Origin of the sequence: Microbacterium sp. SL75 (assembly GCF_026625865.1) — a bacterium.
Taxonomy (GTDB): domain Bacteria; phylum Actinomycetota; class Actinomycetes; order Actinomycetales; family Microbacteriaceae; genus Microbacterium.
This window is the reverse complement of record NZ_CP113067.1, coordinates 115,344-228,400: the sequence shown is the minus strand read 5'-3', so window position 1 is coordinate 228,400 and position 113,057 is coordinate 115,344. Positions and strand designations below refer to the sequence as shown.

Sequence of the window (113,057 nt, the reverse complement as noted above, 5' to 3'; positions counted from 1 at the left end):
TAGAGGTAGCCGTCGGCGCCGAGCTCCTCGACGAGGTCGACGACGACCGAGAGGCCGCGACCGTCGGCGGGGGCGACCTGGATGTCTTCCGGACGGACGCCGATGGTGACCGCGGAGCCGTTGGCCTTGCCGATGGTGTCGGCTTCGACGGGGACGACGAGGTCGCCGAAGCGCACGCCACCCTCAGCGAGGTCGGCGGTGAAGAGGTTCATGGCGGGCGAGCCGATGAAGCCGGCCACGAAGACGTTCTTCGGGGTCTCGTACAGGTCGCGCGGGGTGCCGACCTGCTGGAGCAGGCCGTCCTTGAGCACGGCGATGCGGTCACCCATGGTGAGCGCTTCGGTCTGGTCGTGCGTGACGTAGACCGTGGTGACACCGAGGCGGCGCTGGAGCGACGCGATCTGGGTACGGGTCTGGACGCGCAGCTTGGCGTCGAGGTTCGACAGCGGCTCGTCCATGAGGAAGACCTGGGGCTGACGGACGATCGCTCGGCCCATGGCGACGCGCTGACGCTGACCACCCGAGAGGGCCTTGGGCTTGCGGGTCAGGTACTGCTCGAGGTCGAGCAGCTTGGCGGCCTCGAGCACGCGCGAGGCGCGCTCTTCTTTGCCGACACCGGCGATCTTGAGCGCGAAGCCCATGTTCTCGGCGACCGTCATGTGCGGGTACAGCGCGTAGTTCTGGAAGACCATCGCGATGTCGCGGTCCTTCGGCGGGACGTCGGTCACGTCGCGGTCGCCGATCAGGATGCGTCCGGAGTTGACCTCTTCGAGACCGGCGAGCATGCGCAGCGAGGTGGACTTGCCGCAGCCGGAGGGGCCGACGAGAACCAGGAATTCGCCGTCTGCGACGTCGAGGTTCAGCTTGTCGACCGCGGGGCGGGTTCCGCCGGGGTACAGACGGGTTGCGTTGTCAAAGGTGACGGACGCCATTTTCTCTTCTCCTTCACCGGCAGGTACGTGCCGGACGATCCGTAGTGAATGGAATGAACGGGGGCGACCCCGTGCGCCCGACGTTGGACGCATTCGTCAGTATCGCACGTGTCTGGTCATTTCTCAGCCAGCCTGGCTACCATCGATCCTCGTCGCCCCACCCGCGCGACCCCCCTGATTTCATGCGGCATCGTCCGTGCCCGGAAGGTTTCATGTCCAACGACCAGTCACCGAATGTGCCAGCAGAACGCGACCGCCGTGAGGCGGTGCGCGAGAAGGCGCAGCAGGTCAAGGCGAAGCAGACGCGCTGGCGTATCGCGCGTCGCTCGCTGCTGGGTATCGGGGCCGTCGCCGTGATCGCCGTCGGCGCCGTGGGCGTCTCGTTCGCGCTGAACTCGCGGGAGTCTCGCTCGCAGGCGCTTCCCGACGCCGCCACCGACGACGGTTTCGTCATCACGAGCGCCTCGCAGGTGGCCGACCCGCTCGCCGATCAGACCGTCGACGGCAGCGCCGCGACGATGTCGGCACAGGCCACTCCTCCGGCCGCCGAGCCCGCACCGGCGACCGAGCCGACCCCCGAGCCCACGGGCACGGCAGCGCCCGTCGACATCCGCGTCTACGTCGACTACATGTCGGCCGAGGCGCGCGAGTTCCAGACCGCGAACGCGAGCCAGCTGTCGAAGTGGGTCGGCGACAAGGCCGCCACCCTCACGTACTACCCGGTGGCGATGCTGACGTCGAAGTCGAACGGCACGAAGTACAGCCTGCGCGCGGCCGGTGCCGCGGCGTGCGTGGCGACGCACTCGTCGGACCGCTTCTTCGCGTACAACCACGAGCTGCTCACGAACCAGCCCGCGGTCGACTCCGACGGGTACAGCGACCAGCAGCTCGCCGACATGGCGCAGGGCGCCGGCGTGAGCGACATCGGTGCGGTCCGCGACTGCATCGAGGGCGAGACCTATACGGCGTGGGCCAAGGCCGCCACCGATCGTGCGATCAAGGGTCTGCCCGGCACGAAGGGACAGGCGCTGACCGCGACCCCGACCGTGCTCGTGAACGGCACCGAATACGTCGGCAACATGGATGACGCGAAGGAGTTCGCCCAGTTCGTGCTCACCGTCGACAGCAACGCGTACTACTCGACCGCCACCCCGACGCCGTCGGTCTCGCCGTCGGCCACTCCCGCGGGCTGAGGCGTCGGCGCGAATGCGTCGCTGTATGAGATTCTGGTGACATGAACGAAGAGCTTGAGGACTCGCCCCCGCGGCGGTCCCTCACGCAGCTGAAGGCATGGGTGCAGGAGTTCCGCGACCAGGGTCACCTGTTCGCAGGCCAGCTCAAGGTCGTCGAGCAGGAGGATGCCGACAGCCAGGACACCGGTCTCGTGGTGATCAACCTGATGAACGCACGCGCGTCGATCTACATGCAGCCGCAGGGCTATGACGAGCCTCTGTGGGAGGCGACCCTCACGGCGCGCCCGGAAGACCTGACGCTGTCGCCGCACGAGATGGCGAGCTTGGCCGCCGAGCTCGTGGTGGCGGGCAACCTGTGCTCGTTCCTGCAGTGGAAGTCCCTGGAATGGGACCGCGACAGTGGGAAGCACCGCATCTGACCGGTCTCGAGCGACCCTTCCGCCGCTCTAGACTCGTCCATCGAGGCGTCACGCGTCTCATGCCGGCTTGGCGCAATTGGTAGCGCACCGTACTTGTAATACGGGGGTTGCAGGTTCAAATCCTGTAGCCGGCACCTCGTACCTGGCTCATTCGTGCTCAGCCGTGCTGCGCTGTCCATTCGCGGAAGGGCAGCGAAGCCCCCTCGACCGACACCTGCTGCGTCGGTAGCGTCCGTTCGTCCGTGGGCTTGGCGTACTCGTCGTAGAACGTGGCGAGGCTCATGAGCCGGTTGCCGTCCTCGTAGTGCTCACCCTCTTGCTCCCTCGTCACCGCGTAGACGAGGCGGTCGGGCTGCGCGTAGTACACGGCGCCGAGGCACATCGGACAGGGGTAGGCGGTGACGAACATGTTGTAGCCCGACAGGTCGGTGATTCCCCGCTCTGCGGCGGCGCGGATGGCGCGAATCTCGGCGTGCGCCGTGGGGTCGCCGTCTTGTGCGACGTGGTTGACCGCCTCGACGACGATCTCGCCCTCTTTCACGATGAGGCAGGCGAAGGGCTTGCCGCCGTTCTGCACGTTCTCCCTCGCGCGAGAGATGGTGAGGGCGGACAGTTCGGCGTCGTTCATGGCCTCACGCTAGGCGTCCCTAGCCCGGGGAAGCGGCCCTTGCCCCTGCGGTGATCATCGTGCCATGCGGGTCACGGCAACGCCTTCGCGAGAGCGACGAGAAACACGGCCGCCGCCACGATCATCGCCAGCCCCGCCAACAACGCCCCGGCAATAGCGGCCCCGCGCAGCGGCCCCCGCCGACGGCTCGCGTCCAGCGAGAAGAGCAGCGCGCAGACCGCGACGACCAGTACGAGCAGGTCGCCGATCAGTCCCGGCGGCGCCCACACCGATGTCGCGATCGCGACGATTCCCGCCGCCAACGCGCCCACGTGCCACGCGGGGCTGCGTGCTCCACCGGGATCGTCGGACACGGCTCAGCGCATCCGCACGCGCAGCCACCGCACGCCGTGGGGCGCGAGGGTGAGACCGGCGCCCAGCCAGACGGGCTGCGACGACACGAGGTCGAGGGACTCCGGCGCCATTCCCGACAGGGTCAGCGCATCGATCTCTGCGGACGAGTCACCCACGTTCGCGAGCACGAGGACAGAGAACCCGTCGCCCGGGCGCAGGAACGACACGACGGACGCCGTGTTCGCTCCGAAGGCGATCAGCTCGTTGCCCGCGAACTCCGGCGTGGACCGGCGCACCTCGGTGAGACGCGACAGCCGCGAGTAGACGCGGCCGGCCGGTGTGCCGGCATCCGTTCGATCCTCGTAATTTTGCTCGGGACGGAAGGGGCGGTTTACCCAGCGACTGTCGCCCGCTTCTTCCGGCCGCTCGGCGAACGAGTAGTCGTTGAGCTGGGCGACCTCGTCGCCGAGATAGAGCAGGGGGATGCCGCCGCTCGAGAGGGCCAGGGCGTGGGCGAGAACGACCCGGTCCTCCCCTCCGGCGTCACTCGCCTCGATACCCGCGAGCGACGCGGTGGTGCCCGTGACGCGGGCATCGCCCGTGCGCGGGTTCTCCTGGAACGGCACGCCGCGCGCGAACGATCCCTCGGCACGGCCGACGTAGAAGTCGTTGAGGAAGCGGCGGTGCGGGTAGCCGTCGATGCCGAGCTCCGCGGCATCCTCGTCGGCGAACGTCCAGCCGATGTCGTCGTGGCTGCGCACGTAGTTCACCCACGCGGTGCCGGCGGGCAGGGCGTGGCGGCGCTCGAGCGCCTGCTGCAGCAGTCGGCCGTCGCGAGTGGCGAGCGCCTCCCAGGTGAGGGCCATCTGCAGGGGGTTGTAGGAGATCTGGCATTCCTCCGGCGAGATGTACGAGACCACCTCGTCGGGGTGCACGATGGCCTCCGACTTGAAGAGCAGACCCGGAGCCGCCATACGCAGCACCGCGTTGAAGGCCTGCAGCAGCAGATGGGCTTCGGGCAGCGACTCGCAGGTCGTGCCGAGCTTCTTCCAGATGAAGGCCACGGCATCCATGCGGAGGATCTCGACGCCCTGGTTCGCGAGGAAGAGCATCTCCCCGGCCATCGCCTCGAAGACCGCGGGGTTGGCGTAGTTGAGATCCCACTGGAAGTGATAGAACGTCGCCCAGATCCAGCGTCCATCGTCGAGCTGAACGAACGACCCCGGGTGGTCGTCGGGGAAGATCTCGCGCGTCGTCTGCTCGTAGGCGTCGGGCAGCTCGCGGTCGGGGTAGATCAGGTAGAAGTCCTCGTACCCCGCTTCGCCCGCGACGGCCTTGCGAGCCCACTCGTGTTCGTTGCTCGTGTGGTTGAAGATGAAGTCGACCACGAGCGAGATTCCCGCCCGGCGCAGATCGGTCGCGAGGGCCGCGAGCTCTTCCATCGTGCCGAGCGCCGGATTCACCCGGCGGTAGCTCGACACCGCGTAGCCGCCGTCGCTGTTGCCCTCGGGGCTCTCGAACAGCGGCATGAGGTGCAGGTACGTCAGGCCCAGTTCGCGGAAGTACGGAATGGAATCCCGGATGCCGTTGAGCCCGCCCGCGTACCGATCGACGTAGCAGACACCACCCAGCATGCGCTCGCTCTCGAACCAGTCCGGCGCGCTCTCGCGCTCCCGGTCGAGGGCCTTCAGCGTGCGCGGGCGCGCCGTCCACGAGGTGCGCGCGAGATCGAGGACGGATGCCAAGCGCTCGAGGCCGTCGGGTCGATCGCCGTAGAGCTGGGTGAAGAGGTCGTGCAGGCGGGGGAGATGCTGTTCGGCGTGCGAGAGGAACTCGCGGTCGGCGTCGGCCGCGCGGAGGTCGTCGATCAGGCGCGAGACGTCGTCGGGGCCGGGGCGGAGCTGGGTCACGGGTCACAGCCTGACGCATCCGGACCACCGCGGTCGACATCGACGTGCCGCGACGCTGGTGGGGAGCGAGACCGTGAGTCATCATGGGCCCGTAGTCCCGGAATCCGTGAGTCGCCCGTCGTCCCTCGTCGCCGCATCGACGGGGGTGGTCGTGGTCGCGGTCTACGCGAGCATCGCCCTCTTGCAGATCCTCGTGTGGAACCCCGAGGCGGCCGTGCCGGGCTTCACGGCCCACGCGGTCTGGCGCGCGGTGGAGGAGGCGGATCAGGGCCCGCCGAACGGGTTCGTCGTCGCGATCATCGCACTGGGCCCGCTGTTCGCGGTCGTCTTCCTCGTCCTGTTCACCGTCACCGGCGCCGGGGTATGGCCGACCGTCGCGGGCTACCTCGGTCTGCTCGCCGCGGGAATGCCCGGGTACTTCGTCGCTTCGTTCGGCCCCAGGATGGGACTCGCCGACACCTACGGCATCAGCGGTGGCGATTTCGCGGTCGGCGGGGCTGCGTTGTATGCGGTGAGTCTGCTGTCGCTCGTCGCCCTCGTCGCGATCTTCGTCGGCGCAGCAGTCCGCAATCGCCGGGAGCGGGACGCTCTGGCAGCCGGGTGAGTGAGCGACGGGGAGACGGGTGACCGCCGGCTCGGCCCCACCCCGCGTCGTACGATCGACGGTGGCTCCCGCGCGGGGGCGCGAGGGGAGAGCCGTGGCGGAGCGGGGTTCGGTCGGACTGGCCGTCGGAGGAGCGGTGCTCATCGGCGCCCTCACCGCGCTCCAGGCGCGTATCAACGGCAGTCTCGGTGCGGAGCTGGGGGACGGTTTCGTCGCCGCCGCGATCTCGTTCAGTTCGGGCCTGCTCATCCTCATCGCGCTGTCGGCGCTGATCCCCGGCGGCCGACGCGGGTTCGGGCGTCTGGTCGGCGGCATCCGGTCTCGATCGATCCCGCCGTGGATGCTGCTGGGCGGTCTGCTCGGGGCGTTCACCGTCGCGAGCCAGGGCCTGACGGTGGCGACCATCGGCGTCGCGCTGTTCACCGTCGGTTTCGTCGCCGGGCAGACCACCGGTGGGCTCGTGCTCGATCGCATCGGGTACGGACCGGCCGGCGTCGTTCCGGTGACCGTGCGCCGTCTGATCGGTGCGCTGCTGGCGATCGCCGGCGTCGTCGTCTGCTTGTCGGGGGACGCGCTCGGCGCGGTTCCGCCCTGGATGCTCGTCGTCCCCGTGATCGCGGGTGCGGGCGTGGCGTGGCAGCAGGGCACGAACGGACGTCTGCGCGTTCGCGTGGAGAGCCCGTTGACCGCGACGCTGGTGAATTTCATCGGCGGAACGGTGGTCCTGCTGATCGCCGCGGGCGTGCACGTCGCGGTCGTGGGGGCGCCGCGCACCGTGCCGACCGAGCCGTGGCTCTACATCGGCGGGGCGGTGGGCGTGATCTACATCTTCTTGTCGTCGGTCGTGGTGCGCCGCACGGGTGTGCTGCTGCTCGGTCTCGGCTCGGTCGTCGGACTTCTCGCGACCTCGGTGCTGCTCGACGCGCTGTGGCCCGCGCCGGCGGCCCCCTCGACCCTGGTGGCTCTGCTCGCCGCGGCCGTGGCGATCGGCGGAGTGACCGTCGCCGCCGTTCCGTTCCGCCGCCGTCGCTGACGGCGGAAACGACGACGCCGCCGAAGACCGGAGTCCCGCGGCGGCGTCGAACGAGCAGGGGTCAGAGACGCGTCTCGTCGACCGAGCGCTTCTTCTTGCCTCCGGGCATGCGTGAGATGTGCTTGGCGGCATCCACGGTCTTGCGTCGTGTGGCGCGGGTGCGAGGGGGCTTGCCGCCGATGTAGAGCCAACCGAGCAGGACCTCGCCCTTGTCGAGCCCGTGCGCCTTGGCGAGCACCTTGCTGCGGGTCTTGTCGTCGGTGCGCCAGAACACGCCGAAGCCCGCTTCGTCGAGCACGAGGCTCAACATGTGGGCGACTCCGGATGCCACGGCCTCCTGCTCCCAGGCGGGGATCTTCTTCGAGCGGAGGTTCGCCACCACCGCGATGATCAGCGGTGCGCGCCGGGGCTTCGACGACATCCCCTTCTTGCCATCCGCCTTGTTCAGCGCGCGGGCGAGGATGTCGCGGTCGGCGCCGCGGATCTCGATGAGCCGCCAGGGCTTCAGACTCTTGTGGTCGGCGACGCGACCGGCCGCGGCGACGAACGCCTCGAGCTCGGGACCGGTGGGGGCGAGGTCGGTGACCTTCGACCACGACCGGCGGTCGCGCATCGCCTCGAGTGCGCTCATGCCTTGTCTTCGGGGGTGAAGTTGAGCGACAGCGAGTTCATGCAGTACCGGTCGCCGGTGGGCGTGCCGAAACCGTCGGGGAAGACGTGTCCCAGGTGAGAGCCGCAGTTGGCGCAGCGGACCTCGGTGCGCTGCATGCCGTGGCTGTTGTCTTCGATGAGCTCGACCGCCTCGGGGCGGACCGACTCGTAGAAGCTCGGCCACCCGCAGTGCGAGTCGAACTTGGTACCGCTCTGGAAAAGCTCGGCGTTGCAGGCGGCGCAGGTGTAGAGACCGGCACGGCTCTCGTCGAGCAGCTCACCGGTCCAGGCGCGCTCGGTACCCGCCTGGCGAAGCACCGCGTACTGCTCGGGGCTGAGTTCGGCGCGCCACTGGTCGTCGGACTTGTCGACGGCGTAGGTCATGTTCACTCTCCTTCTTCGGCTCTATTCTCTCGTGCCCGGCAGCGGTCAGGTCGTGACGGCATAATCTCCGGGTGACCCAGGATGCCGTGACCGCCGTCGTCGATCGTTATCGGCGTTTCTCCGAAGACGAGGCTCCCGGTCGTTCGGCGGTGTACGCGAACTGGGCGGAGCGTGTCGCGGACGACACCGCGGTGGCTGCCGCCCTCGCGCGGATCCCCGAGACGCGACGACAGCCGCCGCTGGTGTTCGCCGTGATGCGTCTGCTCGGCGCGCCCCTCGACGACGTCGATGCGTGGGCTTCATGGGTCACGGCCCACGCTGACGCCATCGTCGAGGAATGCGGTCGCCGGAGCGTGCAGACCAACGAGCCCCTCCGCTGCGCGGCCCTGCTCCCCGCCCTCGCTCTGATCGAGGGGCCGATCGCCCTGCTCGAGGTGGGCGTGAGCGCGGGGCTCTGCCTCTATGCCGATCGGTACTCGTACCGCTATCACCGTGAAGAGATCGTCGCGGTCGACCCCGTCGACGGCCCGAGTCGCGTGGTTCTCGACAGCGACCTCGAGGGGCACCCCGACCTGCACATGCCGCAGATCGTCTGGCGTGCGGGCATCGACCTCAGCCCCCTCGACGCCCGCCGCGCGCAGGACCGCGACTGGCTCACCGGCCTCGTCTGGCCGGGGGAGGAGGGGCGTCTCGAACGCATCGAGGGGGCGCTCGACATCGCGGCGGCCGACCCGCCTCTGCTCGTCGCGGGCGACGGCGCCGAGGCCCTTCCCGCGCTCGCCGCCCAGGCTCCGGCCGGGGCGACTCTGGTCGTGACCACTCCGGGCGTGCTCGCTCACGTGCCCCGGGTGCACCGCGCCGCCGTGATCGATGCCGCCCGGGCGGCAGGCAGGTGGATTACCCTCGACGCGCCCGGCCTGCACGACGGCTGGACGCGGCGCCCCGAGCCCGTGCGGGGCGGATTCGCCCTCGCTCTCGATGGGGAGGTGCTCGCGGAGGTCGACCCTCTCGGGGCGTGGGTGGCGTGGCATCCGGGATCGTGAGCGATGGCGCAGTAGCGTAACGGCGTGCCTCTGTCGGACCGTGACCTCGCCTTCCTCGCTTTCGAGGGCCAGTGGCGCCGTCACGCGGGCGCGAAAGAAGAGGCCATCCGCGCGGAGTTCTCGGTGACGCCTGCCCGGTATTACCAGCTGCTCGGGCGCTTGATCGACACCCCCGAGGCGCTCGCACACGATCCGATGCTCGTGCGCCGGTTGCGGCGGCGGCGCGATGACGCGGCGGATCAGCACCGCGCTCGTCTCGGCCGTACGGCGGCCCGCTGACGGGCTCGCCTCGACGCGACCGATAGCATCGTCCAATGGCCAGATCGACCTTCCCTCGGGATCGCTTCGACGACCTGCCGACTGAATCCGGCCGCGTCGGCGCTCACCGGGCCGAGAACCCCCGTCTGCGCGGATGGATCGTGTTCCTGTGGGCGGCCATCGCCACCCTGGTGCTGATCATCGCCGGCATCTTCGCGACGCTCCTGGTCTCGGGGCGTATCTCGCTCGGTTCCGACGCCGCGCCCAGCCCGACCGTCTCGGTCGAGCCGACCATCCCGGCCGTCGTCGACACGTCGTACTCGGTGGTCGTGCTCAACGGCACTCCCGACAACGGCCTCGCGGCCTCCGTTCGCGACCAGATCGTGGCCGCGGGCTGGAGCGGCGACAACGTCGAGACCGGCAACTCCGACAGCACCGATTTCGCCGACACCACGATCTACTACCGCCTCGAGAGCGACGCGGCCGCGGCCGAGGGCCTGGCCCAGACGATCGGCGGTGCGCAGATCGCGCAGAGCGACTTCCTGCAGCCGACGGACGACCCGAACACCCCGGCCGACGAGAGCGACGTCAAGCGCCTGATCGTCGTGATCGGCCTCGACCGCGCGAGCGGTCAGCCCTCCGCTTCCCCCTCCTCCTGAGTCCGCGGGCGCCGCGTGTTTCCGCGGCGTAACAACTTGGATGCACGCGCGTCAACAATGCTCCGGAACCCCGATTCCGCGGCATCCTCCGTGCTTACGATGACCTCGTCGTTCAGCAACAGGAGATTCGCATGACGCAGGGCACTGTCAAATGGTTCAACGCCGAGAAGGGCTTCGGCTTCATCACCGTCGATGACGGGCAGGACGTCTTCGTCCACTACTCGAGCATCGAGATGTCGGGTTTCCGTGTCCTCGAAGAGGGGCAGGCCGTCGAGTTCACCGTCGGCACCGGTCAGAAGGGCCCTCAGGCGGAGTCCGTTCGCCTGGCCTGAGCTCTGGCGAGAACGCCGCGGCATCCGACTTCCGGATGCCGCGGCGTTCGGCGTTTACGGGGCGGCTCGTGGCTTGCACTCCCTAGGGGCGAGTGCCAGAATGAATTAGCACTCGCTTTCGTCGAGTGCCAAAATCTGCAAGTCACCCGTCCGGGAGGGACGACACACTTATGGCAAAGATCATCGCTTTCGACGAAGAGGCCCGGCGCGGTCTCGAGCGCGGCCTCAACACTCTCGCCGACGCCGTCAAGGTGACCCTGGGCCCCCGCGGTCGCAACGTCGTGCTCGAGAAGAAGTGGGGCGCCCCCACGATCACGAACGACGGTGTCTCGATCGCCAAGGAGATCGAGCTCGACGACCCGTACGAGAAGATCGGCGCCGAGCTGGTCAAGGAGGTCGCCAAGAAGACCGACGACGTCGCGGGTGACGGCACCACCACCGCCACCGTTCTCGCCCAGGCGCTCGTGCGCGAGGGCCTGCGCAACGTCGCCGCCGGCGCCGACCCCATCTCGCTCAAGAAGGGCATCGAGAAGGCCGTCAAGGCCGTCACCGACGAGCTCCTCGCCTCCGCCAAGGAGGTCGAGTCGAAGGAGCAGATCGCCGCGACCGCGTCGATCTCCGCCGCCGACCCCGCGATCGGCGAGCTCATCGCCGAGGCCATCGACAAGGTGGGCAAGGAAGGCGTCGTCACCGTCGAGGAGTCGAACACCTTCGGCACCGAGCTCGAGCTCACCGAGGGCATGCGCTTCGACAAGGGGTACATCAACCCCTACTTCGTCACCGACCCCGAGCGTCAGGAAGCGGTCTTCGAAGACCCCTACATCCTGATCGCCAACCAGAAGATCTCCAACATCAAGGACCTTCTGCCGATCGTCGACAAGGTGATCCAGGAGGGCAAGGAGCTCCTCATCATCGCCGAGGACGTCGAGGGCGAAGCGCTCGCGACCCTGGTGCTGAACAAGATCCGCGGCATCTTCAAGTCGGTCGCCGTCAAGGCTCCCGGCTTCGGCGACCGTCGCAAGGCGCAGCTGCAGGACATCGCGATCCTCACCGGCGGCCAGGTCATCACCGAAGAGGTGGGCCTCAAGCTCGAGAACGCGACCGTCGACCTGCTCGGCCGTGCGCGCAAGGTCATCATCACCAAGGACGAGACCACGATCGTCGAGGGTGCCGGCGAGTCGGAGCTGATCGAGGGTCGCGTGACCCAGATCCGCCGCGAGATCGAGAACACCGACAGCGACTACGACCGCGAGAAGCTCCAGGAGCGCCTCGCGAAGCTCGCCGGTGGCGTCGCCGTCATCAAGGCCGGAGCCGCGACCGAGGTCGAGCTCAAGGAGCGCAAGCACCGCATCGAAGACGCCGTGCGCAACGCCAAGGCCGCCGTGGAAGAGGGTGTCGTCGCCGGTGGTGGCGTCGCGCTCATCCAGGCCGGCAAGAACGCTCTCGCGAACCTCGAGCTCACGGGTGACGAGGCCACGGGCGCGAACATCGTGCGCGTCGCCATCGAGGCCCCGCTCAAGCAGATCGCGCTCAACGCCGGTCTCGAGCCCGGCGTCGTCGCGAACAAGGTCGCCGAGCTCCCCGTGGGCCACGGCCTTAACGCCGCGACCGGCGAGTACGGTGACCTGTTCGCACAGGGCATCATCGACCCCGCCAAGGTGACCCGTTCGGCTCTGCAGAACGCCGCCTCGATCGCCGGCCTCTTCCTCACCACCGAGGTCGTCGTCGCCGACAAGCCCGAGAAGGTCGCCGCTCCCGCGGGCGACCCGACCGGTGGCATGGACTTCTGATCCCCGCCTAGGCAACACACGGAACGCCCCCTCCTCTGGGAGGGGGCGTTCTGCGTGTTGCGGACGTGGCCGCTCTCAGCTCAGCGGGCGGCAGACGTCGGTGACCAGAGCGTCACCCGGTACGCGGTCGGGGGTGGTCAGGTAGACGTTGAAGACGCGCGAGGCGAGAGTGTCGTCGCCGCGCGGGCTCAAGCCGTCTTCCACGAGGCGGGCGTTGATCATGTCGTGCGCCTGTGCGATCTGCTCGTACGGGCCCGTCACACGCGCGACGAGGCAGTCCCGGGGAGGCAGCTCGATCACGGTGAGAGGGGCGTCCACCGTCGTCCCGGGGGCGACGGGCAGGAAGATCGACAGATCGACATCGTGCTCGACGTACTGGTCGTCGTGCTCGATGACGCCGCAGGCTCCGATCGGTGCGATCGACCGCTCGGCGAGGAGAGGCATGAGGCGGCCCCAGAGCTCCCCCTCGTGGGAGTAGGACGCCACGGTGCCGCGCAGGGCTACCGCGGTCAGTGCGGGGACGGTGGTGCGGGTGAGCGTGATGGACATGGGATGGTCTCCGGTTTCGAGAAGGCGGGTGATCAGCGACACCCTCTCCCTCGCTGCGCGAGCTTCCTCATGAAGTTCCGCGCGCTGCATCTGCAGTGCGCGAGTCCACGCCGGAGTGCCACGCGCGTCGAGGAGGGCGCCGATGGCGGAGACGCCGAAGCCCACGTCGCGGAGGTTGCGCACGTCGGCCGCGTCGATCAGCTGGTGCGGAGCATAGCGCCGGTATCCGGTCCAGGGGTCGATGTCGGCGGGGACCAGCACACCATGACTGTCGTAGTGGCGGAGCATCCGCACCGACAGGCGGGTGAGGGCGCTGAACCGACCGATGCTCATCAGGTTCGGGGTCTCGGCCATGAAGCCATCGTGTCCTCTCACATCGTGTGAGGGTCAAGCGTCGGGGCGTCCGTCACGTCTGCGCGTCGGGCCGGTACCCCTCGGGCAGGCGTTCGAGCGGCTGCGTCTCGATGAGTGCGTGCTCCTGGGCGTCGCGGCGATCAGCGAGGGGGAGGGAGACGCGGAAGGTCGCTCCGCCCCCGGGGGTATCGCGCACATCGACCGTGCCGTGCAGCAGATCGACGATGGATGCCACGATCGACAGGCCGAGACCCGAGCCGCCGGTCTCGCGGGTGCGCGAGGTGTCGGCGCGCCAGAAGCGCTGGAAGATCTGCTCGCGGATCTGCTCCGGCACCCCCTCGCCGTGGTCGATGATCTCGATCCATCCCATGTCGGACTCGCCGTCGACGCCGACGCGCAGCCCGATGGGGGAGTCCTCGGCGGTGAAACGCCGCGCGTTGCCGAGCAGGTTCGCCACGACCTGACGCACCTTGTTCTCGTCGCCCATGACCACGGGGGCGAGGCGCGGCACGGGACGGACCACGCCGATCGGTGTGGCCGGGGTTCCATCCGCAGGAGTGGATGCCGCCAACTCGGTGCCGTCCTTCGATCGGCGCCGAAGCCGCGAGAGGGTGGCGCCCGCTATCGCCATCGCCGAGGTGGTGGGAGCGGTGCGACGGCGACCGTTCCCGTTCGCAGGTTTGCCTCCGGCGTCCAGGAGCGGGTCGAGGGTGATGGTGGGAAGGATCAGCTCGTCGCGCGAGGTGGCGTCGTCGACCGTGACCTCACGCTGGGGCGAGGTCACCCGCAGGTCGAGGGCGGCGTCGCGCGCGATCGGGCGCAGGTCGAGGGCGGTGATGGTGACGTCACGGCGTTCGTCGAGGCGGGCGAGCGCGAGGAGGTCCTCGACCAGGGCCCCCATGCGGATCGCCTCCTTCTCGATACGCTCCATCGACTGCGCGACATCCTCGTCGGAGCGGATCGCCCCCATGCGGTACAACTCCGCGTAGCCGCGCATCGTGACGAGGGGTGTGCGAAGTTCGTGGCTGGCGTCGCCGATGAAGCGACGCATCTGCCGCACGGTGGCATCCCGTTGTCCGAGGGCGCCGTCGATGCGGGCGAGCATCGCGTTGATGGCGGTCTTGAGCCGGCCCACCTCGGTGTCGGGGACGATGTCCGTCAGTCGCTGGCTGAAGTCACCGGCCGCGATGTCCATGGCCGTCGTCTCGACCTGGCGGAGGTTGCGGAACGCGAGGGTGACGAGCCACCGGGTCAGCAAGGCCGTGGCGATGAGGATCAGCAGCGCGACGAAGGCGTAGATGCCGATGTAGGCGGCCACGATCCGGTCGGTCGGGGCGAGCGGCTGGATCACCATCTGCGTGTAGACCCCGGGGTTTCCGGGCACCTGCAGCACCCCCACCCGGGCGACGAAGTGCTGACCGGACTCGGGCGACTCGAGTTCGATGCGGCGATCGATCTGGCTGTAGGTCTGCTCGACCGTGAAGGTGGGGGGGATGTCGGGCAGAGCGGTCGTCGACGTGCCGTTGTAGAACGCCTCGCGCTGTCCGTCGGGACCGTACACGACGACCATCGACCCGATCTGCGGGGCGTTCTCCACCTGCGAGAAGACGACCCGCCCGTCGACGGGAGCCGTGGTGAAGATGCTGTTCGCGATACTGCCGGCGGCCTGCTGCGCGAGCTGCTCGTCGAGGTTGTTCACCAGGGTGGTGCGCAAGAACACCATGGTCCCGATGCCCGCGGTGAACAGCCCGATGGCGAGCAACGCGACGGTGACGCCGGTGACCTTGGTGCGCAGGCTCAGCCCGCGCCACCAGCGCGTGAGCGAATCGTCGGAGTGCGACAGGAGCGAGCCTTTCGCTCAGGCGGTCTTGCCCGACTTCAGCATGTAGCCGAAGCCGCGCTTGGTCTGGATGAGCGGCTCCGAGGAGTGCGGATCGATCTTGCGGCGCAGGTACGAGATGTAGCTCTCGACGATCCCCGCGTCGCCGTTGAAGTCGTACTCCCACACGTGGTCGAGGATCTGCGCCTTCGAGAGCACCCGGTTGGGGTTCAGCATGAGGTAGCGCAGGAGCTTGAACTCGGTCGGGCTCAGGTCGATCGAGACGTCTCCGACGCTGACGTCGTGGGTGTCCTGATCCATCGTCAGTTCGCCGGTGCGGATGATCGACTCTTCGTCGGCCTGCATCGTGCGGCGCAGGATCGCCTGGATGCGGGCGACGATCTCGTCCAAGCTGAACGGCTTGGTGACGTAGTCGTCGCCACCCGCGTTGAGCCCCATGATCTTGTCTTCGGTCTCGTCCTTCGCGGTGAGGAAAAGGATCGGCGCGGTGTAGCCGGCGCCGCGCAGCCGCTTGGTGACGCTGAACCCGTTCATGTCGGGGAGCATCACGTCGAGCACGATGAGGTCGGGTTCCTCCTCGAGTACGGCCGAGATCGTCTGCGCGCCGTTGGCCACGGCTCGCACCTGGAAACCGGCGAAGCGCAGGCTCGTGATGAGCAGGTCGCGGATGTTCGGTTCGTCGTCCACGACGAGGATGCGAGGAGCTGTCATGCCCTCATTATCGTGATCTGACCCAGCAATGTGCTGGATATGGAACGGAAAGCCGCGTGCTGGTATGCGTCAGGCGGCCTGGGCGTCGATTCCGTCGGCATCCAGGATCGTGTAGGCGTACCCCTGCTCGGCCAGGAAGCGCTGGCGATTCTGCGCGAAATCCTGGTCGACGGTGTCACGCGCGATGAGCGTGTAGAAGCTCGCGGTGTGGTTCGACTGCTTCGGTCGGAGAAGTCGACCGAGGCGCTGAGCCTCTTCTTGGCGCGATCCGAACGACCCCGACACCTGGATGGCGACCGAGGCCTCGGGCAGGTCGACCGAGAAATTCGCGACCTTGGAGACGACCAGTAGCGGAATGCTCCCGTCGCGGAAGCCCTGGAAGAGCTCCTCGCGCTCGGGGATCGGCGTGGCGCCCGTGATCTGCGGGGCGTTCAACGCCTCGGCGAGCTCGTCGATCTGATCGAGATACTGACCGATGATCAGAACCCTCTCACCCGGATGCCGTTCGACCAGACGTCGGGCGACCTCGATCTTCGCGGGGGCGGTGGCGGCGAGACGGTAGCGATCCTCGTCGGCGGCTGCGGCGTACTCGAGCCGCTCATCGGCGGGAAGGTCGATACGCACCTCGTAGCAGGCCGCGGGTGAGATGAAGCCCTGAGCCTCGATCTCCTTCCACGGCGCGTCGAAGCGCTTCGGGCCGATCAGGCTGAAGACGTCTCCCTCGCGGCCGTCCTCGCGCACGAGAGTTGCGGTGAGGCCCAGGCGGCGGCGCGCCTGCAGGTCGGCGGTGAGCTTGAACACCGGTGCGGGAAGCAGGTGGACCTCGTCGTAGAGCACGAGGCCCCAGTCGAGGGCGTCGAGCAGGGCGAGGTGGGCGTACTGGCCTTTCCGCTTCGCGGTGAGGATCTGGTAGGTGGCGATGGTGACCGGCTTGATCTCTTTGACCTGCCCGGAGTACTCGCCGATCTCTTCGGGGGTGAGGCTCGTGCGGCGCAGCAGCTCGTCGCGCCACTGTCGTGCGCTGACGGTGTTCGTGACGAGGATGAGCGTGGTCGTGCGGGTGTCGGCCATGGCGCCCGCACCCACGAGCGTCTTACCCGCTCCACACGGGAGGACGACGACCCCGGAACCGCCCTCGGAGAAGGATTCGACCGCCTGGCGCTGGTAAGGGCGGAGGCTCCAGCCGTCCTCGGCCAGGTCGATCGGGTGCGGGGTCCCGGGCGTGTAGCCGGCGAGGTCTTCGGCGGGCCAGCCGATCTTCAGCAGTTCCTGTTTGATGTGCCCGCGCGCCCACGCGTCGATGAGGAAGCTGTCGGGGCTCGGGCGGCCGATCAGGAGCGGGGAGATGCGCTTGTTGCGTGACACCTCGCTGAGCACCGCGGCGTCGGTCGAGCGCAGCACGAGCTCGCCCTCGTCGTTGCGCTCGATGACGAGGCGCCCGTACCGGTTGACGGACTCGCGGATGTCGGTGCTGACCGAGGCCGGCACCGGGAAGCGGGACCACCGATCGAGTGTGTCGAGCATGGCCTCGGCGTCGTGGCCGGCTGCACGCGCGTTCCACAGCCCCAGGCGGGTGATGCGATACGTGTGGATGTGCTCGGGTGCACGCTCGAGCTCGGCGAAGACGGCGAGCTCATGCCGCGCCGTCTCTGCCTGCGGGTGCGCGACTTCGAGGAGCACGGTGCGGTCGCTCTGCACGATAAGGGGGCCGTCAGCCATAGCGTTCGAGTCTACCGGTGTCGAAGAGGGCAGGGCGTTCGCGGCCGTCACTCGACGGGCGCGACGCCGTCGATGTGCGACAGGGGGAGGGTGCGCTCGACATCGGCTCCGCGGTCGCGACCGCGCAGGCGTCCGCCGCCGAGTCCGGTGGCCTCCAAGCGGAAGACGCGGGCAGAGCCGTCGGGCAGGCGCACCGTCACGTCGATGATCGATCGTGCGCGAACCGCCTGATCGAGTTCGCGCTCGAGCCACGCGGCATCCGAGTCTCCCGCGCCCGTGCGCAGACGCTCGATGAGGTCGGCGTAGGTGTCGGCGGGCGCCGTTGACGTCGCACCGGGGGATGCCAGTTTGGCGCGCTCGAGAGCGCGCGGGCGCCCCTCGGCGTCAACCGCCACCGCGGGGTAGTGCGCGTCGGTGAGGGCCCAGAAGACGACGTCGGCCGAGACGTGCGAGACCAGTTCGTCGTCGGTTCGGGTGAGAGCGATCGAGCGCAGCGACTGGTCGACTTCCATCGATCGCAGAAGCGTCTCGTCGTCCGTCATGACTCGAGTGAGGTGCGACTGCGCGTCGGCGGTGACGCGCACGCGGCCGTGTTCGGCGGCGGTGCGCTCGATGACGTACGCGAGCGGCTGGGGGAGGCCCGTGAGCGAGATACCGGTCAGGAAGGCGCGAAGGCTGTCCGCCGTCTCGCCCGCGGTGATCGCGGCGCCGATGCTCGCCGCGCTGAAGCGATAGCTCGAGGCTTGAGCCCGCGACTCGCGCGCGGCCATCGAGCGCAGCCGCACGTCGAGGTGCGGAGCGAGAGGACCGGGGGCGATCGCCGTCAGGTCGTTCTGCAGGTACACGCGATCGACCTCGGGCGGCAGCAGCTCGCGCAGGGCCGAGGTGTCGACGTCGCCGCCTTCGGCCAGCGGGAGCGCCCAGGGGGTCGCGTGGCCGTCGGCGTCGAGGAGCCCCCAGCGGACCAGGCGCTTGATCCAGAGGTCTGCGCGGTCGGGGCCTTCGGGGTCGAACGGTGTCGCGGAGCGCCAGTGCTCGCTGGGGATCCACCCGCCGTCGGTGGAGCGGTACGCCGACGGAAGGGCGTCACGCAGGGCCTCTGCGGTGCGCTGCCATCGTTCGAGAGTCGGCAGGCGCAGCCACTCGCGCCCGGCGGGAGAAACGAGCCAGGCACGCTCGTTCGTTCCGAGAAGGCCCACCTCGGCCGCGAGCCCGACGAGCAGGTCCGCTTCGGCTGCGGTGGTCACGGCCCCGGCGTCGACGAGGCGTCGTCTCTCGGTCGCGCCCAGCGACCCCGATCCGATGCGTCCGAGCGGGGCGTCGAGGGTCTGCATGAGGATGTCGGCGAGGGATGCCGCGTTGGTGAACACCGCTTCGGAGGCGGCCCCGGTGCTCTCGGGTGTCGCATGGGTGCGGCGCGGGGGCGCGGCATCCGGGATCCCCGAGGGCAGGATCTCGCGCGCGGCGTCGATCACCGTGGGGAAGGGGAGCCCGTCGTCTCCGATGAGGGCACGGGATCTCAGCCGCTCGCCGATCTCACCGGTCGTCGGTCGTCCCTCGGCGGCGTCGAGCAGGGCGACGGCTTCGTCACGACTCAGCGCGGGAAGCCCGCGCGCGACCGAGACCGGGTCGAGCAGTGCTTCAGCCGCGTCGAACATGTCGCGCCACGTGCTCGACGGCGAGATGTGGCGGTCGGCGAAGAGTCGAGCGAGGTCGGTGTCGCTGCGCGCGCTCAACGAGACCGCAAGTGCGCGTTGTGCGGAGGTCTCGGGCACGTCGTCAGGCCTTGTTGGCCTTGGCCCTTCGGATGAAGCTCATGATGAGCACGGCGAGGAGGCACGCGAATGCCACCGGGGGAGCGACGTAGACGAGGAGGCCGATGACGGGCCAGACGCCGGAACCCATGTCGGCTCCGGAACTGGAGCCGATGATGATGGCGAAGAAGCACACGATCGACAGCGCGAGAAGGCCCAGCGACATGAACGCGAGAATGCGGTCGATGCGGCGGACGGGGACGTCGTCGCCCGGTGTGCTGCCACCGGAGGTGCGGGTGCTCATCGGGCTCAGCCTACCGCCTGGCGGCGGTGCCGTAGGCTGGAAGACCGGGATCCGTTCGGGTCCCGCGTTCCGCCGCGCTTTCCGCGCACTCATCCAGCGAGGTGTCCATGCCCACCGGCAAGGTCAGGTTCTACGACGACGAGAAGGGCTTCGGCTTCATCGTCACCGATGACGGCCAGGACGTGTTCCTGCACGCAACCGCCCTGCCCGCCGGAGCCCCCGGACCGAAGGCCGGGACGCGCCTCGAATTCGGGGTCGCCGATGGAAAGCGCGGTCTGCAGGCGCTGTCGGTGCGCGTTCTCGATGCTCCCGTGAGCCTGTCGAAGCGCTCGCGCAAGCCCGCCGACGACATGGCGATCATCGTCGAAGACCTCGTCAAGCTGCTCGACGGTATCGGAGGGGACCTGCGACGCGGTCGCTACCCCAACGCTCCGCACGCGCAGAAGATCGCCGCGGTCCTGCGCAAGGTCGCCGATGACTTCGAAGCCTGAGCAGCCCGTCGATGAGCGCCTGACCGGCGCCCACGACCTCGCGCTCGCCGCCCTGCACGAGATCACCCCGGCCGACACCGTCGGCCCCGCAGCCGGATACACCGCGGAGGAAGGCGGAGCGGTCTCGCTGCGCTTCCACACCCGGCTCGCGGGCTACCCGGGCTGGTTCTGGACGGTCACCGTGGCCGTCGTGGACGGCTCCGAGCCGACCGTGCTCGAGGTGGAACTGCTGCCCGGCGACGGCGCTCTGTTGGCCCCCGACTGGGTGCCGTGGGCGACTCGTCTGGCGGAGTACCAGGCGGCCCAGGTCGCTGCGGTCGTCGAGGACGACGACACCGACGAAGACGAGCCGGACGATGACGAGCCGGACGACGACGATGAGGACGACGAAGACGACGACGAGCCGAAGGCGCGCTTCCACGCGGGAGACCTCGACGGCGTCGACATCGACGAGTTCGACGGCGCGGACGACGATGTCGACTCGGACGAAGATGTCGACTCGGACGACGAAGACTCCGATGACGACGACTACGACGAGGGCGATCGCAGCTACTGACCGCCGCTCATGACGAAGGCCGTCCCGCTGGTGCGGGACGGCCTTCGTTCTTGTCAGCTCAAGCCTGCGGCAGGCGCTCGATCGTATAGTCGATCGCGCCGATGAGGCGGCGCACATCCTCGGGCTCGATCGAGACGAAGGTCGCGATGCGCAGCTGGTTGCGGCCGAGCTTCCGGTACGGCTCGGTGTCGACGATGCCGTTCGCGCGCAGGCTCTTGGCGATCGCCGCGGCGTCGATGCTGTCGTCGAAGTCGATCGTGACGACCACGGGGGAGCGGTCGGCGGGATCCTTCACGAAGGGAGTCGCCACCGCGCTCGCATCGGCCCACTCGTAGAGAGCGCCGGACGATTCGGCGGTTCGGGCGCCGGCCCACGAGAGGCCGCCGTTGTCGAGGATCCATCCGAGCTGGTCGTCGAGGAGCAGGAGCGTCGCGAGAGCAGGGGTGTTGAGCGTCTGCTCGAGACGCGAGTTGTCGAGCGCGTTCTTCAGGCTGAGGAACTCGGGGATGTAGCGGCCGGATGCCGCGATCCGCTCGATCCGCTCGATGGCGGCGGGCGAGACAGCGGCGTACCAGAGCCCTCCGTCGGAGCCGAGGTTCTTCTGGGGCGCGAAGTAGTAGACGTCCGCCTGTGCCACATCGAAGTCGATGCCTCCCGCGGCGCTGGTCGCGTCGATGACGGTGAGGGCTCCGGCATCCGCCTCCACGCGCCGGATCGGGGCGGCCACCCCCGTCGAGGTCTCGTTGTGCGGCCAGGCGTAGACGTCGACGCCGGCGACGGCCTCGGCCGCCGAGCGCGTACCGGGCTCGACCTTGCGCACGTCGGGTGCCTGCAGCCACGGGGCGGCGGCCGCCGAGGCGAACTTGCCGCCGAACTCACCGAAGACGAGGTTCTGGCTGCGGTTCTCGATGAGCCCGAACGCGGCGGCATCCCAGAAGGCCGTCGACCCGCCGTTGCCGAGGATGATCTCGTACCCCTCGGGCAGACGGAACAGCTGCGACAGGCGCTCGCGCGTGGTGGCGACGAGGTTCTTCACCGGTGCCTGGCGGTGCGAGGTTCCGAGGATCGACGCACCGCGGGTGACGAGGGCCTCGAGCTGCGCACCGCGCACCTTCGAGGGGCCGCACCCGAAGCGACCGTCGGCGGGCAGGAGATCGGCGGGCAGTTCCACGTGCGACATGGCACCGATTCTAGGGTCACCCTCGGACGCCGCCCGCGCTCATGTCGGAGGGGGTCGGTAGGCTGGGAGGACTTGCCGCGCGAGATCGAGGACACCCGAATGACCGACCTGATCGACACCACCGAGATGTATCTGCGTACGATCCTCGAACTCGAAGAGGAAAAGATCGTGCCGCTGCGCGCGCGCATCTCCGAGCGCCTGGGGCATTCGGGACCCACCGTCTCTCAGACGGTCGGTCGCATGGAGCGCGACGGTCTCGTGGTCGTGTCGGAAGACCGCCGCCTCGAGCTGACGGACTCCGGCCGTCAGAAGGCCGTCGACGTCATGCGCAAGCACCGGCTCGCCGAGCGTCTGCTCAGCGACGTCATCGGTCTCGACTGGGCGTACGTGCACGATGAGGCCTGCCGTTGGGAGCACGTGATGAGCGAGCAGGTGGAGCGTCGGCTCGTCGAGCTCCTCGGCCACCCCACCGAGTCGCCGTACGGCAACCCGATCCCGGGTCTCGATCAGCTCGGCGACGCAGCGAGCGCCACCTTCGACGACGGAGTGATCGGTCTGGTCCGCAAGCTGACGGATGCGGGCGCCCCCATCACGGGTACGGTTCGCCGGCTCGCCGAGCCCGCTCAGGTCGATCCCGAGCTGCTGCAGCAGCTCAAGGCTGCCGGCGTCCTGCCGGGCGCCCGCGGTGACTACCGCTTCAACGAGGGATACGTCCTCATCCAGATGGACGGCGTCGACGAGGGGCTCGAACTGCCCGTCGAGGTGGCCTCGCACATCTTCCTGGTCGCCGAGGACTGAGCTCGGCCGCTTTCCGCAAGGTCGGGCCGAGCATCGCCTGGGAGCGGTTACCGGAGCGTGACTTGTTCGTTATCTTCGGGTAGCCTCAGAAAGTCCACAGGTGAGAAGCCCGCCGTCGGACCCCTCGCGGTTTGCCTCATCGGCTCGTCGTCCGCGCAGGGCCCAGCCCGCACATCGTGCCCCGTATTCGAGTGCTGACGAGCCAGCGTCCCCGAAGACGCAGAGGCGCCGGAGGAACTTTGGCTGAACACAACGAGCCCGCAGCGGACCTACCCGAAGGCACCGCGACGGAACCCACCCGCAAGAGCACTCGTGCCGCGGTGACCCGACCGACGAGCCGCGCTCTGCAGACCGCGCCCCTCACGACTGCTCCGGTTGTTCGCCCCACCCCCGCTCGAGGCGCATCGTCGCCTCGCCGTGTCGGCAAACCGCTGCGCAGCGCGGTGATCCTCTCGATGGTCGCCGGCCTCGTCGCGACCGTCGCGATCCCCGCCTACGCCGCGACCATGCCGGCCGCCGAGACCATGACGTTGCAAGAGATGTCGGCTGCCGACAACCAGTCGCTGGTCGTGGCGTCCGACGCCGCCGCTGAGACCCTCGACCGCAGCAGCTACTCGGCCACCACGGCTGACGAGATCCAGAAGAAGAAGGATCAAGAGGCAGCAGCCGCCGCCGCCGCCGAGCGCGCCCGCCAGCTCGCCGCCAACGCCTCGAAGGCGTCGACCTCGGTGAGCTCCATCGACCTCAACATGACCGCACCCGGATCGGGCGAGGTGCGCTGGCCCCTCACGAGCTACACCCTCGGTCGTGGTCTGTGGGATTCCGGCTATCACCAGGGTGTCGACCTGCTCGCTCCCGGCGGTCAGCCCATCTTCGCCGCCGCCGGTGGAGTCGTCAGCGTCTCGCAGGAGAGCTACGGCGGATACGGTGTCGCGATCGTGATCGAGCACGTAATCAACGGCCAGAAGGTATCGACCACGTACGGCCACATGACCTACGGCAGCCGTCAGGTGCAGGCCGGCCAGACCGTCGCCCCCGGTCAGCTCATCGGCCTGGTCGGGTCGACGGGCAGCTCGACCGCCAATCACCTCCACTTCGAGGTGCACATCAACGGCTCGGTCGTCGATCCTTACGCCTGGCTGCAGCAGAACGCCGGCTGATTCTTCTGACGGGGCGGCGTGGCGGAGGACATCGTTCTCCGACACGCCGCTTTCCGTTTGCCCCCTCGGCCGACCCCGGGCGTGTCGTGGTGGGTTAGCCTGTCACCGACGTCGGAAGAACCGAAGGGACCAGCCGATGAACACCAGCCCGCGCATCCGCACCATGGATGCGCTCGGGCTGCTCGTTCTTCGGCATCGTGTGATCGGATGCCGCGGCCCCGCCGCGACTTCTCAGGCGCTGTCTGTCTAGGCAGCGCCTTTTTCATACCCTTTCGGGCCTGCCGTCGTCGCGAGTCGAACATCCGAGAAGCCGTCTCGGCCATTCGAGAGGACGAGAAATGCGCACACTGGTGCTGAACGCGGGCTACGAGCCCCTCGCGGTCGTGTCCTTCAAGCGAGCCCTCGTGCTCGTCATGAACGACAAGGCCACGGTCATCGAGAGCGTCGACGAGGACCCGGTCTGGGCCGCCCGCGGAACCTACGATCGTCCGGCGGTGATCATTCTGACGCGTTATGTGCGGGTGCCGGGTGCCCGCCAGGTCCCGGTCACCCGTCGCGGGGTCCTGCGCCGCGACGCGCACCGCTGCGGGTACTGCGGTAAAGCGGCGTCGACGATCGATCACGTGCTTCCCCGTTCGCGGGGCGGCAAGGACACGTGGGAGAACCTCGTGGCCTGTTGTCTGCTCTGCAACAACGTCAAGGGCGATCGCACTCCGCAGGAGATGCGCTGGGAGCTGCGGTTGGTGCCGGCGCCCCCGCGGGGTTCGTCGTGGACCGTGCGAGGTGTGGACAAGAGCGACCCGCGCTGGGAGCCGTATCTGGCGCTTGCGGCCTGAGCCCGGCACCGGCGTCCCTCGTGGGTGCGTCGAAGAACGTCAACTCGGCGTTCTACGGCGATCCCGATCTGCACGCGTGGCTGCGCGAGCGCGGCATCCGGGAGCTGGTGATCTGCGGCATACAGACGAACATGTGCGTCGAGACGACGGCACGCATGGCCGGCAACCTCGGCTACGACGTGACGGTGGTGCTGGATGCCACGCGCACCTTCGACCTGAGCGGAGAGATCGCGGGGCTCGGGACGGTGACCCGTACGGCGGTCGAGCTCATGGCGAATACCGCCGTCGTGCTGCAGCAGGGAGGGTTCGCGCGGATCGCCGCGACGGCCGATCTGGTCTGAGGCGACGCCCGTGCGGGGTCGTCATCGGTGGGATGCCGGGGGTCGGCGTGCCCGTTCGGCCGCAAGGCCGGGGCTTTCTGTGCAATGTCGGAGGTCGATCGTATCTTCGACCCACAGGGATTGAGGTCATCGAACAGATGTTCTAACCTGTGGGAGTGAGGGCGATCGTGAGAGACCAGGTACAGGCCGTACCCGATATCCATGCGTTGCGCGATCGCCTCGAGCGCATGCAGGGGCGCCGCATGGACGCCCCCGTTCTGCCGACGCACCCGGCGTTCTCGCCGTTGCTGCCCGGTGGGGGTCTGCGATCGGGGTCGGCGTACGCGCTGGCCCGATCGGCCTCTCTTCTGCTGGCGCTCATGGCCCGTCCCTCCCAAGAGGGGGCCTGGTGCGGGGTGATCGGCATGCCCGAGCTCGGCGCCGAGGCTGCTGAGAAGTACGGTCTCGATCTCGACCGTCTCGTCTTCATCCCCGATCCGGGCCCCCGGTGGTTGGCCGTGACGGCGACGATCACCGAGGTGCTCCCCATGGTGGCCGTGCGCCCTCCCTCGGGGTCGACGGCCGCGCGCGGGGGCGCAGAGACCACGCGATTGGCCGCGCGTCTGCGCGATCGCGGGTCGGTGCTGCTCGTGCAGGGAGCCTGGCCCCAGGCCGAAGCCGTGATCGATGTCGCCGACCCCCGGTGGTCGGGGCTCGGCACGGGGCACGGGTACCTCGCCGGTCGAGAGCTGACCGTATCGGTGACCAGCCGTCGCTCGCCGAACGCCAGGCGCGCCCGCATGCTGCTGCCCGCGGCCGACGGGTCGATCGAGCTGCTGGGTGCTCCGGCCGAACGTCTGATCCCGCGCGAGCGCGATGCGTTTCCTGTGCGGGCGGTGGGGTGATGCGGGCCCCGACGCGCAGCCTCGTGCTGTGGTTCCCCGACTGGCCCATCACGGCGTTCGTGAGCGAGGCCGTCAGTCCTCCTCAACCGGATGCCGCGGTGGCGGTGTTCGCCCACAACATCGTCGTCGCGTGTTCGTGGGCGGCGCGGGCGCAGGGTGTACGCCGCGGGCAGAAACGGCGTGACGCGCAGGCGCTGTGCCCCGGGCTGCAGGTGGTGCCGGCCGACCCGGTGCGGGATGCGCGGGCGTTCGCCCCGGTGGTCGCCCGGATCGAGGAGCGCGCTCCCGGGGTTCAGGTCGTGCGGCCGGGGCTCTGCGCTCTTCGAGCGCGGGGACCTGCGCGGTACTACGGCGGTGAGCTCCAGGCCGCTCGCATGCTGATCCGTCAGCTCGACGACGACGGGCTCGCCGGAGTGCGTGCGAGTGTCGCCGACGGGGTGTTCACCGCCGAGCAAGCGGCCCGGACGGCGGCTGTCGAAGATCCCGTCCGTATCGTGGAGCCCGGTGGGGCCGGAGCCTTCCTCGCGCCCCTCTCGATCGCGACCCTCGAAGACGACGAGTTCGGCAGCCTGCTGTCGCGGTTGGGCGTGCATACCCTCGGTGAGCTGGCGGGGCTGCAGGTCGAGCGGGTGCGGGAGCGGTTCGGCGAGAGGGGCGTGCGCCTGCATGCGCTCGCCGGAGGGCTCGACTCCCAACCGGTCGAGCCGCGCACGCCCCCACCCGAGCTGCACCGCGACGTCGCGTTCGAACCTCCGCTCGAGCTCGCCGACCAGATCGCATTCGGCATGCGCGTGGCCGCCGAGGAGTTCATCGCCCAGCTCGGTGCGCACGACCTCGTCTGCACGGAGCTGCGGGTCGTGCTCTCGGGGGAGCGGGGCGAGCGCAGCGAGCGCGTATGGCTGCACCCCGGCTCGTTCGACGCCGCCGGGGTGGTCGACCGCGTGCGTTGGCAGCTCGCCGAAGATGCCCAGGGCATCTTCGGCAGCGGTGTCGCGGGCGTGCACATCGAGCCCGAGGCCGTCGACGCCGCAGCGCACCACGCCAAGGGGCTGTTCGGGGCCGGACCCGACGAGCGTGTGCACCACGCGCTCTCGCGCGTGCAGGCCATGCTCGGACACCGCGCAGTCGTGACCCCGACGATCGGCGGCGGGCGCTGGCTCGCCGAGCGCCAGGTGCTCGTGCCGTGGGGCGATCGTGCGGTCACCGACAAGGTGCGGACGCGGCCGTGGCCCGGTAGCCTCCCCGACCCCCTGCCCGCCACCGTCTACCCCGAACCGCGTCTGGTGGGAGTCACCGACATCGCGGGGGCTCCGGTCACGGTGGGCGAGCGCGACGTCTTGAGCGCTCCGCCCGCCGTTCTCGAGACCGCGGGGCAGCGACGCCGCATCAGCGAGTGGGCGGGCCCCTGGCCGATCAGCGAGCGGGGGTGGGACGCCTTGCGCGCGCGCAAGGCGCACCGGTTCCAGGTGGTGGACGCCGATGGGGCTGCGTGGCTCCTGGTGGTCGAAGAGGGCGAGTGGCGAGCGGAGGGGCGGTATGACTGAGAACCGACCCGACTCCGTCCTCGGGGTGAGGGCGCGCTGATGGGGTGGACCAATCCTCCCGTGAAGTGGTCGGAGCTCGAGCGCCTGCTCAGCGACGCCCGCCGTCCTACCAGCGCCCCGCCGAACGGTGACGGCGGCGACAGCCCGGCGTGGTCGCACAAGCGCGGCGCCTACGTACCGCCCTCGATCGAGCGACCGGCCGACACCGTGCCCTATGCCGAACTGCACGCGCACTCGTCGTACTCGTTCCTCGACGGTGCGTCCTCTCCCGAAGAGCTCGTCGAAGAGGCCGAGCGACTGGGCCTGCACGCTCTTGCTCTGACGGACCACGACGGCTTCTACGGGATCGTGCGATTCGCCGAGGCGGCCGAGCAGCGGGCGGTGCACACCGTCTTCGGTGCGGAGCTCTCGCTCGGGCTCACCGGTCCCCAGAACGGTGAAGCCGACCCGATGGGTTCGCACCTCCTCGTCCTCGCCCGTCAGGAAGAGGGGTACCACCGTCTCGCCGCGGCCATCACCCACGCCCAGCTCACCGGTGCCGAGAAAGGGCGACCGGTCTACGACCTCGAGGACCTCGCCGAGCGCGCCGGAGGACCGAGTGACCCGCAGTGGGCGGTGCTGACCGGATGCCGAAAGGGGGCGGTGCGTCAGGCTCTCGCCTTCGAGGGTCCGACCGGAGCCGCGCGTGAGCTCGACACCCTCGTCGCCCTGTTCGGCGCGGAGGCCGTCTACGTCGAACTGACGGATCACGGCGACCCGCTCGACTCCCGCCGCAACGATGTACTCGCCGGCCTCGCCGCCGACCGGGGTCTGCCGATCCTCGCCACCAACAACGTGCACTACGCCGCTCCGCAGAAAGAGCTGCTCGCGGCCGCCGTCGCCGCGGTGCGGGCCAATCGCGGGCTCGACGAGTTGGACGGCTGGCTCCCGGCTCACGCCGGGGCGCACCTGCGCTCGGGGGTCGAGATGGCCGCGCGGTTCCGGCGGTATCCCGGAGCGGTGGCCCGCACGGTCGAGCTCGCCGACGAGATCGCCTTTCCGCTACGTCGGGCCAAGCCCGCGCTGCCGCAGCAGAAGGTCCCCGAGGGGCACACGCCGATGTCGTGGTTGCGCCACCTGGTATGGGAGGCCGCCCCACGGAAGTACCCGAACCTGTCCGACGACGACCGGCGCCGCATCGAGCGCGAACTGGGTGTCATCGAGATGAAGGACTTCCCGGGCTACTTCCTCATCGTCTACGGCATCGTCGCCGAGGCGCGTCGGCGCGGCATCCTCTGCCAGGGGCGCGGTTCGGCGGCCAATAGCGCCGTCTGCTATCTGCTCGACATCACTGCGGTCGACTCGATCTTCTACAAGCTCCCGTTCGAGCGGTTCCTGTCGAGCCTGCGCGACGAAGAGCCCGACATCGACGTCGACTTCGACTCCGACCGCCGCGAAGAGATCATCCAGTGGGTCTACGAGGAGTACGGGCGCGAGCGGGCTGCACAGGTGGCGAACGTCATCCAGTACCGGCCGAAGAACGCCGTGCGCGACATGGCGCGGGCGCTCGGCCACTCTCCGGGGCAGCAGGATGCCTGGTCGAAGCAGGTCGAGCGGTGGGGTGCAACGCTCGAGACCGGGGCCGATCACGACATCCCCGACCAGGTCATCGAGTTCGCGTCGGAGCTGCTGAAGGCGCCGCGACACCTCGGCATCCACTCGGGCGGCATGGTGCTCACCGACCGCCCGGTGGGAGAGGTCGTTCCCATCGAACACGCGCGTATGGAGAACCGCACGGTGATCCAGTGGGACAAAGACGACGCCGCGTGGATGGGGCTGGTCAAATTCGACCTGCTGGGCCTCGGCATGCTCGCGGCTCTGCAGTACTGCTTCGACCTCATCCGCGGGGCGACGGGCGAGGACTGGGAGTTGTCGACGCTGCCCAAGGAAGAGAAGGCGGTCTACGACATGTTGTGCCGCGCCGACTCGATCGGGGTGTTCCAGGTGGAGTCGCGCGCGCAGATGGGCTTGCTGCCCAGACTCCAGCCGCGCAAGTTCTACGACCTGGTGGTGCAGATCGCCCTCATCCGCCCCGGTCCCATCCAGGGTGGGGCCGTGCACCCGTTCGTGCGGCGCAAGCTCGGGCAGGAAGAGATCACCTACGTCCACCCCAAGCTCGAACCGGTGCTCGCGCGGACGATGGGGGTGCCGGTGTTCCAAGAGCAGCTGATGCAGATGGCCGTCGCCATCGGCAACTGCTCCGCCGAAGACGCCGACCTGCTCCGCCGGGCCATGGGCTCCAAGCGCGGGCTCGAGCGCATCGATTCCCTGCGCGAGACGCTGTACGCGGGTATGGCCGAGAACGGCCTGGTGGGGCAGGTCGCCGACGAGTTGTACGCCAAGATCCAGGCGTTCGCCAATTTCGGTTTCGCGGAGTCGCACTCGCTGTCGTTCGCGCTGTTGGTCTACGCCAGTTCTTGGATCAAGCTGCACTACCCGGCGGCGTTCCTCGCGGGTCTCCTGCGCGCGCAGCCCATGGGGTTCTACTCACCCGCCACGCTCACCGCCGACGCCCGACGGCACGGGGTGCAGGTGCGTCGACCAGACCTGCTGCGCTCGGGGGTCGAAGCGACCCTCGAGGGAATCGGCGACACACCGGATCATGCCGTCACCGGGCAGGCGGATGCCGCGGGCTCAGGAGCAGACGAGAAATCGGCAGCCTGCCCGGGGAGGCGCGCGCCGACAGGGCTCGATGCGTGCGCGCACGCGGTTCAGTCGCCGACGGGGGAGTTCGACCCCTCCGAAGCCGACGAGAGTCCCGCCCATCGCCGTGACGGGGGGTTCGCCGTGCGTCTCGGTCTGGCGGGGGTCACCGGCATCGGGGTCAAGGTCGCCGAGCGCATCGTCACCGAGCGAGACACCAACGGGGACTACCGAGACCTGCGCGACCTCGTGCGCCGTACGGGGCTGGTGACGGCTCAGCTCGAGGCCCTCGCCACGGCCGGGGCATTCGAGTGCCTCGGGCACACACGGCGCGAGGCGATCTGGCTGTCGGGTTCGGCCGCTCTGGATCGCCCGGAGTTCCTTCCCGACTCGCTGGTGGCCGTACAGCCGCCGTTGTTCACCGATCCGTCGAGCTACGAGATCCTCGCGTCCGACCTGTGGGCGACGGGGCTGTCGGCCGACGACCATCCGCTCACCCACTTCCGTGCCGCGCTCGACGCCCGCGGCGTGCTGACCTCGAGCGAACTGCGCACCTTCGAGACCAATCGGCGGATCGAGGTGGCGGGGCTCGTCACTCACCGGCAGCGGCCGGCCACGGCCTCCGGGATCACGTTCCTCAACCTCGAAGACGAGCACGGTTTGATGAACATCATCTGCTCGGTCGGCGTCTGGAACAGGTACCGCCGGGTCGCCCGCGAATCCCCCGCCCTGATCGTGCGGGGGGTGCTCGAGCGCTCGGTCGAGGGAGTGACGAACGTGGTCGCCGACGGGTTCACCGATCTTCGGGTGGGCGTGGCCCACTCGTCGCGAGACTTCCGATGACGTCGGACGTCATCACTAGACTCGGGCCATCTCGCCCGGTTCCGCACCTGACAGGGGAAACGACATGACTGACACTCCCACTCCGCCCGACGGCTGGTATCCCGACCCCGCGGGAGGCGGCGGTCTGCGCCGCTGGAACGGCACGAGCTGGACCGATGAGGTGCGCTCCGCCGCCGGTGACCAGGCAGTGCCGAACGAGTCGGTGCACGACGCCTCTTCGTCGAATGCCCCGGTCGACGCCTCCGGCCAGGACACGCCCGGCCGTGACGGCTCACACGACGCCTCTTCGTCGAACGCTTCTGTCGACGCCTCCGGCCAGGATGCGCCCGGCGGTGACGGCTTACACGACGACGACGCCGCCTCGCTCACCGCGTCCGAGCCCGTCGCCCACCCGCCGCATGAGGGCGCAACGCTCGACCGCGCGCCGCATGCGCCGAACGACTCCGCAACCTCGACCCCCGCGGGTGCTGGATACACCGCGGCCAGCGCGGGTGTTCCGCCGGTGACACCGCCCGTTGCTCCGTCCGCGGCGCCGGCGTACACGTCGGCTCCTGCTTTCCCCAGTGTCCCGTCGTACCCCGCCGCTCCGGCGTACGGTGCGGCCGCCGCCGCAGGCGCAGACTACGGCGCGGCCCCGGGCTACCCGAGCGCACCCCCGGTCGCCTACGACACCGCCGCGCCCCGCCGCGACATCAAGACCAACACCGTGTGGATATGGCTGATGGTCTTCCTGCCGGTGCTCAGTCTGCTCGGCGTGGTCATCTTCGACTGGTCGTCGTACTTCCGCGACGCCTTCTACGCCGGTGTGTACTCGTACGATTCCGGCCCCGCGTCGATGGCAGGCACCAACGCGGCGACCACGCTGATCGCCGTGGTGTCGTCCGTGGTGAGCCTGGTGGTCTCCGCGCTCACGGTGCTGTTCGCCTTCCTCGACTGGCGTCAGCTGCGCGCCCGTGGCGTCGATCGCCCGTTCCACTGGGCTTTCAGCTTCTTCGTGCTGGCGATCGGCTCGGGCCTGGTCTACATCATCGGGCGCGGTGTCATCCTGCGTCGCCGCACCGGTTCCGGCCTCGCCCCGATCTGGGCGTCCATCGCCGTCAACGTCGCCGTGATCATCGCGTTCATCGTCTGGATCATCGTGCTGATCTCACAGCTGACGACCATGATCAGCGAGTTCTCCAGCAGTTACGGCTACTGACACGAGGGGGTGCCGTCGGTCGATTCGGCGGCGCCCTCTTCCCTCTTTTCGATGATGACGCTGCGTGACGTTGTGTTGCCCTCCGCGTCAGCGTCGCCCGAGGCATCCCGTGGCCGACATACGGTCCTCTCACCGACGCCCGATGTCGGTTCCACCGGAGAGGCCACGCATGTCCACACCATCCATCGCCCAGCAGGTCGACGACTTCAACGTCGGCTTCGAATCACAGATCGGCGATCGCCTCGCCACGGTCTTCTCCGACGAGCAGAGCGACCTCCGCGCAGCCGGTGTGCCGACCGGTGCCCTCGGCGAGGGTGACGCGGCTCCCGACGCCGACCTGGTGACCGCCGACGGCGCGACGATCACGTTTTCGTCCGTCCTCGGCGGTACGGCAACCGTCGTCGTCTTCTACCGAGGCGCGTGGTGTCCGTACTGCAACATCACGCTGCGCACCTACCAGCAGAGCCTTCTGCCGACGCTCGAGGAGCGCGGCGCGCAGCTCGTCGCGATCTCGCCCCAGACCGCCGACGGCACCGCGCAGAGCCAGAGCAACGGCTCCCTCGGCTTCGCGGTTCTCTCCGACCCTGGTAACGTCCTGGCCGACCGGTTCGGCATCGTCACCGAACCGAGCGCGCACGCCCAGGAGGCGCACACGGAGCTCGGATTCGCCGTCTCGGACAGCAACGCCGACGCGACGGCGCGCGTGCCCTTCCCTTCGGTCTACGTGATCGATCGGGCCGGACGCATCCGCTTCGCAGATGTCCACGTCGACTACACCTCGCGAACGGAGGTCGCCGACATCGTCGGGGCCGTCGACCGTCTCGAAGAGAGCTGATCGGTGCCGACCGCCGGGGCGCCCCGCCTCGGTGGTCGGCTCGAGGCTCCTCGGATCAGCGGCCTCGCGCCACCAGAATCGCGTCGAGCACCGCGTGAGCGGTGTCGTCCTTCGAACCCGACACCGTCGAGATGACCTCGCCGGCGGCGTCGACGATCATGAGCTCGTTGTCGGACGCCTCGAACCCGCGAGTCCACCCCACGGCGTTCGCGGCCAGAAGATCGACGCCCTTCCGCGCGGCCTTGGTTCGGGCGCGCTCGAGAAGCTCGGCGTCGTCGGCGACCGTCTCAGCGGCGAACGCCACGATCGTCTGCCCCGCTGGGCGAGCGGCCACGAGCCCCGCGACGATGTCCCGGTTCTCCCGCAGCTCGAGGGAGAGTCCGCCGGGGGAGTCCTGTTTGCGGAGCTTGTGCTCCGACACCGCGGCGACGGAGTAGTCGGCGACCGCCGCGGCCATGACGATGACGTCGGCGTCGGGTGCCACGGCATCCATCGCCTGTCCGAGTTCGTCGGCGGTGCCGGCGGCGATCACCTCGACGCGAGGATCGGGACGGGTATCGGCGTCGAGGTGCGCGGCGACCAGGGTCACACGGGCGCCTCGGTCGGCGGCGGCCCGCGCGATCGCCACGCCCTGTCGTCCGCTCGAGCGGTTGCCGAGGAAGCGAACGGGGTCGATGGGCTCGCGGGTGCCCCCGGCGCTCACGACGATCGAGACTCCCTCGAAGTCGCGCGCTCGTTGCACCAGGGCAAGGGCTGCGGCCGCGATCTCTTCGGGCTCCGACATGCGTCCGGGGCCCGAGTCGCCGCCGGTGAGCACGCCGTCGGTCGGGCCGACCACGTGCACGCCGCGAGAGCGCAGGACGTCCATGTTGTGGACGGTGGCCGGATGCCGCCACATCTCGGTGTGCATCGCGGGGGCGACGACCACCGGTGCGGTCGTGGCGAGAAGGGTCGTGCCGAGCAGGTCGGAGGCCAATCCCGCCGTCATCGCGGCCAGGGTGTTCGCGGTGGCGGGAGCCACGATCACCAGATCCGCGGACTGGCCCAGGGCGACGTGACGGACGCGCGCGACGTCGTCGTGCACCGAGGTCGTGACCGGGTTGCGGCTGAGCGACTCCCACGTCGGCAGGCCGACGAAGCGCAGCGCGTCCTCGGTGGGGATGACGTGCACGTCATGCCCCGCCTTGACGAGCAGGCGCACGAGGCTCACGGTCTTGTAGGCGGCGATGCCCCCGGTCACTCCCACGACGACGAACATCGTCCCAGTCTTCCAGGTCGGCATCCGCGGCGGGGCGGAGTGCCGAGAACAGGGGAGCCGACGGGAACAGGGGTTTCCGCACCGAACGGCCTGTTCTCGTGCCGCTGCCTGTTCTTGTGACGGTGTCGGGTCGCCTCCACGGCCCACCCGACGTTCGTTCGGCACGGGTAGCGTTGTCGGAATGTGCACCGTCGTGATCGACGTCCCCACCGCTCCCGGCGAACCCGTGCGGGTGCTCGCCGTCCGCGACGAGGACCGCGATCGCCCCTGGCGCGGCATCGGACCCTGGTGGCCCGAGCGCGACGGCGTCGTGGGCGTGCGAGACGACCGCGCCGGCGGTGCCTGGCTCGCAGTCGATCCGACCGCTCGGCGGCTGGCGGTGCTGCTCAATCGCGAGGATCTCTCCGACCGCCGCGACGATGAGGTCGTCAGCCGAGGCAGCGTTCCCCTCGACGCGGTGGGGGCCGGCATCCCGAACCGTCCCGCCACCCGCGGCTTCAATCTCGTGGAGGTGGATGCCACGGGCGCGCACCTCGTGGAGTGGGACGGCGTCGTCTCGCGTCGCACGGCGCTGACCCCCGGCACGCACATGGTCGCCCATCACGCCGTCGACGACCCGGGCACCCCGCGGATCGCGCGCTGGCTGGGCGCCTTTCGCGAGGCCGGCCTGGCGAACGGATCGGACTGGTGGATGCCCTGGCTCGGTGTGATCGAGAAGTCGACGCGCGAGCCCGAGGCGTCGGTCCTGCGCCGAGACGCCCACGACGGGCTCGTGCTCGAGTCGCTTCTGGTCTGTGTCGCGAGCATCGGCCCCGAGGGAGTGGACCTGCGCGAAGGGACGCTCGCGGAGCCGGGGCGGTGGGACGAGGGCCTCGTCGACGCTCTGCGCGATCGCATCCCCCTCGCGCGTCCGCCCCGAACCGCTCGCGGTGAAGCGCCGCAGTAAGCTGGGAAGATCCCGCCTCCGTAGCTCAGGGGATAGAGCGCCGCACTCCTAACGCGGGCGTCGCAGGTTCGAATCCTGTCGGGGGCACTTCGGGCGGACGCTCTCGTCAGGCTCCTGTTCATCGCCGTGCTCGCCCTGAGGCGGCCCTGTGCCGCCGGGTCACGACGCCCAGCGTGCGAGATGATCGTGCTGGTCCCGCCCGAGACGCGGTCGTGTGTACGCGGCGCCGTGGACGCGGACGAGGTGGTGTTCGACGAAGGCCCGAAGCATCTTGACCGTGACCCCCAGCTCTTCGGCGACCTCGCCGGGACTCAGCCCGATCGATTCGAGCCGGGCGTAGTGCGCGGGATCGACGAGCAGGGCGGCAGCGTACGCGTCGGCCGCGGCTTCTGCGGCGGGATCGTCGCGCCCTTGGTGCGCGTGGAACGCATGACCGAGTTCGTGCGCGAGGACGCACGCGCGTTCGATGGGAGTGAGGCCGAAGTCGTAGACGACTCGGCGCCGCTCGTGATCGTAGAACCCTCGATACGGTTCGGGAAGGTGGGCGACGTGGACGGTGACGCCGAGGTGCGCCGCGTGGGCGAGGAGCTGCCGCATGATCTCCCTGTCAGTCGGTGGTCGTCCGCTCGTCGGTGTTGGCGGCGTCGCGGAGACCGGGCGCGGTGCGACCGATGTAGGTCACGTTGTCTTCGTCGTCGACGATAGGGGAGGCCTCCGACATCGACTCGAGTAGCATCTGGAGCCCGTCCTGCGCGCCGCCGCCGCCGCTGTAGTCGACCAGTGCCATGCCCACGATCTCGGTCGTCGGCACCTGCAGGACCGCGGCGATTCGCTCGAGTTCCGAGACGGACGTCTCGTTCACGCCGTCTTCGCGCCGCTTGAGATTCGACAGGGCGATCCCGGTGCGTCGAGCGAGGGTTTCGCGCGTCATGCCCCGCCGCGTGCGTGAGGCCCGGATGGCGGTGCCGAGATACGCGTCGAAGGGGTGGGGCGTCTTCTTCTGCCGGACCATGCCGTTCAGCCTAGGGGAGTAGGTGTGCGCAAATGGGCTCCTCGCGAGGTTGAAGTGTTCGCATTCAGTCTGTTAGTGTCCAAATATGGATACCAGCGCTTCGCGACCTGCGGATCGGGCCTCTCCGGCCGAGGATCCTCGGGGTGCGGACCTGCCGAACCCCGGCGTCGACGAGGTGTCGGTGCGGGAGTATCTCGTCGCCGGCGGCCGCCAGGGCCTGACCGTCGAGGAGATGTTCCCCACCTGATCTCGTCTTCACCGAACACACCGCGCTGGCTCCTTTTCCTGGCGTGGAACCGTATCTTCGCACCTGACCACCGTTCGTATCCCCCGCTCTCGAACCGACCACTTCTTCTGCCCGAGACTCGACGATCCAGTGAGATCCGACGTCGACGTGCATAACGGCTCAATCGAGGGGGGCCATGGTTCGTTGGAGCACGCTGGTCGAGTCGGCATCGTTCGATCAGCTCGGCACACTCGATGCGAGCGACATCTCCGATCACGCCAACCTGCTGGCAGAACGTCGCCTTCGCCCGCGCGATCTGTACCGGCGCTGGGAGGAACAGCAGTGGTCGGCGGACGCCGTTCGTCTCGATCGTGATCGCGACACGTTTCAGACCCGCCTGCCGCGCACGCTGAGGCGTCAGCTCGAAGCCACGATCTCGACGTTCATCGTCGGCGAGTACACGGGGCTCGACCTGCTCGCGCCCGTCCAGCTCGGTGCGCCCGATGAAGAGGATCTGATCTTCCTCGGCACCCAGGTCGCCGACGAAGCCCGTCACGCACGCCTGATGTTCCGCGTCGGTCACGAAGTGCTGGGGTATGACCCCGACCCGACGATCATGCTGCGGCAGGCCTGGGAACTGGCGGAGCAAGAGCACCGGGATCTCGCGCTCCTCGAAGGCGAGATCATGCGGGCGAGTGTCGCGAATCCCCGCGACTACGAGAAGTGGCTGCGGTGCGTCACCCTCTTCCACCTCGTGACCGAAGGCGTCCTCGCGGTGAGCGGTCAGCGCTCGATCGTGCGTGCCCTGGGGAAGACCGACCTGCTCCCCGGCATCCGCTCCGCCTTCGCGGCGATGTGTCGAGACGAGTCACGCCACATCAGCTTCGGTCTGCACGCGCTGCGGACGGGCATCCGAGAGGGCCACGCCGAGGCGATCTACGACGTGCTCGAGAGGGCCATGCCGCTCGCGCTCGTCCTCACCGACCGGCTGCAGCCCACCTCGGCCTTCCTCGCGGCGGACTCCCACGAGGCGCGCGCCGCGACGCAGACCGGCGTCGACTCGTTCCTGCGGGGTATGCGGTGGATCGGAGCCGACCCCGCTTTCACCCGCCACGTGGTCGACCGGGCACGGGTGGTCGCGCCCGAACGCATCGAGGGCCGGCACGTACGAGAGCACACCGGGCGCGTCGCCGCCCCGATCGAGAGGAACCCCTCATGACCCCCGACGACGTCATCGCAGGGCTTCGCGCCTTTCTCGCCGACATGCTCGACCTCGCGCCGGAGTCGATCCGGCCGGAGAGCACCCTCTTCGACGATCTGGATGTCGATTCACTGTCGGTCCTGGAACTCGCCGTCTTCTCGGAAGAGACCTACGACGTCGATCTCGAGCCCCTCCTGCGCGAAGCGCACACGGCGGGTAACCGCGCCGAGGTGACTCTGGCGTGGCTCGCGGATCGGATCGTCGCCGCCCGCAGCCCCGCGCCCTCGCAACCCGAGGCGGCGTCATGAACCATCGAGTCGCCCGCGCGACCCCGCGTCGCCCGCGACCCGCACTGCGACCACGGAAAGGAGGTGACGACATGCAGGCGATCCTCAACCTCCAGAAGCTCGAGGCGGCCACCGACGTCTCGGCCATGGCCGCGAGCACGGTCAGCAATCACTGCGTCCGCTGAGCACGACAGCGCGCTCGAAGGCGATCCACGGAAAGGAGGGGAACATGTCGATCCTCGATCTGCAGAAGCTGGAGACGGCTCGAGAGACCGCCGACGGCTTCGCCGCGGTGAGCAGCATCAGCACCCACTGCTTCTGATCGCACCGTGATGGGGCGGGTGCGTGCACCCGCCCCGGTCGTCGGAACCGCCGTTTGGTGGGGGAGTGACCTCTCCCACCAAACGTGCGACCTCGCTCATTTGTGGAAGACACGGAGAACGAAATGACTCACAACGAGGATGACGTGAAGACCTGGGTCGCCGAGTGGCGCCTGTGGGGCGGAGTCTCCATCGTCGTGCTGCTCGTCTGGGGTGCGTGGTGCCTCATGCGCGGGAGCTTCGACACCTTCTGGCCCCTCGGTGCGATCGTCGTGTGGGCCGGGGTCCTCCTCTCGGCCCCGCTCTGGCCCTCTCGGCGTAAGCCCGACACCTCGGACGACGCCTCCCGACCGAATCCGGAGGGCCGTCGCGATGTCTGAGCGGATCGTGGTCACGGGGATGGGGGTCGTGACGCCGATCGGATCCACCGTCGCGACGTTCTGGTCGGCGCTTCTCTCAGGACACTGCGGCGTTCGCGACATCGACGGATTCGAGGTGAGCGACCTCGGAACGCGTTTCGCGGGTCAGGTCGACGACGCCGACTACCACCCCCTCGTGCCGGCCAAGGTCAGACGACGTGTGGACCGGTTCGTGGCGATGGCCCTCGCCGCAGCCGTTCAGGCGGCCGGGCAGAGCGGACTCGATGAGAAGGTCGACCCCGCGCGCCTCGGAGTCTGCGTCGGCACGTCTGCCGGTCCCCTTGCGACGAATGCGGAGGCGAGCGCGGCACTTGCCGTCGGCGGTGCGCACGAGCTGCGGCGTCGGTTGCCCTACCTGGCCGCCAGCGGATCGATGGGCGGCGCGGCCGCCGAGATCGCGAGAGCCCTCGACGCCCGGGGACCGTCTCTGACCGTCTCCACCGAGTGCTCCAGCGGAGCCAACGCCATAGGGCTGGCGACGGCCCTGCTGCGGGCACGGGTCGCCGACGTGATGGTCTGCGGCGCGTCCGACGCCACGGTCACCCGGCTCTCGATGGCGAGCATGTCGATCGTCGGCGCGCTCTCGGAGCGAAACGACGCCCCGTCCCGGGCCTGCCGTCCCTTCGACGCCGACCGCGATGGATTCGTGCTGGGCGAGGGGAGCGCGATGCTCGTTCTCGAGACGGAGACCCACGCCCGTCGGCGAGGGGTGCAGCCGCTCGCCGAGGTCCTCGGATTCGGCGCCGCCACCGACATCGCTCACGCGACCGCCCCCGATGCCGACGGACGGGGCGCCGTCGCAGCGATGCACGCGGCCCTGGTCGACGCGGATCTCGAGAGCGCCTCGATCGATCTCTTCAGCGCGCACGCGACCGGTACCCGCCTGAACGATCCGGTCGAGCTCGACGCGTTCCGCGCCGTCTTCGCCGACGACGCCCCCTCCATCCCCATCTACGGAATCAAGCCGCTCACCGGTCACACGGTCGCCGCGGCCGGCGCGATCGAGGCCGTCGCGCTCATCCTTTCGCTGCGCGAGGGCGTCGTTCCCGCCACCGCCAACTGCGACGATCCCATCGATCGCGAGCTGGACATCGTCCGCGGCGAGAACCGCCGGATCACCGCTCGACGCGGAATGTCGACATCGTTCGGATTCGGTGGGCAGTGCGCAGCTCTGGTGCTGGCGGCATCCTCCGGCCTCGACGATACGGGCGCGACGTCATCGAGGGGCGGGGGCGTCGCATGAGGGATCTCCGGGTCTCGTTGCGCGCGGCCGGTGCGGGAGATGCCGGGACGATCGCGAAGCTGGCCGATCGCAACACCGCGGGCTCGCGGGCCGGCATCCGCGACGCGTCCGCGGTCGACGCCGAGGCCATCGCGGCGACCATCGTCGACGGCGCGGTGCACTACGTCATCGTCTCCACCCGGAGCGGAGAAGACATCGGCTTCGCGGAGTGGCGGTGGGTCGGTCAGCGTGCGGCGCGCAACATCTCGCTCGGGGTGATCATCAGCGATGCGTCCCTGTGGTTCCAGGGCTACGGCGCCGAGGCCATCGACGCCGTGATCGAGGAGTCCTTCTACACCCACGACGCCAACCGGGTCGAGTTCATCACCGCGATGTCGAACGTGCCGATGGTCAACATGCTCGCGCGTCGCGGCGGACCGGTGCTGGATGGCATCCTGCGCGAGTACTACTACATCGACGGCCGCCGTGAAGACGCCCTGGTATGGAGCATTCTGCGCGCAGAGTTCGACGAGTTCGGCGTCGACCTGCCGGATCGCGTGAAGCGCCGGAGCGACCGCGATGAGTCGGTCGAACGCTCCCGCGCGCGGATGGCCGCATATGTCGCATCGCCGGAGGCGACGGCGGTGGGGATCATGTCCGCCTCGGCCGAGGCGTCGCGATGAGCGCGCTCCGTCAGGCGCGGCGCGCCAATCTCGACCTCTTCCTGCTGGCGGATCACCTGCATTTCGAGGATCCCTTCCGGATGGATGCCCGCGGCGATGAGAGGATGCGCCCCTACGAGGTCGTCCTCCCCGACGGATGGTCCCACGGCACGGCGCGGGAGTGGAACACCGCGTTCCCCGTCTGCTGGCAGGGGCCGGCGCAGGGCTGGAAGATCCACGTCGCGGCGATTCCCCGCACGGCGCGAGCCGTTCTCGATGCCGTGGTCGAGCACTGCGTCCCACGCGGTGTCGCTTTCAAGTACCTGCGCTCGGAGCTGGTGCTGCTGGTCTGCGGGGCGAAGTACGCCTCGCGCAGCGCGAGCGGCAAGTTCGTCACCATCTACCCCCGCGACGAGGGCGAGCTCTTCGCTGCTCTGGACGCCCTCCAGGAGCGGATCGGCGGCCTGGCGGGACCGACCATTCTGAGCGACCTGCGCTGGCAGGAGGGGCCTCTGCACGTGCGATACGGCGGCTTCGTCGAACGCTGGTGCGACGACGAGGAGGGGCACCGCGTGCATGCCATCGAGGCGCCCGACGGCTCGCTCGTGCCCGACCAGCGGCGACCGTACGTGGTCATCCCGGAGTGGGTCGACGTGCCCGGTCGTCTCCGCCTCGCGGAGGAGGGCAGGGCGGAGCTCGCGGAGTGCGAGTACACCTTCGATGAGGCCCTGCACTTCTCGAACGCGGGCGGGGTGTACCGGGGCCGCCGGCGCTCGGATGGTCTGCCGGTCGTGCTGAAAGAGGCGCGACCGAACGCGGGCCTCGACGGATTCGGAACGGATGCCGTGGAGCGACTGGAACGGGAGTATCAGGCGCACATCGCGCTGGACGGGCTCCACGGCGTGCCCGCGCTGATCGACCGGTTCCAGCTGGGTGGGCACGTCTTCCTGGTGTCGGCGTACTCCGACGCCGATACGTTGCAGCACTGGGTGGCCGTTCATCACCCCGGCGTGCGCGCGGGATTTCCGGCGGACGGTGCGGCCGTGGCGGTCTACCGGGAGCGGGCGCTCGGAATCCTGCGCTCGCTGACGGCCTGCGTCGGTGCTCTTCATGCGAGCAGCTGGGCCCACGGCGACCTGCACCCCGGGAACGTGCTGGTCGACGCGCACGGACGGCTGAGCATCGTCGACTTCGAGCTGGCGGCCGCCGCCGGGTCGAGCGTGCCGGTCGGACTGGGCTGTCCGGGGTTCGCTCGGCCGAGGCGGGGCCGCGACGAGCCGACGGGCGTCGACGACGACCATTACGCCCTGGGCGCCCTCGCGCTCTGGCTGTTCCTCCCCATTGCGATCGTGCTCGCTTTCGATCCTGCGCGGGCCGGTCAGCACATCGCATGGGCGCAGGACACCTTCGATCTGCCTTCGCACTGGCGCGACCTCGTCGAGCGCAGCTACGGTCTTTCGGCGCCGTCCGTTCCGCTCGAGCCTCTCGGCCCCGCGTCGCTCGTGCAGGCGGTCCGGGCGTCTGCGACCCCGGACAGAGCGGATCGGCTCTTCCCCGGCGACGTGCTGCTGTACCTCGAGAACGGCCGGCAATTCGCTGCCGGGGCCGCGGGCGTCCTGTGGAGCCTGCATCAGCTCGGCGAAGACGTGCCCGAGGCGTGGGTCGACTGGCTCGCGAGCGGTGCGCGCGGGATCGCCGATCCGGGCCTGCTGAGCGGACAGGCCGGAATGGCGCTCGCCCTCGGCGCTCGCGGCCGCGTCGAGGAGGCGCGGGCTCTCCTGGCCGAAGCAGCGGAGCGGATCTCGACCTCCGACGACGCGACGCTCTACAGCGGCCGAGCGGGGGTCGGTCTCGCGTTGATCGATGCGGGCGCGGAGGGGATCGACACCGCCGCCCGACTCGCAGACGGGATCCTCGACCGGCGCGTCGCCGCCGCAGGAACGGTTACCGGCGCCGCGGCGGGCTTGGTCGACGGTTGGTCGGGTGTCGCCGTGTTCCTCACTGCACTCGCCGAGGCGACGGGCGACCACCGCTACCTCGATCAGGCGCAGCGGTGCCTTGCACGAGACCTACTCGTGTGTTCTGCCGGGCCCGACGGCGCACTGCTCGTCGAGGAACGTGGCGTGCTCTACCCCTATCTCGCACACGGTTCTGCCGGTATCGCGGTAGCCGGCGCCCGCCTGGCACGCGCCGGCCGTGACGCGCTCACCGCTTCGCAGGTCGAGGGTCTGGTCCGCGCGCTCAGCCCCACGATCGTCATCGAGCCCGGGGTCTTCGACGGTCGGGCGGGCCTGATGATCGCGCTCGATCAGCTGCAGCGCGCGGGCGTGGCCGACACCCGAGCGCCTATCGACATGCACGCGCGCGCACTCGACTGGCACGGCGTCGCCTACCGCGACGGAGTCGGAGTGCTCGGTCGCGGACTGTCTCGCGTCTCGATGGACTACGCGACCGGCGCCGCCGGGGTCGCGGCCGTGCTCTCATCGGTGGCGACCGGGCGCCCCGCGTTCCCCGGTCTCGATCTTCCGCGAGCGGGAGGCTGAGCTTGGCATCCTTCTTCCACACGTTCATCCGACCGCACCGGGGCCGTCTCGTCGTCATCGTCGCAACGGCGTTCGTGGCCGTCGGATGCGCTCTGGCGCAGCCGCTCGCCGCCCAGGCGGTGATCGAGGCGGTGCGCACGAACCATGCGATCGTCCTCAGCCTGGTCGTGCTGGTGGCGGTCATCGCCGTCGAGGCGGTCGCCGCGGGCCTTCACACCGTCCTGCTCGAACGCACGGGCGCGCGGGCGGTGTTCGACGTGCGGCGCGGGCTCGCCGACCGGCTCCTCCGCTGGCCGGTGCGGCGCTACTCCGAGGAGCGGCACGGCGAACTGGTCAGCCTGCTGACGACCGACACGGCCCAGGTGCACACCATGGTGGTCGGCGGGGTGTTCGAGATCGTCACCGCGGCCGCCCTCACTCTCGGGGCATGCACGCTCATGTTCATCCTGAGCCCTCTGCTCTTCCTCGTGACGGTCGTGGCGATCATCGTCTCGGGTGCGGTGGTCACCCTCGCCTCGGGGCCGGTGCGGACGCTGAGTCGCCGCAGTCAGGACGCGACCGCGCAGATGGGATCAGAGCTGGCCAGCTCGCTGCGCGCCATGCGGACGATCCGCACGGCCGGGGCGACCGAAAGGTACGTGGCGCGTCTGATCGAACCCGCCGTCCGCGCCAGAGACGCTGCCGTCGCCCTCGGCAACCGCACGGCCATCGTCTCGCCGATCGGCCAGATGGCGACGCAGTGCGCTTTCCTCGCCGTTCTGGCGGTGGGCGCGATCCAGGTCGGTCAGGGGACGATGGCGTTCTCCGAGCTGCTGGCCTTCCTGATGTACGTCGTCCTGGTGCTCTCGCCCGTCGAGAACGCCTTGCGCGCCGTGCCCGTGCTGCAGAGAGCGCGCGCCTCGTGGGACAGGATCAGCGCCGCCCTCCGGGTTCCGGTCGAGGACCCCCAGAGCGACGAGCGCATCGCGCGGCCCGCGGGGGAGAGCGAGGTGTCCGCCCCCGGACCCATCCGCCTCGAGGGGGTCGGATTCGGCCACCCGCACGGCGCGGGCGGTGTCAGCGACGTCAGCCTCACCGTTCGCGCCGGCAGCATCTGCGCCCTGGTCGGGCCATCGGGAAGCGGGAAGTCGACGATCCTCGACCTCCTCGCCCGCCTGCACGATCCCGACAGTGGACGCATCCTGCTCGGCGGAGCCGACCTGGCGCAGATGGACCGTCGAGAGGTGAGCCGCCGCGTGGCCTACATGGAACAGAACGCACCCCTCATCGACGGTTCGCTCGCGGACAACCTGCGTCTGGGAGCGCCGCACGCCGACGACGAGCAGCTCATGCGGGCGCTGAACGCCATGGGCCTCGACGACCTCGTCGACGAAGATCCCCGTGGCATCCATGTCCCTCTCGGCGAGACCGGGCGCGCGCTGTCAGGGGGTGAGGCGCAACGCCTCGCACTCGCTCGAACGCTGCTGTCGCCGGGCTCGATCGTCCTCATCGACGAGCCGACCTCGCGGCTCGATCCCGAGTCCGAGGCGCGCATCAACGCGGTGATCGGCGGACTCGCGGGCACGCGGACGGTGCTCGTCGTCACGCACCGCCTGCACACGGCGGCGGGGGCCGACCAGGTGGTCTACCTGCGCCGCGACGGCACGATCTCCACCGGCACCCACTCCCACCTCGTTCGTACCTCCCGCTCCTACTCCCGTCTGGCTCGCCTCTCGCTCGCGAGATAGCCGCCTCTCTTCTCGAAGGACACCATGCAGAAGACCCACGCCTCGCCCGCGGCGCGCTTCGCCATGCCCGAACAGCTCTCCGCGCTCGCCGACGTCATCGAGGCGCGCCGGGCGGAGGTCCTGGCCATCCTCACGGTCATCTGTACGAGGAAGGCGGCGGACTACGAGGTGGATGCCGCCGTCGCAGCGCTGCGAGGAGCCGGTGCCGAGGTCGCCGAGCATCGCCCGCCCCGCGTATCGGCCATCGCGGTCTTCCTGCCGTCGAACGTGGTGCTCTACTCGTACGTCCTCTACGCGCTCGTGCCCTCGCTCTACGCCTCGCGCGTCCTCGTCCGCCCGGCATCCCACGTCCGAGACACCGTGGCGCGTCTGCACGCGCTGCTCGCGCCCGAGCACGGTTTCGCGATCGAGATCCGCGACGAGACGCAGCGCCAGTTCGTCGAACGCACGGTGCCCACCGCGCCCGTCGTCGTCTTCGCCGGCGCATACCAGAACGCCGAGCGCATCCGGGCGCGCCTGCGTCGCGATCAGATGATGTTCTTCCTCGGCTCGGGGATCAACCCCATCGTCGTCACGGCGACCGCCGACCTGGAACACGCGGCGCGCGGCATCGTCGACATCCGCCTGTTGAACTCCGGCCAGGACTGCCTCGGACCCGACGCGATCTGGGTGGAGCGCGACGCGGCCGATGGTCTGCTCGCGGCGCTGGATCGACGCCTGGACGAGGTGCGCTACGGTGCCTACGACGACCCGCGGAGCGACTACGGCGACATCTGCTATCCGGGGATCGTGCGCGACATCGCGGACTACCTCGACCGCCACCAGGGCCGTATCCATCGCGGGGGCCGCATCCACTTCGGCTCGCGTCACATCGAGCCCACGGTGCTCGTCTGGGACGACGCGCGACGGATGGAGATCCTCGAGTTCTTCTCCCCGATCTTCAACGTCGGCCTGTACGACGACGAATCCGCGGTCGTGGAGACGCTCGATTCCGGCAAATACCACGAGCGTGCGATGGGCGCGACGGTGTTCGGGCCCACGAATCGGCTGGTATCGGCGCTCTCGCGCCGTCACACGCTGACCGTCGACGAGACGCTGCTCGCCGTCGACGACGGGAACGCCCCCTTGGGCGGCCGCGGCGCGATGGCGAACTACATCGCCGTGGACGGCGTCGTCCGCCCCGAACCGATCCTGTTGTCGAAAGGCCTCTCCGCCTACCTTCCGCGGCTCCGGGCAGAGGACGTGAGCGCATGACGCGCGACACCGTGTGGGATCGGGTCGCCGAGGGGCTCACGGCGCACGGCGTCGACACGGTCTTCGGGCTGCCCGGCGACGACATGACGATCCTCGGAGCGCTCGAGCGCAGCGGCATCCGGGTCGTGCTTGCTCGCGACCAGCGACACGCCACCTATCAGGCCATCGGGTACGGGCGGATCTCGGGCCGGCCGTCGGTCTGTTTCGTGGGCAAGGGGCCGGCCCTCACCCACGCGGCCACCGGACTGCTCGAAGCGCGCTCTCAGCGTCACCCGCTCGTGCTCATCAGCTCGGGCGTGCCCCTGGACCGGCTCGGAACGGGCGCCTTCCAGGAGCTGGATCCGATCGAGGCGCTGGGAGCGCTGACCGTCGGCACGATCCGCGTCGACGAGGACACGGTCGCCGGCGGGCTGGCCGAAGCGTTCCGGCTGAGCCGGGGTCGGGGCCGCGGACCGGTGATCCTCGAGGTCCCGGAGGGTCTTCCACCGTCATCTGCGGCGCGCGTCCGCCCACCGCAGCGCAGGCGGACGAGCCCCGACGTGCCCCTGCCCGACGTCGTCCGCGACGCGAGACGGCCCCTCGTCGTGGTCGGGGGCGGCTGCTCCGACACCGGGCTCGGCGACGACATCGTCGCACTGGTCGACCGGCTCGGCGCGGCCGTCACCGTCACGGCATCCGGTCGGGGAGTGATCGATGAGACGCACCCGGCATTCCTCGGGGTCAGCGGTCTCTACGCACCGGACGGGGCCGCCGCGATCCTGCGGAGCGTCGACGTGATCGTCGCGCTCGGCTCCCGGTTGGAAGAGACAGCGACTTTCGGCTGGGATACCGGGTTGGCCCCCGGATGCCGGATCGTTCAGGTGCTCGACGACGAGAGCGAGTTCACCCCGGCCTGGGCGACGGAACGGATCGTGGCCGATGTCGCCGACGTGGTGCGCGCCTGGCGTACCGCCCTGCCGACCGTCCCTGCTGATTCGAGCTGGTCGGCCGCCGTCGCCGCCGCGCACGTGGCGCTCCGGGCGGGGGATGACCCGGCGCCGGTGACGGCACACGGAGCGATTCCGCGAGTGAAGGACGTGCTGCGCGAAGTGGACGCCGCCGTGCCGACGGCACGGGTCAGCATCCATGAGAACGGCCTGCAGGACATCTGGTCGTACGTCTTCCCGCACTGGATCGTGCGTCGCGACGCCGCGTGTCTCGTTCCGAGCGAGCAGACCCCGCTCGGGTTCGGCATGGCCGCGGTCCGCGGCGTGGCCCTGGGCGACCCGCGTCCGGTGGTCGTCATCGGCGGTGACGGCGCCTTCAGCTCGATCGGGCCCGACCTCGCGGCCCTCGCCGAGATCGACAGCGCGGTTCTCGTCGTGGTCCTCACCAACGGGGGTTTCGGGTGGCTCGAAGCGAACCGGCGCCGCGCCGGCGCACCGTTCTCGTTCGTGGGGAGCCGCACGGTCGTGCGCGGCCTGTGCGCCGCGTACGCGCTCGATTACGAGGGGTGCGACGATGCCGCGGAGCTCGCCGAGGCCGTGCGTCGGGCCTGGGGGCGGGCCGCGACGGGCCGTGCGGTCGTGCTCGACGTCGCCGTCTCGCTCGACGATGTCGCGCCGGGCTTCGAGGAACTGGCCGGTGACTTTCCGCTGCCGCGACCGCCCGCGACAGCGGGGGAGGGCCGATGATGCACGCTCTTCTCTTCCCCGGTCTCACGCCGGCGCGTCACCGTCACGTGCGTCGCTTCCTCGACCGGTTCTCGGTCGCCCGGCGCCTGTTCGACGAGTGCAGCGAGGCGTTGGGGTACGACCTCGAGGAGGCCTACGCGAACGCCGACATCTACGACTGGGAGCCGTACCAGACGGCCTTCCTCGCGATCAACCTCGCTCTCGCCGAGTGGGCTCGCGACGAGAGAGGCCTGCGCCCGCAAGCGATCTGCGGTCAGAGCTTCGGCGCGTTCGCCGGAGCCGTTGCCGCGGGCTGTCTGCCACTCGGTGAGATGGTCGGCTTGTTGTCGCGGAGCACCGCGGCGGAGAGGGCGTTCTTCGCCGGTCTCGACGTGCCGCTCGCGTGCATCTTCTTCTCACGGGTGGCGGATGCCGACATCGAGGCGCTCGTGCGCGCGGCGGGAGAGCCCGACGGGTGGGCGGAGGTCTCGGTGCGGGGCGATCGGGGCGTGTACGCGGTCTCGGGAACGGCCGCGGCGATCGCACGCCTCGACAACGCGGTGCGCGCGCGCCGCGGAATCGTCTACTACACGATCGATCGGGCCGAGCACTGCCCCCGGATGATGCCCGTGCGCGAGCGGGTGGAGCTCGAGGCCTACGCGGGCGTGGTCTTCGACGACCCCGCCGTGCCGATCGTCTCCGACGTCACCGGCGCGGTGCTGAACACGGCCGAGGAGGTGCGCACCGACCTGCTCGACGGGTGGACGCACCCGACGGTGGGCACGACGCTGTACGACGGCCTGGAGGCCGTCGGCGTGACGGGTCTCATCGTGCCCGGCCCGTCGTCGGCCTTCCGCAGGCACGGCGGCGACCGCTTCGAGACCGTTCCGATCTCGCCCGCGGCCGTGTCGGAGGCCCTCGCGTGACGGGGCGCACCGTCGTGGTCGCGGGCGGCTCGCGCGGGATCGGCGCAGAAGTCGCCCGCCGACTCGCCGTCGCGGGGGAGCGGGTCGTCGTCGGCTGCCGGCAGAAGCTCGCGCGTGCCCGTCGTCTCTCCGACAGGGCCGTCGCCGAGGGCGCGCACGAGATCGACGTGCGCGTCGGAGACCTGCGCGATCCGCGAGCGCGGCGACACCTCATCTCGGGCCTCGAGCGCATCGACGTCCTCGTGCTCGCGGCATCCGGGGGAATGGAGGAGGGGAGCACCGCGCACGACGCCTTCGCGCTGAACCGGGATGCTCTGGCCCAACTCGTCGGCGACGCCCTGCCCGTGATGAGCGACGGCGGTGTGATCGTGTACCTCACCAGCCATCAGGCGCACTTCAGCCGCGAGGTCGCGCCGGAGCCGGAGTACGAGACGGTCGCCGCATCCAAGCGCGCGGGACAGGATGCGCTGCTCGCGCTCACCGAGCGCATCGCCGCCGTCGGGGCACGACTGGTGGTCGTCTCGGCCGATGTCGTGGTCGATTCCGCGACGACGTTGCTGATGGAACGGCTGCGGCCGGGCTCCACCGCGGAACGACGGAGGCAGATCGGCAGGCTCGCGACGACCTCCGACGTCGCGCAGACGGTGATCGAAGCCATCGCCCGGCCCCACCGCAACGGCGAGATCGTGTTCCACGGCGGCGCGGCGTGGTTCCTCGAGCGTGCGGCGACGACAAAATGCCCGCGCGTCCGGCGAGTGGAGGGCCGCTCGTTCTGCGCCTCGGACATGGTCGGTCGTATCCGCGAGCATCTCGAAGATCGGGGTCTGCGGACGTTCTCCCGCGTGCTCGTATGCGACGAGTCGACACCCGAGACAGCACTCGTCCTTCTCGCCCTGATGGATGCCGGGGTCTCGATCGTGCTGCTCGACCCCGGCCTTCCCGCCGTTGACGTGGAGCAGATCGCCGCGCGCACCGGATGTGCGGCCACGATCACGGCCCGGGGCCTGCCGCCCGTGCGGGATCGCGTCGACCTCGGTGGTGCCGGCCCGGTCGTCGCCGCGGTCGGCGCGCACCTCGACTGCGGGTGCGATCGCCGTACCACGGCGGGCTTCCCCGCGTGGGAGGACCGCGATGACGGCATCGTCCTGTGGACCTCCGGCTCGTCGGGGCGACCGCGCGGTGTGGTGCGCTCCGGTTCCTCCGTGCTCGAGAACGTCCGGGCGACCGTCGACGCCATGGGGTACCGCGCCGACGACGTTCTGCTGCCGTTGCTGCCACTGAGCCACCAGTACGGTCTCTCGCTCGTGCTCGCGTGGTGGCTCGTGGGGTGCACCCTGGTGATGGGCAACCATCGCCGTCCGGTCCAGACGTTGCGGGCCGCGCTTCCCCGCGGCGTGACGGTGGTGGATGCCACTCCGCCCGTCATCGCCGACATCCTCGATCTGCTGGAGGAACGCGGCTGCGTCGAGATGGCACCGCGCGTGCGCATGTGGTGCGTCGGTGGGTCTCCGCTGAGGCCGTCGCTCGCCGAGCGGTTCCTGCGGATCACCGGGCGGTCGCTGCTCGACGGCTACGGCTCGACCGAGCTGGGCAACGTCTCTCTCGCGACGCTCGAACGGCCCGAGGGGTTGGGGCGGGTTCTGCCGGGCGTCGAACTGTCGGTCCGCCGACCCCATGGGGCGCTGGTGGAGCCCGGTGAGACGGGCGAGCTGTGGATCCGTTCGAAAGCTCTGTTCACCGCGACGATCGGCGACGATCGGCCCGCTGAGGTCGAGGACGGCTGGTACCGCACCGGAGACATCGGCTCCGTCGATGCCCACGGCGCCCTGCGCGTGATCGGCCGGGCGGGGGCCGTGCATCGCGGGGGCCACACCATCTATCCCGCCCACCTCGAAGATCGCGCCGATCGAGCGGGCGTTCCGTTGACGCTGATTGCTCTGGCCGACGAGCGTCGGGGCGCTCACCTCACCGCGTTCATCGAGGACGCCGGCACGCACACGCGGGCCGAGTGGGTGGCAGAGCGGGTGAGAGCCGCGCTCCCCGAACACGAGTGGCCCAACCGGGTGGTCCTCGTCGCCGAGGTGCCCCGGCTCGGCACCGGCAAGATCGACCGCGCACGTCTCGCCGCCGAAGCGGAAGCCGGACGGGCCGCCGCGCGAAAGGAAACCGTCGCCGATGTCAGCTCGTGATCCGCGGGAATCGAGGTGGTCGTTCCTGCGCTGTGCCGCGGCGTTGACGCGGGGCCCCGCTGACCTGCTGGACTTCGTCGTTCCCCTCTGGGCGGGCCTGGCCCTCGGTCTGGATGCCACGGCCATCGGTCTTCTCGTGGCCCTCGAGCTGGTGGTGTCGTGCGCGGCCCGCCCGCTGGCGGGCTGGGCGGCGGATCGCGCCGACCGGCGCGTGGTCGCGGCCTTCGGTGCCGTGATCTACGGTCTGGGGGTCGCGGGGTACGCTCTCGCGACGGACGGCGTCGTCGCGGTCGCGTTCGCCGCGGCCGTCGTGAGCGGGGTGGGCGGTTCCGTGCTGTGGGTGGCGCTGCGCGCGATGGTGAGCGAGCAGTACGTGTCGGACGCGACGGCGTTCGCGAGCCTGGTGTCGGCGGAAGAGACCGGTGCGTGGATCGCCTTCGTCGCTGGGCTGTCGGCGCTGGGCGCCGTCGGGTACACCGGCCTGTTCCTGCTGTCTGCCCTCGCCTGTCTGGCCGGTGCGGTGCTCGTGGCGCTCCTGCCCGCCGAGCGGTCTCGTCAGGAACGCTCTCCCGGCCCGGCCCGCGGGCTCGTCCGGCGGCTCGCACCCCTGCTCGGCGCGGTCGTGGGCTCGACGGCTGCCGAGGCGGGCATCGGCATCGTGCTCCTGATCCATCTGCAGAAGCACTTCGAGCTCGGCGTGATCGAGGCCGCGTGGGTCTTTCTCCCGGGGGCCATCGCGCTCGCGGTCCTGCCGAAGCCGCTGCACGTCGTCGTCGTCCGTATCGGCCGCCGCAGGGCTCTGCTGATCGCCGCCGGTCTGAGCTGCGCCTTCGCGGTGGGCCTGGCGTTCGCCCCCACCCCGACGGTCATCGGGATCCTGTGGGTGCTGAGCGCCGTGGCCTGGGCCATCGTGATGCCCGTCGAGCAGGCCGTCGTCGCCGAGTCGACCGGTCGCTCGCGGTTCGGGACCGCGATGGGCGCCTACGAGGCCGCCGCCCTCGCGGGAGGCGCGGTCGGCACGGCTCTCGCGGGGATCGCCTACGAGGTCGGTTCGTGGCAGGTCGCGTGCGTCGTCCTCGCGGCGATCGCCCTGCTGGGAGGTCTGGCGGCGCCGTGGGCACTGCGGGCGATGGATGCCGCTGACCGGCCCGCACCGATGGTCGCCGAGGCGGGGGAGGCATCATGACTGCCGGCTGTTCCTGGGTAGGCGTGAGCCCGCGGCCGGGCCTGGCCCACCGGTTCGCTGCGGCGGAGTACCCGTTCTCGGGTTCCCCGCTCGCGATCGAGACGCTCCCCGAGGGCACCCGGCGCGTGCCCGAGACCGCGGTGCGGCGGTCCTTCGACCTTCTCGCCCCCGTCGTGGGCGAGTCTTTCGACGCCGTCGACCTCCTGCTCGTCTTCGCCGGCGCGTTCGCCACGGCCTTCGCGCGGCGTCTGGTCGTCACGGTCGACGACGAGACGGCCCGCGTGCGTCCCACCGACTCGACGGGTATGGAGACCTCCGAGTCCGTCCGTGCGGCGCTTGCCGCCCGGGGAAGCGGGCGGCCGCGATCCTGTCTCGTGCTGGCGTCCGCGTTCGACGCGGGGCTCGTGGCATCCCTGCTCGAGGGATGCCGGTCGGCGCTCGTCGTGCGATACGAGCTGCACGGGCCGCACCCCGAGGACTGCGACCTCCTGGCTGCGCATGTCGACTGCCCCTCGTTCGTGGGGAGCGGAGCATGAGCGATGTCGTCGTCACGGGTGTCGGGCTGGTGTCGGCCTATGGCCGCGGAGTACCGGCACTGCTCGACGGCCTCTTCGCCGGCCGCGCGCCCGCCGTCGGCGCGAGCGATGACGCGGCGACGCGGCCCATCGATCGCGCCGTACTCGACGGTGCCGCCCCGTCCTCATGGCTCGCGTCGGCGATCGGTGAGGCCCTCGCCGAGGCGCGGTGGCCGGAGAACTCGCCGCCGCCCCTCCTGCTGCTCGCGGCCCAGGCCGAGGCGCCGCCCGGCGAGCAGAACGCTCTCTACGCGCCGATCACCGTCGTGGCGGACGCGCGGCGCTGGGAACGGCCGCTCGTCGTCTCGCACGCGTGCGCGAGCGCGCTGTTCGCGATCCACCTCGCCGCGAGACTGATCCGCGCCGGCATCCACGACGCCGTCCTCGTCGCGGGGGCGTCGGTGTGCAATCCCTATGCGAGCGAGAGCCTGCGGGTGGTCAAGGCGATCGGGACCGCGCCCTCGCGTCCCTTCGATCGCGAGCGCGACGGCATCCTGGTCGGCGAGGGTGCCGGTGCGGTTCTTCTGGAGCGCGCGGCGGCCCCGGCCGCTCGTGGCGCCACGCCCCTCGCCGCGCTCGCAGCATCGGTCGCCGAGATCGGCGGGCGTTCCTCGGTCGCCTCCGACCCGGATGTCGTCTACGCCTGCATGGCACGAGCGCTCGACGAGGCCGGCGCGACCGGAGTCGACTACGTGCACGCGCATGCGACCGGCACGGTGCAGGGTGATGCGGCCGAGCTCGAGGCCGTGTCGCGACTCGTCGCGGAGCGCGGGTGGCCGGCGGTCGCCGTCTCGTCGCACAAGGGCGCTCTCGGCCACCTGCTGCACGCCTCTGCCTTCCCCGGCATCGCCGTGGCCGTCGCCGCCGTGCGGGAAGGGGGCATACCGACGACCGTGGGGCTGCGCGATCCCGTCGAGGTCGAGGGCGTTCACCTCCCCGTCGAGGGACCTGCGCTCCGCCGCGACCGGCCGGTCGAGCACGCCCTGGTCAACGCCTTCGGATTCGGCGGCAACAACGCCAGCGTGCTCCTCCGACGGATCAGTCCCGCCACCCCGCACCACACGACCGAGTCCCCGGAACTCGGCTGAGAGGAACTTCCACCGTGTCTTCGCTGACGAGGCTGAGCCTCGCCAACCGTCTCCTCGTCGTCCTCGTCTCGATCTTCATCGTCGCCGCGGGGCTGATCGCCGCGTCCGGGCTCCGGCAGGAACTCCTCCCCTCGCTTCAGCCGCCCACCGCGTCGGTCGTCGCGACCTACGCGGGAGCCTCGTCGGCCTCGGTCGAGAAAGAGGTGACGGTTCCCCTCGAAGACGCGGTGAAGGCCGTGCCGGGCGTCGACCGGGTCACCTCGACCACGGGTGGCGGCGTCTCGAGAGTGAGCGTCGAGTGGCCGTACGGATTGGATGCCGAGAAGGTGGTGCAAGACCTGCGGTCGGCGGTCGGTGCGGCCCAGGCCGCCCTCCCGAGGGACGTGGTCACCGAGGTGTACGCCGGGTCGACCGACGACCTTCCCGCCGTGCAGGTGGCCGTGACGTCGGCCGGCGACGCCGCGTTGCTGGGCGATGAGGTGCAGCGAGTGCTGGTGCCCGCCCTCAGGGCCGTCGACGGCGTGCGCGAGGTGACGGTGACCGGCGTCGACGAGGAGCGTCTCGTGGTGACGATGCGTCCGTCCGACGCCACCGCCAAGGACGTCACGGCCTCGCAGGTGCAGGACGTGCTGGCCGCGTCGCTCTCGGTAACAGCGGCCGGAACCAGCCGTGAGGGCGACACCGCCCTCGCGGTGGAGGTCGGTAGCGTTCCGACCTCCACCGATCAGGTGGCGGCACTGGTGATTCCGGGTGAGAACGGCCCCGTATCGGTCGGCGAGGTGGCCGACGTCGCGCTCGAGAGCGCACCCGAGACCTCGCTCGCGCGCGTCGACGGCGTGCCCGCGGTGACGATCTCGGTGACGAAGACGCCGCAGGCCGGGGTGGTGGAGGTCTCGCACGAGGTCGCCCGCGTTCTCGACGACCGGCGCGACGCGCTCGGCTCCGACGTCGCGTTCACCACGATCTTCGATCAGGCACCGTACATCGAGCAGTCCATCCACGACCTGTCGACCGAGGGAGCGCTGGGCCTGGCTTTCGCCATCGGCGTGATCCTGCTGTTCCTGCTGTCGGTGCGGGCCACGATCATCACCGCGATCTCGATCCCGCTCTCGCTGCTCATCGCCATGATCGGTCTCGCCGTCGGCGGCTTCTCGTTGAGCATCCTGACCCTCGCCGCGCTCACCATCGCCGTCGGCCGCGTGGTCGACGACTCGATCGTGGTGATCGAGAACATCGCTCGGCATCGCGAAACCGGGGTATCGACGGACCCTGGCATCGTGCAGGCGGTGCGTGAGGTGGCCGGCGCCATCACGGCTTCCACGCTCACCACGGTGGCGGTCTTCGCGCCGATCGCCTTCGTGCCGGGCATCACGGGTGAGCTGTTCCGACCGTTCGCGGTCACCGTCACGATCGCTCTGCTCGCGTCTCTGCTCGTGTCTCTCACCGTCGTGCCGGTGCTGGCGTCATGGGTCATGCGGAGGCCGCCCCGTCCGCTCTCTCCGGAGAGGTTCGCCGCTCTCCAACGACGTCGCCGCCAGCGGGAGGACCGAGAGGCGGAGCGCCGTCGACAGGTGGTCGAGCGAGAGAACGAGCGTCGCCGTCGTCGTGGCGTGCCCGGCATCGTCGCCGGGCAGGGGACCGAGCCCCTCGACCGTCTCCAGGCCGCGTACGTTCCGCTCCTGCATCTCGCCCTTCGCCGGCCGGCGGGCACCCTGGCCGTCGCCGTCGTCGTCTTCGTGCTCACCGTCGTCGCGTCGGGTGCGCTGCGTGAGAGCTTCTTCGACGACGACGGTCAGCGCACGGTCTCGGTGACGCAGGCCATGCCTCCCGGCCTGTCTCTGCCCGCAGCGAGCGAGCGAGCCGCGCAGATCGAGGAGATCCTCGATGCCGACGACGATGTCGCGACCGCCCTCACCAACGTGACCGAGAAATCTGTCACCCACACCGTGATCCTGAACGACGATGCCGACCCCCAGATCGCCGTGGCGAGGCTCCGGGCGGAGCTGTCGTCGGTCCAGGGCGTCGGTCAGATCGCCGTGCACGGCACCTCTTCGACAGGAAACTCCGACCTCACCGTCACGGTGTCGGGTGCTTCTGAGAAGTCCCTCGCCGCCGGAGCCGAGCAGGTGCGGGCGGCGCTCGCCGAGCTGCGCGATCTCGAGGGCCTTCGCACCGATGCCGTCGCCGACGAGCCGATCCTTGCGGTGAGCGTGGACCAGCGTCGCGCCGCCCAGTACGGCTTCACGCAGGCGGAGGTGGGCCGGGCGATCCACGACAGTCTGCGGGGAGCGAGCGTCGGCACCGTCGAGCTCGACGGACATCGCCACGAGGTGGTCCTGCGTGGTCAGGCCAACGACGCCACCCCGGCGCAGATCGCCGGCTTCGAGCTCCCGGTCTCGGCCCTCCAGCAGGCGACCGCGCAGAAGCGGGCCTCCGATGCGCTCGTCGTCGCGCAGAACGCTGAGCAGGCCGCCGCTGAAGCGCGACAGGACGAGAGCCTGAGCGATCAACTCGCCGAGACGCGGTCGGCGCGCTCCTCCGCGCAGACGCAGCTCGCCGATCTGGTCGCTCAGCTGAACACGCTCCTCACCGCGAGCCCGCCGCCGGCGTCGACGACGCCCCCGGCCGATCCGGCCCCAGATCCCGCCGCCGCCGCTCAGCAGGCGGCCGCGGCGCAGGCGAGCGTCGACGCTCTCGCCGACAGCCTCGGCGAGGCGCAGCGTCACGAGCAGATCGCTCAGCTGCAGCAGAGCATCGCTCAGGTGCGGGCATCGATCGCGCAGCTCGGCACGCAGATCGACGGCCTCATCGAGACCCGCGACGAGACCGTGGCGCAGCGGGCCCGCGCGGCCGCCCTCGCCGATCAGCAGAAGGCCCTCGCCGATGTGAGGGCGACCCCCATCGAGGTCGGAGACATCGCCACCGTCGCGACCTCGACCGGTCCTTCCTCGATCACCCGTACCGACGGGATGCGCGCGATCACCCTCACCGCGACACCGACGGGCGGCGACCCCGGGGGCGTGCTCCTCAACGTGGAGGCCGCTCTCGGTCTCGTGGAGCTGCCCGACGGCGTCACCGTGAGTCTGGGCGGTGGCGCCACCGAGCAGGATGCCTCGCTGGCCCACCTCGCCCTCGCGATGCTCGCTGCCATCGCCATCGTGTTCCTGATCATGGCCGCAACCTTCCGGAGTCTCGCGCAGTCGCTGATCCTGCTCGTGTCGATCCCGTTCGCGGCCACGGGCGCCATCGCCCTCATGTTGGCGACCGACACGCCGCTGGGGATCCCCGCCATGATCGGCATGCTCATGCTCGTCGGCATCGTCGTCACCAACGCCATCGTGCTCGTCGACCTCGTCAACGGCCGTCGTGCTGCGGGCCACGACCTGCTGTCGGCGGTGATCGACGGCGCCCGGCTCCGTCTGCGCCCGATCCTCATGACGGCGGCCGCGACGGTGCTCGCGCTCGTTCCGATGGCGCTGGGGTTCACGGGTGGCGGCGTCTTCGTCTCGCGCGCGCTGGCGATCGTGGTCATCGGCGGGCTGATCTCGTCGACGCTGCTGACGCTCGTTCTCGTGCCGGTGCTGTACCTGCTCGTGGAGCGCCGCAAAGAGCGCCGCGCTCAACAGCGTCGCGCGCGAGAAGGGTCGACCGCCCCCGCCGCCGACGGGGCGTGAGCGCTCGCCCATCGCGGCGGTGTGAGAACGTGCGTCGTTGCCTCCGGCGACACCTTCTGCCAAGATTACTGAACGATCGGTCGGAAAACCTCGCGGGCGAGGTGGACGGGCCCCGCCAGAGTCGGCGGGGGAGAGGATGACGATGGCGCATGCGTTTCTCATCGGCGGTGCGCGCACCCCGGTCGGGCGGTACGGCGGGGCTCTGGCATCCGTTCGGCCCGACGACCTGGCGGCGCTCGTGGTCGGCGAAGCGGCGGCCCGCGCGGGCGTTCCCGCCGAGGCGATCGACGAGGTCATCCTGGGCGCCGCGAATCAGGCCGGTGAGGACAACCGCAACGTCGCCCGCATGGCCGTTCTGCTCGCGGGGCTGCCCGACTCCATCCCCGGCCTCACCGTCAACCGCCTCTGCGCCTCGGGCATGAGCGCGATCGCGCTCGCCGCGCAGGCGATCCGCGCGGGCGATGCCGACGTGATCGTCGCGGGCGGCGTCGAATCCATGACTCGTGCTCCCTGGGTGCAGGCGAAGCCCGAGAGGGCGTGGGCGAAACCCGGGGCGGCGTACGACACGTCGATCGGCTGGCGCTTCACCAATCCGCGCCTCGCCGCGCGCGACAAAGCCACCTTCACCATGCCCGAGACGGCCGAAGAGGTCGCCCGGATCGACGGCGTCTCGCGCTCCGATGCCGACGCCTTCGCGCTCCGCAGCCACGAGCGGGCGGTCCGGGCTCAGGATGCCGGGCACTTCCGCGACGAGATCGTCGCCGTCGAGACCGCTCGCGGCGTGGTCGATACCGACGAGGGCCCGCGCCGCGACACATCCCTGGCTGCGCTCGCGGGGCTCCGGCCGGTCGTGACGGGCGGCGAGGTCGTGACCGCGGGCAATTCCAGCTCGCTCAACGACGGGGCATCGGCGATCGTGGTGGCCAGTGCCGAGGCGGTCGAACGCCATGGCCTGCGCCCTCGCGCCCGGATCGTCGCGCACGCCTCCGCCGCGCTGGCGCCAGAGATCATGGGGCTCGGTCCGGTGCCCGCGACCGAGAAGGCGCTCGCGAAGGCCGGGCTGTCGGCATCCGACCTGGGGGCCGTCGAACTCAATGAGGCATTCGCCTCGCAGTCGCTGGCGTGCATGCGTCGACTCGGACTCGACCCCCGGATCGTCAACGCCGACGGCGGGGCGATCGCGCTGGGGCATCCCCTCGGGTCGAGCGGGTCGCGTCTGCTTGTGACGCTGCTGGGGCGGCTCGAGCGCGAGGACGCGCGGTACGGCCTGGCGACGATGTGCGTCGGCGTGGGGCAGGGGACGGCGATGATCGTGGAGCGGGTCGATGGCTGAGTCCCTCCGCATCGAGGCCCGTGGCGACCGCGTCGTCGCCACGCTCGATCGACCGGAGCGCCGCAATGCGATCGATCAGGCGATGGTCGACGAGCTGCATGCGCTCTGCGGTGAGCTCGAGGAGCACCCGCGCACCCTCATCCTCACCGGAGCCGGCGGCGTCTTCGCCGCGGGGGCCGACATCGCCCAGCTCCGCGACCGCACCGGCGATGACGCCCGCCGAGGGATCAACGCCACGGTGTTCGACCGCATCCGCCACCTTCCGATGCCCGTCATCGCGGCCGTCGACGGGTACGCGCTGGGCGGGGGAGCGGAGCTCGCCTACGCCGCCGACCTCCGTCTGGGAACCCCGCGGGTGCGTTTCGGCAACCCCGAACCCGGTCTCGGCATCATCGCCGCAGCGGGGGCCTCGTGGCGTCTGCCCGAGATCGTCGGCCACTCCCGAGCGAGTGAACTGCTGCTCACCGCCCGCGTGATCGACGCCGACGAAGCGCTCGCCTGGGGGCTGCTCTCGAGCATCCACGAGCCCCAGGACCTGCTCGACTCCGCTCACGCGGTCGCCGACCGGATCGCCGCGAACTCCGCACGCGCGACGATCCTCACCAAGCGCGCCCTGCTCGCCCCGCGCAACGCGCACCCCACCATCGACGGCGAGCTGCAGGCGGAGCTCTTCGACAGCGCAGACAAGCACGCCCGCATGACCGCGTTCCTCGAGAGGAAGAAGAGATGACCTCCCCCGTCACCACCACGGTCCAAGACACGGCATCCGTCCCCGCCGTCGTCGGTGTGCTCGGCGGCGGCCGCATGGGGGCCGGCATCGCCCACGCGTTCCTGATCGCGGGAGCCCGCGTGCACGTGGTCGAGCGCGACACCGCCGCAGCTGCCGCCGCTCGCGAACGCGTCGAGGCGGCACTGACGCGTTCCGCCCAGAGGGGCATGCGGATCCCGGATGCCGGCACCCTCACGACCGGCACCGACACCGACGCGTTCGCCGAGGCGGGCCTCGTGATCGAGGCCGTCCCCGAAGACCGCGCTCTCAAGCTCGACGCCCTCGCGCGCATCGAGGAGACCGTGCGCGGCGAGGCGGTCGTGGCATCCAACACCTCCTCCATCTCGATCGACGCGCTCGCCGCGTCGCTCCGACGCCCCCGACGCTTCCTCGGCCTGCACTTCTTCAACCCCGTGCCGGCATCGGCGCTGGTCGAGGTCGTGACGGGCGCCGACACCGCGCCCGAGGTCGTGACGCGCGCGACCCGATGGGTGGAGGCCATCGGCAAGACCGCTGTCGTCGTGCGCGATGCGCCGGGCTTCGCGTCGAGCCGCCTCGGGGTCGCCCTGGGCCTCGAGGCCATCCGCATGCTCGAGGAGGGCGTCGCCTCGGCGCGAGACATCGATACCGCGATGGAGCTGGGCTACCGGCATCCGATGGGCCCCCTCCGCACCACCGACGTCGTCGGGCTCGATGTGCGCCTGGGCATCGCCGAGGAGCTCGAGCGCGCGTACGGCGCGCGCTTCACCCCGCCCGCCTTGCTGCGCGATCTCGTCGCCCAGGGGCACCTGGGCCGAAAGACCGGCCGCGGATTCTACGAATGGAGCGAATGATGACGTTTCTCCCCAGCTACGTGAACGGCCACTGGTGGGTCCCCGAAGGCGACCCGGATGCCGCGATCGTCCGCGACGCGTCGACGGGCGTCGAGATCGTGCGCATCAGCACGACGGGTCTCGACCTCGCCGCCGCCGTCGCCTACGCCCGCGAGACCGGTCAGAAGAGCCTCGGCGCCCTCACCTTCCACGAGCGCGCGATGGTGCTGAAGAACCTCGCCATCGCGTTGAACGAGCGTCGCGAGGAGCTCTACGTCCTGTCGGAGCGCTCCGGCTCGACGCGGCGCGACTCCCTCAGCGACGTCGACGGCGGCATCGGGGTGCTCTTCACCTTCTCGTCGAAGGCGCGGCGCGAGCTTCCCGCCGGCAGGGTCGTGCTCGACGGTCCGATCGAGCCCCTGTCGAAGGACGGCACGTTCCTCGGGAGGCACGTCTACACGCGTCTGCCGGGAATCGCGGTGCAGATCAACGCCTTCAATTTCCCGATGTGGGGCGCGCTCGAGAAGTTCGCTCCCGCCTTCCTCGCCGGCCTTCCCACGATCGTCAAGCCCGCGACCCCCACGGCCTACATCGCCGAGGCGTGGGTGCGCATCGTCGTCGAGACCGGCCTGCTTCCCGAGGGCTCGCTGCAGCTGGTGAGCGGGAGCGTCCCGGGTCTGTTCGATCTGCTCGACCTCGGCGACACGGTCGGCTTCACCGGCAGCGCCTCGACCGCCGAGCGGCTGCGCGCCCACGCCAAGCCCGGTGTGCGCTTCACGAGCGAGACCGACTCGATCAATGCCTCGATCCTCGGTCCCGATGCCGTGCCCGGCACCCCCGAGTTCGACGCGTACGTCAAGCAGCTGCTCGTCGAACTGACCACCAAGGCGGGCCAGAAGTGCACCGCGATCCGCCGCGCGATCGTGCCGAAGGGGATGACGGATGCCGTGGCGCAGGCGCTGCGCGACAGGATCGCCGAGCGCGTGGTCATCGGCGATCCGCGCGCCGAGGGCGTGACGATGGGCCCGGTCGTCTCGATCGAGCAGCGCGACGAGGTGCTGCGCCAGGTTCGCGCCCTCGCAGGCGCCGGCGGTCGCTTCGTCGTCGGTTCGGCGGAGGCACCTTCGGGGGTGCCCGCCGATGGCGCCTTCCTGCAGCCCATGCTCTTCGCCTTCGCGGATGCCGCGACACCGGCCGTCAACGACATCGAGGCCTTCGGTCCCGTCGCCAGCATCGTCGAGTACGCCGACGTCGCCGAGGCGGCCGAGATCGTCGGTCGCGGCGGCGGCTCGCTCGTCACGAGCGTCGCCACCCACGACCCCGACGTCGCCACCGAACTGCTCACGCGCATGGGGGCGATGAACGGCCGCGTGCTGTTCCTCGACCGCGACGATGCCCGCACCTCCACCGGGCATGGGGCACCCGTCCCGCACCTCGTCCACGGCGGGCCCGGTCGCGCCGGCGGCGGCGAGGAGCTCGGCGGCATCCGCTCGGTGCTCCACTACATGCAGCGCACGGCGATCCAGGGCTCGCCCCGCATGCTCACCGCGTTGACCGGGGTGTGGCATCCGGGAGCCGACACCGACACCGCGGGGGCGCACCCCTTCCGCAAACCCCTCGCCGACCTTCGGATCGGGGATGCCGTGGAGTCGGTCGAGCGCGAAGTCACCCTCGACGACATCGAGGTCTTCGCGAACTTCACCGGCGACACGTTCTACGCGCACATGGACGAGGAGTCGGCCGCGGCCAACCCCTTCTTCCCGGGGCGGGTCGCGCACGGCTACCTGCTCGTTTCGTGGGCGGCGGGGCTGTTCGTCGATCCGGCGCCGGGGCCGGTGCTTGCCAACTCCGGGCTCGAGAACCTCCGCTTCGTCACCCCCGTCTCACCCGGAGACCGCATCCGCGTCGCCCTGACGGCGAAGCAGATCACCCCACGCGAGACCGACGACTACGGCGAGGTGCGCTGGGACGCCGTGATCCGCAACCAGCACGACGAGATCGTCGCGCAGTACGACGTGCTGACGCTCGTGGCGAAGACATGGCAGCCTGCTCCCGCGGCGGTGCTCGCATGAGCCTGCGGCCGATGATGCAGCGCGATCAGGCATCGGCCATGCTCGGCATGGTCGTCGAGCACGACGCGCCGGGGGAGTCGCGGGTGTCGATGACCGTGCGCGACGACATGCTCAACGGCTTCGCCATCACCCACGGCGGGCTCGTCTTCACCCTCGCCGACACGGCGTTCGCGATCGCGTGCAACGAGGACGAGCGCGTCACCGTCGCCGGTGGGGCGGACATCACGTTCCTGAAGTCGACGACGTCCGGACAGACGCTCACGGCGACCGCCGCGCGGCGCGCCCGGAGCGGCCGGACCGGCCTGTACGACATCCGCGTCACCGACGAGAGCGGCGACCTGGTCGCCGAGGTACGCGGCCGGAGCATCACGACGGATCGGCGCCCGCCGACGCCCGCCGCCGCAACCTCAGCGATTCGCACAAGCTCAGCGCCACACGCCGCGACCGCGACTGAGGATGTGCAGATCGCTGAGGGTGCGCGCGCGACCGACCCCGACCCCGCGCGCGCGACCGACCCCCGCACACCCCACGACCCCGCCCCCGAGCGCAACGCCGCGCTCTCCACCACGGAGGTGTTCCGATGACCGTGACCGTTTCCTCGCGCCCCGGCCTTCTGGCATCCGTCGACCCGGCCGGCATCGCGCTCGAGAACCTGCGCGCGCTGCAGCTCGAGCGCCTGCAGTGGACGGTCCGCCACGCCTACGAGAACGTCGCCCTGTACCGGCACAAGTTCGACGAGGCGGGTGTGCACCCCGACGACATCCGCAGCCTCGACGACATCCGCCTGCTGCCCTTCACGACAAAGGCCGACCTGCGCGAGACGTATCCCTTCGGCATGTTCGCGGTGCCGATGGCGGATGTTCGCCGCATCCACGCCTCGTCGGGCACGACCGGGCGCCCCACGGTCGTCGGCTACACCGGCGGCGACCTCGACCGCTGGGCCGACCTCGTCGCGCGCTCGCTGTCTGCCGCCGGCATCCGCCCCGGCGATCGCGTCCACAACGCCTACGGGTACGGGTTGTTCACCGGCGGCCTCGGCGCGCACGCGGGCATCGAACGCCTCGGCGCGACGGTCATTCCGATGTCGGGTGGGCAGACGGCACGCCAGGCGCAGCTCATCCAGGACTTCGCACCCGATGCCATCCTCTGCACGCCCAGTTACCTCTTGACCATCGCGGACGCGCTCGAGTCCGCGGGCATCGACCCGCGCTCGACGTCGCTTCGGGTCGCCGTCCTCGGGGCCGAACCATGGACCAACGAGATGCGCCGCGAGATCGAGCGTCGTCTCGACCTCACCGCCGTCGACATCTACGGCCTGAGCGAGGTGATGGGCCCGGGCGTGGCCTCCGAGAGTGCGCTCACCAAGGACGGCCCGCACATCTGGGAGGACCACTTCCTCCCCGAGACGATCGACGGCGATACGGGGGAGCCCGTGGCCGATGGCAATCTCGGCGAACTGGTCTTCACCTCCCTCACCAAGGAGGCGTTCCCGGTCATCCGCTACCGTACGCGCGATCTCACCCGCCTGCAGCCCGGCACCGCGTTCCCGGCCATGCGCCGCATCGAGAAGATCACCGGACGCAACGACGACATGATCATCCTGCGCGGGGTGAATCTCTTCCCGACGCAGATCGAGGAGATCGTGCTCGGCATCGAGAAGCTCACCCCGCACTTCGTGCTCGAGCTGCGCCGCGAGGGGCGGATGGATGCCATGACCGTCCGCATCGAGAGGCACCCGGCCCTGGAGCGCGAGGTGTGCGAGGCGGCGGGCGTCGTACTGCGGCAGCGCATCAAGGTGCTCATCGGCACGAGCGTCGACGTCTGTGTCGAGGAGCCCGGTGTCCTCCCGCGCAGCGAGGGGAAGTACAAGCGGGTGTACGACCTGCGCTGAGGGCGACGACCGCCGAAGACGCGGCGCATCGTCGGGACCGCACCCGGTCGATCTGGTGCGGGCCCGACGACCACCCGCGCCCGGTCGTAGGCTCGCGCGCGCATGGCGCCGCCGAGATCGGGGTTCGGGGTCACGGCCGTTGCGGTCCGCGACCCCCTCGGCTACAGTTTTACTGAACGATCGGTCTGTAAAAGGAGTCGACGATGACGATGACCGCACCCCCCACGGATGCCCTGGACGGCGAGGCGATGTTCGACGCCCTCATCGAGGCCGACGGCCGGATCGAACCGCGGGACTGGATGCCGGACGGCTACCGTCGCACGCTCATCCGGCAGATCTCGCAGCACGCGCACTCCGAGATCATCGGGATGCAGCCGGAGGGGGCGTGGATCACCCGCGCCCCGAGCCTCAAGCGCAAGTCGATCCTGCTCGCGAAAGTGCAGGACGAGGCGGGGCACGGCCTCTACCTCTACTCCGCCGCGCAGACCCTCGGCATCACGCGCGACGAGATGACGCAGCAGCTCGTCGACGGCAAGGCGCGCTACTCCTCGATCTTCAACTACCCGACCCCGACCTGGGCGGACATGGGAGCGATCGGCTGGCTCGTCGACGGCGCCGCGATCTGCAACCAGGTGCCCCTGTGCCGCGCCTCGTACGGTCCGTACGGTCGCGCCATGGTGCGCATCTGCAAGGAGGAGTCGTTCCACCAGCGCCAGGGGTTCGAGATCCTGCTCACCCTCATGCAGGGCACCGACGAGCAGCGTCGGATGGCGCAGGATGCCGTCGACCGCTGGTACTGGCCGAGCCTGATGATGTTCGGGCCCCCGGACGACGATTCGCCCAACTCGGCGCAGTCGATGGCGTGGAACATTAAGCGGTTCAGCAACGATGTCCTGCGCCAGCGGTTCGTCTCGATGCTGGTGCCGCAGGCGGCGGTGCTGGGGGTGACCCTGCCCGACCCCGAGCTGCGGTTCAACGACGAGACGGGCGAGTACGACATGGGCGAGATCGACTGGACCGAGTTCCACGAGGTGCTCGCGGGCCGCGGCCCCCTCAACACGATGCGTCGCCAGCACCGACGCGATGCCCACGAAGAGGGCGCGTGGGTGCGCGAGGCGGCCGCGGCGTACGCGGCGAAGAAGAACGCGAAGGCGGCCGCCTGATGGCCACCCCCGGCGGGACCCCCGTTGAGACCTGGCCGCTCTGGGAGGTCTTCGTGCGCGCGAACCGCGGCCTCAGCCACGTGCACGTCGGCTCGCTCCACGCACCCGATGCAGAACTCGCCGTCCGTAACGCCCGCGACCTGTACACCCGTCGCGGTGAGGGTGTGTCGGTCTGGGTCGTCCCCTCGGATGCCGTGACCACCAGCGACCCCGGAGCCAAGGGCGCGTTCTTCGAGTCGCCGGCCGGAAAGAACTACCGGCACGCGGTGTACTACACCGCGTCCGAGGGGGTGCCGCACCTGTGAGCACTTCGACCGATGCCGACCCGCACGGCGACGTCGCCCTCGACGCCCGCGAGCTCTCCGCCGAGTTCGCCGGGGGAGAGGCCCGCGCCACCGACCCCGACGTGGCGGCGTACGCCCTGAGCCTCGGCGACGACGCGCTGATCCTCGCGCAGAATCTCTGCGGATGGGTCGCCCGGGCCCCCGAGCTCGAAGAAGACGTGGCCCTCGGCAACATCGCCCTCGACCTGCTCGGTCACGCGCGTTCGCTCCTGCGCTACGCGGGATCGTACGACGGTCGCAGCGAAGACGATCTCGCCTATTGGCGCGACGAGTCGGAGTTCCGCAGCGCCTGGCTGTTCGAGCTCCCCAACGGCGACTTCGCGCACACGATCGCCCGCCAGCTGCTGGCATCCACCTATCTTCTCGAGCTGTACCGAGAGCTCGCGGCATCCGCGGATCCCGTTCTCGCCGCCGTCGCGGCGAAGGCCGAGAAAGAGGTCGACTACCACCGCGACCACGCCGTGCAGTGGACGCTGCGCCTGGCCGGGGGCACCGAGGAGTCTCGGCGCCGGTTCCTCGTCGGCCTCGACGACGCGTGGCCGTACCTCGACGAGCTGTTCCGCGACCAGCCCGTGCACGACCGCCTCGACGGCGTCGCCGTGCGTCCCTCGACCCTGCGCGCTCGTGTCGACGACGTCCTCGCCGCCGTGCTGGCGGAAGAGGACGTGGCCGTGCCGACGGTTCCCGGGTCCTCCGCCGGCGGTCGCCGCGGCCTCCACCATCCCGCGTTCGGTCCGCTCCTCGCCGAGATGCAGGTGCTCGCTCGCCGCCACCCGGGAGCGACGTGGTGACCGCGACCCTCGAGCACGCCCGCGAGGTGGTCGCCGCCGTCGTCGATCCCGAGGTGCCGGTGCTGACGATCGACGACCTCGGCGTGCTCCGCGACGTGCGTCTCGACGGCGGCACCGTCACCGTCACGATCACGCCGACCTACTCGGGCTGCCCCGCGGTCGACGCGATCCGCGACGACATCGTGCTGGCCCTCACCTCGGCCGGCTTCGACCGTGCTGTCGTGCAGACGACGCTCAGCCCCGCATGGACGACCGACTGGATGAGCGACGCCGGAAAGCGCAAGCTCACCGAGTACGGCATCGCCCCGCCCACCGGGCGCGCGCCGGCCGGACCCATCCGGCTCACGCTCAGCGTCGCCTGTCCCCGTTGCGGCTCGCTCGATACGCGGGAAGTCTCGCGCTTCGGCTCCACCTCGTGCAAGGCGCTGTGGGAATGCCGAGCCTGCCTCGAACCCTTCGACCACTTCAAGGCCCTCTGATGACGATGACGGATGCCACGACCCCGGCCGCCGCGCGCACCCGCGCACGCTTTCACACCTTGCGTGTCGCGGCCGTGCGGCCCCTCACTCCCACGGCGATCGAGGTGACCTTCGCCGTCCCCGCTGAGCTCGCCGCGGCGTTCGACTACGCACCCGGGCAGTACGTGGCGCTGCGCGCCGTCGTCGACGGAGAGGAACTGCGCCGTTCGTACTCGATCTGCCGGCCGCCGGCGCACGGGAGCGTCAGCGTCGGTATCAAGCGCGACCCCGACGGGCGCTTCTCGACCTGGGCGCACGAGCGCCTGCGCCCCGGCGACGAGATCGAGGTCATGAGCCCGTCGGGCACTTTCGTCTCGAAGGCGTCGACCTCGATGGGGCACGTGGTCGCGATCGCCGCCGGCTCCGGAATCACCCCGATCATGGCGCTCGCGGCCAGCGTGCTCGAGCGTTCCGCCGACGCGCGCATGACGATCGTGTACGCCAACCGGTCCTCGACCGACGTCATGTTCGTCGACGAGCTCGCCGACCTCAAAGACCGCTACCCCTCGCGTCTCACGCTGCATCACGTGCTCTCGCGCGAGCAGCGCGCGGCGCCCGTGTTCTCGGGGCGCATCGACCAGGAGCGGCTGCGCTTGATCCTGTCGCGGCTGATCGATCCGGCATCCGTCGACGAGTGGTTCCTGTGCGGACCCTTCGCGCTCGTCGAACTCTGCCGCGCCACGCTCGCCGAGGTCGGTGTCGCGCGCGAGCGCGTGCGATTCGAGCTGTTCACCGCGGGAGACGCAGACGCCCCCGCCCAGACCGGCGGAGCTCACCCCGTGCGGGTCCGCGACGACGAGCCGGTGCGCTCGATCGACTTCACCCTCGACGGCCAGTCGGCCCGCGTCGACAGCCCCGTCGCGGCGAACGAGACAATCCTCGCCGCCGCCCTGCGCGTGCGCCCCGACGTCCCCTTCGCGTGCGCGGGCGGGGTGTGCGGCACCTGCCGCGCGCGGGTGATCGAGGGTGCGGTCACGATGACCGAGAACTACGCGCTCGAGCCCGATGAGATCGAGCGCGGCTACGTCCTCACCTGTCAGTCGCACCCCACGTCCGACGCCGTCCGCGTGGACTACGACGGGTGAGCGCGGTGATCGACTACCGCTTCGACGCCGGTGTGGCCGAGATCGTCCTGAACGCTCCCGCTCGCCGTAACGCCCTGGGCCTCGAGGGTCTGCACGCGCTCGCCGACGCCTACGAGCGGGCCGAGGTCGACGGCGCCCGCGCCCTCCTGCTGCGCGGCGAGGGTCCGTCGTTCTGCGCCGGGCGCGACATCTCGGGGGTCGATCCCCGCACCGACGACGTCGCGGGCTATCTCGACGACACGCTGGCACCGCTGTTGCACCGCATCGCGGCCTTTCCCGCGCCGACGTTCGCCGCCGCCCATGGGGCCTGCCTGGGTGTGGGCCTGGGCCTGCTCATCGCCACCGACGTGGTCTACGTCGCCGAGGACGCCAAGATCGGCTCGCCCTTCGCCGCCCTCGGCGCGACCCTCGACTCCGGCGGTCACGCGCTCTTCGTCGAGCGTCTCGGCGCCCACGTCACCCTCGATCTCATCTACACGGGTCGGCTGATGTCGGGGCTCGAAGCCGTTCGTGCCGGACTCTTCTCTCGCGCCTTCCCGGTGGGGGAGATCCAGGATGCCGCGACCTCCGCGGCCCGCGGGGCCGCTGCCGGTCCCACGCAGGCGTTCCGCGCCAGCAAGCGCATCGTCAGCGCGATCCGCGGCGAGCGTCTGGGGCTGTGGGAGGCGATGGCGCTCGAGAACCGCGCCCAGGCGGCGCTCGCGACCACCGAGGATTACCGCGAGGGTTTCGCCGCGTTCCAGGCGAAGCGTCCGCCGGAGTTCACGGGTCGATGACGGGTTCGACGATGGGCTGAGAACCGACGAGGCACGGTCCGGCCACGCGGTCGGCGAGCGAGGCGAGGACGACCCCGCGCGAACGGATCCGGCCGCGAAGCGCACTCCGACCAGGATTCGGCGGACGTATCAGCGTGGCCTCGGCGGAGAAAGCCGCGACGGCGGAGAAGACCCTGATTGAATCGGGGCATGACGAGCATCGACGACGATGACGAACTCGCGGCGCTGCGCCGCAGGGCCTACGCGCCCGGAGCCGACATCTCCTCCGACCCCGCCGCCCTGCGCCGCCTGATGGAACTGGAGCAGCGAGAAGCCGTCGTCGAAGACGCCGCTGACCGAGTGCCCGAAACCCCGCAGGCCCCTCCCGAAGATGAGCGGGAGCCGCAGGCGCCTCCGAGGCGCCGGATGCCGCGACTGCGTCGATCGAGCGTCATCCTGCTCTCGGCGGCGGTACTCGTCGTCGTGTGCGCCGCGACCGCGCTAATCGTGGTGCAGCGCACCCAGACCGACCCGCTGCAGGCGGGGGCGACGCAGGTGGCACGTCTTGCGGCGGACCCGTCGTTCGATGTGCCGAGCGTCCTCACCCCGGGAGTGAACAGCGGCACCACGGGGTACGCCGAGTACGAGGGCTTCCGCGTCGCCACGTACGCGTCGTTCGACACGGGCGACGATGCGGCGAAGTGCATGACGGTCTGGCAACCCGATCTGCTGGACATCTCCGGGGGCGGCTTCTCCTACGACGGCCGGTTCTTCCTGACCTCGTGCGGAGCCGGCGTCTTTCCCGCCAACACCATGCTCCAGCTCAGCGAGGACTCGGCGGAGATCCGCGCGACGGATCTGCCCGCGGGCACCTCTTTGCACTTCGTCTACGACAAGACGAACGACGAGATCGTCGTTTTCCGCGGCTGAGGGTGAGCGCGGGGGAGGCCGTGAACCGCGGAAGACCCCTCGTCGAGCTGCGACCATTTCGCAGGCGGGAGCCCCCCGCGGAGGCCGCCGCCGGACGCGACGATGCCCCGGCACGAGGCCGGGGCATCGTTCACACGATGAAGCGCCTCAGGCGGCGCTGGTGACGGCGAACTGAACCGACCCCTGCGGGTCGATCTGCGCGTCGAGCACGCGGTCGTCGAGCACGGCCGCAGCATCGCTGTCGAGGAAGACGCGCGCTCCGGCGTTCTCGACGACGGCGTCGTCCGGCTGGGGGCCGTCGACGACCGACAGCGCGAACTGCGACTCGGGGGAGCCCGCACCTTCGATGCGGACGCCGCCCTGGGCGGCATCCGGGAACTGGGCGGTGATGGTCTTCACGGCGGTCGTGGCCTCTTCGGTGAGCGTCAGCATGGTGACTCTCCTTCTCTGATCGACGACAGGAATCAGCCACGATGCCGAGAATCCCGGTCGTCCTCAAGCTCACGCGACCATTGCCAGGGTTTTCCCACCGGCCCCTCGACGGCTCTCAGGGGAGGAGCCCGGCGCGCCGCGCGCGGGTCACCGCGGCGTGGCGGGTGGACGCGTCGAGCTTCGCCATCGCCGAGGCCAGGTACGACTTCACGGTGGTCTCCCGCAGGTGCAGCGACGCGGCGATCTCGCCGTTCGTCGACCCCACCGCGGCACAGGCGAGCACGTCGATCTCTCGCCGCGAGAGGTGGATATCGGGATCGGATGCCGTCTCACCGGCGTCCCCGGTCAGGGCGGCGAGACGCGCCTCGACGTCCTCGAGTCGGCGCCGTACCTCGTCGTCGTTGACCGTCGCCGCGATGCTGCGCAGCTGGGCATAGCTCTCGCGGATCTCTTCGCGGGCGCCGGCTCCGAGACGGCCCTCGGGACCGGGGGTCGAGGCGAGGCGCCGGTCGACCTCGGCACGCACCCGCAGCTCGGTGCCGAGCTCGCCGGCCACATCGAACGCGGGGCGCGCCTCGACATCGCCGACCGGCGATTGCGCCCACGACCCGCAGTAGAGGACGCCGCGCGCAGCCCCGCTGACGAGCACGGGAACCGCGAACAGGGTCGCGATCCCCTCGCCGAGGATGGCGCGGTCGTAATCGTGGGTGATGGAGCGTGAGGTGCGGTAGTCGAGGGTCATGCGCGGGCGTCGTTCGACGAGCGCGCGACCGCCGAGTCCGCGCGATGCGTGCACGACGAGCCCTTCGATGCTGCGCGTGCGCGCGCCGACGATGGTGGTGACGTGGACGGCGCCGTCGTGCTCCAGGCCGCCGAAAGCGACGGGAAAATGCGTGCGACGGGCGAGCTCGGTGACGGCGTGCGACACGAGCGTCGCATCGTCTCGAAGTGTGGAGTGTGCAGTCACGCACTACCTACTTCCGGGGGTGACGGCTTCGTCGCCGCGTTTCGTAGCGTCGACCCTATCACCGGGGAAGCAGCGGCCGACCCGGACTTTTCCGCCGTTCGGCGCAGCGTTGCGCCGTACTCATGAGGCAAGGAGGCCACATGACGGACCGTCGCATCGACGAAGCCCACCAGGGCGGCGTCGACTACATCGCGGTCGAGGAGTCCGCCCCGTTCCGGGAGTTGAAGAAGCGCCAGCGCAGCTTCGTCTTCCCGCTCGCGGTGGCGTTCCTCGTCTGGTACTTCGTCTACGTTCTGCTGTCGTCGTTCGCGCCGGAGTTCATGGCGCAGCCGGTGTCGGGCGCCATCACCGTGGGGCTCGTGCTGGGCCTCGCGCAGTTCGTCACCACGTTCGCCATCACCATGGGCTACGTGGCCTACGCCAACCGGCGCCTCGACCCGGGCGCCGAGGCGCTGCGCGTCGAGCTCGAGCGCGCGGACGGGGGCCGTTCATGAACGACATCCTCACGAGCGTCGAGGCGGCCGTGCAGACCGTCGAGAACAATCCCGTGCTGAACATCTCGATCTTCGGCGCCTTTGTGGCCGTGACGTTGTTCATCGTCATCCGGGCCAGTCGCAACAGCAAGACGGCGGCCGACTATTACGCGGCGGGCCGCTCGTTCACCGGTCCGCAGAACGGCTTCGCGATCGCCGGTGACTACCTTTCGGCGGCGTCGTTCCTCGGGATCGTCGGGGCCATCGCGATCAACGGCTACGACGGCTTCCTCTACTCGATCGGGTTCCTCGTCGCGTGGCTGGTCGCGCTGCTGCTGGTCGCCGAGCTCATGCGCAACACCGGCAAGTTCACGATGGCCGACGTGCTGTCGTTCCGCCTCAAGGAGCGGCCGGTCCGGATGGCCGCGGCCATCACCACGCTCGCGGTCTGCTTCTTCTACCTCCTCGCGCAGATGGCCGGAGCCGGTGGCCTCGTGTCGCTGTTGCTGGGCATCACGGAGCGCGTCGGTCAGTCGATCGTCGTCGCCGTGGTCGGCATCCTGATGATCGTGTACGTCCTCATCGGCGGCATGAAGGGAACCACCTGGGTGCAGATCGTCAAGGCGTTCCTGCTCATCGGCGGCGCGATCGTGATGACGGTCTGGGTGCTCGCGATCAACGGCTTCAACCTGAACACGCTGCTCGAGAGCGCCGTCGCGGCCTCTCCCAAGGGCGATGCGATCCTGGCGCCGGGCCTGCAATACGGCAAGAACCCGTGGGACTTCATCTCGCTCGCCCTCGCCCTCGTGCTGGGTACCGCGGGTCTTCCCCACGTGCTGATGCGCTTCTACACGGTGCCGACCGCCAAAGAGGCGCGTCGCTCGGTCGTGTGGGCCATCTGGCTGATCGGGCTGTTCTACATCCTCACCCTGGTGCTCGGCTACGGCGCCGGCGCGATGGTCGGAGCCGAGACGATCCTCGGCGCCCCCGGCGGCGTCAACGCCGCAGCTCCGCTGCTCGCCCTGGCCCTCGGCGGACCGCTGCTTCTCGGCTTCATCTCGGCGGTGGCGTTCGCGACGATCCTCGCGGTGGTGGCGGGTCTCACGATCACCGCTGCCGCCTCGTTCGCTCACGACATCTACGCGAACGTCGTGAAGAAGGGGAACGTGCCCCCGGACGGCGAGGTCAAGGTCGCGCGGCGCACGGTCATCGTGATCGGTGTGCTCGCGATCCTCGGCGGCATCGGCGTGCAGGGGCAGAACGTCGCGTTCCTCGTCGCCCTGGCCTTCGCCGTGGCGGCGTCGGCCAACCTGCCGACGATCCTCTTCTCGCTGTTCTGGCGCCGCTTCACCACCCGCGGTGCGGTCTGGAGCATGTACGGCGGTCTCGGTTCGGCTCTCGTGCTGATCTTCCTCTCGCCGGTGTTCTGGGGAACCCCCACGAGCGTGTTCGCCGACACGGGCGTGGCGATCTGGCCGCTGAACAACCCCGGAATCGTCTCGATCCCGCTCGGGTTCTTCCTCGGCTGGCTCGGTTCGGTCACCTCGCGCACACCGGAAGACCCGCGTAAAGCCGCGGAGATGGACGTCCGCTCCCTCACCGGCTACGGCGCCGAGAAGGCGTCGAGCCACTGACCGACCGATGCCCGGTCTCGCTGCGGCGGGGCCGGGCATCGTCGTGCCCGGGCGCCGACGTCCACTCGGGCTCAGGTCGAGGTGAGCAGCGTCTCGGCGAGCATCGCGTCGCTCTCGAGCGAGAGCAGGTACTCCTTGACCTCGGGGTGCCCGCCGTATTCACCGATCGAGCCGTCGGCGCGAACGACGCGGTGCACCGGGACGACGATCGAGAAGGGCGTCGAGGCGCAGGCCGTTCCCACCGCCCGCGCGGCCCGCGGGGCTCCGGCCATCATCGACACCTCCCCGTACGAGGCCACCTCCCCGTAGGGGATCTGCCGGGTCGCTTCGAGCGCCGCACGGGTGAAGCCGCGGACGAAGCGCCAGTCGAGGGAGACGTCGAACGCCCGCCGCGCGCCGTCGAAGTACTCGTCGAGCTGCGCGACGAGCCCCCGGCCGACCGAGGCATCGGGCTCGGGCACGATCCCCAGGCGCTGCGCGATCTCTGCGCGCGCGAGGTCGATGCCGTCGTGGCACACGTGAAGCCGAACGAGGGCCTCATCGACGAAGGTCAGCAGGATCGGCCCGACGGGGCTGTCGTATGCGGTGCTGGTGACTCTGTTCATGCGCCCATCCTCGTGACCGTGCCGTGGCCGTGCTGGCGGATCGAACGCGAAGGGGGAGGATGCCGCGAAGTCTCGCCCTGGGGAGGAAGAGCCGATGACGCGGCGTGTCGCTGATTCCCGCGAAACTCGGGCCCGCTGCGCACGATCCCGCACTGCCCGGCTTAGTCTGACAGGTGTGTGGCGAGCTGAGGACGGTGCCGTGATGGGCACTGACGGAGACGAGACGGTGTCGTCCGTCGATCCCGGCGAGCTGCGATTGTCGGAACCCGGCATCGTGGTTCGCCACGTGGCCGACCCCGAACGCGATCGCATCCGCGCCGAGGCGGCGGCCCTGGGCGGGCGCTCGACCCTGTTGCGTTTCGACGATGCGCGCGACGCGGGCATCGACATCACCAAGGCCCACCCCGGTTCCCTCCCGCAGTTCATCACGGGCCGAGCGACCATGCTCTCCAATCTCTTCCGAGACGAGGTGGCTCTGCGCACCGCGCGCATGGCCGCCGAGCGCATCACGGCCAAGAACGTCGAGCTCCGCACCGCCCGTGGCCTCGAGCCCGTGCACCTCGCCGTGGGTCTTTCGGCGTGGAAGATCGGGGGAGTGGAGTGGTCTGCCCCCGTGCTCCTCCGCCCGCTGGCGATCCGCCGTCACCACGGCGACTTCGAGCTGAAGCTGCACGGCGCGTTCGTGATGAATCCCGAGCTCGCCCGGGCGTTCCGCACCCATCTCGGCATCCAGATCGACTCCGCCGCTCTCGCGGGACTGGCGTACGACCAGGGCGTGTTCAAGCCGCAGCCGGTCATCGACCACATCCGTCGCCTCACCTCGCACGTGCCGACCTTCGTCGTGCACCCGCGGTTGGTGATCTCGTCCTTCGCCGACGTCGGCTCGGGCATGGCCCGCGACACCCACGACCTCGATCACACGCTGCTGAACGCGCTCGCCGGCCACCCCGACGATCGCGCGCGCATCACGGTCCGCCGCGACGACCCGCAGGTGGTGAGCCCCGACGAGCGCACCCCCGCCGCCGACACCCTCCTGCTCGATGCGGATGCCGAGCAAGAGCGGGTCCTCGCGCGCATCGCCGCCGGTCACTCGCTCGCCGTGCACACGCTCCCGGGAACCGGTGGCACGCAGACGGTCATCAACGCGATCGGTCAGCTCGTCCACGACAACAAGCGCGTGCTGGTCGTGAGTGCTCGTCGGTCGACGCTCGATGGCATCCGTCACCGTCTCGCCGGGGTCGGTCTCACCGGGCTGGCCGTCTCGCCGAACCACGTCCGCCGCGACCTCATTCGCGCGATCGGCCGCAATGAGAAGGCCGAGCAGCCCAAGGTCGCCGAGATCGACGACGCGCTCGTGCGCCTGCGTACGGTCCTGCGCGACTATCGCTCCGCTGTGACCGAGCCGCATCTGGCCCTGGGCGTCTCGGCGCTCGACATCCTCCGCGCGCTCACGTCGTTGGCATCCACCTCTCCGGCTCCCTCGACCGAGGCCCGTTTCGATCTGGCGACCCTCGAGCGTCTGGCCGGGCGACGGGATGCCGCGGCCCGGGCCCTCGCGATGGCGGCACGCCTCGGCGAGTTCCGCTTCGGCCCCGACGATTCGCCCTGGTACGGCGTCAGCTTCTCGCGCACCGAAGACGCCCGCGCGGCGCACGACCTCGCCGGCAAGCTCCACACCAGTGATGTGCCGCGCCTGCTCGAGCGCGGCTACGAGCTCATCGCGCAGACGCGCATGCGACCGTTCCAGACGGTGTCGGAGCTCGGGTCGTATCTGAAGCTGCTGCAGGGCATCCGCGAGTCCCTCGACCGTTTCAGCCCGAGTGTCTTCGAGCGCCCCCTCGGCGAGCTGATCGACGCGCACTCGCCGCGCCGCGACGCGTCCGCGATGAGCGGTCCGAACCGTCGCCGGCTCAAGCGTCTGTCGAAGGAGTACGTGCGCCCGGGCGTCCACGTGCCCGACATGTACGAGGCGCTCGTGCGCATCCAGCAGCAGCGCACCGAGTGGCAGCGCGTGGTCGACGCCGGCGTGACCCCCGAGGTGCCTCTCGGACTCGCCGATGTGAACGTCGCGTGGCAACGCACCGATGCCCTGCTCGGAGAACTCGACCGGATCCTCGGCCGCCAGGGCTCGGAACGCCTGGCCACCCTCCCGGTGCAGCGTCTGGTGCGCACGCTCGCGGGCCTTGCGGCAGAATCCACCTTCTTCGACAACCTCGTCGAGCGCGCCCAGCTGCGCTCCGAGCTCGCCCGTCTGGGCCTCGAGCAGCTGCTCGTCGAGCTCTCGGTGCGCCACGTCCCCGAAGACCGCGTCGGCGCCGAGCTCGAGTTCGCCTGGTGGCAGTCGGCCCTCGAGCACCTGCTTCGCACCGATCGTGCCCTGCTCGGTGCCAACACGAGCGTCGTCGACCGTCTCGAGCGCGACTTCCGGCTCGTTGACGAGGCGCACGCCGCCGCCGCGGGCCCCCTCCTTGCCGCGCAGCTCGCGACGCAGTGGCGTATCGGCATCGTCGACCACGCCGACGAAGCGGCCGCCCTCAAACGCGTCCTGAAAGACGGCCTGCACACGGCGCAGGAGATGTCGGATGCCGCGCCCACCCTGCTGCGCACGCTCGCGCCGGTGTGGCTCGCGTCGCCGTACGAGGTCCCCGACGTTCCGACCGACCTGGCGTTCGACGTCGTGATCATCGCGGATGCCGCGGCCCTGTGCCTCGCGGAGGCGGCCCCGGCGCTGCGCCGCGCTCGCCAGGTCGTGCTGTTCGGCGACCCCGTGGTGCAGAAGCCCACCCCCTTCCGGGTCAGTGCCTCGATCATCGGCGCGCCCGACGAGGCCGACGAAGTGCCCTTCGACGGCACCTCGGTCTTCGAGCGCATCGCGGAGCTCCTGCCCGTCGAGACCCTCACGCGCAGCTACCGCGCGGGCGGCGAGGACCTCTCGCAGCTGGTCAACGATGCCTTCTACGGCGGCGAGATCGTCTCGCTCCCGTGGGCAGGGTCGTACCTCGGTCGCGGCAGCCTCAGCGTCGACTACGTCGAGGGCGGCGTCGGCGCCCCCGACCCCGTCAGCGGCGCCGTCGAGAGCCCCGATGCCGAGGTCGCCCGCGTGGTCACCCTCGTGGTCGAGCACGCCGTCAACCGCGCCTCCGAGTCGCTCATGGTCGTCACCGCGAGCCGCAAGCATGCCGAGCGCGTGCGCGCCTCGGTCGTGACGGCACTGGCCGGCCGGTCCGATGTCGCGGAGTTCATCTCGCGGGATGCCGCGGAGCCCTTCGCCGTCCTGACCCTCGAAGAGTCGGTGGCCGAGAGCCGGGACCGCGTGGTGTTCTCGCTCGGCTTCGGTCTCACGCGCCACGGTCGTGTCCTGAGCGACTTCGGCGACCTGTCGACGCCCGACGGCGAGCGGCTGCTCACCGTCGGTATGACGCGCGCGCGGCGCTCGATGGTGATCGTGTCGTCCATTCGTCCCTCGGCGTTCGACGACGGTCGTCTCGAGCACGGTGCCGCCACCCTGATGGGAATCCTCGGCAACGTGGCGTCGCGGAGCCGCGAGATGCGGCTCGAAGACCTCGCCGACCCGCTGACCCGCGCCCTGGCGCGCGAGCTTCGACGCCTCGGCGTCGAGGTCGACGTCGACTACCGCGGTCTGCTCCCCATCGTCGCCCGATACCAGGGCAAGGCCGTCGTCGCCGAGAGCGACCCCGAGACCATCGGCGAATCGCTCCGCGAGACCCTTCGCCTCCGCCCGCAGATCCTCCGTCGTCTCGGGTGGCACTACGTGCGGGTGCACGCTTTCGATCTCTACAGCGACCCTGCGGGCGTGGCCTCGCGGATCGGGGAGCTGCTCGGCATCGCGCCCGACGACGCGGCCGCTCCCGACGCGACCACCGAGTCGCTCGACCTCCCCGACTGAGAAGCCGATGAGCGAGACGCCCGAGAGCACCGGGCCGGACGCCGCGGGCGCTCCCGATCCACGTACGGAGCGGCAGCCGGTCGTTCGCGTGCGCGGTGCGCGGCGCGCGCGTTTGCTCGCCGCCCCGGGCACGACCGCGGAGCCCGCACCCGCGGACGACCCGGCGCGTGGCACGGGCGCTCGGCCCACGGCATCCGGGCCCAACGACGAGCGCATGATGCGCGATGTCCCCCCGCACTACTGACCCGCAGGGCGTACGCGAAACGGCGCCCGGTCCGGGACGTGGTCCCGGCGCGGGCGCCGTTTCGCGTGATCCGTCGGTCGGCTCAGAGCTTGTTCTGTCGCTCCAGCAGGTCGCGGATCTGCACGAGCAGTTCCTGCTCGGTCGGCAGCTTGGGCTCGTCCGAGGCGGGCTCGTTCACTCCCGCGCGGGCGGCGGCGATGGCCTTCCACCGGTTCATGGGGTAGACGAACACGAGGTACACCACGAGCGCGACGGCGAAGAAGCTGATGATCGCCGACAACAGGGTGGGCAGGGGGAAGACCACTTCCTGGCCGTAGATGCCGGTGATCGTGGGCCCGATCTCGCCGTTCTCGGCGGGCTTGTAGAACACCGAGATCAGCGGCGTGATCACCGCGGCGACGATGGCATTCACGACCGCGGTGAACGCGGCTCCGATGACCACCGCGACGGCGAGGTCGATGACATTCCCGCGGAGAATGAACTCCTTGAATCCCTTGATCATGCGCTGGTTCCTCTCAGGCCGCGCCGACTCGGGCTCAAGAAGCCGAGGGCGAGGCGGACGACGTCGATTCCGACTTCGATGATGTCGAAGAAGTGGACGAGCCGCCACCGCTTGCGCCCGAGGACGAGCTGCGCGAGTCGGTGCGGTAGAAGCCCGACCCGTTGAAGGTCACACCGATCGACCCGTACTGCTTGCGCACCTCGCCGCCGCATTCGGGGCACTCGGTGAGAGCGGCATCCGAAAACGACTGCTGGGCGTCGAAACGATGGCCGCACTGCTTGCAGGCATAGGAATAGGTGGGCATGAGCGTCCTTCGGGTGTTCAGGAGGTGTGGGCGGCGAGCGGCAGGGTGCGCGTGGGGGTGACCACGCCCGTGACGGGCTGGTCGTGCACGTCGCGCGGCACGTCGTCGATGAGCTCGGTGTCGAAGATGACCGCGTAGACGGGCGGGCACTTCTCCATCGAGCCGAGGGTCTTGTCGAAGTAGCCGCGGCCCCATCCGAGGCGCATGCCGTGATGATCGACGGCGGCCGCGGGGATGATCAGCAGGTCGACGTCGTTGACCGCGATGGGCCCCAGCACGTCGCCGACCGGCTCGGGAACACCGAACAGCCCCTCGGTGATCTCGGTGTCGGCCGTGGCGACGCTCCAGTCGAGCAGGCCGTCCTCGCGGGTGATCGGAAGAAGCACCCGGATGCCGCGATCCACGGCCGCGCGCACGAAGGCGTGGGTGCCGGGTTCGGTGGGTGTCGACAGGAAACACGAGATGCTGCGGGCTCCGAGACGCGCGACGAGGGCGTCGAGTTGCTCTGTGACGCCGGCCTCGGCCACCTCGCGGGCATGCGCGGAGATGGTCTGGCGGCGTTCGCGCAGATCGGCGCGGAGTGCGCGCTTGGCCTGCTCGATACGATCCGGCATGCGATAAGTCTAGGGGCGGGCGCGTTGCCGCCGGTGGCGCGGGACCCCGCTAGGGTATGCCCATGCCTCACAAGCCCTTCAAGGCCGTCATCCCGGCCGCCGGACTCGGTACGCGCTTCCTGCCCGCCACGAAGGCGATGCCCAAAGAGATGCTGCCCGTCGTCGACAAGCCGGCCATCCAGTACGTCGTCGAAGAGGCGACCGGTGCCGGTATCCAAGACGTGCTGATCATCATCGGCCGCAACAAGAACAACATCGCGAACCACTTCGACTCCATGCCCGAGCTCGAAGCGAAGCTGCGCGAGAAGGGCGACGACGACAAGCTCGCCAAGGTCGAGCACTCGTCCGACCTCGCCGACATCCACATGGTCCGTCAGGGTGAGCCCAAGGGCCTCGGTCACGCGGTGCTGCGCGCCCGCAGCCACGTGGGCGATCACCCCTTCGCCGTCCTTCTCGGCGATGACCTCATCGACGAGCGCGACCCGCTGCTCACCAAGATGATGGAGGAGTACGACAAGCGCGGCGGTGCCACCGTCATCGCGCTCATGGAGGTCGACCCCGCGCACATCCACCTCTACGGTGTGGCCGCTGTCGAGGCGACCGACGAAGAAGACGTCGTCAAGGTCACCCAGCTCGTCGAGAAGCCCAAGGCCGAAGACGCCCCCTCGAACCTCGCGATCATCGGTCGCTACGTGCTCGGTCCCGACGTGTTCGACATCCTCGAGCGCACCGAGCCCGGCAAGGGTGGCGAGATCCAGCTGACCGATGCCCTCGAAGAGCTCGCGACGGGTGGTGGCGACGGCGGCGGCGTTTACGGCGTCGTGTTCCGCGGCCGCCGTTACGACACGGGCGACCGCGTCGATTACATCAAGGCGATCGTGCAGCTCGCGGCCGACCGCGACGACCTCGGCCCCGCCCTCCGCCCCTGGTTCAAGGAGTTCGCGCAGGGTCTCTGACCCGGCAGGATGCCATGGATCTGTCCGTCCCTCGGCGGCACGGCGACGTGTCGATCCGTCTCATCCGCAACCGCGACGCGCGAGTCCTTCAGCAGCAGCTGATCGACAACCGCTCGTGGCTGAAGCGGTGGGAGGCCACCAGTCCCGACGGCCCTGTGTCGTTCGACATGCGCCTCGGCATCCGTCGTCTTCTGCAGCAGTACCGTGACGGCGTCGGCGTCCCCTTCGTGATGGCGTGGGACGACGACGTCGCCGGGCAGCTGAACGTGTGGGGTGTCTCGCGCGGGTCGCTCGCCTCGGCGACGATCGGGTACTGGGTGGCAGAGGAGTTCGCCGGTCGCAACATCACCACGATCGGCGTGGCGATGGCGACCGACGTGTGTTTCACCGAGCTGAACCTGCATCGCGTCGAGATCTGCATCCGCCCCGAGAACCACGCCAGTCTGCGCGTCGTCGAGAAGCTCGGCTTCCGGTACGAGGGCCTGCGGCGCAAGTACATCCACATCGACGGCGATTGGCGTGATCACTACGCCTTCGCCCTGGTGCGCGAAGAGGTTCCGTACGGGGTACTCGACCGGTTCGTGCGGGGACAGGTGCCGCCCGACGCGGCCCGCGTTCCGCCGGCCGACCGGCTCTGAGCGACCCGGCTACGCCCTTTCTCGCTCCATCGGTGAGAGTCTCGCCACGACACGCCGGGGGATGCCGAGGTGTGATCTCTCGGTGACCTACCTTTATGGCATGGGTGGGCAGGTTCTCAGCGGCGGCGTGATCTTCTTCGTCGCGGTCGCGCTCTGGCTCGTGTACCTGCTTCCGTCGTGGCAGAGCCGTCATCGCTTCACCTCCGCCGAACGCAACGCCGTGCGCCTCAACCAGGCCCTCCGCGTGCTCGCCGAGACGGCCGAGACGCCGCGCGAGGTACGGCTCGAGCTGACGGCACGTACCGCTCACCAGCAGCAGAAGCTCGCGCGCCAGATCCAGGCCCAGAAGGCACAGATCGAATTGGCCGCGGCGAAGGCACGGCTCGAGGTCGCTCGCGTCGAGAGCGCCCGCGATCGCGACGTCGTGAAGGAACAGCGCGCCGCCGCGGTCGATCTTGCTCGTGCGGAACGCGCCGCCGCCGTCGAGGTCGCTCGGGCCGAACGTGCCGCCGCACTGGAGAAGACCCGCGCCGAGCGTGCCGCCGCCGTCGAGCGCGCACACGCGGAGCGTGCCGCAGCCGTGGCCCGACCCGAGGCACGTCGCGCGCGTGCCCGTCGTCGTTTCCGTCTCGGCGTCACCACGGTGGGCCTGGTCGGTCTCGCTGCTGCCCTGGTCGGTCTCGGGCCGGTCATCGCCGGGGGAGCACCCGCGCTTCTCATCGCCGGGGTTGCTGTGGTTCTGGCATCCCTCATCGTTCTCCGCCGTATCTCGGTGGTCGCGGCACGCACGGCTTCGCCGGCGCTGGTCGCGACCGCGGTGAAGCGCACCGTCGCCGTCGAGGTGCAGGACGTCGCCCTCGTGCCCGAGCCGCGTCCGACCTGGACTCCGCGCGAGCTGCCGCGCCCCCTGGTGGCATCGGCCGGCTCTCGCGCAGCAGCCGTCGTCGACGAGCAGCTCGCTCGCGAGGCGCTGCGTGCCGCCGCTCGCGAAGAGGCCGCTCGCGAGCTCGCCGCCGAGCAGGCTCCCACCCCCATCGAGACGGCTCGTCCGGCCGCTGTCGCCCCCGCTCCGTCGCCGTATGCCGCGATGGGGTACGTGGACGACTCCGAGATCCAGGATCACGTGCAGCGGCTTCTGGCGCGTCGCGCGTCGGGGGAGTAACCGCTTCGCTGTGACCCCTGTGGGCCCCGTGCCTGGGGCTCGTCTTCTCCGGCTCTGGCGGCAATCCGTCGGCATACGTCTCGCGGTATACGACGGATGCCAGGTGCCCACCCCGCGTCAAGGTGGGCGCGTGCGACGTGATAGTGTTGTCGAGGTTTCCGGGCCTGTGGCGCAGTTGGTAGCGCGCCTCGTTCGCATCGAGGAGGTCAGGGGTTCGAATCCCCTCAGGTCCACCAAATCGGTCTCTTTAGAACAAATGACCTTGTAAGAGCCACCTTCATACGGCGCCTCTCCTTCGGGAGGGGCGCCGTATGTGGTTTTCATCGCCGTGACGATGCAGGCGAACGGCTCGGCAAGTACCCCTTCGACGCTCTCGTCGCGGGTAATCAAAATTCGCTTGAAGAACGCCTGGTTGTAGGTGCGGCGGAGCGCATCCGGGGCGCGGCGGTATGCCTCGTAGCAGTTCTCTGCGAGGGTGATCGCATCGTCGAGGTTCTGCTCCAGCACTTCGAACTCGGTTTTGAGGGCGCTGAGGCGTTCGCCTACGACGGTCATCTCCTGGTTCACGCGCTGCTGTTCCTCGCGGTGGAGCTGAGCAGGGATAGTGCCGTCGAGGTGGCCGTCGAGCAGCTTCTTGCTGCGTTCCATCAGGCTTGTCTGCTGAGTGAGGAGCATCTGCTGTGCGCGCTTGGCTTCTGCGGCACCGGCTTCCATGGTTGCTTTGAGTCGGGATTTGGTCATCGCCGCACCTTCGGGAGTGAGGGCGACGAGCTTGTAGAGGTTCTCGATCTGCCGTTCGACGTCGTGGATGTTGATGGCTGACATCGTGCAGTCCGTGCGCTTCTGGTGGCGACCGATGCAAACGAAGTACGGGTAGATCACTCCTGCGGAGTTCTTGGCGTAGTGGATGATGAATTTGCTCTTGCACTGGCCGCAGAAAACGGAGCTCTTCAGATAGTGGTTATGGATGCGAGCCTTCTCGCCGGTCGACCGTGACGCGAATGCCTGCTGGCATTTCTGCCAGGTGGCTTGATCGACCAGGGGTATGTGCCGTCCCGGGTAGCTTTTTCCCTGGAAAGTGTCGATGCCGAGGTAGTACGATCCTGTCGGTTGGCACGAGATCGTGCGCCCGGTATTACTTCTAGCCGTAGCGTTCTTCGCGGTCTATCTCGTCTTTTGTGGGAACGTGATCGACCTGCCGCTGCTCATGTGCAGGCGTACCGGCGCCGGCACGGCGCCTACGTCAATGACGAGGAGGTTCTCATTCGGCCACGTCCGTGTGCGTCGAGTGGTCCAGCGACCCCGACTCATCCTCGACAGCACCGGAGTCACTGTCCACCTCCGTTGTAGCGCCTCTCGGGCGAGCGCGTGCAGGATGAGCTGGGCTCGGCGACGAACCTCGACGGGCATATCGATTCGAGCCGGATAGTCGATCAACTCGCGAATCGCAGCGTGCGGCTTCCTGATCTGGGAAGGAAGAGCCACCGCCACGGAGGGTGTCTCATTTTTGGGCCGGTGTGTCGTCGACCGAGGGGATGTCGACGTCGCGGGCGTTGCTGTTTTTCCTGCCAAGCAGTTGCGTCGATGGTTCGCTCAATTCTCCCGTCGGCACATCGTCCGGATGGTGACCTTGTTCGAGGTACGCGCGTCCCTTCGCAGTGACCGTAGCGCTCCAGCGTCCTCGCCTGCGTTCCAACTCGATCAGCCCGCGGTTGGCAATGGCAACAGCCGACGTCCTGGAGTCCGGGGATGGAGCGGCGTTCACATCCGTGCCCCCCGTGACCCGGCGCAGAGCGCAGAGCAGCGAGCTGGGCATTGTTGAGTGAAAGGCTCGCGCGACCAGTCTGGGATGGGGCGTTCAGCCCTGCCAGTGCTGCCCCTTCGTGCAACCCCTCTCATGTCGCTCGGTAGACCGGGCTTCGCTTGCGCGGCGTGAAACCGAGCCCTGCGAAGCATCGAGTGAACACCAAGTGAACGCTCCGGGATCGAGCAGACGTCGGGGCACCTCGCGATGGCCAAAATGCGCAACGAGTGGGCGCGGTGCAGTGCAAATCTCGCTCCTCAAGTGCTGGAGCTTGAGCGGAGCGCGTGTAGCCCAGGAGAGCGGCTCTGCGGTGGTCCTGAGAGCGATCTTTCATGCTGTTATGTTTTCGCTGAACGTGAGCGGTGGGACAGCCATCGCGCGTCACCGGGGGAATCATGCTGCGCAACCGCATTCTGTTGATGACTATCAGCTTCGTCGTGGTCCTGATAACTGCTATCACTCCGGTGCATTCTTCGGTCGCCTCAACTCTCGCCGGAAAATGGGAAATCAACTTCGAGAAGTTGCTGGCGCCTGCAGGGTGGGATGCCCGAAGCGTAGATCAGGGAGCATTGTCCGCTGAGGAAGTACTCAAACTTGGTTTAGCGGACATCACCTCCCCTGAGCCCGCGGTTGCTATGCCCGTCGGCGATTACAGTGCCCTTCAGCCTGCGACTGGCCCGATTCAGTCGGTTACGCCTACCGCAGCGCCGACCGCGCCTTCCAACTCGGAATCATTGGCCGAGGAAGTGAAGGGAATGGATGCCGTCGAACGTTCGGAGTACTCAACGACTTTCCAGGACGACGACGGCACCCGTGTCGACAAGACGTCCACGGAACCAATGAACGTTCGCGTCGGCTCGTCCTGGGAGGAAGCGTCAACGGAGCTGAAAGCGCAGGCTGACGGCTGGACGGTTGAGAAACACCCACTCGCGCCAACTTTTAGCTCGGATGCCGACGATAAGGAATCCCTCAAGGTAAAAGTTGCCGAAGGGTCCTTGGCATTCGGTTTGACTGGGATCGACGGCGGCGAGCCTGTGGTGACCGACAGCGATTCAGGGATCCGCAACCGTCTTATCTATCGTGAGGTCACTTCTGGAGCGGACCTCGAATACGTGCTCTCGACGGGCTCCGTCAAGGAAACCTTGATTCTCCGCGATGCCAGTGCCAGCCGAACACGCTTCGTCTGGAACCTTGGTGCGGAGGGCTTGATACCTCGTCTCGAGGCCGACGGTCTTGTGAACATGGTGGACGACCAAGGCGACATCAAGCTGCACATTCCGGCGCCTGTGGCGTGGGACTCGGCCGGGGTTGCAGAGGAGAAGAGCGACGCCGTTACAAATCCGGTCGTGGAACTGGTCCACGCAGGTGGGGGAGACTGGTCCTACGTAATCAATCTCGATCAGTCCTGGCTGAACTCCTCAGAACGCGTTTATCCAATCTACGTTGACCCCTCCGTTCAGCGTGGCCCCGCCTACGTGAAGTCGTTCAAATCGGACGGAACCGTCTACTACAATCAGTCGCACGTCGGTAACACGCAGCAGCCCCAAAACATTTATTGGCGCTCTTTCATTCGCTACCCATACGATTCGATCCCAGGGAATTTTATTCACGAAGCGCAAATCGGGATTGCATATGACGGGTACGGGTCGACTCGCTCATTCGGTGGGGCGATCTATCACGCGAATGGCGAGTGCTACTCCTGTACGGGATACGGGCTTGTCGCCAACTATAGTGTGGGCAGCGACTCGACGTGGACGTCTGGGTTGGGAGTCTCCCAAAAGCTGGTTGATCGTTTTGCGATGGGTGACACTGGCATTTCTTTCATCATCACAGGCGATGAAGGCTCGACATACAGTCACAAACGGATCACGTCTCAGATGTTCGTCCGTTATTGGCCATTCCCTTCAGCCTGGCAAACTTCCCCTGCCGACGGCGCGGGTGGTACAAGTCTGACGCCCACCCTGCAGCTGGGGGCGTCAAACCACTCCCCGTACTCAGGTCTTAGCTACTGGTACAAGATCTCCTCGAACCCGGACATGAGCGGCCCCATCTGGGAATCAGGCTGGACGGGAGCATCGGCTCTCACCGTGCCCGACGACGTCCTCCGACCCGACACCCGTTACTACTGGCAGGTCCGCACGGTCGACGGACACAACGGACACCTCGGGCAGAACACCGACCGATGGAGTGGTGCATGGTCCTTCACCACACAGAAGGTGCCGCCCACGCCCCCCGAGTCGAGCGGGTCGCCCGGGAATAGTGCGGGCCAGCCACAAATGGTGACGACGCTCACTCCGACCCTGCAAGTCGATGCAGTACAGGATGCAGACGCAGTTCCCGCAAACGGCCAGGTGCGATACGAATTCAAGCTGGCGACTGGAGCGGATGGAAGGACGGGGTCTTTCTTCAGCTCGGGCTTAGTTCCCGCGGGCGCAGATGGCAAGGTTCGATGGACGGTGCCCGAGGGAACTCTGCAGGACGGCGGCGTATACAGCTGGATCGTTCAGCCCCACGACGGGCTCTCTCAGAACCGATGGCCGACCTGGACGAAGCGATTTAAGGTAGACCGCCGGCTCGGGTCGTCCGGTCCTTCACCGTTTGACAAAGTGGGCCCGGTTATGGTCAACCTTGCAAATGGGAACGCGAACGTCTCCTTCGAGTCACCGACCGTCCAGACGCTGGGCGGGCCGATGGGGATGTCGTTCGTCTACAACTCACAGGCGGTCCGGTCGAGCAATTACGGTCTGACTGGGCAGTATTTCGATGGACGCACCCTGGGCGGTACCACGCCAGCCTCGGCCGGGGAGTACACGTTCGATGGTAAGCAGCCGCTCATGTCTCGAACAGACTCGAACGTGTCATTCGACTGGGCAGGAGGATCACCTGGGCCAGCGATTCAGAATAGTGACCACTTCATGGTGCGTTGGACGGGCTACATCCGCCTACCGCAGGGCTCGGGCAAGTGGCGCTTCGGTCTCCGCCACGACGATGGCGTGCGACTACGAATCGATGGTCAATCCGTCATGGACAAATGGGCTCCCTGCGGCTGCGGGCTCGAATGGAGCGGAGACTTCAATTTCGGTACGGCGCAGATGCCGATCTCGCTCGAATACTTCGAAGCAACGGGCGGCGCAGCCGTAGAACTATGGGCCGACGATCCAGACGATGGGATTGCCCCGGTACCGGTACCGTCAAACTGGCTCACGCAAAAGCCGACAATCCTCCCAGAGGGCTGGGGCGCCTCCACACCCATGCTGGGAACAGCGAGCGCTTGGTCGCGCGCAGCAGTCTCGGAGTCGTCGATCGTCCTGACGGATGCGACTGGCGCTGTCAAAACGTTCGCAAAGGGTGCAGGAGGCTACTCGCCTCCTGCCGGTGAATACGGAACAGTCAGTCTCGATTCCGCGGGGAGGGTGGTATACAGCGGCCCAGACGGTGTCGTGTATCAGTTCAATGTAGAGGGGCGAGTCCTTTCTTCAACACCCCCGTCCGACGCCCTCAAACCCGCCGCGCCGATCAGCGTCTACGACTCAAACGGGCGCATAGTCGAGCTTGCCGACCCCGTATCCAAAAACGGAACCTCCTACGAGCGAAAAATCACATTCACCTACGCGAACAACGGATCCACGCCCGCGTCGAGCAACTGCCCCTCTCTTGAGCCGAGCTACTGGCTCGCACCGGAAGGCATGCTATGCAAGATCGGTTATCCCGACTCGTCCGAGACGCGTCTCTATTACGGGCCGAATGAATCGCTGTGGATGATCGACGACCCAGGCGGCGAAAGAACCTGGTTTGGCTACCAAGACAGGATGCTGACGAAGATTCAGGACTCGGTCACATCTGATTTCTTCGCTAGTCGAGCCGAGCCAGCTAACTTCGCGCCCCCTCAGGTCACTATCTCTTACTCAAACAAGAAGGTCGTGGCGGTAAGCCTCCCGCCTGCGGATGGAAAAGCGCAAAGCCAATCCAAACTTTATTCTTATGACACGGAGATTTCGCGAACAACCGTATATTCGCTGGGCAGTCAGAAGAGTGTCACATACGACTCATTCTGGCGACAGACGCGCACCGACGAGGGCGTTGAAACCACCCAGACGTGGGACCCCACGAAGGATCTGGTACTTGCGAAGACGACCCGTGACCTTCGTGAAACCAGCGGTTATGACCCGGCGACCGACCGTCTCACCGATGTGTGGGGTCCCGCCCCAACGTTGTGCTTCCAATCGGACAACAGGCCCGTCTCCAACCCCCTTGGTACTCTCGGTTGCGGTATCACGCCAGCGCACACAAAAACGTCCTACGACGACGGCGCGTTCGGGCTGCACGCGGCGTATTACACCGAGAAAGCGAACACGGCTTATCTAGGGGGATCCCCCGTTACATTCAGCATGGGACTGAACGGGAGTTCCGGAGGAGCCATCAATTCATCCTGGGGAGCCAGCTCTCCCGCAGCGGGAGTCAGCGCGGACAGGTTCTCAATCAGGCTCACCGGACTTATCACGTTCCCTCAATCAGGTATCTACAAGCTGGAAACGGTTGCGGACGATGGTGTACGGGTCTGGATCAACGATGCACTGAACATCGACAAGTGGCAGGGCCAGGCGTCCTTCACTAACGCTGGGGAAGCGATCACTGTGACGGCCGGTGAGACAAAGAGGATAAAGGTCGAATACTACGAGAACACAGGCGCCGCCTCTCTCCAGCTCCGCTGGTATCCACCGGGGAGCACGACTGCCAGCGTTGTACCCGGAACGCAATTGCGTCCGGATTATGGCAACGCCACGCGCATCACGACAGATGACTCGGCACCGGGTGGATCGTCCGGTACAACCGCAAATCAGGTTGGCAACATGAGCGTCGACTCGCAGTTCGCTCACCCCTGGCTTGGGCAAGCGACTTCGACGGTGGTCGACCCCGGGGGACAGGCAATGCGAACGTCGGTTCAATACGAGCAGCCGTCAGGCGGTGGATGGCTGCGCCGCACGAAGAAGATTCTGCCGGGAGCCAACTCAGGCCAGGCGCCCACCACAGCCGCCACGACGCACGAGTACTGGGGGGACCTTGAAACAGCGCCAGCAGTATGTGGGGCAGGCGGCGTGCGGCAATACGGATTCCAAAAAGCAACGGTCGGGCCAGCCGGATCCTCAGCGGCCGCGGTGCGCACCGAATACGTTTACGACATCATGGGGCGACCGATCGGCTCCCGCAAGAGCGGCGATGCTGCCTGGTCGTGCACTACCTACGACGCGAGAGGGCGCGTGGTAAAGCAGACCTTCAACGGCGCCACAGGCCCGCAACGCACCGTATCCACCACCTACTTCGTAAGCGACGGCGGAGCACGAATCGTTGTAGAGGACGACCCAGGCACAGGAACCGCAGACGTCACAAGATTGACGACAGATTCCAACTTCCTCGGGCAAGTGACTCGATACCGCGATGCGCTCGGTACTACCACCGTCTCGGAATACGAGCCGCTGACTGGACGACTTCTCGCGTCGGCGACGAGCACTACTGAGGAATTGACCGAGGTGCCAAAGACGCAGCCAAAATACTCCATCAGTGAGGTGTACTGGGAGGAGCAACTTCAGGGTTCATACCTCGCTAAGGAAGCGCAGGTTGGAGGCTCAGGTGGACTGTCCGAGCGAAGCTTCGATTGGGACTGGGGCGACGGTTCAACATCGCAGGGGACCGTCGTGTCCCACAAATATGCATCGAAGGCCGACTACGTGATCACCGCGTCAGTGTCGGATTCCGAAGGCAGGAACGCGAAGGTGTCCTTCCGGCAAACGCTTCCTGCCACGCGCAATTACGAGCCGGGAGACTGGTCCACAAGGAGCTACCAGAACGATGTTGCGGGGGACGGCCGGACCGTGTCGGTGCGTAATCAACCATGGATGCCAGCTTCAGAGTGGGACTGGGGTGATGGGTCGCCCCGGTCGACAGGCACCGTTGCCACGCATACCTACCAGCAGCCCGGTCGCTACACAATTACGCAGGTCATGGGCACATCGACCTTCAGCCGGCAGATCGACGTGCAGGAGAGCTCAGCCGCCGACATCACACGTTACGCATACGAACGTGGCGGTGGCGGCCAGGTGAAGTCTGTTTTCCGCAATGGCCGTGAGCTTGCTAATGCGACATACGCTTACGACGGCAGCCTAAAATCCGTTGTCTACGCCGGAGGGGCGACATTCAAGGTCCTCTCTCGCGACCTCGCTGCGCGGCTCGATGGGACGGAGTGGACCTTCCCACAATCGGAGACCATCACCACGAAAGTCGTCCGATCGCAAAGCGGAAAGATTCTAAAGAGCTTCGTCAAGCAAGGCACCCTTCAACACGACTACACCTACGGGTACGATTCGGCGGGGCGTCTCACATCGGCGCAAATTCCCGGTCACAACTTGACCTATGGGTATGCCGCATCGGGCGGGTGCGGCATTAACCCTTCCGCAGGAGCTTCCGGAAACAGAACGTCGCTTACGGACGTCTACACCGCTCCCGGAGCTGCTGCAAAAACCACCGACACGAAGTACTGCTACGACTGGTCCGATCGTCTAACCTCCACTAACGTCACAAACCCGGTCGCGGGGGCCAATACAGTTGCTGACGGATTATCGAGCAGCGAAATAGCGTACGACGCTCGAGGCAACGTCGTTCGTCTCGCGGACATGACTTTCACCTTCGATGCCGCGAATAGGCATGTGAAGACGGCGTGGAACGACGGCACCGTCATGACGCTGACACGTGATGCGACGGACCGCGTGATCAAGCGGGTGCTCGACCCGGCAGGAAGTCCTCCGCCAACCACAACGACGTACAGGTTCGCAGCCGGTACCGGGGGAGTGTGGGCAACTGACGCTGATGGTTCTGCACGACAGTTCCGGGCGTCTCTTCCCGGCGGCGTCACCGTGGCTCTCTCGTCCGCTGGGGAGGAATGGACATACCCGGGCATCGGCGACCATGCCGTGACGAGCTCCGACGGCAAGAAGACGACTGGACTGCAGGCATACGACCCCTTCGGTCAGCCGCTCGACGCATCCACCCTCGCCATCGGAACGTCGTCCGCCGATGACCGAGCAACGAGCTTGGGTACGACAGGATGGCATCAATCAGCGAGCAGAGATGCTCATACAGTCGGAACAACAGCCGTGCTCGAGATGGGTTCACGACTGTACGTGCCCGCCCTGGGCAGGTTCCTCAGCGTCGACCCGGTGGAAGGAGGATCCGACAACGCCTACTCCTGGCCAGCTGATCCCATTAATCAACACGACCTGTCAGGCAACTTTGCTCACGTGCTGTTGGTCGTGCTGTACGTGATCGCGGCAATCGTCCTCATGATCGCCTACCAGTACCTCCTCCGTAATCCACCTGCAATTCCCTGGACACGCTTTGCGATGCCGCAGTTCCCCAAGCCAAATGCCACCCCAAAACCGCAAACAAAACCAATTCCGCAGACAATACCAAAGCCCCAGTTCACGACCTATCGCTCTTCCGAGAAGTACATCGTGTACGAAATTTACAAAAACGGAAGTGGCGAAACGTGGAAGTATGGAATCTCAAGTGGCAATCCGCTAGAGAACAGGCCGCAAAGCCAAATCGGCAAATGTGGTCGGGACGATCGGCCGGAGTCGGGCCCCTGCTCCTGGCGGAGGGTGGCGGAGACAACCGGTTACTACAATGCTCGGGTCATCGAATACGGCCTGATCGTTGACTACGCGATCGAGCACGGCCACTGCCCGTACGGGGGGTGCAAGTAGGGTGACAGCCATGCGTGATTTCCCCGAACAGTCTGCTCCGGTTCCGGCTGCCGTAATCGCCAATCACGGGTTTCGCGCGGACGGCCGTCTTGCTGGACACGCGGCGCGGTTACAAAAGCGGGATAAAGGGCGCCTGCGTGAGTATGTGTTGTTCGCGCAGTCGCTGCCCGAGGCTCAGGACATCGCTGCGGCCAGCGGGGCTGAGCTCCTGGACACCTTTGTTATCAACGAACCCCCTTCCCTTGGCCCGACCGTCGTCTCTGACCAGATCGTCCTAGCCAACGCGACCGATGCCCCTGAGCGGGCTCGCTCACTGTCAGCATCCCTTCGAATGGAAGGGCGCACCGACAGGCGCGCGGTCGATGTTATGGGAGACGAACAGTTCTGGCGCGTTTTAGCTGTGACAGACGCCTCGCCAACCCCCTTCTACTTCGCGACGATAAGCGACCGGCTGAACAAGTTGGGTCGACCCGACCGACAGGCGTTTCAGCGTGCGTTCCGATACAAACTCAGGGCGCTAGACGACCCACGCTGGAACCGCGCGGAGGCGAGTGATTCTTTGGACGCTTCCCTCGCGCTCCGCTGTGAGGTTGTCGCTGCGGGTGAAACTGCCTACTTTCAGTCGTTCCAGTCGCCGGGAATCTCTACTCGATACGCGGACGACCGCTGGCTTGAGCTAGCTAAATTGGTGGACTCTGTTGGTTCAAAGTCAGCGCAGACGTCGGCGGTAGACATACGATCTGGGTCCAATGAAGAGAATTGGTCCGCTTGGTCGCAGCGAATTTTGCCCGCCGACCGTCATATTCCGAGCCCAGGGGCGTTCTCAGAAGCAACTCAGAGAGCGCGCGCTCGAGTCGGCCCATGGTCTCGCCGAAGTATGGCGGCATTCGTTGGCTATGCGACCGATGGGAGCGCCTGCCGACAGATCGTGGGCGTACTTATGAGCGCTAATTTGACACTGGCGCGGATCGAAGCAGAGCTGTTTCTTGGTTCCTTCTTGCGTGACCCATGGCGGATACCGTCGGGCATATCGGTGGCGTTCCCGGGAATCGACGGTCCGACGGCGGGCGAGTTGCTTGCGTCGTTTCATGTCGGCGGGGCTCGTGGTACCGAGACGACCGGCGCGACTGTCTAGACATCTAATCTGCGGTGCGATCGGACGGTTGCTTGCCATTTACGTTCATTGTTAGCTCAAGGAGCGACTGCCCGAGCCCTCGTTGCCGGTCTGCGGTCTCGTAGAGAACTCGTCCTGAGTTCTCGGCCGCACCCGTCAAGGAGGTGACCCGCCCACATGAGCGAGTCCAACGTCAACACCCCGCCCGCCTCGGCTGCGTCCGCCAACGGACTCGGCTACGGCCCGATCAAACCCCTCGCGGTCAAACTCAACGAGTCCACCCGCACCCAGCTGGACATCATCGCCCAGTTGCGCGACCGCAACGTCACCGACGAGGTACGGCTCGCCATCGACGCCTGGATCGAGCGCGCCAAGGCCGACCCAGCCCTGCAACAGCTCGCCCAGAGCGCCCGCGAAGAGATCGAACGCGAGGCAGCAGGCAAACGCGATGCCATCGCCGCCATCTTCGACGCCACACCGGCGCAGAAGACCACGCGTGCGAAGGCCGCCACGAGCTGACGGTTCCTCTGACCCGGCGGCCGGCTTGAGCACGTCCATTCCAGGACGCTGTTCGCCGGCCGCCCCCTCACCCCCGTTCCGAGCGATGAACGCTACTCGTTTGTGCTCTGCGATTCCACGAAAACCACCCCGGTTCCCGGTCGCACGTACAAAGGAGGAACACCACCATGGTGCAAGGCATCATCATCCCGGCTGACGATAAAGCTCCGCTTAGGGCCGCGACGTTCGAGAAGCCGGAGGACTTCGACCGAGCTGTCGACGAGTGGGCCGAGGCAGTCCACATTCCACACGTCGGCGTCAGGATGCATCTAAACCTAGAGGGATCTAATCGCCAGTTGTCTTACAACCGGCGCGCAACGTTCCTTTGGTGGTTTTACATCCCGGGTGTACGAGGGGAAGCGCGGCTCTTGGGGGACATCGTGCTTGTTGGACTCGCCCACAATGAGGAGGAGAGTGCCGACCTGACCATCGAAATTCGGCGACAACTGCTCGAACCCGGCGTCTATCGAGTTCGGAGCCGAGAGCGAGGTGGAGGTCGGTGGCACGAGGAGCCGATCGACCGCGACGATTATCTCGAGACGGTCATCTGGGCGACGCTACTGATGGAGATGTCGTCGGCGCTGGAGGTGCAGATCGCGTGCATCGGATATGGCGGCGGCGCGCGTAAGCCTTGACGATGGGGCGGTGGTCAGATGGATGATCGCCGCCCCTTTCTTGTCGACCTGTGTCCGCTTGGTCCACGCGGCAGTCATCCGTACCTAATCGGCAAAAACGGTCCTCGCTGCCGACGCAATATTGTCGAATGCCTCTTTGACGTTTCGGATGTGGCCGTATGCAATTTCCCTGGCTTCCGGTGCGCTTGGGCCGGACCTCAGGGCATCCCCAAGCGACATGGCTTCGATTGCTTGCTCCGCGCGCGTAACGAGCTCGAGCAGTTGGGAGTCTTTTGTTTCAAGTCGTATCTTCGACATGTTGAGCTTCGCGAGCTGCATCGCATCGCCCGAGGTTGATGCCGGTGCGGTGGTGGTCCAATCCATGAGCGACTGCTGTCCCCATGTCTCGCGCGCAGTCATGATGACGAGTGTCTCCATCACCGACGCCCAGTGGTGTATCGCATGAACCATCTCGGCGACGAGACTTCTCAGCTGGCGGTCTCGATCTAATCCACGGGTAGCTTCGGCCTGCGTAGCCGCACCCGCGAGGAGGCGCTCCTGCAGCTGCTCGATGTCATGCCTCTTTGCGCGGTCAGTGAAGCCAGACTGGCGGACGAAAATGGTGCCCTCTGTCACTTCCGGGCCGCGCGCAGGCTGGAAACTCTTCTGTAGGAGCGCAATGCGATCGCCGGGGCGGGGAGGCTCAACGGTCACGACGAGTATCTGCTGACCACGGAGGCCAACCGTGCGCGTGTCCCAAAGCGGCCAACTATTACCGGCGTATCTGCCGATTGAGTTTGCAACGGTCGCGCTGTCAGGCACGATTTGCCCGTGGAGGTGTCCAGGTTCGACGCCAACAAGAACGTACCCCACGCCTTCAAAGTGGGACTGGGCGGCCGCGATAGGACGGTTGGCCATGCCAAGTACGGCACGTCCAATTGCAAAGCCGGCTTCCGGTGCCAACAGATTTGCGTACTGCGACTTCCACTCGATTGATCGACTTTCGTCGCTCGAGTCGGCCGAGAGGACTGCATCCGCCAGGTGCGCCAACTGGTCATGTGTGCGGAGCGCTCGACTTGAGTCGATGTTGAGCACCACGTTCTAAGAGTGCCTCAAGACGTGCCCGCGAGGTACTGCGAGCATCCCGTGTCGTGGTCGACTGTTGGGCGTGCCGGCCGTTAGCGAAAGCGGCGGATCTACTGCCGCGGTCCGGCCATCGGGTGAGTACTTCGACTGCATCGTCTCGAATACACGAAGCAGGCCGGTCGAACCACGATCGAGCTGGTCCCAGAGGTCTTGGCTAGATTGAATCCCACTCATGCGGCGAGCTCCTTTTGGCCGAGGTCGAGCTGGTACACGGTGACAAGAAGTGAAGCCATAAGCATCACCGCCACGATGCAGTTCCGATCGTTGACTTGGTCTTCGCCAAGACGGTGAGAGACCACATGACGGGTCAGATGGGCGGGGCGCGGTTTTCCTGACAGAGGGTTCCAGTCGTCGTAAAACAGAACGAGCGGCGCTCGGGCTGCCTGCTCGAGCATCCGCGAATAGGGCGTGTCCATCGTCAAGACGTGATGCTTGGCGACTCGTTGCCGATCGCTGACCCAGTGGAGAGACTCTACGACGCTGTGCACCACTTGTACCGCGGAGATTGCCCCGACCTTCCAGTAGCCATCGTGACATGCATCGAGCACCTCGCGCGCGATCGGAAGGACCGAATTCAGGACCGGATCGCAGAGATCATCGAGCCAGTTCGAACAGTCCTCGAGGATCTCATCGCGGTGCTCAACGAGCACCTCAGACCGTTCGTCGCCGTCCGTCGCGTTGAGCAGAAGCGTCAGCACGTCGACTCGAGGAACCCAGGCAGCCGGGATACCGTCACGGTTCACCACTTCAAGCAGCTCGGGAAGGCGGTCGTGAACATCATCAGGCCAGTTGTCCGGAACGCGCAGGGGCTTCGTAATCGAGTCCCAGTCGAACGACCGAAACAGTTCCAGGAGGGGCTGCAGCGTTGCTGTCAAGTCAATCTGCGGTCGAACCCCGGTGAACAAGTCCGTGCGGAACCCGCCAAGCATCTTGGAGTAAACAGGAAGTCCCGCGACCAGCGCCCCCTGGGCGCGCGTGATTGCGGCGATGCCGGTCTCCGGTATGAGCGACGCGTAGTTCGATTTCGGAATCGAAACCGCAGAGCCTGACAAAGCTATGAGCGTGCCGAGCCTGGACGAGATGCTTCGTGTGCTCGCGATCGCAGCGATTGCGGTCGTATCAATCTTCAACGTCGAGGAAGCAATGTTCGACACTGGCAAGAGTGCCGAAAAGTCGAACTTCGGCATCGATGCCGTGTACGCAGCGAGTATCGACGGCACATCGGTTCCGAGTGCCGTAGAAGCGCGAAGGTGACTGTTTGCCTGCGGTGTGTTCTCATTGTCGCCAGATGCGACGATGGGGTCCGTGGATGTCATCTGGATCCTCCCAACCTTATGTAGCACCCGTCCCGGTCTCTCGAATGTCTGAATGTCCGAGCGTCTTGGACCTATTGGAGCACCAACCTCCGACATTGCTCAGGCGACATCCCGCAGCGGGACCGTCGTTCGCGGTGAGGCAAACCCGCTCGAACCTGGATGGACCTCACGCGGATACGATCGGCGCATGCCACGCTATGAACCGATCATCCCCGAGGGCCAACACCTCGGAGCCTCACACGAGCACGACGGTGCCGTCACAGGGCACCTGTTCGACGAGGACAACAAGCTGCAAGGGCACGCAGCGTGGCGGCTCGTTGACGACGAGCCCGACGATTCATACTCAGCCCGTTACGAAGGCTCATCGACTCGTCCGCTTACGCGAGAAGAGGAGGAGCTGATCGAGCAGATCACGGCCCTCGTTCTCACCCTGATCGTCGTTGGAGCACAGCTCGCAGCACCGCACGTGCAGCGATGGTGGGTTGAGACCGCACTACCCGCAATGAGGCAGGCATGGAGTCGCGTGACTTGTCGGGCAACTCCGACAGCAGCCGGGACCGTCGACCCGGTCGAACTCCAGGAAGTGCTCGAGGCTCAGATCGATGACGAACCGCAGTCTGGCAGTGCACTCGCAGTGGCAGACCCGGTTTTCACGATGAGTTCCGCGGAGTGGGCCGAGCGATACAGGGCAATGGTCGCTGCTGGGCGGTTCCGCGATGAGCAGGCTGAGCTTCTCCGGAGGGCGAGGATGATAGATGACGCCGCGACCCAACGGTACGTACATCCCCGGTGGAGGGTTCGGCGACTGCGCGGAATCCGCTTACATCCACATGGGCAGTCAGGACGGACAGGCCCCCACCGCGAGTCTGTCGGGAAAGCTCGTCGACACGGGCGTCCGTGAGTTCGCGGCGGGAACCCCCACGTTAACGGAAGATGGACTCATCGCTACGTACACCGTGGCCCCCGGTGACACCCCCGCCGCGATCGGCGACCGGTTCTGCATCTGGAACGGTATGTCCCTCACCACGCTCAACGGCATCCCGGGCAGCACCGCCATTCAACCCGGCCAGGTGTTGGTGCTCGATCCTGCGGCGGTCCCGGGTTTCGTCTTCGACTACCCCTACGACGACTGAGCCGACGCCGGGACCGGCACGTGGCATCCGGTCTCAGGCGCCCTTGAACGTCCGCAGCTGCGCGAGCAGCCTCGGCGTGCTCGCGTCGAAGCGCGCGCCGCCCATGAGTACGCCGCCCGCGAAGACGATGACGCCCCAGACGAGTCCGATCGCGAGGGAGACCCAGCCGGCGTCCGTCACCCCGAAGAAGATCGCCATCACGGCAGGTACGACAGCGGGCTGCGCCAGCACGGCGACCAGGGCCCAGCAGAGGAAGAACGCCAGGAACATCGTGAACGTCGAACCGGGCACCCGCTTGAAGGGCGAGTCGCCCGGCGCGGGTGTGGGTACGACGAGCAGCGCCGAACTGACGGCGCTCACGCCGAGCCCCACGAGCGTGAGTCCCATCGAGCCGCCGACGACGGCGGGAAGGAGCTGCCATTTGTCGGCGATCGCCAGTGTCACCACGTCGGCGAGCAGCACGAGCGGCACGCTCACGGTCGCCGAGCCCAGCATGCGGCCGAGGCGATCGGCACGCCCCCGGATGCCGGTCTGCAGCACCGTGGCGAAGGCGGTGCCGTCGTACGAAACATCGGTATACGCCAGGATGCCGGCGAAGAAGCCCACCAGCAGGCCCGAGGCGGCGAAGAACGGCCCGTCGAGGTCGCCGCGCGAGTAGACCAGCACGAGGACGGGAGCGAAGGGGATCAGCAGCAGCTGCCGCAGGTAGCGGAAGTCGCGCGTCCACGAGGTGAGCGAGCGCGCCCAGGTGGCGCCGACGGGGTTCGACGGCATGACGCCGAACCAGCCGAGCGACCCGGAACGGCGACGGGTGGCCGCGCGGGCGGGAGGACCGACGACGGATGCCGACAGGCTCCGCTGCCAGAGCCACCAAAGCACCGCGAGGGTGACGACGGCGATCACGAGCTTCAGCACACCCGTGATCCAGGCGCCCGCGGCGAGGTCTCCGGGCACGGCCCACGCGGCGGCGATCGGCGTCCACGACAGACCCGTGACGAGGGCCTGCATCTCAACCCCCTGCTCGCTCGCCGAGACCAGAGCGCCGGTGATGCCGATGAAGATCGGGCTCGCGAAGATGACGAGGACGAAGCCGACGAGGCCGATGATCTCGCGGGTGCGGCGGCCGCCGCCGATGCCGGCGGCGAGGGCGGCCACCGCGCGCGAGGCGACGACGCAGATCACGACGCCGAGCGGCACGCACACGAGCGCGGCGACAGCCGCGACCGGGTACCGCGCCCACACGAGGAACACGGCGAGCGAACCGACCGCGGTCGTGATGCCCGGCACCCCCGTGAGCCCTCCGACGGTGATCGCGACCATCATCTGCCGCGTCGTCATCGGGAAGGGCGCGAGCTTGGCGGGGTCGAGGGTCGTATCGAGCCCCGCGGCGAAGATCGGGCCCACGACCCACCCGAGGGTCAGCAGCGCCCCCGCGACGGTGATCACGGACCGCGCGATGTCGAGGTCGAGCGTGCCGACGAAGAAGAGCCCGACGCCCGCGAGCAGCAGCATCCACAGCGCGCCGATCACCCCGAAGATGAAGCCGACCATCTGCATCGGGCTCCGCATCAGGGTGTTGCCCAGGACGCGGAACCGGATCCTCAGGACTGTCGCAACCACTGCGGCCCCTCCGCGTGGTGGCGTCCGCCGACCAGCTCGACGAAGCGGTCCTGCAGGGTCTGTGCGCCGCGGACCTCGTCGACGGTCCCGGATGCCAGCAATCGGCCCTGCGCGATGACGGCGACGTGGTCGCACATGCGCTGCACGAGGTCCATCGAGTGGCTCGAGACGATGACCGTGCCGCCCGAGGCGGTGTAGCCGCGGAGGATGTCCTCGATGTTGGCGGCAGAGACGGGGTCGACCGATTCGAAGGGCTCGTCGAGAACGAGCAGTCGCGGGGCGTGCACGAGGGCGCAGGCGAGGGCGACCTTCTTGGTCATGCCCGCGGAGTAGTCGACGACGGGGGTGCCTGCGGCCTCGGTGAGGTCCATGATCTGCAGCAGGTCGGCCGTGCGGGCGCCGACCTCGTCACGCGTGAGGCCGAACATCATGCCGGTGTAGGTGACGAGCTGTTCGCCGGTGAGCCGGTCGAAGAGGCGCACGCCGTCGGCGAGGTTGCCGATGAGTCTCTTCGCCTCGACCGGGTGGGTCCAGACGTCCACTCCGTGGATGCGGGCGGTGCCGGCATCCGGTCTCAGAAGTCCGGTCGCCATCGACAGCGTCGTGGTCTTGCCCGCGCCGTTGGGACCGACCAGGCCGTAGAACGACCCGGTGGGGACGGTGAGGTCGAGACCGGCCACCGCGACCTTCTGCCCGAAGTGCTTCGCCAGGCCCGCCAGCTGCATCGCCGGAAGCGAGTCGCTCGAGGTGGGCGGGGCGACCGCCTCGGGCAGAGCGGACGGCGGAGGAACGTCGCGGGGAATGTCGGTCACGTCCCGAACCTATCGGCGGGCGGCGGGGCGATCCCAGCCCCGCCGCGGAACTTTTCGTTCTCCGTACCGGATGGCGTCGACGACCTCCGCTCGCACGGCGACGGCCGTCGTGCCGCCCGCGGGAATCGCGGAGGCCGCCCCGTCCACCCGGATGGGTATCGCCCGGGGCGGTTCAGTGCGGGTCTGCGGCGTTGAGCTGGCGCACCGTCTCGGCGTAGCGTCCCTCGGCTTCGGCCCGGCGGAGGAACCCGAGACGCTCGACCTGCACCTCGGTCACGTCGGGCTGCTCGCGGAGGATCGTCATCACTTCGTCCGCGAAGTCCTCAAGGTTCATGGCGAAGGAGCTCTCGCGCTGCCCGGGCAGCAGGTCGGTGGCGACCGACGGCGGTTCCAGTTCGAGTACCGAGACGCTCGTCCCCTCGAGCTGCAGACGGAGCGACTCGCTGAAGAGGTGGATGGCGGCCTTCGTCGCATTGTAGGTGGGGGTTGCGCGCAGCGGCACGAACGCCAGACCCGATGAGACGGTCATGATCGTGGCATCCGGTCGGCTCTGCAGGTGAGGGAGCAGGTGCGCGATGAGCCGCAGGGGACCGAGCACGTTCGTCATGACGGTCTCCTCAGCGGATGCCAGGACCTCGGGGCCCGCGGTCCAGTCCTCGACGCGCATGATCCCCGCCATGGCGATGACCACGTTCAGGTCGGGGTGACGACGAACGACCTCGGCGCTCGCCGCGCGGATGGACTCGGCGTCGGCCGTGTCGATGAGGACGGTGTCGAACCCGCCCGCGGCCGCGACCTCATCGAGACGCTCCCGGCGCCGCCCGCCCACGACGACGGTATTGCCGGCGTCACGAAGTCGTTCGGCGAGGGCCAGGCCGATCCCGCTCGTAGCGCCGGGGAGGAAGACGGTGTTTCCGGTGATGTTCATGGAGGCCAGTCTCGAACGCCGCGGGCGCGATGACCAGGGCTTCGCCATCGCGGGATCGCCGGTACCTGTAGAACGACGGATGCCACGCTCCCGAGCGTTCTGAGAACGACGGGGCGTGGCATCCGATGACTTCTGCGGTTACTCCTTCGGCGGCGAGACCACTCGAGGCGCGGTCGGGCCGAGCGGGGCGCCCGTGCCGACGCGCGCGTGGCTCCGCGAGTAGGCGAAGTAGATCGCGAAGCCCAGGGCCAGCCAGATGAGGAAGCGCAGCCACGTCTCGACCGACAGGTTGAGCATGAGGTAGGTGCAGATGAGTGCAGAGAGGATCGGCAGCACCGGGCTCCACGGCACACGGAAACCGCGCTTGAGGTCGGGGCGCTTCCGGCGGAGCACGATCACGCCGATCGAAACCAGGACGAACGCGGAGAGCGTTCCGATGTTGACCATCTCTTCCAGCACGCCGATGGGTGTGACACCGGCCACGATCGCGACGATGACGGTGACGAGGATCGAGATGACCCACGGGGTGCGGAAGCGCGGGTGCACCTTGGCGAGGGCACCGGGGAGCAGGCGGTCACGCGACATCGCGAAGATGATGCGGGTCGCACCGATCATCAACGTCAGCACCACGGTGGTGAGACCGGCGACGGCGCCCGCGGCGATGACGGTGGCCATCCACGTCTGACCGTGGAATGCGAAAGCGTTGGCGAGGGCCGCGGAGGGGTTGAGCTCGGAGTAGGGCACCATGCCGGTGACGACGATTGCGACGGCGCAATAGAGGATCGTGCAGATGATGAGCGAGGCGATGATGCCGATCGGCAGGTCGCGCTGGGGGCGCTTGGTCTCTTCAGCCGTCGTCGCCACCACATCGAAACCGATGTAGGCGAAGAACACCAGGGCGGCGCCGGCCAGGATGCCACCCACACCGAAGGTGGCGGGCTGCAGCCCAGAGAGGAATTGCAGGAGCGGCTGGGTGAGCCCGGATGCCGACTCGGTCGGCACGGAGTCCGGAACGAAGGGGCTGTAGTTGGCCGGGTTGATGAACATGATGCCCGCGATGATCACGAAGAGCACGATGAAGAGCTTGACGGCCACGAGAACGAGGTTCACCCGCAGGGATTCCTTGATGCCGAGGGTCATCAGCCCACCGAGCACCAGGACGAGCAGGATCGCCGGAAGGTCGACGACACCGCCGTACGAGATCTCCGGGGGAAGGATGATTCCCAGCTGCTGGAGGAAGGTGCCGAGGTAAGCACTCCACCCCTGGGCGACGACGCTCGCGCCGAGGAACATCTCGAGAATGAGGTCCCACCCGATGATCCAGGCGAACAGCTCACCGAGAGAGGCATACGAAAAGGTGTACGCCGATCCCGATACGGGGACGGTCGAGGCGAACTCGGCGTAACACATGGCCGCCAGACCACAGGCGATCGCCGCGATGATGAAGCTGATCACCACGGCGGGACCGGCGACGTCATGGGCGGCTCGACCGGTCAGCGTGAAGATGCCCGCACCGATCACGACGCCGACGCCGAAGACGGTCAGGTCGACGGCGCTGAGGGATTTCTTGAGGCGGAACTCGGGCTCATCGGTGTCGGCGATGGATTGCTCCACCGACTTGGTACGGAAAAGACTCACGCGACGCATCCTCTGTCTCGAGTGGGTCCTGGGAGCGAACACCACCCGTGGAGGATAGTCCCCCGACGGCGGTCGTGCCTATCTCGCGGCGCGCTGGACACCCGGTGCTTTTACCGGAGAGGACTTATGCGGGAAATTCATTGAATGCGGGTGTAAGGTTTTTCGTATTATGGCTATGAAGCACATCACGCACCTCGTCGACGACCTCGACGGCTCCGTTCTCGAAGACGGGCAGGGAAAGCAGATCACCTTCTCCGTCGAAGGTCGCGCTTACGAGATCGACCTCTCCGACCGCAATGCCGACAAGTTCTACTCGGCGATCGCTCCGTTCGTGGATGCCGCTCGCTCGGTGTCCCGTGGCAATTCGGCCGCGCGTCGGCCCCGGGCCGCTCGCCGTTCGAATGACGTCGATCTCGGAGCCGTCCGGGAATGGGCGCGCGCGAACGGCCACACGGTCAGCGACCGCGGCCGCGTACCCGCCACCATTCTCGACGCGTACGCCGAGGCGAATTCCTGATCTTCGGTCCCGATCCTCTCGGCCGGATGTGAGAGCACCGGCCGAGAGGATTCCTACGTTCGCCAGACCGTCTCGACCAAAGCCGCCGAACCCGCAGGGAATCGCGGAACGGCCGGTCGGCGGTCGGGGCCGGTGAAAGCAGGCGAGCTGACGGGTGAAATTTGAAAGCGCGGCCCGGAATGCGCCTCGTCGGCGGCATATGGTCGCGGCATGGCGAAAAAGCACATCACGCAGACGATCGATGATCTCGACGGATCGGTCATCGAAGACGGAACCACTCTGACCTTCTCTCTGGAAGGGCGTTCCTACGAGATCGATCTGTCTCCCCAGAATGCCGAGATACTGCGCGACGCGTTTCGGCCGTTCATTTCTGCCGCACGACCGATCGGGTCGTCTCCGGCCACCCCTCGACGCACTCCCCGGGGACGCGCCATTCCCACCCGAGATTTGATCGACGTGCGATCGTGGGCGCAGAAGAATGGTTTCCCCATCAATGATCGGGGACGCATCTCCGCTACCGTTCTCGCGGCCTACGACGCCGCTCACTGACGTTCTCGAACAAAAGAACCGGATGCCGCGCGAGCGGCATCCGGTTCTTCTTCTTTCCCGCCGCGATCTAGACGAGCGCGGTGCGACCTGCGCCCGCGGCGAGTCGCTCGGCGGCGAGCCCCTCCGCAGCGGCGAGCGGTGTCACGCCCCGGGTCGCGGCTTCGTCGAACACGCGACGGACGGTGTCGCCGATCCCGGCGACGCGACCCATGATCTCGTCGAGAGTGCCGCGCTGCTTGGCCACCAGGTCGAGATAGATGACCCCTCCGGCGTTGACCACGAAGTCGGGGGCGTAGAGGATGCCGCGGGCCGCGAGCCGGTCGGCACCGGAGCGGTCGGCCAGCGGGTTGTTCGCGGGGCCGCACACGGCGCGGGCGTCGAGGGCGTCGATCACCTCGTCGGTGAGGACGCCGCCGATGCCCGCGGGGACGAAGACATCGGCGGGGATGAGGTGCGCCTCGCTCGGCTCGACCCACGACGCGCCCAGCTCGGCGGCGAGGGCGCGCTTGGCGGGGTTCACGTCGGTGACGGTGAGGACGGCGTTCTCGGCGGCGAGGCGCTCGGCGAGGCGTCCGCCGACCTGCCCGAGGCCGGCGATCGTGATGCGGCGATCGGCGACGTCACGCGTGCCGACGGCGCGTTCGAGGGTCGCGATGAGAGAGGCGTAGACGCCGAGGCTCGTCGGGCCCGCGGGCTCGCCCGAGCCGCCCACGGTGTCGGGCAGGCCGACGACGTGCGGGGTGCGCTCGCTCACGACGAGCATGTCCTCGGTCGTCGAGCCCACGTCTTCGGCGGTGCGGTACAGGCCACCGAGACTGTCGACGGCGTCACCGAGGTCGAGGAAGGCGGCTCGCCGCCGGTCGGGGTCGAGCACCGTGCCCTCGGGAAGACCGATCACGGACTTGCCGCCTCCCGCGTCGAGACCGGCAGCGGCGTTCTTGAGCGTCATCGCCGCCGAGAGGCGGAGAGCGTCGCCGAGCGCGTCGGTCCACGAGGGGTACGTCCACAGGCGCGCACCGCCGAGAGCGGGGCCGAGGACCGAGGAGTGGAGCGCCACGGCGACGAGCAGACCGCTGCGTCGCCCCGTGATCACCTCCACGCGTTCGTGCGTGAAATCGGGCAGGGGCAGAGCGTTGGTCATCGCGTTCCTTGTCGTCGGCCGCCTTGTGGGCAGCGCTTGTCGGGGGCCGCGGCGTTGCGGCATCCGGCATCCATTCTGACGGGTGAGGCGGTCGGATGCGAGTGCAGCGACGGGGAGCCCGGACGGCGCCACACCATACGACCTCGAGCGGATCGTGTGACGGCGGGCGGGGGAGGGGGACACGCAGACGGACCTAGGCTGGGCGGCATGTCCGACGCCCTCCCCACCCGCAGTCGTCTTGTCGCCGCGTCCCTGCAGGCCGCGGAAATCGACGGTCAGATCGTCGTACTCCCCGATGCCGCATCCACCGCGGCCCTCGCGGCCGCCGCCCTGGGGGTGGACGTCGGGGCCATCGCGAACAGCCTTGTGTTCTGGAGTGACGACGAACCCCTGCTCGTCATGACCAGCGGTGCGCACCGCGTCGACACGGGGGCTCTGGCCCAGCGGCTCGGGCGCGGCGGCATCCGTCGTGCCAGTCCCGCACAGGTGCTGGCCGCCACCGGGCAGCCCATCGGGGGAGTCGCGCCGACCGGGCACCCGCATCCACTGACCACGATCGTCGACGAGGATCTCGCCGCTTTTCCCGAGATCTGGGCCGCGGGCGGCACCCCGCACACCGTGTTCCCGTTGACGTTCGCCGAGCTCGTGCGGCTGACCGGCGGTACGGTCACGCGGGTGGCGTGAGGTCGCGCGGCGGTCGGCTGTGGCCCCGGGGCCATGGGGGATGCCCCGGGGCCATTTCTGGTGCCCCGGCGCGAGGGAGGGCCGGGCGGGGGTGGCCGCGGTGTGTACCCAAAGCCACGGGGGTGGCCCGGGGCCACTTCTGGCGCCCCACCGTGGAGGGGGCGCCGGGCGGTGGCGCTCGGGCCACCACCGCCCGGCGGGCTCACTCCCCGGGGGCGGGCGCGAGCGCGGTCAGGCACACCACCGCGGCGGCTGCCGACCACGCCTGGGGCCGGCACGCGGCCGGGTAGGGCGTCGGCACGGACGAGTGTGACCGCGGATCGCCGGCGTGCAGCTCGGGAACGCGGTACCCGAAGCCCTCGGCGGCATCCAGCAGCCCCTCCACCACCGCCCGCGCCGACTCGACGAGTCCCGCGCGCAGCATGCCGTGCGCCGCGATCGCGGTGTCGTGCACCCAGACACTGCCCCCGTGGTAGGACAGGGGCCAATACCCCGCGGCGTCCGTCGACAATGTGCGGATGCCGAAACCGCTCGACATGGTCTCACCGAGCAGCAGCGAGGCGACGTGCGCCTCTTCGTCGGAGGAGAGGATGCCGGTGCCGAGAAGATGCCCGATGTTGCTGGTGAGGGAGTCGACGGGGCGCTTGTCGCGGTCGAGCGCGATCGCCGGGTACCGCCCCTCGGGCGTCTCGACCCAGTACGTCGAGGCGAAACGCGTCTTGAGATCGGCAGCCCAGACGCGCCAGAACGAGATGTCGTCGGCATCGGTGGTGTCTCCGAAACGCTCGAGCAGGTCGGCGCCGGCGAGAGCGGCCTCATAGGCGTAGGCCTGCACCTCGCACAGGGCGATCGGTCCTTCGGCGAGGCTGCCGTCGCGCCATTGGACCGAGTCGCCGGAGTCTTTCCACCCCTGATTCGACAGGCCCGTGCCGAGCCGGTCGATGTAGTCGAGGAAGCCGTCGCCGTCGCTGTCGCCGTAGTCGCGGATCCAGCCGAGCGCCCGGCGGAGCGCGGGCAGCAGCTCGCGCACCTCGCCGTCGGGCATGCCGGCACGGTGGGCATCGGCCAGCAGACAGATCCACAGCGGAGTGGAGTCGACGCTGCCGTAGTACTTCGGGGGCAGCACGATCCCCTCACCCGGCATCTCGAGCGCGGAAGCACGCAGTTCGTGCAGGATCTTGCCGGGCTCCTGCGCCGTCTGTGCGTCGTCATCAGTCCCCTGCAGGCGCGCGAGCACGCGGAGGGTGGATGCCGCGATCTCACGGTCCACCGGCAGGGTGAGGCGCGCGGCCCAGATGGAGTCGCGTCCGAACAGGGTGAAGAACCACGGTGCCCCGGCGGCGAAGAATTCATCGAGCGGGTGGTCGGGAAGCGCCAGACGCAGGGCGTCCAGATCGTCGAGGGCCGTCCGCAGCCACCGGGACAGGCGCGCGTCGGGAGCTCCGGCGGCGACGCCCGCGGCATCCCACCGGGCGGGCGCGGTGGCGGAGTCCACAACGAGGGTGTCATCGCGCAGCCTGAGCGACCAGCCGATCTCGACCTCGCCGAACGCGGGCACCTCGACGCTCCAGACGGCGACCACGCCGTCGACGCCGGATGCCACCCGGGCCCCGGGAGCAATCAGTTCGAGCCCCAGAGCGCCGGCGTTGACGCGCGCGCCACCACCGTCGACCGTCACGTCGGTGCTGCGAGCGAGCGCGTGACCGGACTTCACCTCGTGCAACTGCGCGAACTCGGGCTCGACCCGCAGATGCAATGCGGCGCGAACGGGCCGGTCGAGACGCGAGCGCAGGGTCCACGACTCGCTGACGACGCCGTCGGCAACCCGCCGATCGCGCAGAAGCCGCACCTTGGGGTCGGGGGTCGTGTCGTCGATCCCGCGCAGGAGCCCGCCGAAGACCACGCGCGACGCTCCGTCGGGAGCGGCCGAGATCCACTCGATCGTGGAATCGTCGCACGACACGGTCAGTGCCCGGATGTGTCGCACGTCGCCGTGGTAGACCCCGTGCACGGCAGCGGAGCCGATGTCGCCCGTGGTGTCGGACCAGACCTGGGTCGGGGCGCGCAGCACGATCAGGGCGTCGTTCAGCAGCGGTTGCAGAGCAGCCGGGGCGACGGCGGTTGCGGCGGGCGGGGTGATCGTGGGGGCGGTGGTCATTCTTTGACGGCTCCTTCGCTGGCGTTCATGATGCGGCGCTGGAAGATGAAGAACACCACGGCGACGGGAATCGTCATGATGGCCGCGGCCGCGAGTTTGAGGGGGAATTGGCTGCCCTGGCTGAGCTGCCCGCTGGCCAGAGAGGCCACGCCCTTGGTCAGGGTGGTCAGCTCGGGGGACTGGGTGGAGATGACGAAGTGGCTCAGCTCGTTCCACGATCCCTGGAACGACAGGATGACGATCGTGATGAGCGCGGGTCGAGCCATCGGAAGGACGACCGACCAGAAGATGCGAAAGGTCCCCGCCCCGTCGATGCGCGCTTGCTCCTCGACGGACGGTGGGATCGACTCGAAGAAGTTCTTCATGATGAAGACGCCCGCGGCATCAACGAGCAGCGGGAGAATCATGCCGGCGTAGGAGTCGTAGATGCCGAGCTGGTTGATCACGAGGAACTTCGGGATGAGCAGCACGACGGTAGGAACAGCCATGACCGCGATGAGTCCGGCGAAGACGAGACCGCGCCCCCGAAACTGCAGCCGCGCGAGCGCGTATCCGGCGAGCGAATTGAAGAACACGCGCCCCGCGGTGACGAAGACGGTGACCACGACGGAATTGCCGAACCATACAGGGAAGTCGGAGTTGAGGAACAACCGTTCGTACGCCGCCCACGTGAAAGCCTGCGGCGCGAGCGAGATCGGGTCGGCCGCCGCCGAGGCATCCGTCTTGAACGACGTCGCCACCTGTACGAGGAAGGGGTAGATGTAGATGACGGCGAGCACGACCAGAAGGGCGTAGAGGCCGATCTGCCAGCCGAGGGCTTTGCGCGACATGCGGTGCTTCGTCGGCTTCTCGGGTCCGCCGAGGCGCTGTTCGGCGAGGACCGTGGTCTGTGGGGATGCGGTCGCGGTCATCGTCGGGCTGCTTTCGTGTGCACGTCGTATTGGCGGAGGCGCCGCTTCGACACGGGACGATCGCGCAGCACGAACCGCTGCAGGATCGTCAGCGCCACGATGATCACGAACAGCACGAAAGCGATCGCCGCGCCCTGGCCCCACTGCTGCGACAGGAACGCCGAGGAGTAGCTGAGGTAGGCGGGGGTGAGTGTCGTCTTGCCCGGGCCGCCCTGGGTGCCCGTGTAGATCTGGTCGAACACCTGCCAGGTGCCGATGAGGCCGAGGGTCAGCACCGTGAACAGCACGGGCTTGAGCTGCGGAAGGGTGACGCGCCAGAACCGCTGCCAGCCGTTCGCGCCGTCCATCATGGCGGCCTCCTGCACATCGGCACCGATGTTCTGCAGGCCCGCGATGAACAACAGCATGAACGTGCCCGAGGTGGTGAAGACCGCCATGAGGATGAACGCCGACATCGCGACAGACGGACCGGCGAGCCAGTCCCACCACGAGACGCCGAGCAGCGTATTGCCGGTCAGAAACGCGGGGCCGCTGGTCACCCCCACGGCGCCGAGCAGGTTGTGCACGACGCCCGAGGGATCGCTGAACCAGTTCGGTCCATTGATGCCGAGCCACGACAGTACTTCGTTGACGGCTCCGGATGCCGAGAAGAGGAAGAGCCACAGCACGGTGATGGCCACCGAGCTCGTGACCGAGGGGAAGTAGAAGGCCGTGCGGAAGAGCCCCCGGCCGCGGAGGATCGCGCGGTTGACCAGCACCGCGAGAAACAGTGACAGCGCCGTCTGAAGGGGGACGACCAGCAGCACGTACCAGGCGTTGTTGCGCAGCGCCGTGCCGAAGTCGCGCTCGGCGAGACCGCCGCCTGTGGTGACGGCGGCGTAGTTGTCGAGACCGACGAAGCCGACGTTGGGCGAGAAGGGGCTGCCGCGCCCGGTCCAGTCAGAGAAGCTCACCCACAGCGCCATGAGCACGGGGACGAGCAGGAACACGCCCAGGATGATCAGCACGGGGGCGGTGAACAGCCAGCCGGCGGCGGCCTCGCCGCGCCGGATTCCCGGGGAGGAGGATCCGGCGCGACGCGGCGCTGAGGTGAGAGCACTCATGGCTACTTCGTGATGGCCTCGAGGTTGGATTGCGCCGTCTGCAGCAGCGCCTGCGGGTCACCCGTCTTCAGCGACTCCAGCTGGGCGTTGAAGTCGGTGATGACGTCGGCGGCGCCGGCCATGTTCGGCGGGAACTGCGCGTTCTCGGCACCGGAGAGGAACGCCGTGAGGTCGGGGTTCGCCGCGCTCCACGCGTCGGCGGCCGACTGGATCGAGGGCATCGGGCCGAAGGCTTTCGAGAACGCCAGCTGCTGGTCGGTGGAGGTCAAGTACTCGACGAGCGAGCGCGCTTGATCCTGGTTGCCGCTGTCGGCGGCCATGCCCCAGCAGTTGGTGAACTGCAGCGTTCCCTTGCCACCGGGACCCGCGGGCAGTTCGGCGACCTGATACTTCACGCCCGGGTAATCGGCCGACATGGCGCCGGTGATCCAGTTGCCTTCGATGACCATCGCGGCCTTCTGGGTGCCGAACGCCTCGCCGCCCCACCCGGCGCCCACGTCGGACGCGAACGCGAACGTGCCGTCATTCAGGTGCGTCTTGACGTAATTCAGCGCCTCGACGTTCGCGGAGCTGTCCGCCGTGGCCTTGCCGTCGGTGACGAGTCCGCCGCCGGCCTCGGCCATGAAGGCTCCGATGCGCTGGTACTCGGCGCCGAACGCCAGGCCCACGCGGCCGTCGGTGGTGAGCTTCTGGGCGACGGATGCCAACTGGTCCCAGGTCGTGGGGACATCGGCATCCGTCAGCCCTGCCGCCGACCAGAGGTCGGTGTTGATGATGAGGGCCAGGGTCGAGAAATCCTTGGGTGCGCAGTAGAACTTCCCGTCGACGGTGAAGTTGTCGACGAGCGATGGATAGAAATCGTCCTTGTTCGCCAGGTCGTCGCCGTAGGCGGCGATCGAGCCGTTTGCGGCGTAGCCGGCGAGGGCCTCGGGGGCGAGGTAGAAGAGGTCGGGCGGAGACCCGGCCGCGAAGCCCTGAGAGAGTTGCTGGGGGAGGTCGTTGGCGGTCTGGACCTCGGCCTGCACGCCCGACTGCTCGCTCCAGGCGGCGACGGCGTCGGTGACGGCCTTCGTCTCGGCGTCGCCCGACGAGCCGATGAGGAGCCTGAGCGTGCCGCCGCCGGAGGCCTGACCTTCGCCGGGGGTGTCGTTGAAGCCCGACCCGCAGGCCGTCAGGGCCAGGGCGCCGGTGGTCAGCAGTGCGCCGGCTCCGAGCCAGGTTCGCGCCCGGCGGTTGGGGGTGTGCCGTGTCATTGTCTCTCTCCTTCGATGAGGCATGCGACCCCTCCGCAGGTGCTCGGAGGGCCATCTTTTGAACGTTCAAATGACGGTTTGACAACGGTAAAGAACGGTGGGCCTGGCTGTCAAGAGGGTGCCCGGCGTCCTAGGCTGACGATCTGGCCGGACTCGTGGCGGCCCGGTCGGATCTCTCCGGAGCGGACTGAGGGGGAGGGCAGACATGGCGAAGGCGCCCACCGTCGACGACGTCGCGCGTGTCGCGGGGGTCTCCCGGCAGACCGTCTCGAACGTCGTCAACACGCCGGATATCGTCCGCGAAGCGACGCGCCTGAGGGTCGAGGCGGCGATCGCCGAGCTCGGCTATCGGCCGCACGCCGCCGCCCGTCGGCTTCGCACGCGACGCAGCTCGACCATCGGCATCCATCTCGATCCCTACGCCGGTGGTATCTCAGGCGTCGTCCTGGACCGCTTCGTGCACGCCCTCACCGAACGTGCGGGAGAACGTGACATGCGCGTCTTGCTCTACGCCGCGCGCACGCCCGAAGAAGAGATCGCCCGCCTCGGCGACCTTCTCGAGGGGGGAGAGGTGGATGCCGTGGTGGTGACCGGAACCTTCCACGGCGACCCCCGCACCGGCTGGCTCGTGGACCGCGGGCTGCCGTTCGTCTCGTTCGGTCGCCCGTGGGGCGAGAACGACGTCGAGGCGCCCGCGCATCTGTGGGTCGATGTCGACGGGGCCGCGGGAACTCGCGCGGCGACGATACACCTGCAGGAGCGGGGCGTAGCGCGCATCGCGTTCCTCGGGTGGCCCTCCGGCTCGGGCACGGGTGACGATCGTGAGCGCGGCTGGCGCGAGAGCTCAGCTTCGGGGCCGCGATGGGTCGTCGAAGAGAACGTCGCCGCCGCGCGCGACGTGGTCACAGCGGGCCTGGCGGCCGACCCCGGCGTGCGCGGCATCGTCTGCGCGAGTGATTCGCTCGCGATCGGCGCGCATCTCGCCGTGACCTTGGCTGGTCGCCCCGATGTCGCCGTGATCGGTTTCGACAACACCCCCGCCGTCGAAGCGCTCGGGCTCTCGAGCGTGGAGCAGTTGCCCGAGAGGGTGGCATCCGGCGCTCTCGATCTGCTCATGGGCGAGAACGGCACGGTCGTCGCGCCGCGCGCCGCGACGGCCGGGGCCGCCCACGTGCTCGTGGAGCCGCGGCTGGTGATGCGCTGAGGCGCCACGGTCCTGCCCGGTACTGAGCGGCGCGCGACTAGGCGGGGTGGCCGATGCGTCGGGCGAGCTCGGCGGCAGTCGCGGATGCCGCGGACGCCAGTGCTTCCGCATCACGCTCGGCCCCGTCGGCGGGCCACGTGATCGCCACGGCCGCGGCGGGCCACCCGGCGTGATCGAGCACCGCGGCGGCGACGGAGCGGAATCCGGGGGTGATCTCGCCGTCCTCGCTCGCGTGACCCGCTGCCCGAACCTCGCGGAGCAGCTCGCGCAGGTCACGCGGCGTGGCGGGGCCCGCGTCGTGGCGCAGCGTGAGGGCGGTGGCATCCGGGAACAGTGCCCGAACCTGCTCGCGGGGGAGCGCGGCGAGCATGGCCCGGCCCGTCGCGGTGAGGTGCGCGGGGAGGCGGACGCCCACATCGGTCACGAGCGCGGGGCGGCGCGGGGCGCGTTCCTCGACGATGTAGAGCACGTCTCGCCCGGCCAGCACGGCGAGGTGCGCCGATTCGCCGACGCGGTCCGACAGCCCCGCGAGCAGCGGCCGACCGAGGCGGGCGAGCGGCTGTTGCCGGGCGTAACCGCCGCCGAGCTCGAAAGCCGCCGTCCCCAGGCCCCAGCGCCGGTCGCCCGGAAGGTGCACGACGTAGCCGTGCTGCTCGAGAGTCGCGAGCAGGTGGTAGGTGCTGGAACGGGGGATCCCGAGCGCGGTCGCCATCGACTGCGCGGCCATCGGCCCCGGTTGCCGCGCGAGCAGCGAGAGGATCCGCAACGTCTGGTCGGCGGCGGGGACTTGAGGGCGGGGTTTGTCTGGCATGACAGACACAGGATGCCAGATCCCCCGCATTCCGTATCGCCCGAGGCGATGGAATCGGCGTATGAACGCACGCGTCACCGTCGGAGCCAGCCCCCTCACCCCGCGCGAGGTCGTCGACGTCGCCCGCCACGATGCCCGGGTCGACGTGGACGCCGACGCTCTGCAGCGGGTGGCCGACACACGCGCGCTCATCGAGGGGCTCGCCGACGACCCGCAGCCGCACTACGGCATCTCGACGGGCTTCGGCGCCCTCGCGACGACCTTCATCGC

At 68.7% G+C, this 113,057-nt stretch carries 105 protein-coding genes, 3 tRNA genes and 1 pseudogene (2 of these 109 cut by a window edge); 73 read left to right on the top strand and 36 right to left on the bottom strand.

What is annotated here, in order from left to right; all coding sequences use genetic code 11:
• Positions 1–932, bottom strand: partial view of an ABC transporter ATP-binding protein gene (locus OVA17_RS01035; protein ID WP_103206182.1) — the 5' portion only. Its footprint begins 172 nt before the window's first position; only the first 932 of its 1,104 coding nucleotides appear in the window; the start codon lies at positions 930–932; its stop codon lies off the left edge, out of view.
• A 212-nt stretch (positions 933–1,144) separates the two neighbouring features.
• On the opposite strand from OVA17_RS01035, the gene OVA17_RS01030 reads away from it, so the two are divergent.
• The 3 genes from OVA17_RS01030 (at position 1,145) to OVA17_RS01020 (ending at position 2,678) form a co-directional block, all read left to right on the top strand.
• On the top strand, positions 1,145–2,125 hold the full coding sequence (locus OVA17_RS01030) for a DsbA family protein (protein ID WP_210073759.1): 981 nt from the start codon (positions 1,145–1,147) through the stop codon (positions 2,123–2,125).
• 41 nt (positions 2,126–2,166) lie between these two features.
• Positions 2,167–2,544 carry a hypothetical protein gene (locus OVA17_RS01025; protein ID WP_267787623.1) on the top strand — a complete coding sequence of 126 codons (378 nt, stop codon included), beginning with the start codon at positions 2,167–2,169 and terminating at the stop codon, positions 2,542–2,544.
• Between the two features lie 61 nt (positions 2,545–2,605).
• Positions 2,606–2,678: transfer RNA gene (locus OVA17_RS01020), tRNA-Thr, on the top strand.
• A gap of 23 nt (positions 2,679–2,701) precedes the next feature.
• Here the strand turns inward: OVA17_RS01020 and OVA17_RS01015 are convergent.
• The 3 genes from OVA17_RS01015 to OVA17_RS01005 all read right to left on the bottom strand — a co-directional run bounded on the left by OVA17_RS01015 (position 2,702) and on the right by OVA17_RS01005 (position 5,373).
• The gene (locus tag OVA17_RS01015) at positions 2,702–3,172 is read right to left on the bottom strand and encodes a nucleoside deaminase (protein ID WP_267787622.1); all 471 of its coding nucleotides are present in this window, start codon (positions 3,170–3,172) and stop codon (positions 2,702–2,704) included.
• 71 nt (positions 3,173–3,243) lie between these two features.
• Entirely contained in the window at positions 3,244–3,525 is a 282-nt protein-coding gene (locus OVA17_RS01010) for a hypothetical protein (RefSeq protein WP_267787621.1), read from the bottom strand.
• 3 nt (positions 3,526–3,528) lie between these two features.
• Positions 3,529–5,373: an amylosucrase gene (locus OVA17_RS01005; protein WP_420712433.1), complete on the bottom strand. Its 1,845-nt coding sequence runs from the start codon at positions 5,371–5,373 to the stop codon at positions 3,529–3,531.
• Positions 5,374–5,521: 148 nt separating this feature from the next.
• Here OVA17_RS01005 and OVA17_RS01000 point away from each other — a divergent pair, with 148 nt between their 5' ends.
• Together OVA17_RS01000 and OVA17_RS00995 are read left to right on the top strand one after the other, a co-directional pair.
• Positions 5,522–6,019 carry a hypothetical protein gene (locus OVA17_RS01000; RefSeq protein WP_267787620.1) on the top strand — a complete coding sequence of 166 codons (498 nt, stop codon included), beginning with the start codon at positions 5,522–5,524 and terminating at the stop codon, positions 6,017–6,019.
• Between the two features lie 94 nt (positions 6,020–6,113).
• A complete protein-coding gene (locus tag OVA17_RS00995) occupies positions 6,114–7,052 on the top strand; it encodes a DMT family transporter (RefSeq protein WP_267787619.1) in 939 nt (312 codons plus the stop codon).
• Between the two features lie 61 nt (positions 7,053–7,113).
• On the opposite strand, the gene OVA17_RS00990 is transcribed toward OVA17_RS00995, so the two are convergent.
• The gene (locus tag OVA17_RS00990; protein WP_267787618.1) at positions 7,114–7,683 is read right to left on the bottom strand and encodes a nitroreductase family protein; all 570 of its coding nucleotides are present in this window, start codon (positions 7,681–7,683) and stop codon (positions 7,114–7,116) included.
• Positions 7,680–8,087, bottom strand: a complete 408-nt coding sequence (gene msrB / locus OVA17_RS00985) for a peptide-methionine (R)-S-oxide reductase MsrB (RefSeq protein ID WP_103206243.1) — start codon at positions 8,085–8,087, stop codon at positions 7,680–7,682. The genes OVA17_RS00990 and msrB overlap by 4 nt, the downstream gene beginning before the upstream one ends.
• 71 nt (positions 8,088–8,158) lie before the next feature.
• Between msrB and OVA17_RS00980 the strand changes: the two genes are divergently transcribed.
• From OVA17_RS00980 to groL, 5 genes are all read left to right on the top strand, one after another.
• Positions 8,159–9,130 (top strand): DUF2332 family protein, encoded by a 972-nt coding sequence (locus OVA17_RS00980; protein ID WP_267787617.1) that lies wholly within the window; start codon positions 8,159–8,161, stop codon positions 9,128–9,130.
• A gap of 24 nt (positions 9,131–9,154) precedes the next feature.
• Positions 9,155–9,409, top strand: coding sequence for a DUF3263 domain-containing protein (locus tag OVA17_RS00975; RefSeq protein ID WP_267787616.1), 255 nt, complete (start codon positions 9,155–9,157; stop codon positions 9,407–9,409).
• 35 nt (positions 9,410–9,444) lie between these two features.
• A complete protein-coding gene (locus OVA17_RS00970) occupies positions 9,445–10,047 on the top strand; it encodes a LytR C-terminal domain-containing protein (RefSeq protein WP_210073775.1) in 603 nt (200 codons plus the stop codon).
• Between the two features lie 131 nt (positions 10,048–10,178).
• On the top strand, positions 10,179–10,379 hold the full coding sequence (locus OVA17_RS00965; protein WP_056229192.1) for a cold-shock protein: 201 nt from the start codon (positions 10,179–10,181) through the stop codon (positions 10,377–10,379).
• A 170-nt stretch (positions 10,380–10,549) separates the two neighbouring features.
• Positions 10,550–12,169, top strand: coding sequence for a chaperonin GroEL (gene groL / locus OVA17_RS00960; RefSeq protein ID WP_210073777.1), 1,620 nt, complete (start codon positions 10,550–10,552; stop codon positions 12,167–12,169).
• A gap of 75 nt (positions 12,170–12,244) precedes the next feature.
• On the opposite strand, the gene OVA17_RS00955 is transcribed toward groL, so the two are convergent.
• The 6 genes from OVA17_RS00955 to OVA17_RS00930 form a co-directional block, all read right to left on the bottom strand.
• Positions 12,245–13,072: a MerR family transcriptional regulator gene (locus OVA17_RS00955; protein WP_267787615.1), complete on the bottom strand. Its 828-nt coding sequence runs from the start codon at positions 13,070–13,072 to the stop codon at positions 12,245–12,247.
• 52 nt (positions 13,073–13,124) lie between these two features.
• Entirely contained in the window at positions 13,125–14,795 is a 1,671-nt protein-coding gene (locus tag OVA17_RS00950) for a sensor histidine kinase (RefSeq protein ID WP_210074183.1), read from the bottom strand.
• A gap of 135 nt (positions 14,796–14,930) precedes the next feature.
• Positions 14,931–15,623: a response regulator transcription factor gene (locus OVA17_RS00945; protein WP_055838218.1), complete on the bottom strand. Its 693-nt coding sequence runs from the start codon at positions 15,621–15,623 to the stop codon at positions 14,931–14,933.
• A gap of 69 nt (positions 15,624–15,692) precedes the next feature.
• On the bottom strand, positions 15,693–17,342 hold the full coding sequence (locus OVA17_RS00940; protein WP_210073781.1) for a DNA repair helicase XPB: 1,650 nt from the start codon (positions 17,340–17,342) through the stop codon (positions 15,693–15,695).
• A 47-nt stretch (positions 17,343–17,389) separates the two neighbouring features.
• Positions 17,390–19,117 carry a helicase-associated domain-containing protein gene (locus OVA17_RS00935; RefSeq protein ID WP_267787614.1) on the bottom strand — a complete coding sequence of 576 codons (1,728 nt, stop codon included), beginning with the start codon at positions 19,115–19,117 and terminating at the stop codon, positions 17,390–17,392.
• Between the two features lie 4 nt (positions 19,118–19,121).
• Entirely contained in the window at positions 19,122–19,400 is a 279-nt protein-coding gene (locus OVA17_RS00930; protein ID WP_210073785.1) for a multidrug ABC transporter ATPase, read from the bottom strand.
• Between the two features lie 107 nt (positions 19,401–19,507).
• Here OVA17_RS00930 and OVA17_RS00925 point away from each other — a divergent pair, with 107 nt between their 5' ends.
• A complete protein-coding gene (locus OVA17_RS00925; protein WP_210073787.1) occupies positions 19,508–19,891 on the top strand; it encodes a cold-shock protein in 384 nt (127 codons plus the stop codon).
• On the top strand, positions 19,875–20,447 hold the full coding sequence (locus OVA17_RS00920) for a DUF3027 domain-containing protein (RefSeq protein ID WP_267787613.1): 573 nt from the start codon (positions 19,875–19,877) through the stop codon (positions 20,445–20,447). Before OVA17_RS00925 ends, OVA17_RS00920 begins: the two co-directional genes overlap by 17 nt.
• Positions 20,448–20,505: 58 nt before the next feature.
• Here the strand turns inward: OVA17_RS00920 and serC are convergent, their stop codons facing one another.
• Complete coding sequence (gene serC / locus OVA17_RS00915; protein ID WP_267787612.1) at positions 20,506–21,627, bottom strand: phosphoserine transaminase; 1,122 nt, start codon at positions 21,625–21,627, stop codon at positions 20,506–20,508.
• A 99-nt stretch (positions 21,628–21,726) separates the two neighbouring features.
• Between serC and OVA17_RS00910 the strand changes: the two genes are divergently transcribed.
• The 9 genes from OVA17_RS00910 to OVA17_RS00870 all read left to right on the top strand — a co-directional run bounded on the left by OVA17_RS00910 (position 21,727) and on the right by OVA17_RS00870 (position 32,748).
• The gene (locus tag OVA17_RS00910; protein WP_210073793.1) at positions 21,727–22,425 is read left to right on the top strand and encodes a metal-dependent transcriptional regulator; all 699 of its coding nucleotides are present in this window, start codon (positions 21,727–21,729) and stop codon (positions 22,423–22,425) included.
• A 443-nt stretch (positions 22,426–22,868) separates the two neighbouring features.
• Complete coding sequence (locus tag OVA17_RS00905; RefSeq protein WP_267787611.1) at positions 22,869–23,585, top strand: M23 family metallopeptidase; 717 nt, start codon at positions 22,869–22,871, stop codon at positions 23,583–23,585.
• Between the two features lie 338 nt (positions 23,586–23,923).
• Entirely contained in the window at positions 23,924–24,421 is a 498-nt protein-coding gene (locus OVA17_RS00900; protein WP_267787610.1) for an HNH endonuclease, read from the top strand.
• Positions 24,422–24,441: 20 nt separating this feature from the next.
• On the top strand, positions 24,442–24,762 hold the full coding sequence (locus tag OVA17_RS00895) for an isochorismatase family protein (protein WP_267787609.1): 321 nt from the start codon (positions 24,442–24,444) through the stop codon (positions 24,760–24,762).
• 167 nt (positions 24,763–24,929) lie between these two features.
• Positions 24,930–25,646: a hypothetical protein gene (locus OVA17_RS00890; protein ID WP_420712432.1), complete on the top strand. Its 717-nt coding sequence runs from the start codon at positions 24,930–24,932 to the stop codon at positions 25,644–25,646.
• Positions 25,646–27,190, top strand: coding sequence for a DNA polymerase Y family protein (locus tag OVA17_RS00885; RefSeq protein WP_267787608.1), 1,545 nt, complete (start codon positions 25,646–25,648; stop codon positions 27,188–27,190). The genes OVA17_RS00890 and OVA17_RS00885 overlap by 1 nt, the downstream gene beginning before the upstream one ends.
• Before the next feature lie 39 nt (positions 27,191–27,229).
• Positions 27,230–30,715 (top strand): error-prone DNA polymerase, encoded by a 3,486-nt coding sequence (locus tag OVA17_RS00880; RefSeq protein WP_267787607.1) that lies wholly within the window; start codon positions 27,230–27,232, stop codon positions 30,713–30,715.
• Between the two features lie 64 nt (positions 30,716–30,779).
• On the top strand, positions 30,780–31,913 hold the full coding sequence (locus OVA17_RS00875) for a DUF2510 domain-containing protein (RefSeq protein ID WP_267787606.1): 1,134 nt from the start codon (positions 30,780–30,782) through the stop codon (positions 31,911–31,913).
• 169 nt (positions 31,914–32,082) lie between these two features.
• Positions 32,083–32,748, top strand: a complete 666-nt coding sequence (locus tag OVA17_RS00870) for a peroxiredoxin-like family protein (RefSeq protein WP_267787605.1) — start codon at positions 32,083–32,085, stop codon at positions 32,746–32,748.
• A 55-nt stretch (positions 32,749–32,803) separates the two neighbouring features.
• On the opposite strand, the gene coaBC is transcribed toward OVA17_RS00870, so the two are convergent.
• Complete coding sequence (coaBC, locus tag OVA17_RS00865; RefSeq protein WP_267787604.1) at positions 32,804–34,006, bottom strand: bifunctional phosphopantothenoylcysteine decarboxylase/phosphopantothenate--cysteine ligase CoaBC; 1,203 nt, start codon at positions 34,004–34,006, stop codon at positions 32,804–32,806.
• Positions 34,007–34,187: 181 nt separating this feature from the next.
• Between coaBC and OVA17_RS00860 the strand changes: the two genes are divergently transcribed.
• Together OVA17_RS00860 and OVA17_RS00855 are read left to right on the top strand one after the other, a co-directional pair.
• Entirely contained in the window at positions 34,188–34,952 is a 765-nt protein-coding gene (locus tag OVA17_RS00860; RefSeq protein ID WP_267787603.1) for an NRDE family protein, read from the top strand.
• 14 nt (positions 34,953–34,966) lie between these two features.
• Positions 34,967–35,039 (top strand) — tRNA-Arg (locus OVA17_RS00855).
• A gap of 72 nt (positions 35,040–35,111) precedes the next feature.
• Here the strand turns inward: OVA17_RS00855 and OVA17_RS00850 are convergent.
• Positions 35,112–35,549 carry an ImmA/IrrE family metallo-endopeptidase gene (locus OVA17_RS00850; RefSeq protein ID WP_267787602.1) on the bottom strand — a complete coding sequence of 146 codons (438 nt, stop codon included), beginning with the start codon at positions 35,547–35,549 and terminating at the stop codon, positions 35,112–35,114.
• Positions 35,550–35,559: 10 nt separating this feature from the next.
• Positions 35,560–35,964 (bottom strand): helix-turn-helix domain-containing protein, encoded by a 405-nt coding sequence (locus tag OVA17_RS00845; RefSeq protein ID WP_267787601.1) that lies wholly within the window; start codon positions 35,962–35,964, stop codon positions 35,560–35,562.
• Between the two features lie 85 nt (positions 35,965–36,049).
• Between OVA17_RS00845 and OVA17_RS00840 the strand changes: the two genes are divergently transcribed.
• From OVA17_RS00840 to OVA17_RS00690, 31 genes are all read left to right on the top strand, one after another.
• Complete coding sequence (locus OVA17_RS00840; protein WP_267787600.1) at positions 36,050–36,211, top strand: hypothetical protein; 162 nt, start codon at positions 36,050–36,052, stop codon at positions 36,209–36,211.
• Positions 36,212–36,386: 175 nt separating this feature from the next.
• Complete coding sequence (locus OVA17_RS00835) at positions 36,387–37,409, top strand: ribonucleotide-diphosphate reductase subunit beta (RefSeq protein WP_267787599.1); 1,023 nt, start codon at positions 36,387–36,389, stop codon at positions 37,407–37,409.
• On the top strand, positions 37,406–37,699 hold the full coding sequence (locus OVA17_RS00830; RefSeq protein WP_267787598.1) for an acyl carrier protein: 294 nt from the start codon (positions 37,406–37,408) through the stop codon (positions 37,697–37,699). The genes OVA17_RS00835 and OVA17_RS00830 overlap by 4 nt, the downstream gene beginning before the upstream one ends.
• Before the next feature lie 71 nt (positions 37,700–37,770).
• A complete protein-coding gene (locus OVA17_RS00825; RefSeq protein ID WP_210073824.1) occupies positions 37,771–37,863 on the top strand; it encodes a class III lanthipeptide in 93 nt (30 codons plus the stop codon).
• A 44-nt stretch (positions 37,864–37,907) separates the two neighbouring features.
• Positions 37,908–38,000: a class III lanthipeptide gene (locus tag OVA17_RS00820; protein WP_210073826.1), complete on the top strand. Its 93-nt coding sequence runs from the start codon at positions 37,908–37,910 to the stop codon at positions 37,998–38,000.
• Positions 38,001–38,123: 123 nt separating this feature from the next.
• Complete coding sequence (locus OVA17_RS00815) at positions 38,124–38,378, top strand: hypothetical protein (protein WP_267787597.1); 255 nt, start codon at positions 38,124–38,126, stop codon at positions 38,376–38,378.
• A complete protein-coding gene (locus OVA17_RS00810; protein WP_267787596.1) occupies positions 38,371–39,660 on the top strand; it encodes a beta-ketoacyl-[acyl-carrier-protein] synthase family protein in 1,290 nt (429 codons plus the stop codon). Before OVA17_RS00815 ends, OVA17_RS00810 begins: the two co-directional genes overlap by 8 nt.
• Complete coding sequence (locus tag OVA17_RS00805) at positions 39,657–40,322, top strand: GNAT family N-acetyltransferase (protein ID WP_267787595.1); 666 nt, start codon at positions 39,657–39,659, stop codon at positions 40,320–40,322. The genes OVA17_RS00810 and OVA17_RS00805 overlap by 4 nt, the downstream gene beginning before the upstream one ends.
• Positions 40,319–42,844: a class III lanthionine synthetase LanKC gene (gene lanKC / locus OVA17_RS00800; RefSeq protein ID WP_267787594.1), complete on the top strand. Its 2,526-nt coding sequence runs from the start codon at positions 40,319–40,321 to the stop codon at positions 42,842–42,844. Before OVA17_RS00805 ends, lanKC begins: the two co-directional genes overlap by 4 nt.
• A gap of 2 nt (positions 42,845–42,846) precedes the next feature.
• Positions 42,847–44,571 (top strand): ABC transporter ATP-binding protein, encoded by a 1,725-nt coding sequence (locus OVA17_RS00795; protein WP_267787593.1) that lies wholly within the window; start codon positions 42,847–42,849, stop codon positions 44,569–44,571.
• Positions 44,572–44,595: 24 nt separating this feature from the next.
• Positions 44,596–45,825, top strand: a complete 1,230-nt coding sequence (locus OVA17_RS00790) for an aldehyde dehydrogenase family protein (RefSeq protein WP_267787592.1) — start codon at positions 44,596–44,598, stop codon at positions 45,823–45,825.
• The gene (locus tag OVA17_RS00785) at positions 45,822–47,498 is read left to right on the top strand and encodes a thiamine pyrophosphate-binding protein (RefSeq protein WP_267787591.1); all 1,677 of its coding nucleotides are present in this window, start codon (positions 45,822–45,824) and stop codon (positions 47,496–47,498) included. Before OVA17_RS00790 ends, OVA17_RS00785 begins: the two co-directional genes overlap by 4 nt.
• Positions 47,495–48,403: a hypothetical protein gene (locus OVA17_RS00780; protein WP_267787590.1), complete on the top strand. Its 909-nt coding sequence runs from the start codon at positions 47,495–47,497 to the stop codon at positions 48,401–48,403. Before OVA17_RS00785 ends, OVA17_RS00780 begins: the two co-directional genes overlap by 4 nt.
• Positions 48,400–50,592 carry an SDR family oxidoreductase gene (locus OVA17_RS00775; RefSeq protein WP_267787589.1) on the top strand — a complete coding sequence of 731 codons (2,193 nt, stop codon included), beginning with the start codon at positions 48,400–48,402 and terminating at the stop codon, positions 50,590–50,592. Before OVA17_RS00780 ends, OVA17_RS00775 begins: the two co-directional genes overlap by 4 nt.
• Positions 50,579–51,778 carry an MFS transporter gene (locus tag OVA17_RS00770; RefSeq protein WP_267787588.1) on the top strand — a complete coding sequence of 400 codons (1,200 nt, stop codon included), beginning with the start codon at positions 50,579–50,581 and terminating at the stop codon, positions 51,776–51,778. The genes OVA17_RS00775 and OVA17_RS00770 overlap by 14 nt, the downstream gene beginning before the upstream one ends.
• Positions 51,775–52,314: a hypothetical protein gene (locus tag OVA17_RS00765; protein ID WP_267787587.1), complete on the top strand. Its 540-nt coding sequence runs from the start codon at positions 51,775–51,777 to the stop codon at positions 52,312–52,314. Before OVA17_RS00770 ends, OVA17_RS00765 begins: the two co-directional genes overlap by 4 nt.
• Complete coding sequence (locus OVA17_RS00760) at positions 52,311–53,441, top strand: beta-ketoacyl synthase N-terminal-like domain-containing protein (RefSeq protein ID WP_267787586.1); 1,131 nt, start codon at positions 52,311–52,313, stop codon at positions 53,439–53,441. Before OVA17_RS00765 ends, OVA17_RS00760 begins: the two co-directional genes overlap by 4 nt.
• A 14-nt stretch (positions 53,442–53,455) precedes the next feature.
• Positions 53,456–57,115, top strand: coding sequence for an efflux RND transporter permease subunit (locus OVA17_RS00755; RefSeq protein ID WP_267787585.1), 3,660 nt, complete (start codon positions 53,456–53,458; stop codon positions 57,113–57,115).
• A 142-nt stretch (positions 57,116–57,257) separates the two neighbouring features.
• Positions 57,258–58,448 (top strand): thiolase family protein, encoded by a 1,191-nt coding sequence (locus OVA17_RS00750; protein ID WP_267789333.1) that lies wholly within the window; start codon positions 57,258–57,260, stop codon positions 58,446–58,448.
• Positions 58,441–59,178 carry an enoyl-CoA hydratase/isomerase family protein gene (locus OVA17_RS00745; protein WP_267787584.1) on the top strand — a complete coding sequence of 246 codons (738 nt, stop codon included), beginning with the start codon at positions 58,441–58,443 and terminating at the stop codon, positions 59,176–59,178. Before OVA17_RS00750 ends, OVA17_RS00745 begins: the two co-directional genes overlap by 8 nt.
• The gene (locus OVA17_RS00740) at positions 59,175–60,050 is read left to right on the top strand and encodes a 3-hydroxyacyl-CoA dehydrogenase family protein (RefSeq protein WP_267787583.1); all 876 of its coding nucleotides are present in this window, start codon (positions 59,175–59,177) and stop codon (positions 60,048–60,050) included. Before OVA17_RS00745 ends, OVA17_RS00740 begins: the two co-directional genes overlap by 4 nt.
• Positions 60,047–62,101, top strand: coding sequence for a phenylacetic acid degradation bifunctional protein PaaZ (gene paaZ / locus OVA17_RS00735; RefSeq protein ID WP_420712425.1), 2,055 nt, complete (start codon positions 60,047–60,049; stop codon positions 62,099–62,101). Before OVA17_RS00740 ends, paaZ begins: the two co-directional genes overlap by 4 nt.
• On the top strand, positions 62,098–62,685 hold the full coding sequence (gene paaI, locus OVA17_RS00730; protein WP_324289905.1) for a hydroxyphenylacetyl-CoA thioesterase PaaI: 588 nt from the start codon (positions 62,098–62,100) through the stop codon (positions 62,683–62,685). The genes paaZ and paaI overlap by 4 nt, the downstream gene beginning before the upstream one ends.
• Positions 62,682–63,992: a phenylacetate--CoA ligase PaaK gene (paaK, locus tag OVA17_RS00725; protein WP_267787581.1), complete on the top strand. Its 1,311-nt coding sequence runs from the start codon at positions 62,682–62,684 to the stop codon at positions 63,990–63,992. The genes paaI and paaK overlap by 4 nt, the downstream gene beginning before the upstream one ends.
• A gap of 203 nt (positions 63,993–64,195) precedes the next feature.
• Positions 64,196–65,155 carry a 1,2-phenylacetyl-CoA epoxidase subunit PaaA gene (gene paaA / locus OVA17_RS00720; protein WP_267787580.1) on the top strand — a complete coding sequence of 320 codons (960 nt, stop codon included), beginning with the start codon at positions 64,196–64,198 and terminating at the stop codon, positions 65,153–65,155.
• Positions 65,155–65,460: a 1,2-phenylacetyl-CoA epoxidase subunit PaaB gene (paaB, locus tag OVA17_RS00715; RefSeq protein ID WP_267787579.1), complete on the top strand. Its 306-nt coding sequence runs from the start codon at positions 65,155–65,157 to the stop codon at positions 65,458–65,460. The genes paaA and paaB overlap by 1 nt, the downstream gene beginning before the upstream one ends.
• Positions 65,457–66,290, top strand: a complete 834-nt coding sequence (gene paaC, locus OVA17_RS00710) for a 1,2-phenylacetyl-CoA epoxidase subunit PaaC (RefSeq protein ID WP_267787578.1) — start codon at positions 65,457–65,459, stop codon at positions 66,288–66,290. The genes paaB and paaC overlap by 4 nt, the downstream gene beginning before the upstream one ends.
• A complete protein-coding gene (gene paaD, locus OVA17_RS00705; RefSeq protein ID WP_267787577.1) occupies positions 66,287–66,769 on the top strand; it encodes a 1,2-phenylacetyl-CoA epoxidase subunit PaaD in 483 nt (160 codons plus the stop codon). The genes paaC and paaD overlap by 4 nt, the downstream gene beginning before the upstream one ends.
• The gene (gene paaE / locus OVA17_RS00700; RefSeq protein WP_267787576.1) at positions 66,769–67,893 is read left to right on the top strand and encodes a 1,2-phenylacetyl-CoA epoxidase subunit PaaE; all 1,125 of its coding nucleotides are present in this window, start codon (positions 66,769–66,771) and stop codon (positions 67,891–67,893) included. The genes paaD and paaE overlap by 1 nt, the downstream gene beginning before the upstream one ends.
• Positions 67,894–67,898: 5 nt before the next feature.
• Positions 67,899–68,669, top strand: coding sequence for an enoyl-CoA hydratase/isomerase family protein (locus tag OVA17_RS00695; RefSeq protein ID WP_267789332.1), 771 nt, complete (start codon positions 67,899–67,901; stop codon positions 68,667–68,669).
• 189 nt (positions 68,670–68,858) lie between these two features.
• Complete coding sequence (locus OVA17_RS00690) at positions 68,859–69,578, top strand: hypothetical protein (protein ID WP_267787575.1); 720 nt, start codon at positions 68,859–68,861, stop codon at positions 69,576–69,578.
• A gap of 147 nt (positions 69,579–69,725) precedes the next feature.
• On the opposite strand, the gene OVA17_RS00685 is transcribed toward OVA17_RS00690, so the two are convergent.
• The gene (locus OVA17_RS00685) at positions 69,726–70,010 is read right to left on the bottom strand and encodes a Fe-S cluster assembly protein HesB (RefSeq protein ID WP_103206273.1); all 285 of its coding nucleotides are present in this window, start codon (positions 70,008–70,010) and stop codon (positions 69,726–69,728) included.
• A 115-nt stretch (positions 70,011–70,125) separates the two neighbouring features.
• Positions 70,126–70,938, bottom strand: coding sequence for a response regulator transcription factor (locus OVA17_RS00680; protein WP_420712424.1), 813 nt, complete (start codon positions 70,936–70,938; stop codon positions 70,126–70,128).
• A gap of 179 nt (positions 70,939–71,117) precedes the next feature.
• Between OVA17_RS00680 and OVA17_RS00675 the strand changes: the two genes are divergently transcribed.
• A complete protein-coding gene (locus tag OVA17_RS00675; RefSeq protein ID WP_210073882.1) occupies positions 71,118–71,471 on the top strand; it encodes a DUF485 domain-containing protein in 354 nt (117 codons plus the stop codon).
• Positions 71,468–73,084 (top strand): cation acetate symporter, encoded by a 1,617-nt coding sequence (locus OVA17_RS00670; RefSeq protein WP_267787573.1) that lies wholly within the window; start codon positions 71,468–71,470, stop codon positions 73,082–73,084. Before OVA17_RS00675 ends, OVA17_RS00670 begins: the two co-directional genes overlap by 4 nt.
• Before the next feature lie 71 nt (positions 73,085–73,155).
• Here the strand turns inward: OVA17_RS00670 and OVA17_RS00665 are convergent, their stop codons facing one another.
• Positions 73,156–73,689, bottom strand: coding sequence for a methylated-DNA--[protein]-cysteine S-methyltransferase (locus tag OVA17_RS00665; protein WP_267787572.1), 534 nt, complete (start codon positions 73,687–73,689; stop codon positions 73,156–73,158).
• 202 nt (positions 73,690–73,891) lie between these two features.
• Here OVA17_RS00665 and OVA17_RS00660 point away from each other — a divergent pair, with 202 nt between their 5' ends.
• Together OVA17_RS00660 and OVA17_RS00655 are read left to right on the top strand one after the other, a co-directional pair.
• Positions 73,892–77,596, top strand: a complete 3,705-nt coding sequence (locus OVA17_RS00660) for an AAA family ATPase (RefSeq protein ID WP_267787571.1) — start codon at positions 73,892–73,894, stop codon at positions 77,594–77,596.
• A 7-nt stretch (positions 77,597–77,603) separates the two neighbouring features.
• A complete protein-coding gene (locus OVA17_RS00655) occupies positions 77,604–77,840 on the top strand; it encodes a hypothetical protein (protein ID WP_267787570.1) in 237 nt (78 codons plus the stop codon).
• Between the two features lie 82 nt (positions 77,841–77,922).
• On the opposite strand, the gene mscL is transcribed toward OVA17_RS00655, so the two are convergent.
• From mscL to OVA17_RS00640, 3 genes are read right to left on the bottom strand one after another with little or no spacing between them, the layout of a single operon-like run.
• Positions 77,923–78,342, bottom strand: coding sequence for a large conductance mechanosensitive channel protein MscL (mscL, locus tag OVA17_RS00650; protein WP_210073891.1), 420 nt, complete (start codon positions 78,340–78,342; stop codon positions 77,923–77,925).
• 34 nt (positions 78,343–78,376) lie between these two features.
• Positions 78,377–78,646, bottom strand: a complete 270-nt coding sequence (locus OVA17_RS00645) for an FmdB family zinc ribbon protein (protein ID WP_210073893.1) — start codon at positions 78,644–78,646, stop codon at positions 78,377–78,379.
• 17 nt (positions 78,647–78,663) lie between these two features.
• A complete protein-coding gene (locus OVA17_RS00640) occupies positions 78,664–79,260 on the bottom strand; it encodes a 5-formyltetrahydrofolate cyclo-ligase (RefSeq protein WP_210073895.1) in 597 nt (198 codons plus the stop codon).
• A 62-nt stretch (positions 79,261–79,322) separates the two neighbouring features.
• Between OVA17_RS00640 and galU the strand changes: the two genes are divergently transcribed.
• From galU to OVA17_RS00615, 5 genes are all read left to right on the top strand, one after another.
• The gene (gene galU / locus OVA17_RS00635; protein WP_210073896.1) at positions 79,323–80,216 is read left to right on the top strand and encodes a UTP--glucose-1-phosphate uridylyltransferase GalU; all 894 of its coding nucleotides are present in this window, start codon (positions 79,323–79,325) and stop codon (positions 80,214–80,216) included.
• 14 nt (positions 80,217–80,230) lie between these two features.
• Positions 80,231–80,854: a GNAT family N-acetyltransferase gene (locus OVA17_RS00630; protein WP_115920980.1), complete on the top strand. Its 624-nt coding sequence runs from the start codon at positions 80,231–80,233 to the stop codon at positions 80,852–80,854.
• Positions 80,855–80,936: 82 nt separating this feature from the next.
• Positions 80,937–82,016, top strand: coding sequence for a large exoprotein (locus OVA17_RS00625; RefSeq protein ID WP_267787569.1), 1,080 nt, complete (start codon positions 80,937–80,939; stop codon positions 82,014–82,016).
• A gap of 160 nt (positions 82,017–82,176) precedes the next feature.
• Positions 82,177–82,252 (top strand) — tRNA-Ala (locus OVA17_RS00620).
• Positions 82,253–82,631: 379 nt separating this feature from the next.
• The gene (locus OVA17_RS00615) at positions 82,632–82,838 is read left to right on the top strand and encodes a hypothetical protein (RefSeq protein WP_267787568.1); all 207 of its coding nucleotides are present in this window, start codon (positions 82,632–82,634) and stop codon (positions 82,836–82,838) included.
• Positions 82,839–82,853: 15 nt separating this feature from the next.
• Here the strand turns inward: OVA17_RS00615 and OVA17_RS16395 are convergent.
• Both OVA17_RS16395 and OVA17_RS00610 read right to left on the bottom strand, forming a co-directional pair.
• Positions 82,854–82,925: pseudogene (locus OVA17_RS16395) on the bottom strand (hypothetical protein); the annotation flags it as partial.
• A 592-nt stretch (positions 82,926–83,517) separates the two neighbouring features.
• The gene (locus tag OVA17_RS00610) at positions 83,518–83,832 is read right to left on the bottom strand and encodes a hypothetical protein (protein ID WP_267787567.1); all 315 of its coding nucleotides are present in this window, start codon (positions 83,830–83,832) and stop codon (positions 83,518–83,520) included.
• Between the two features lie 383 nt (positions 83,833–84,215).
• On the opposite strand from OVA17_RS00610, the gene OVA17_RS00605 reads away from it, so the two are divergent.
• The 4 genes from OVA17_RS00605 to OVA17_RS00590 all read left to right on the top strand — a co-directional run bounded on the left by OVA17_RS00605 (position 84,216) and on the right by OVA17_RS00590 (position 93,884).
• The gene (locus OVA17_RS00605) at positions 84,216–91,577 is read left to right on the top strand and encodes a PA14 domain-containing protein (protein WP_267787566.1); all 7,362 of its coding nucleotides are present in this window, start codon (positions 84,216–84,218) and stop codon (positions 91,575–91,577) included.
• A gap of 10 nt (positions 91,578–91,587) precedes the next feature.
• Positions 91,588–92,712 (top strand): hypothetical protein, encoded by a 1,125-nt coding sequence (locus OVA17_RS00600; RefSeq protein ID WP_267787565.1) that lies wholly within the window; start codon positions 91,588–91,590, stop codon positions 92,710–92,712.
• Between the two features lie 156 nt (positions 92,713–92,868).
• A complete protein-coding gene (locus tag OVA17_RS00595) occupies positions 92,869–93,210 on the top strand; it encodes a hypothetical protein (RefSeq protein ID WP_267787564.1) in 342 nt (113 codons plus the stop codon).
• A 167-nt stretch (positions 93,211–93,377) separates the two neighbouring features.
• Positions 93,378–93,884 carry a DUF3846 domain-containing protein gene (locus tag OVA17_RS00590; protein WP_267787563.1) on the top strand — a complete coding sequence of 169 codons (507 nt, stop codon included), beginning with the start codon at positions 93,378–93,380 and terminating at the stop codon, positions 93,882–93,884.
• 84 nt (positions 93,885–93,968) lie between these two features.
• On the opposite strand, the gene OVA17_RS00585 is transcribed toward OVA17_RS00590, so the two are convergent.
• Both OVA17_RS00585 and OVA17_RS00580 read right to left on the bottom strand, forming a co-directional pair.
• Entirely contained in the window at positions 93,969–94,961 is a 993-nt protein-coding gene (locus OVA17_RS00585) for a hypothetical protein (RefSeq protein ID WP_267787562.1), read from the bottom strand.
• A 218-nt stretch (positions 94,962–95,179) separates the two neighbouring features.
• Entirely contained in the window at positions 95,180–96,196 is a 1,017-nt protein-coding gene (locus tag OVA17_RS00580; RefSeq protein ID WP_267787561.1) for a hypothetical protein, read from the bottom strand.
• 884 nt (positions 96,197–97,080) lie between these two features.
• Here OVA17_RS00580 and OVA17_RS00575 point away from each other — a divergent pair.
• Positions 97,081–97,458 (top strand): LysM peptidoglycan-binding domain-containing protein, encoded by a 378-nt coding sequence (locus tag OVA17_RS00575; RefSeq protein WP_267787560.1) that lies wholly within the window; start codon positions 97,081–97,083, stop codon positions 97,456–97,458.
• Between the two features lie 33 nt (positions 97,459–97,491).
• Here the strand turns inward: OVA17_RS00575 and OVA17_RS00570 are convergent, their stop codons facing one another.
• The 4 genes from OVA17_RS00570 to OVA17_RS00555 form a co-directional block, all read right to left on the bottom strand.
• On the bottom strand, positions 97,492–99,078 hold the full coding sequence (locus tag OVA17_RS00570; RefSeq protein ID WP_267787559.1) for a hypothetical protein: 1,587 nt from the start codon (positions 99,076–99,078) through the stop codon (positions 97,492–97,494).
• Positions 99,060–99,803: an ABC transporter ATP-binding protein gene (locus tag OVA17_RS00565; protein WP_267789331.1), complete on the bottom strand. Its 744-nt coding sequence runs from the start codon at positions 99,801–99,803 to the stop codon at positions 99,060–99,062. The genes OVA17_RS00570 and OVA17_RS00565 overlap by 19 nt, the downstream gene beginning before the upstream one ends.
• 259 nt (positions 99,804–100,062) lie before the next feature.
• The gene (locus OVA17_RS00560; protein ID WP_267787558.1) at positions 100,063–100,818 is read right to left on the bottom strand and encodes an SDR family oxidoreductase; all 756 of its coding nucleotides are present in this window, start codon (positions 100,816–100,818) and stop codon (positions 100,063–100,065) included.
• Between the two features lie 138 nt (positions 100,819–100,956).
• On the bottom strand, positions 100,957–102,456 hold the full coding sequence (locus OVA17_RS00555; protein ID WP_324289904.1) for an amino acid permease: 1,500 nt from the start codon (positions 102,454–102,456) through the stop codon (positions 100,957–100,959).
• 175 nt (positions 102,457–102,631) lie between these two features.
• Here OVA17_RS00555 and OVA17_RS00550 point away from each other — a divergent pair, with 175 nt between their 5' ends.
• Complete coding sequence (locus OVA17_RS00550; RefSeq protein ID WP_307455613.1) at positions 102,632–102,973, top strand: histone-like nucleoid-structuring protein Lsr2; 342 nt, start codon at positions 102,632–102,634, stop codon at positions 102,971–102,973.
• A 210-nt stretch (positions 102,974–103,183) separates the two neighbouring features.
• Positions 103,184–103,522, top strand: coding sequence for a histone-like nucleoid-structuring protein Lsr2 (locus tag OVA17_RS00545; protein ID WP_210073916.1), 339 nt, complete (start codon positions 103,184–103,186; stop codon positions 103,520–103,522).
• A 67-nt stretch (positions 103,523–103,589) separates the two neighbouring features.
• Here OVA17_RS00545 and OVA17_RS00540 read toward each other — a convergent pair whose 3' ends face one another.
• Positions 103,590–104,663, bottom strand: a complete 1,074-nt coding sequence (locus OVA17_RS00540; protein ID WP_267787556.1) for a Glu/Leu/Phe/Val dehydrogenase family protein — start codon at positions 104,661–104,663, stop codon at positions 103,590–103,592.
• A 207-nt stretch (positions 104,664–104,870) separates the two neighbouring features.
• Here OVA17_RS00540 and OVA17_RS00535 point away from each other — a divergent pair, with 207 nt between their 5' ends.
• A complete protein-coding gene (locus tag OVA17_RS00535; RefSeq protein ID WP_267787555.1) occupies positions 104,871–105,347 on the top strand; it encodes a YbaK/EbsC family protein in 477 nt (158 codons plus the stop codon).
• 202 nt (positions 105,348–105,549) lie between these two features.
• On the opposite strand, the gene OVA17_RS00530 is transcribed toward OVA17_RS00535, so the two are convergent.
• From OVA17_RS00530 to OVA17_RS00515, 4 genes are all read right to left on the bottom strand, one after another.
• Positions 105,550–107,505 (bottom strand): glycogen debranching N-terminal domain-containing protein, encoded by a 1,956-nt coding sequence (locus OVA17_RS00530; RefSeq protein WP_267787554.1) that lies wholly within the window; start codon positions 107,503–107,505, stop codon positions 105,550–105,552.
• Positions 107,502–108,335: a carbohydrate ABC transporter permease gene (locus OVA17_RS00525; protein WP_267789330.1), complete on the bottom strand. Its 834-nt coding sequence runs from the start codon at positions 108,333–108,335 to the stop codon at positions 107,502–107,504. The genes OVA17_RS00530 and OVA17_RS00525 overlap by 4 nt, the downstream gene beginning before the upstream one ends.
• A gap of 77 nt (positions 108,336–108,412) precedes the next feature.
• Positions 108,413–109,519, bottom strand: coding sequence for a carbohydrate ABC transporter permease (locus tag OVA17_RS00520; protein WP_103206297.1), 1,107 nt, complete (start codon positions 109,517–109,519; stop codon positions 108,413–108,415).
• Positions 109,520–109,521: 2 nt separating this feature from the next.
• Positions 109,522–110,772, bottom strand: a complete 1,251-nt coding sequence (locus tag OVA17_RS00515; protein WP_103206298.1) for a sugar ABC transporter substrate-binding protein — start codon at positions 110,770–110,772, stop codon at positions 109,522–109,524.
• Positions 110,773–110,977: 205 nt separating this feature from the next.
• Between OVA17_RS00515 and OVA17_RS00510 the strand changes: the two genes are divergently transcribed.
• A complete protein-coding gene (locus OVA17_RS00510; RefSeq protein ID WP_267787553.1) occupies positions 110,978–111,976 on the top strand; it encodes a LacI family DNA-binding transcriptional regulator in 999 nt (332 codons plus the stop codon).
• Between the two features lie 37 nt (positions 111,977–112,013).
• On the opposite strand, the gene OVA17_RS00505 is transcribed toward OVA17_RS00510, so the two are convergent.
• Positions 112,014–112,787 (bottom strand): IclR family transcriptional regulator, encoded by a 774-nt coding sequence (locus tag OVA17_RS00505; RefSeq protein ID WP_267787552.1) that lies wholly within the window; start codon positions 112,785–112,787, stop codon positions 112,014–112,016.
• A 61-nt stretch (positions 112,788–112,848) separates the two neighbouring features.
• Between OVA17_RS00505 and hutH the strand changes: the two genes are divergently transcribed.
• Positions 112,849–113,057: the start of a histidine ammonia-lyase gene (hutH, locus tag OVA17_RS00500; RefSeq protein WP_267787551.1), read on the top strand. It continues 1,330 nt past the right edge of the window; 209 of the gene's 1,539 nt are visible here — the first part of the coding sequence; the start codon lies at positions 112,849–112,851; the stop codon falls past the right edge of the window.

What these genes read in the sequence shown, in the direction of transcription:
- OVA17_RS00790 (WP_267787592.1), top strand. Translation starts at nt 44,596, where the DNA reads ATGCAGAAGACCCACGCCTCGCCCGCGGCGCGCTTCGCCATGCCCGAA.
- OVA17_RS00780 (WP_267787590.1), top strand. Translation starts at nt 47,495, where the DNA reads ATGATGCACGCTCTTCTCTTCCCCGGTCTCACGCCGGCGCGTCACCGT.
- OVA17_RS00530 (WP_267787554.1), bottom strand. Translation starts at nt 107,505, where the DNA reads ATGACCACCGCCCCCACGATCACCCCGCCCGCCGCAACCGCCGTCGCC.
- OVA17_RS00595 (WP_267787564.1), top strand. Translation starts at nt 92,869, where the DNA reads ATGAGCGAGTCCAACGTCAACACCCCGCCCGCCTCGGCTGCGTCCGCC.
- OVA17_RS00830 (WP_267787598.1), top strand. Translation starts at nt 37,406, where the DNA reads ATGACCCCCGACGACGTCATCGCAGGGCTTCGCGCCTTTCTCGCCGAC.
- coaBC (WP_267787604.1), bottom strand. Translation starts at nt 34,006, where the DNA reads ATGTTCGTCGTCGTGGGAGTGACCGGGGGCATCGCCGCCTACAAGACC.
- OVA17_RS00655 (WP_267787570.1), top strand. Translation starts at nt 77,604, where the DNA reads ATGAGCGAGACGCCCGAGAGCACCGGGCCGGACGCCGCGGGCGCTCCC.
- OVA17_RS00535 (WP_267787555.1), top strand. Translation starts at nt 104,871, where the DNA reads ATGTCCGACGCCCTCCCCACCCGCAGTCGTCTTGTCGCCGCGTCCCTG.
- paaK (WP_267787581.1), top strand. Translation starts at nt 62,682, where the DNA reads ATGACCGTGACCGTTTCCTCGCGCCCCGGCCTTCTGGCATCCGTCGAC.
- OVA17_RS00670 (WP_267787573.1), top strand. Translation starts at nt 71,468, where the DNA reads ATGAACGACATCCTCACGAGCGTCGAGGCGGCCGTGCAGACCGTCGAG.
- OVA17_RS00510 (WP_267787553.1), top strand. Translation starts at nt 110,978, where the DNA reads ATGGCGAAGGCGCCCACCGTCGACGACGTCGCGCGTGTCGCGGGGGTC.
- OVA17_RS00825 (WP_210073824.1), top strand. Translation starts at nt 37,771, where the DNA reads ATGCAGGCGATCCTCAACCTCCAGAAGCTCGAGGCGGCCACCGACGTC.
- OVA17_RS00920 (WP_267787613.1), top strand. Translation starts at nt 19,875, where the DNA reads ATGACTTCGAAGCCTGAGCAGCCCGTCGATGAGCGCCTGACCGGCGCC.
- OVA17_RS00640 (WP_210073895.1), bottom strand. Translation starts at nt 79,260, where the DNA reads ATGCCGGATCGTATCGAGCAGGCCAAGCGCGCACTCCGCGCCGATCTG.
- OVA17_RS00815 (WP_267787597.1), top strand. Translation starts at nt 38,124, where the DNA reads ATGACTCACAACGAGGATGACGTGAAGACCTGGGTCGCCGAGTGGCGC.
- OVA17_RS00910 (WP_210073793.1), top strand. Translation starts at nt 21,727, where the DNA reads ATGACCGACCTGATCGACACCACCGAGATGTATCTGCGTACGATCCTC.
- OVA17_RS00630 (WP_115920980.1), top strand. Translation starts at nt 80,231, where the DNA reads ATGGATCTGTCCGTCCCTCGGCGGCACGGCGACGTGTCGATCCGTCTC.
- OVA17_RS00560 (WP_267787558.1), bottom strand. Translation starts at nt 100,818, where the DNA reads ATGAACATCACCGGAAACACCGTCTTCCTCCCCGGCGCTACGAGCGGG.
- OVA17_RS00850 (WP_267787602.1), bottom strand. Translation starts at nt 35,549, where the DNA reads ATGCGGCAGCTCCTCGCCCACGCGGCGCACCTCGGCGTCACCGTCCAC.
- OVA17_RS00540 (WP_267787556.1), bottom strand. Translation starts at nt 104,663, where the DNA reads ATGACCAACGCTCTGCCCCTGCCCGATTTCACGCACGAACGCGTGGAG.
- OVA17_RS00820 (WP_210073826.1), top strand. Translation starts at nt 37,908, where the DNA reads ATGTCGATCCTCGATCTGCAGAAGCTGGAGACGGCTCGAGAGACCGCC.
- OVA17_RS00940 (WP_210073781.1), bottom strand. Translation starts at nt 17,342, where the DNA reads ATGGCTGACGGCCCCCTTATCGTGCAGAGCGACCGCACCGTGCTCCTC.
- OVA17_RS00520 (WP_103206297.1), bottom strand. Translation starts at nt 109,519, where the DNA reads ATGAGTGCTCTCACCTCAGCGCCGCGTCGCGCCGGATCCTCCTCCCCG.
- OVA17_RS00690 (WP_267787575.1), top strand. Translation starts at nt 68,859, where the DNA reads ATGACGAGCATCGACGACGATGACGAACTCGCGGCGCTGCGCCGCAGG.
- OVA17_RS00605 (WP_267787566.1), top strand. Translation starts at nt 84,216, where the DNA reads ATGCTGCGCAACCGCATTCTGTTGATGACTATCAGCTTCGTCGTGGTC.
- OVA17_RS00600 (WP_267787565.1), top strand. Translation starts at nt 91,588, where the DNA reads ATGCGTGATTTCCCCGAACAGTCTGCTCCGGTTCCGGCTGCCGTAATC.
- OVA17_RS01025 (WP_267787623.1), top strand. Translation starts at nt 2,167, where the DNA reads ATGAACGAAGAGCTTGAGGACTCGCCCCCGCGGCGGTCCCTCACGCAG.
- OVA17_RS00990 (WP_267787618.1), bottom strand. Translation starts at nt 7,683, where the DNA reads ATGAGCGCACTCGAGGCGATGCGCGACCGCCGGTCGTGGTCGAAGGTC.
- OVA17_RS00675 (WP_210073882.1), top strand. Translation starts at nt 71,118, where the DNA reads ATGACGGACCGTCGCATCGACGAAGCCCACCAGGGCGGCGTCGACTAC.
- OVA17_RS00590 (WP_267787563.1), top strand. Translation starts at nt 93,378, where the DNA reads ATGGTGCAAGGCATCATCATCCCGGCTGACGATAAAGCTCCGCTTAGG.
- OVA17_RS00950 (WP_210074183.1), bottom strand. Translation starts at nt 14,795, where the DNA reads ATGGTGTTCTTGCGCACCACCCTGGTGAACAACCTCGACGAGCAGCTC.
- OVA17_RS00665 (WP_267787572.1), bottom strand. Translation starts at nt 73,689, where the DNA reads ATGAACAGAGTCACCAGCACCGCATACGACAGCCCCGTCGGGCCGATC.
- OVA17_RS00860 (WP_267787603.1), top strand. Translation starts at nt 34,188, where the DNA reads ATGTGCACCGTCGTGATCGACGTCCCCACCGCTCCCGGCGAACCCGTG.
- paaE (WP_267787576.1), top strand. Translation starts at nt 66,769, where the DNA reads ATGACGATGACGGATGCCACGACCCCGGCCGCCGCGCGCACCCGCGCA.
- OVA17_RS00805 (WP_267787595.1), top strand. Translation starts at nt 39,657, where the DNA reads ATGAGGGATCTCCGGGTCTCGTTGCGCGCGGCCGGTGCGGGAGATGCC.
- OVA17_RS01015 (WP_267787622.1), bottom strand. Translation starts at nt 3,172, where the DNA reads ATGAACGACGCCGAACTGTCCGCCCTCACCATCTCTCGCGCGAGGGAG.
- OVA17_RS00575 (WP_267787560.1), top strand. Translation starts at nt 97,081, where the DNA reads ATGACGCCGCGACCCAACGGTACGTACATCCCCGGTGGAGGGTTCGGC.
- OVA17_RS00760 (WP_267787586.1), top strand. Translation starts at nt 52,311, where the DNA reads ATGAGCGATGTCGTCGTCACGGGTGTCGGGCTGGTGTCGGCCTATGGC.
- groL (WP_210073777.1), top strand. Translation starts at nt 10,550, where the DNA reads ATGGCAAAGATCATCGCTTTCGACGAAGAGGCCCGGCGCGGTCTCGAG.
- OVA17_RS00970 (WP_210073775.1), top strand. Translation starts at nt 9,445, where the DNA reads ATGGCCAGATCGACCTTCCCTCGGGATCGCTTCGACGACCTGCCGACT.
- OVA17_RS00845 (WP_267787601.1), bottom strand. Translation starts at nt 35,964, where the DNA reads ATGGTCCGGCAGAAGAAGACGCCCCACCCCTTCGACGCGTATCTCGGC.
- OVA17_RS00900 (WP_267787610.1), top strand. Translation starts at nt 23,924, where the DNA reads ATGCGCACACTGGTGCTGAACGCGGGCTACGAGCCCCTCGCGGTCGTG.
- OVA17_RS00885 (WP_267787608.1), top strand. Translation starts at nt 25,646, where the DNA reads ATGCGGGCCCCGACGCGCAGCCTCGTGCTGTGGTTCCCCGACTGGCCC.
- paaA (WP_267787580.1), top strand. Translation starts at nt 64,196, where the DNA reads ATGACGATGACCGCACCCCCCACGGATGCCCTGGACGGCGAGGCGATG.
- OVA17_RS00610 (WP_267787567.1), bottom strand. Translation starts at nt 83,832, where the DNA reads ATGCCCAGCTCGCTGCTCTGCGCTCTGCGCCGGGTCACGGGGGGCACG.
- OVA17_RS00740 (WP_267787583.1), top strand. Translation starts at nt 59,175, where the DNA reads ATGACCTCCCCCGTCACCACCACGGTCCAAGACACGGCATCCGTCCCC.
- serC (WP_267787612.1), bottom strand. Translation starts at nt 21,627, where the DNA reads ATGTCGCACGTGGAACTGCCCGCCGATCTCCTGCCCGCCGACGGTCGC.
- OVA17_RS00930 (WP_210073785.1), bottom strand. Translation starts at nt 19,400, where the DNA reads ATGAGCACCCGCACCTCCGGTGGCAGCACACCGGGCGACGACGTCCCC.
- msrB (WP_103206243.1), bottom strand. Translation starts at nt 8,087, where the DNA reads ATGACCTACGCCGTCGACAAGTCCGACGACCAGTGGCGCGCCGAACTC.
- OVA17_RS00835 (WP_267787599.1), top strand. Translation starts at nt 36,387, where the DNA reads ATGGTTCGTTGGAGCACGCTGGTCGAGTCGGCATCGTTCGATCAGCTC.
- OVA17_RS00525 (WP_267789330.1), bottom strand. Translation starts at nt 108,335, where the DNA reads ATGTCGCGCAAAGCCCTCGGCTGGCAGATCGGCCTCTACGCCCTTCTG.
- paaI (WP_324289905.1), top strand. Translation starts at nt 62,098, where the DNA reads ATGAGCCTGCGGCCGATGATGCAGCGCGATCAGGCATCGGCCATGCTC.
- OVA17_RS00945 (WP_055838218.1), bottom strand. Translation starts at nt 15,623, where the DNA reads ATGACAGCTCCTCGCATCCTCGTCGTGGACGACGAACCGAACATCCGC.
- paaB (WP_267787579.1), top strand. Translation starts at nt 65,155, where the DNA reads ATGGCCACCCCCGGCGGGACCCCCGTTGAGACCTGGCCGCTCTGGGAG.
- OVA17_RS00765 (WP_267787587.1), top strand. Translation starts at nt 51,775, where the DNA reads ATGACTGCCGGCTGTTCCTGGGTAGGCGTGAGCCCGCGGCCGGGCCTG.
- OVA17_RS00955 (WP_267787615.1), bottom strand. Translation starts at nt 13,072, where the DNA reads ATGGCCGAGACCCCGAACCTGATGAGCATCGGTCGGTTCAGCGCCCTC.
- OVA17_RS00745 (WP_267787584.1), top strand. Translation starts at nt 58,441, where the DNA reads ATGGCTGAGTCCCTCCGCATCGAGGCCCGTGGCGACCGCGTCGTCGCC.
- OVA17_RS00685 (WP_103206273.1), bottom strand. Translation starts at nt 70,010, where the DNA reads ATGCTGACGCTCACCGAAGAGGCCACGACCGCCGTGAAGACCATCACC.
- OVA17_RS00515 (WP_103206298.1), bottom strand. Translation starts at nt 110,772, where the DNA reads ATGACACGGCACACCCCCAACCGCCGGGCGCGAACCTGGCTCGGAGCC.
- OVA17_RS01030 (WP_210073759.1), top strand. Translation starts at nt 1,145, where the DNA reads ATGTCCAACGACCAGTCACCGAATGTGCCAGCAGAACGCGACCGCCGT.
- OVA17_RS00785 (WP_267787591.1), top strand. Translation starts at nt 45,822, where the DNA reads ATGACGCGCGACACCGTGTGGGATCGGGTCGCCGAGGGGCTCACGGCG.
- OVA17_RS00965 (WP_056229192.1), top strand. Translation starts at nt 10,179, where the DNA reads ATGACGCAGGGCACTGTCAAATGGTTCAACGCCGAGAAGGGCTTCGGC.
- mscL (WP_210073891.1), bottom strand. Translation starts at nt 78,342, where the DNA reads ATGATCAAGGGATTCAAGGAGTTCATTCTCCGCGGGAATGTCATCGAC.
- OVA17_RS00565 (WP_267789331.1), bottom strand. Translation starts at nt 99,803, where the DNA reads ATGCAGCTGGCGGGCCTGGCGAAGCACTTCGGGCAGAAGGTCGCGGTG.
- OVA17_RS00545 (WP_210073916.1), top strand. Translation starts at nt 103,184, where the DNA reads ATGGCGAAAAAGCACATCACGCAGACGATCGATGATCTCGACGGATCG.
- lanKC (WP_267787594.1), top strand. Translation starts at nt 40,319, where the DNA reads ATGAGCGCGCTCCGTCAGGCGCGGCGCGCCAATCTCGACCTCTTCCTG.
- OVA17_RS00875 (WP_267787606.1), top strand. Translation starts at nt 30,780, where the DNA reads ATGACTGACACTCCCACTCCGCCCGACGGCTGGTATCCCGACCCCGCG.
- OVA17_RS00580 (WP_267787561.1), bottom strand. Translation starts at nt 96,196, where the DNA reads ATGCCGAAGTTCGACTTTTCGGCACTCTTGCCAGTGTCGAACATTGCT.
- OVA17_RS00870 (WP_267787605.1), top strand. Translation starts at nt 32,083, where the DNA reads ATGTCCACACCATCCATCGCCCAGCAGGTCGACGACTTCAACGTCGGC.
- OVA17_RS00750 (WP_267789333.1), top strand. Translation starts at nt 57,258, where the DNA reads ATGGCGCATGCGTTTCTCATCGGCGGTGCGCGCACCCCGGTCGGGCGG.
- OVA17_RS00550 (WP_307455613.1), top strand. Translation starts at nt 102,632, where the DNA reads ATGAAGCACATCACGCACCTCGTCGACGACCTCGACGGCTCCGTTCTC.
- OVA17_RS00505 (WP_267787552.1), bottom strand. Translation starts at nt 112,787, where the DNA reads ATGCCAGACAAACCCCGCCCTCAAGTCCCCGCCGCCGACCAGACGTTG.
- OVA17_RS00840 (WP_267787600.1), top strand. Translation starts at nt 36,050, where the DNA reads ATGGATACCAGCGCTTCGCGACCTGCGGATCGGGCCTCTCCGGCCGAG.
- OVA17_RS00810 (WP_267787596.1), top strand. Translation starts at nt 38,371, where the DNA reads ATGTCTGAGCGGATCGTGGTCACGGGGATGGGGGTCGTGACGCCGATC.
- OVA17_RS00660 (WP_267787571.1), top strand. Translation starts at nt 73,892, where the DNA reads ATGGGCACTGACGGAGACGAGACGGTGTCGTCCGTCGATCCCGGCGAG.
- OVA17_RS00645 (WP_210073893.1), bottom strand. Translation starts at nt 78,646, where the DNA reads ATGCCCACCTATTCCTATGCCTGCAAGCAGTGCGGCCATCGTTTCGAC.
- OVA17_RS00880 (WP_267787607.1), top strand. Translation starts at nt 27,230, where the DNA reads ATGGGGTGGACCAATCCTCCCGTGAAGTGGTCGGAGCTCGAGCGCCTG.
- OVA17_RS00925 (WP_210073787.1), top strand. Translation starts at nt 19,508, where the DNA reads ATGCCCACCGGCAAGGTCAGGTTCTACGACGACGAGAAGGGCTTCGGC.
- OVA17_RS00770 (WP_267787588.1), top strand. Translation starts at nt 50,579, where the DNA reads ATGTCAGCTCGTGATCCGCGGGAATCGAGGTGGTCGTTCCTGCGCTGT.
- paaZ (WP_420712425.1), top strand. Translation starts at nt 60,047, where the DNA reads ATGATGACGTTTCTCCCCAGCTACGTGAACGGCCACTGGTGGGTCCCC.
- galU (WP_210073896.1), top strand. Translation starts at nt 79,323, where the DNA reads ATGCCTCACAAGCCCTTCAAGGCCGTCATCCCGGCCGCCGGACTCGGT.